The organism is Shewanella sp. YQ_9 (assembly GCF_043103185.1).
Classification (GTDB): domain Bacteria; phylum Pseudomonadota; class Gammaproteobacteria; order Enterobacterales; family Shewanellaceae; genus Shewanella; species Shewanella algae.
In genome coordinates this window covers 57,672-142,153 of sequence record NZ_JBICJO010000059.1, presented here as the reverse complement: position 1 = coordinate 142,153, position 84,482 = coordinate 57,672, and the positions used below count along the sequence as shown (strand labels likewise).

At 53.5% G+C, this 84,482-nt stretch carries 74 protein-coding genes (1 of these 74 only partly in view); 53 read left to right on the top strand and 21 right to left on the bottom strand.

Features of this window, described 5'->3' with window-relative positions; translation table 11 throughout:
* Window positions 1-29: 29 nt before the first annotated feature.
* Entirely contained in the window at window positions 30-500 is a 471-nt protein-coding gene (locus ACF8D4_RS16490) for an FKBP-type peptidyl-prolyl cis-trans isomerase (protein WP_044733888.1), read from the bottom strand.
* Between the two features lie 187 nt (window positions 501-687).
* On the opposite strand from ACF8D4_RS16490, the gene ACF8D4_RS16485 reads away from it, so the two are divergent.
* Window positions 688-1,998, top strand: coding sequence for a short-chain fatty acid transporter (locus ACF8D4_RS16485; RefSeq protein WP_392465931.1), 1,311 nt, complete (start codon window positions 688-690; stop codon window positions 1,996-1,998).
* Here ACF8D4_RS16485 and ACF8D4_RS16480 read toward each other — a convergent pair.
* Window positions 1,985-2,530, bottom strand: a complete 546-nt coding sequence (locus tag ACF8D4_RS16480) for an HPP family protein (protein ID WP_208125599.1) — start codon at window positions 2,528-2,530, stop codon at window positions 1,985-1,987. The genes ACF8D4_RS16485 and ACF8D4_RS16480 overlap by 14 nt on opposite strands.
* Before the next feature lie 117 nt (window positions 2,531-2,647).
* On the opposite strand from ACF8D4_RS16480, the gene ACF8D4_RS16475 reads away from it, so the two are divergent.
* Complete coding sequence (locus ACF8D4_RS16475; RefSeq protein ID WP_208125600.1) at window positions 2,648-3,208, top strand: TetR/AcrR family transcriptional regulator; 561 nt, start codon at window positions 2,648-2,650, stop codon at window positions 3,206-3,208.
* 44 nt (window positions 3,209-3,252) lie between these two features.
* On the opposite strand, the gene ACF8D4_RS16470 is transcribed toward ACF8D4_RS16475, so the two are convergent.
* The 3 genes from ACF8D4_RS16470 to ACF8D4_RS16460 form a co-directional block, all read right to left on the bottom strand.
* Complete coding sequence (locus tag ACF8D4_RS16470; protein WP_101060101.1) at window positions 3,253-3,882, bottom strand: cold shock and DUF1294 domain-containing protein; 630 nt, start codon at window positions 3,880-3,882, stop codon at window positions 3,253-3,255.
* The gene (locus tag ACF8D4_RS16465; RefSeq protein WP_232786099.1) at window positions 3,879-5,045 is read right to left on the bottom strand and encodes a DUF418 domain-containing protein; all 1,167 of its coding nucleotides are present in this window, start codon (window positions 5,043-5,045) and stop codon (window positions 3,879-3,881) included. Before ACF8D4_RS16465 ends, ACF8D4_RS16470 begins: the two co-directional genes overlap by 4 nt.
* Before the next feature lie 98 nt (window positions 5,046-5,143).
* Entirely contained in the window at window positions 5,144-5,638 is a 495-nt protein-coding gene (locus ACF8D4_RS16460; RefSeq protein WP_025889883.1) for a hotdog fold domain-containing protein, read from the bottom strand.
* 359 nt (window positions 5,639-5,997) lie between these two features.
* Between ACF8D4_RS16460 and ACF8D4_RS16455 the strand changes: the two genes are divergently transcribed.
* The 13 genes from ACF8D4_RS16455 (at window position 5,998) to ACF8D4_RS16395 (ending at window position 17,750) form a co-directional block, all read left to right on the top strand.
* A complete protein-coding gene (locus tag ACF8D4_RS16455) occupies window positions 5,998-6,918 on the top strand; it encodes a DUF368 domain-containing protein (RefSeq protein WP_025889882.1) in 921 nt (306 codons plus the stop codon).
* Window positions 6,919-7,218: 300 nt separating this feature from the next.
* Entirely contained in the window at window positions 7,219-8,175 is a 957-nt protein-coding gene (locus tag ACF8D4_RS16450; protein ID WP_144220272.1) for a DUF523 and DUF1722 domain-containing protein, read from the top strand.
* Entirely contained in the window at window positions 8,165-9,136 is a 972-nt protein-coding gene (locus tag ACF8D4_RS16445; RefSeq protein ID WP_144220271.1) for a MerR family transcriptional regulator, read from the top strand. The genes ACF8D4_RS16450 and ACF8D4_RS16445 overlap by 11 nt, the downstream gene beginning before the upstream one ends.
* Window position 9,137: 1 nt before the next feature.
* Window positions 9,138-10,637 (top strand): deoxyribodipyrimidine photo-lyase, encoded by a 1,500-nt coding sequence (gene phrB / locus ACF8D4_RS16440; protein ID WP_144220270.1) that lies wholly within the window; start codon window positions 9,138-9,140, stop codon window positions 10,635-10,637.
* A 27-nt stretch (window positions 10,638-10,664) separates the two neighbouring features.
* Window positions 10,665-11,159 (top strand): nuclear transport factor 2 family protein, encoded by a 495-nt coding sequence (locus tag ACF8D4_RS16435; RefSeq protein ID WP_052657954.1) that lies wholly within the window; start codon window positions 10,665-10,667, stop codon window positions 11,157-11,159.
* Window positions 11,156-11,905, top strand: a complete 750-nt coding sequence (locus tag ACF8D4_RS16430) for an SDR family NAD(P)-dependent oxidoreductase (RefSeq protein ID WP_167717209.1) — start codon at window positions 11,156-11,158, stop codon at window positions 11,903-11,905. The genes ACF8D4_RS16435 and ACF8D4_RS16430 overlap by 4 nt, the downstream gene beginning before the upstream one ends.
* Window positions 11,902-13,173, top strand: coding sequence for an NAD(P)/FAD-dependent oxidoreductase (locus ACF8D4_RS16425; RefSeq protein WP_167717211.1), 1,272 nt, complete (start codon window positions 11,902-11,904; stop codon window positions 13,171-13,173). Before ACF8D4_RS16430 ends, ACF8D4_RS16425 begins: the two co-directional genes overlap by 4 nt.
* Window positions 13,170-13,961: a DUF1365 domain-containing protein gene (locus ACF8D4_RS16420; protein ID WP_392468847.1), complete on the top strand. Its 792-nt coding sequence runs from the start codon at window positions 13,170-13,172 to the stop codon at window positions 13,959-13,961. Before ACF8D4_RS16425 ends, ACF8D4_RS16420 begins: the two co-directional genes overlap by 4 nt.
* Before the next feature lie 321 nt (window positions 13,962-14,282).
* Window positions 14,283-15,542 carry a cyclopropane-fatty-acyl-phospholipid synthase family protein gene (locus tag ACF8D4_RS16415; protein WP_096141586.1) on the top strand — a complete coding sequence of 420 codons (1,260 nt, stop codon included), beginning with the start codon at window positions 14,283-14,285 and terminating at the stop codon, window positions 15,540-15,542.
* 3 nt (window positions 15,543-15,545) lie between these two features.
* Window positions 15,546-16,169: a DUF2878 domain-containing protein gene (locus ACF8D4_RS16410; RefSeq protein WP_107111510.1), complete on the top strand. Its 624-nt coding sequence runs from the start codon at window positions 15,546-15,548 to the stop codon at window positions 16,167-16,169.
* Between the two features lie 12 nt (window positions 16,170-16,181).
* Window positions 16,182-16,865 (top strand): hypothetical protein, encoded by a 684-nt coding sequence (locus ACF8D4_RS16405; RefSeq protein ID WP_208125607.1) that lies wholly within the window; start codon window positions 16,182-16,184, stop codon window positions 16,863-16,865.
* On the top strand, window positions 16,853-17,413 hold the full coding sequence (locus ACF8D4_RS16400) for a DUF3833 domain-containing protein (protein ID WP_208125608.1): 561 nt from the start codon (window positions 16,853-16,855) through the stop codon (window positions 17,411-17,413). The genes ACF8D4_RS16405 and ACF8D4_RS16400 overlap by 13 nt, the downstream gene beginning before the upstream one ends.
* Before the next feature lie 106 nt (window positions 17,414-17,519).
* Window positions 17,520-17,750, top strand: a complete 231-nt coding sequence (locus ACF8D4_RS16395) for a hypothetical protein (RefSeq protein WP_093982478.1) — start codon at window positions 17,520-17,522, stop codon at window positions 17,748-17,750.
* On the opposite strand, the gene ACF8D4_RS16390 is transcribed toward ACF8D4_RS16395, so the two are convergent.
* Window positions 17,751-18,092 carry a DUF3634 family protein gene (locus ACF8D4_RS16390; RefSeq protein WP_025009884.1) on the bottom strand — a complete coding sequence of 114 codons (342 nt, stop codon included), beginning with the start codon at window positions 18,090-18,092 and terminating at the stop codon, window positions 17,751-17,753. It abuts the gene before it with no gap.
* A gap of 208 nt (window positions 18,093-18,300) precedes the next feature.
* Here ACF8D4_RS16390 and ACF8D4_RS16385 point away from each other — a divergent pair, with 208 nt between their 5' ends.
* The gene (locus ACF8D4_RS16385; protein WP_025890124.1) at window positions 18,301-18,483 is read left to right on the top strand and encodes a hypothetical protein; all 183 of its coding nucleotides are present in this window, start codon (window positions 18,301-18,303) and stop codon (window positions 18,481-18,483) included.
* Between the two features lie 129 nt (window positions 18,484-18,612).
* Here ACF8D4_RS16385 and ACF8D4_RS16380 read toward each other — a convergent pair whose 3' ends face one another.
* The 4 genes from ACF8D4_RS16380 to ACF8D4_RS16365 all read right to left on the bottom strand — a co-directional run bounded on the left by ACF8D4_RS16380 (window position 18,613) and on the right by ACF8D4_RS16365 (window position 22,674).
* Entirely contained in the window at window positions 18,613-19,335 is a 723-nt protein-coding gene (locus tag ACF8D4_RS16380) for a TorF family putative porin (protein WP_392465944.1), read from the bottom strand.
* A gap of 119 nt (window positions 19,336-19,454) precedes the next feature.
* Window positions 19,455-19,817, bottom strand: coding sequence for a cupin domain-containing protein (locus tag ACF8D4_RS16375; RefSeq protein ID WP_342206948.1), 363 nt, complete (start codon window positions 19,815-19,817; stop codon window positions 19,455-19,457).
* A gap of 18 nt (window positions 19,818-19,835) precedes the next feature.
* The gene (locus ACF8D4_RS16370) at window positions 19,836-21,320 is read right to left on the bottom strand and encodes a CoA-acylating methylmalonate-semialdehyde dehydrogenase (protein ID WP_025009888.1); all 1,485 of its coding nucleotides are present in this window, start codon (window positions 21,318-21,320) and stop codon (window positions 19,836-19,838) included.
* A 16-nt stretch (window positions 21,321-21,336) separates the two neighbouring features.
* Window positions 21,337-22,674, bottom strand: coding sequence for an aspartate aminotransferase family protein (locus tag ACF8D4_RS16365; protein ID WP_345871220.1), 1,338 nt, complete (start codon window positions 22,672-22,674; stop codon window positions 21,337-21,339).
* A gap of 255 nt (window positions 22,675-22,929) precedes the next feature.
* Here ACF8D4_RS16365 and ACF8D4_RS16360 point away from each other — a divergent pair, with 255 nt between their 5' ends.
* Window positions 22,930-24,426 carry an aldehyde dehydrogenase gene (locus tag ACF8D4_RS16360; RefSeq protein WP_044733901.1) on the top strand — a complete coding sequence of 499 codons (1,497 nt, stop codon included), beginning with the start codon at window positions 22,930-22,932 and terminating at the stop codon, window positions 24,424-24,426.
* Between the two features lie 322 nt (window positions 24,427-24,748).
* On the opposite strand, the gene ACF8D4_RS16355 is transcribed toward ACF8D4_RS16360, so the two are convergent.
* Together ACF8D4_RS16355 and ACF8D4_RS16350 are read right to left on the bottom strand one after the other, a co-directional pair.
* A complete protein-coding gene (locus ACF8D4_RS16355; protein ID WP_144191393.1) occupies window positions 24,749-24,970 on the bottom strand; it encodes a hypothetical protein in 222 nt (73 codons plus the stop codon).
* A 72-nt stretch (window positions 24,971-25,042) separates the two neighbouring features.
* Complete coding sequence (locus ACF8D4_RS16350) at window positions 25,043-26,350, bottom strand: FAD-binding oxidoreductase (RefSeq protein ID WP_208163493.1); 1,308 nt, start codon at window positions 26,348-26,350, stop codon at window positions 25,043-25,045.
* Window positions 26,351-26,559: 209 nt separating this feature from the next.
* On the opposite strand from ACF8D4_RS16350, the gene ACF8D4_RS16345 reads away from it, so the two are divergent.
* From ACF8D4_RS16345 to ACF8D4_RS16290, 12 genes are all read left to right on the top strand, one after another.
* Window positions 26,560-27,108, top strand: coding sequence for a cupin domain-containing protein (locus tag ACF8D4_RS16345; protein ID WP_028780691.1), 549 nt, complete (start codon window positions 26,560-26,562; stop codon window positions 27,106-27,108).
* A 369-nt stretch (window positions 27,109-27,477) separates the two neighbouring features.
* On the top strand, window positions 27,478-28,242 hold the full coding sequence (locus ACF8D4_RS16340; RefSeq protein ID WP_028780690.1) for a gamma-glutamyl-gamma-aminobutyrate hydrolase family protein: 765 nt from the start codon (window positions 27,478-27,480) through the stop codon (window positions 28,240-28,242).
* Window position 28,243: 1 nt separating this feature from the next.
* On the top strand, window positions 28,244-29,593 hold the full coding sequence (locus ACF8D4_RS16335; RefSeq protein WP_028780689.1) for a glutamine synthetase family protein: 1,350 nt from the start codon (window positions 28,244-28,246) through the stop codon (window positions 29,591-29,593).
* Between the two features lie 10 nt (window positions 29,594-29,603).
* A complete protein-coding gene (locus ACF8D4_RS16330) occupies window positions 29,604-30,977 on the top strand; it encodes an aspartate aminotransferase family protein (RefSeq protein ID WP_096141576.1) in 1,374 nt (457 codons plus the stop codon).
* 155 nt (window positions 30,978-31,132) lie between these two features.
* Complete coding sequence (locus ACF8D4_RS16325) at window positions 31,133-32,230, top strand: polyamine ABC transporter substrate-binding protein (protein WP_025009893.1); 1,098 nt, start codon at window positions 31,133-31,135, stop codon at window positions 32,228-32,230.
* 118 nt (window positions 32,231-32,348) lie between these two features.
* Window positions 32,349-33,485, top strand: a complete 1,137-nt coding sequence (potA, locus tag ACF8D4_RS16320) for a polyamine ABC transporter ATP-binding protein (RefSeq protein ID WP_025009894.1) — start codon at window positions 32,349-32,351, stop codon at window positions 33,483-33,485.
* A complete protein-coding gene (locus tag ACF8D4_RS16315; protein WP_096141575.1) occupies window positions 33,482-34,381 on the top strand; it encodes an ABC transporter permease subunit in 900 nt (299 codons plus the stop codon). Before potA ends, ACF8D4_RS16315 begins: the two co-directional genes overlap by 4 nt.
* Window positions 34,378-35,193 (top strand): ABC transporter permease subunit, encoded by an 816-nt coding sequence (locus tag ACF8D4_RS16310; protein ID WP_025009896.1) that lies wholly within the window; start codon window positions 34,378-34,380, stop codon window positions 35,191-35,193. Before ACF8D4_RS16315 ends, ACF8D4_RS16310 begins: the two co-directional genes overlap by 4 nt.
* A gap of 165 nt (window positions 35,194-35,358) precedes the next feature.
* On the top strand, window positions 35,359-36,645 hold the full coding sequence (locus tag ACF8D4_RS16305) for an FAD-binding oxidoreductase (protein ID WP_025009897.1): 1,287 nt from the start codon (window positions 35,359-35,361) through the stop codon (window positions 36,643-36,645).
* Window positions 36,646-36,691: 46 nt separating this feature from the next.
* Entirely contained in the window at window positions 36,692-38,134 is a 1,443-nt protein-coding gene (gabD, locus tag ACF8D4_RS16300) for an NADP-dependent succinate-semialdehyde dehydrogenase (protein ID WP_392465914.1), read from the top strand.
* A gap of 47 nt (window positions 38,135-38,181) precedes the next feature.
* Window positions 38,182-39,453, top strand: a complete 1,272-nt coding sequence (gabT, locus tag ACF8D4_RS16295; protein WP_025887874.1) for a 4-aminobutyrate--2-oxoglutarate transaminase — start codon at window positions 38,182-38,184, stop codon at window positions 39,451-39,453.
* A 369-nt stretch (window positions 39,454-39,822) separates the two neighbouring features.
* Window positions 39,823-41,943 (top strand): methyl-accepting chemotaxis protein, encoded by a 2,121-nt coding sequence (locus ACF8D4_RS16290; RefSeq protein ID WP_392465912.1) that lies wholly within the window; start codon window positions 39,823-39,825, stop codon window positions 41,941-41,943.
* A gap of 215 nt (window positions 41,944-42,158) precedes the next feature.
* Here ACF8D4_RS16290 and ACF8D4_RS16285 read toward each other — a convergent pair whose 3' ends face one another.
* Window positions 42,159-43,472, bottom strand: coding sequence for a PAS domain-containing methyl-accepting chemotaxis protein (locus ACF8D4_RS16285; protein ID WP_101058985.1), 1,314 nt, complete (start codon window positions 43,470-43,472; stop codon window positions 42,159-42,161).
* A 593-nt stretch (window positions 43,473-44,065) separates the two neighbouring features.
* On the opposite strand from ACF8D4_RS16285, the gene ACF8D4_RS16280 reads away from it, so the two are divergent.
* The gene (locus tag ACF8D4_RS16280; protein ID WP_025009901.1) at window positions 44,066-44,560 is read left to right on the top strand and encodes a Dps family protein; all 495 of its coding nucleotides are present in this window, start codon (window positions 44,066-44,068) and stop codon (window positions 44,558-44,560) included.
* Between the two features lie 228 nt (window positions 44,561-44,788).
* Here ACF8D4_RS16280 and ACF8D4_RS16275 read toward each other — a convergent pair whose 3' ends face one another.
* Entirely contained in the window at window positions 44,789-46,249 is a 1,461-nt protein-coding gene (locus ACF8D4_RS16275) for an aminoacyl-histidine dipeptidase (RefSeq protein WP_144191387.1), read from the bottom strand.
* Window positions 46,250-46,460: 211 nt separating this feature from the next.
* Between ACF8D4_RS16275 and ACF8D4_RS16270 the strand changes: the two genes are divergently transcribed.
* From ACF8D4_RS16270 to ACF8D4_RS16255, 4 genes are all read left to right on the top strand, one after another.
* A complete protein-coding gene (locus ACF8D4_RS16270; protein ID WP_144191386.1) occupies window positions 46,461-47,987 on the top strand; it encodes a leucyl aminopeptidase family protein in 1,527 nt (508 codons plus the stop codon).
* A 1,199-nt stretch (window positions 47,988-49,186) separates the two neighbouring features.
* The gene (locus ACF8D4_RS16265; protein WP_025009904.1) at window positions 49,187-50,479 is read left to right on the top strand and encodes an NCS2 family permease; all 1,293 of its coding nucleotides are present in this window, start codon (window positions 49,187-49,189) and stop codon (window positions 50,477-50,479) included.
* A 187-nt stretch (window positions 50,480-50,666) separates the two neighbouring features.
* Window positions 50,667-51,785: a glutamate 5-kinase gene (proB, locus tag ACF8D4_RS16260; protein WP_392465939.1), complete on the top strand. Its 1,119-nt coding sequence runs from the start codon at window positions 50,667-50,669 to the stop codon at window positions 51,783-51,785.
* Window positions 51,782-53,041 (top strand): glutamate-5-semialdehyde dehydrogenase, encoded by a 1,260-nt coding sequence (locus tag ACF8D4_RS16255; RefSeq protein WP_392465907.1) that lies wholly within the window; start codon window positions 51,782-51,784, stop codon window positions 53,039-53,041. The genes proB and ACF8D4_RS16255 overlap by 4 nt, the downstream gene beginning before the upstream one ends.
* An 84-nt stretch (window positions 53,042-53,125) precedes the next feature.
* Here the strand turns inward: ACF8D4_RS16255 and ybaK are convergent, their stop codons facing one another.
* A complete protein-coding gene (ybaK, locus tag ACF8D4_RS16250; RefSeq protein ID WP_028780679.1) occupies window positions 53,126-53,599 on the bottom strand; it encodes a Cys-tRNA(Pro) deacylase in 474 nt (157 codons plus the stop codon).
* Between the two features lie 396 nt (window positions 53,600-53,995).
* On the bottom strand, window positions 53,996-54,289 hold the full coding sequence (locus ACF8D4_RS16245) for a DUF3144 domain-containing protein (protein WP_025009906.1): 294 nt from the start codon (window positions 54,287-54,289) through the stop codon (window positions 53,996-53,998).
* 871 nt (window positions 54,290-55,160) lie between these two features.
* Between ACF8D4_RS16245 and ACF8D4_RS16240 the strand changes: the two genes are divergently transcribed.
* The 8 genes from ACF8D4_RS16240 (at window position 55,161) to tnpA (ending at window position 62,910) form a co-directional block, all read left to right on the top strand.
* Entirely contained in the window at window positions 55,161-55,955 is a 795-nt protein-coding gene (locus ACF8D4_RS16240) for a hypothetical protein (protein ID WP_025009907.1), read from the top strand.
* Window positions 55,956-57,006: 1,051 nt separating this feature from the next.
* Window positions 57,007-57,225, top strand: a complete 219-nt coding sequence (locus ACF8D4_RS16235; protein ID WP_071238070.1) for a hypothetical protein — start codon at window positions 57,007-57,009, stop codon at window positions 57,223-57,225.
* A 102-nt stretch (window positions 57,226-57,327) separates the two neighbouring features.
* Entirely contained in the window at window positions 57,328-57,726 is a 399-nt protein-coding gene (locus ACF8D4_RS16230) for an SMI1/KNR4 family protein (RefSeq protein WP_045283651.1), read from the top strand.
* A 138-nt stretch (window positions 57,727-57,864) separates the two neighbouring features.
* Complete coding sequence (locus ACF8D4_RS16225) at window positions 57,865-58,239, top strand: hypothetical protein (protein ID WP_045283650.1); 375 nt, start codon at window positions 57,865-57,867, stop codon at window positions 58,237-58,239.
* A gap of 1,259 nt (window positions 58,240-59,498) precedes the next feature.
* Window positions 59,499-60,530, top strand: coding sequence for a DUF4272 domain-containing protein (locus tag ACF8D4_RS16220; RefSeq protein ID WP_335901234.1), 1,032 nt, complete (start codon window positions 59,499-59,501; stop codon window positions 60,528-60,530).
* A gap of 166 nt (window positions 60,531-60,696) precedes the next feature.
* Window positions 60,697-61,605, top strand: a complete 909-nt coding sequence (locus ACF8D4_RS16215; RefSeq protein ID WP_054744758.1) for a hypothetical protein — start codon at window positions 60,697-60,699, stop codon at window positions 61,603-61,605.
* Window positions 61,606-61,638: 33 nt separating this feature from the next.
* Complete coding sequence (locus tag ACF8D4_RS16210; protein ID WP_025887891.1) at window positions 61,639-62,151, top strand: lipocalin family protein; 513 nt, start codon at window positions 61,639-61,641, stop codon at window positions 62,149-62,151.
* Window positions 62,152-62,463: 312 nt separating this feature from the next.
* Window positions 62,464-62,910 carry an IS200/IS605 family transposase gene (gene tnpA, locus ACF8D4_RS16205; RefSeq protein WP_335901232.1) on the top strand — a complete coding sequence of 149 codons (447 nt, stop codon included), beginning with the start codon at window positions 62,464-62,466 and terminating at the stop codon, window positions 62,908-62,910.
* A 123-nt stretch (window positions 62,911-63,033) separates the two neighbouring features.
* On the opposite strand, the gene ACF8D4_RS16200 is transcribed toward tnpA, so the two are convergent.
* A complete protein-coding gene (locus ACF8D4_RS16200) occupies window positions 63,034-63,936 on the bottom strand; it encodes a DMT family transporter (protein ID WP_117200398.1) in 903 nt (300 codons plus the stop codon).
* Window positions 63,937-64,236: 300 nt separating this feature from the next.
* Between ACF8D4_RS16200 and dnaK the strand changes: the two genes are divergently transcribed.
* A complete protein-coding gene (gene dnaK / locus ACF8D4_RS16195) occupies window positions 64,237-66,150 on the top strand; it encodes a molecular chaperone DnaK (protein ID WP_219159019.1) in 1,914 nt (637 codons plus the stop codon).
* A gap of 90 nt (window positions 66,151-66,240) precedes the next feature.
* Window positions 66,241-67,371 carry a molecular chaperone DnaJ gene (gene dnaJ / locus ACF8D4_RS16190; protein WP_025009916.1) on the top strand — a complete coding sequence of 377 codons (1,131 nt, stop codon included), beginning with the start codon at window positions 66,241-66,243 and terminating at the stop codon, window positions 67,369-67,371.
* A 197-nt stretch (window positions 67,372-67,568) separates the two neighbouring features.
* Here dnaJ and ACF8D4_RS16185 read toward each other — a convergent pair whose 3' ends face one another.
* The 4 genes from ACF8D4_RS16185 to ACF8D4_RS16170 all read right to left on the bottom strand — a co-directional run bounded on the left by ACF8D4_RS16185 (window position 67,569) and on the right by ACF8D4_RS16170 (window position 71,341).
* Window positions 67,569-67,991: a MarR family winged helix-turn-helix transcriptional regulator gene (locus ACF8D4_RS16185; RefSeq protein ID WP_028780668.1), complete on the bottom strand. Its 423-nt coding sequence runs from the start codon at window positions 67,989-67,991 to the stop codon at window positions 67,569-67,571.
* Between the two features lie 152 nt (window positions 67,992-68,143).
* Window positions 68,144-70,261 (bottom strand): FUSC family protein, encoded by a 2,118-nt coding sequence (locus ACF8D4_RS16180; RefSeq protein WP_370629031.1) that lies wholly within the window; start codon window positions 70,259-70,261, stop codon window positions 68,144-68,146.
* Window positions 70,262-70,268: 7 nt separating this feature from the next.
* Window positions 70,269-71,132, bottom strand: a complete 864-nt coding sequence (locus ACF8D4_RS16175) for an HlyD family secretion protein (protein WP_054744779.1) — start codon at window positions 71,130-71,132, stop codon at window positions 70,269-70,271.
* 8 nt (window positions 71,133-71,140) lie between these two features.
* A complete protein-coding gene (locus ACF8D4_RS16170) occupies window positions 71,141-71,341 on the bottom strand; it encodes a DUF1656 domain-containing protein (protein ID WP_025009920.1) in 201 nt (66 codons plus the stop codon).
* Between the two features lie 248 nt (window positions 71,342-71,589).
* On the opposite strand from ACF8D4_RS16170, the gene ACF8D4_RS16165 reads away from it, so the two are divergent.
* The 9 genes from ACF8D4_RS16165 to secD form a co-directional block, all read left to right on the top strand.
* The gene (locus tag ACF8D4_RS16165) at window positions 71,590-72,384 is read left to right on the top strand and encodes a M48 family metallopeptidase (RefSeq protein ID WP_109248261.1); all 795 of its coding nucleotides are present in this window, start codon (window positions 71,590-71,592) and stop codon (window positions 72,382-72,384) included.
* A gap of 158 nt (window positions 72,385-72,542) precedes the next feature.
* Entirely contained in the window at window positions 72,543-73,160 is a 618-nt protein-coding gene (locus tag ACF8D4_RS16160; protein WP_044733924.1) for an FKBP-type peptidyl-prolyl cis-trans isomerase, read from the top strand.
* Window positions 73,161-73,219: 59 nt separating this feature from the next.
* Window positions 73,220-74,038: a 4-hydroxy-tetrahydrodipicolinate reductase gene (gene dapB, locus ACF8D4_RS16155; RefSeq protein WP_101059004.1), complete on the top strand. Its 819-nt coding sequence runs from the start codon at window positions 73,220-73,222 to the stop codon at window positions 74,036-74,038.
* Between the two features lie 188 nt (window positions 74,039-74,226).
* On the top strand, window positions 74,227-75,375 hold the full coding sequence (carA, locus tag ACF8D4_RS16150; protein ID WP_028780665.1) for a glutamine-hydrolyzing carbamoyl-phosphate synthase small subunit: 1,149 nt from the start codon (window positions 74,227-74,229) through the stop codon (window positions 75,373-75,375).
* Window positions 75,376-75,398: 23 nt separating this feature from the next.
* On the top strand, window positions 75,399-78,620 hold the full coding sequence (gene carB / locus ACF8D4_RS16145; protein WP_062793363.1) for a carbamoyl-phosphate synthase large subunit: 3,222 nt from the start codon (window positions 75,399-75,401) through the stop codon (window positions 78,618-78,620).
* A 438-nt stretch (window positions 78,621-79,058) separates the two neighbouring features.
* On the top strand, window positions 79,059-82,004 hold the full coding sequence (locus tag ACF8D4_RS16140; RefSeq protein ID WP_392465894.1) for an alkaline phosphatase family protein: 2,946 nt from the start codon (window positions 79,059-79,061) through the stop codon (window positions 82,002-82,004).
* Between the two features lie 244 nt (window positions 82,005-82,248).
* On the top strand, window positions 82,249-82,725 hold the full coding sequence (gene greA / locus ACF8D4_RS16135; protein WP_025887902.1) for a transcription elongation factor GreA: 477 nt from the start codon (window positions 82,249-82,251) through the stop codon (window positions 82,723-82,725).
* A 106-nt stretch (window positions 82,726-82,831) separates the two neighbouring features.
* Complete coding sequence (locus ACF8D4_RS16130; protein WP_345859865.1) at window positions 82,832-83,401, top strand: hypothetical protein; 570 nt, start codon at window positions 82,832-82,834, stop codon at window positions 83,399-83,401.
* 119 nt (window positions 83,402-83,520) lie between these two features.
* Window positions 83,521-84,482: the 5' portion of a protein translocase subunit SecD gene (gene secD, locus ACF8D4_RS16125; RefSeq protein WP_392465892.1), read on the top strand. The gene runs 874 nt beyond the window's last position; the window shows 962 of its 1,836 coding nt (coding positions 1-962); its start codon is at window positions 83,521-83,523; the stop codon falls past the right edge of the window.

Sequence of the window (84,482 nt, the reverse complement as noted above, 5' to 3'; positions counted from 1 at the left end):
GCTTTGGCCGGGTTTGTTGTTGGGGATTGTTAGTTGATCTTGAGTAATTCCACATCAAAAATCAGTACCGAACCCGGCGGGATGGAGCCGGCAGAGCGATTGCCGTAGCCCAGGCTGCTGGGTATAAAGAAGCGCATCTTGTCGCCTTCTGTCATCAACTGAACCCCTTCGGTCCAGCCCTTGATCACCTGATTGAGTGGAAAGGCGATGGGCTCGCCGCGATCGACCGAGCTGTCAAACACAGTGCCGTCAATCAGGGTGCCATGGTAGTGCACTGTCACCTTATCCTTGGGACCCGGATGAACCTGGCCTTGCCCCTTGTGCAGCAACTGATACTGCAGCCCTGAGTCTGTGGTGACCACACCCTCTTTATGCTTATTGGCCTCAAGAAATACCTCGCCCTTGGCAATATTCTCTTTTGCCAGTTTTTGGCCATTCATGGTGGTGAAAAAGTAAAAAATAACTGCGGCGATAACCACCACGGCAAGCAACATTCTCATTTGGGGATCCTCTGTCCTGAAGGTGGCGCTATCTTAGCAGTTGGACTGCGGCATTTACAGCTTCGGGTTATAGTGTACTTTTGTCGGGCTTTATCCCACAGGCAGACTTGTGTAGGCTATTGATAAAAAAGTGAAAGCTAAATCAGCTCTCCGCAGAATAATCATAATAAGACTCAAGGAAACCCCTATGCTCAATCGCGCCTCCCGGCCACTGGTCAAGCTGGTGGATAAGTATCTGCCCGATCCCTATATCTTTGTGCTCCTGCTTACTCTGTTGGTGTTTGCCGCCGCCATGCTCGGCCAGCAAAAGACACCGGTAGAAGTGCTGGGTTATTGGGGCAGTGGTTTTTGGAATCTGCTCAGTTTCTCGATGCAGATGTTGCTGGTGCTGGTCGCCGGTTTTATGCTGGCCAGCTCTCCGCCGGTGAAGAAGCTGCTGGACGCCATAGCGTCTCTGGCTCGCAGTGCGCCGCAGGCTATCATACTGGTGACCTTGGTCTCCTTGGCGGCCAGTTGGCTTAACTGGGGGTTCGGTTTGGTGGTTGGTGCCCTGTTTGCCAAGGCGTTGGCGCGCCGGGTCAAGGTGGATTACCGTTTGCTGGTGGCCAGTGCCTATTCGGGCTTTGTGGTCTGGCACGGCGGCTTGGCGGGCTCAGTGCCTTTGACTGTGGCCACACCAGGACACTTTGCCGAGGCGCAGATAGGTATTATCCCTACCTCGGAAACTATTTTTGCCGGTTTTAATCTGCTGCTACTTGCCTTGCTGTTTATCATAATGCCGTTGGTCAATCGCTTTATGCTGCCGGATGACAAAGAGTCTGTGATAGTCGATCCTACGCTGCTCGAGGATGCTGCGCCGACTCAGAGTGAGAACAAACGCCCGGCCGACTATCTGGAGAATAGCCGGATACTCGGGACCCTGGTGGGCCTGTGTGGTCTCGGGTATCTGGGGTATTGGTTCTTTGTTCAGCGGGGCAGTCTCAACCTCAACATAGTCAACTTCCTGTTTCTGTTTCTGGCGATAACCCTGCACCAGACGCCGCGCAGTCTGCTGGTCAGTCTCAATGAGGCGATAAAGGGCGGCGCCGGGATAGTGATCCAGTTTCCCTTCTACGCCGGCATCATGGCGGTGATGGTGCAGTCCGGGTTGGCGCAGAGTATCTCTTCGGGTTTTGTTGCCATTGCCAGCGCCGAGTCACTGCCATTCTGGAGCTTTATCAGCGCCGGGGTGGTGAATATCTTCGTGCCATCCGGTGGCGGCCAGTGGGCGGTACAGGCACCTATCATGTTGCCGGCCGCCGAGGCACTTGGCGCCGATGTCGCCAGGGTCGCCATGGCGGTGGCCTGGGGGGATGCCTGGACCAACCTGATCCAGCCTTTTTGGGCGCTGCCTGTGTTGGCCATTGCCGGGCTCAAGGCCCGGGATATCATGGGTTTTTGCCTGATGCAGTTGCTGATCACCGGCGTGGTGATAAGTGTTGCCCTCAGTTGGTTTTAGGCCAGCTATGCTTGCTGATCCCCTTGATATACAGGCTCTTGTGATAGGCCCAACCGAAAGCGAGGATCAGCAGCAACCCCGAAACCACAGGCGTTAGCAAAAACTGCCAGTCGGCCCCGGCCAGCATCACCAGCAAGGGGTTGGCACCGGCCGGTGGATGTGTGGTATTGGTCAACATCATCAGGCCGACCCCGAGGCCGGTTCCCAGCCCCAGTGTCAGCGGCGACACTCCCAAGGTGTGCAATAACAAGAGTCCCAGAGCACAGGTGAGCAGGTGGCCGAAGAAGATGTTTTTCGGCTGCGCCAGCGGGCTTTGGGGCAGGGCGTAGAGCAACACCATAGTGGCACCGAATGGTGCCATCAGCAGCAGACTCCAGCTCAGATTCTGTGTCAGCATCTCCTGTAATCCCGCCAGTAATCCAATACAGCTTCCGGCGCCCAGTGTGGCCCAGGCGGCAGCCTGCCAACGGTTTGTCGCAGTTTGGGCTGTGGTTTTTGCAGGTGTTGCAGTCAGGGGAGGCGTGTTGTCCATATCTGTTTTCCTTTGGTTGTCAGCATTTTTGCTTGGTAGAACAATCGGTCTACTTTTTATGGTAGACAGACCGTTCTACTTTTGTCAAACTCAGATTGAATCGTTAAGGAGTGTGAGATGGACAAGGTTTCCCAACTGCTTGCCGGCGCCTTTGAACTCTTTTATCGAGAGAGTGTGCATGGGGTGGGCATCAATCAAATTCTGGCCGAGGCCGGCATCGCCAAGAAGACCCTTTATCATCATTTCGAAGGGAAGGAGGCCCTGGTGCTGGCCGTGGTGCGTTATCGCGATCAGCTGTTTTTTGACTGGTTGAATCAAAGGCTGGAGGTGGCGCAAACGCCAACAGAGCTGGTCCATGAGCTGTTTAACGCCCTGGATGATTGGTTCAACAGCCGGGTTGAGTCCCTGAGCCAGTTTCGCGGCTGTTTCTTTATCAATACCGCCGCCGAGTATCCCTCACCCGAGCATCCGGTAAATCGTCTCTGCCGAGAGCATAAGGCCAGGGTTCAAAATGAGCTTGAGCAGAAATTGTCGTCTTGGCTTGGCCGCGAGCACGCTCGTGAGTTGGCCGGGCAGCTGTGTTTGATTAAAGAGGGGACGATAGTCTCGGCCCAGCTCGTTAGCCGGCAGTATGCTGCCGAGCGCGGCCGCAAGCTGGCACTTGGCTTATTTGATTAAGCCTGCTTGATAGGCGAGCTTGCCCTTGAGTTTAGAGACAACCGTTAAAAGGCTATCTCGGGCAGCCGTGCCAGCCATCCCAGCTTAAGAGCGGCGCCAAGCGCCAACAGGTTGAGGCCGACACAGCACCAGAATAGGAGTCTGAAACTTGTTTTACTGGTCTTGTGGCGAAACTGATGGCGTGCCAGCAAAGCGCCAGGCCAGCCACCGAGCAAACCGGTCAGTTGCAGGGTCGACTCCTTGGTGCGCCAGCGGCCAGTTTCGGCGGCCTTTTTATCACTGGCATAGAGCCAATAACAGAGAAGGCTCAGCAGCAGATACCAGACGGGCACCAAGAGCGGCAGCTTACCCAGTGCCACTAATGCCAGTAGCAGCAGGGCAAACAGGACTGTGAGCTTACCGACGAAAGACTTGTGACTGCTGCGCTTATTCTGCTGACGCTGTTTTTGTTTGAGTCTGCCCCTGTCCTCGGGAAAGAAGGCCTGTTTTGCCTGGCGCCGGCCCTGGTCATCCAGTGTGATGTCAAAGGTCAGTACGTCGCCCACTTGTGGCCTGCGACCGCTCAGGCTCAGTGACTTAATGTGCAGAAATACCCGTTCACTGCCGTCATTGGGGCTGATAAATCCAAAGCCTTTATCGTCCTGCCAATGGCTGACTTTTCCTTTGTACTTCATGTATTTGACTCGTGAGTATTCGTGGCGTTATTGATTGGCTTATTGCCAAAGGCCAGACGGCGCCAGAGCCATTCCAGCGGTCCTTGGTTGAAGAACTTAAGGTAGCAGCTGGCCAGTATTATCTGAACCAAGGCATAACCCAGGGCTATGGCCAGGTAGTCTATGCGTTCAAGTGTCAGCAGTAACTCGGGCGCTTGATGGCGAAACAGCCAGATCCCAAAACAGGACTGCAAAATATACAGGCTCAAGGGGATCCGGCCAACCGCCTGCAGGCGTCTTGGCAACCATGGCAGGCGCCGGCCGAACTTAACCAACAGATGCGCATAGATGATAGCCATGGGAATGGCGCTCAGCATGACCAGAATATCGGAAAGCATCACCAATTTGGGGCGGGATTGCAGGCTGAGAATCGTGTCCGCCAGCGACAGCAGCAAGCTCAGCGCCAGCAATTTCCCTAATTTGCCCTGGGGTAAACCTTGGTCAAACAGCCCGCGACGATACAGGCTAATCCCCAGCAGCATCACACCGCTGACAAACCACAGCAGAGTAAATGGCAGGGAAATCAGCATCAACAAGGTCATAAACAGGTGCATCAGCAACTGCTCGCCATAGCTGCCGGTCCAGGCGCTGTATTGTTCATTGAAAAAGGCGTTGCCGCGGATCCAGGTTTCATCACCCGGCAGAAAGATCATCAAACCATAGGCCAGGGTGCCGATGGCGATAAAGAGCAGCGCCCGCCTTTGCTGGGCCTCAATCTCCAGGTTACGATAATGCCAGGCGAGGAAGCCACAAATGCTATAGGTGAGCAGTATATCCCCCGGCCAGATAAACAGGCTGTGCAGCGCCCCAAAGAGCATCAGCCAGAGTAAGCGTGAGCGGATTAAGGGGAAGGGCTCCAATCCTCTGGCGAGGAAATTCTGTTGTTGAATATAGAGGCCGACACCGAAGAGCATGGAAAACAGGCTGAGGAAGCGCCCTTCCAGCAGAAAATTACTCAGGGTTTCGGTAATGGCATCGGTTAAATGAAACTCGGGAAAGGGCGCATAACCATATAAGGTGACGCCCATAAAACTGACATTGAGAAAGAATATCCCCAATACTGCCAGCCCTCTGACGGCATCGATATTGGGGTTGTGACTGATTTTGACCGGCTGTCCCTGCATCTTTTTCCTGCTTACTCTTGAGTACCGTCTAAGGCTTCGATTAGCTGAGCCAAGTTAGCAATCAAACCCGAATGAGGGAAGTGCTGGCTTGTTTCAAATTATGATCCCTTCTCGGTCGCGTTTTTGGCTGGCTTGGCCGAGATCCAGAGCCTGATACTGCCCTTGACCACAAGGATATCATTGCAGTCATAGGCGAGCACCTCGACATCGAGATCCCCAGGCTGCCAGGCATTGGCATCAACCTTGGCCACACAGCGGATATCGCTGCCGGCCTTGGCGGTGTAATCCAGCGTCATGCCCTTGGGGATCCAGCGTAGATGAGGTGGTATTGAAGCCTCGGCCATGACTCCCATCGCCATTTCCAGGCCGTTGCAGATGGCAATGACATGTACTGTACCTATGTGATTCTCCACTGCGCGGCGTTTACGCAGCAGGCATTCACAGTAGTTGGGCTCCAACTGACGGATTATCGGTTTGATACTGCCAAAGTAGGGCGCCATCCGGCTGACCAGCAAGGAGAATATCTTATTGCCAAAGGGCAGGCGCCTGCATTTGTGATACAAGTTCAGGGTCGAATTGGCGGTTTTACTCATAGTGATTCCTTGTGGGTATTCCTTGTTGATGTTCTTTGTTGGTATAGGGTAATGTTTTTGTTATTACTCTGGTCGGATGAGTGTGTATGCTGACGAGCGCTTTGGCAAGAGCCAAGAGGAAAGAGGCAAGAGCATTGGTTAAGACGAGCGAGGGGCACACCAATCTGATCTGGGGCTGAACAGATAGAATAAAATGGCGTGGCAGCAACTGGGGGCTGTGCTTAAAATGACGGTTTCTTCTGGAAGGTGCGAATGGGTGGACCCTTTGCAAGTGCAAGAATCACTTCCTTGGACAATCCAACTTCAATCAGGATTGGTATAATCCGCGAGAATTATCAAAACAGTAGTAAGGAAACCTAGTGAAATTTCTGTTGACCTACCTCAAGGGGCTGGCCATGGGGGCCGCCGATGTGGTGCCCGGCGTTTCCGGGGGAACCATAGCCTTTATTACCGGCATCTATGACACCCTGCTGGAAAGTATTCGCCGTATCAATCCCAGTCTTTGGGGCATTATACGCCGCGACGGGATCAAGGCGGCGTTTGCACATATCAATGGCGCCTTTTTGTTGAGTCTGTTGGCGGGGATCCTCAGCAGTATTCTGAGTCTGGCCAAGCTTATCTCTTACCTGCTGGCACATCATCCTATTCCTGTATGGTCATTCTTTTTCGGGCTGATCCTTATCTCCGTGGTGCATATGCTGCGCCAGGTCAAGGGCGGTTTTTCACTGCCACGGCTACTGATTTTTGCACTGGGAGTGGCCTTTGCATGGGGCATTACCGTGCTGAGCCCGGTTGAGTTGGAAGCCAGCTACTTTAATATTTTTGTTGGCGGTGCCATTGCCATTTGCGCCATGATACTGCCAGGGATATCCGGCAGCTTTATCCTCTTGCTATTGGGACTGTATCCGGCCGTGCTGGCGGCGGCCAAGAATATCCAGTTGGATATTCTTGGCTGTTTTGCTGTCGGTGCCGTGATAGGTATCCTGAGTTTCAGCCATCTGCTGTCGGCGCTGCTGCGGCGCTTTCACGATGCCACCCTTATCTTCCTTACCGGGCTTATGCTGGGGACGCTGGGCAAGATCTGGCCTTGGAAACAGACGCTGAGCTGGCGCACCAATTCCCATGGTGAGCAGGTACCCCTGGTGCAGCAAAACCTGTCTCCCTTTGGCTTTGAGCAACTGACACAGCAGCCGCATCAGTTGGGGTTGGCGCTCTTGTGTGCCGCCGCCGGAATTGGCCTGGTACTCCTGGTTGAGCGCCTGGGGGCCAGCAAGCAGTAATTTCAGGCCATAGTGCCCTGCAGTGAAAGGTATCAATGATAAAAAACGGGAGCTCAAGGCTCCCGTTTTTTATCTCCCTTCGAATCTCTCTTAAATGCCTTTGCGTTACAGGTTTCATTCAAGATGGGTCTTGCTTCGCCAGCGGATAGCCCAGGCTTGCTGGGCTTGACTCCATTTAAGGTCTTGTATGGCTTGCCAGGCAAGTCGGTTCCTCTTTGCTAAAAAAATATTGTACAAAAACTTGATCCTTGTACAGGTATGTGCCTTAATTTACTACAAGGTTATACAAGGGTTCTCAATATGTACAAGTTTGAGCCGCAGCGAATTCAACTGGGTATCAGTGCCTGCCTGTTGGGGCAGCAGGTGCGTTTTGACGGTGGTCATAAGAATTCTGTCTATTGCCAGCAGGAGCTTAGGCAGCATTTTGATTTTGTGCCAGTCTGTCCTGAGATGGCGATAGGTATGGGCGCGCCACGCAAGAGCATACGTCAGGTGCGCCGCGGTGATGAGATCCGGATCCAGAGCCGTGATGCCAGCCTGGATGTAACCGAGAGCCTGCAAAGTTTCAGTGAGGAAAAAGTCGCTGAATTGGGATTTTTAAGTGGCTATTTGCTTTGTGCCAAATCACCTACCTGCGGCATGGAACGGGTCACTGTCTACAAGGAAGGCAGTGATCAGGGGAATCGCAGCGGCATAGGTGTGTTCGCCAAGGCCCTGATGCAACGTTGGCCACAACTGCCGGTTGAAGAAGAGGGGCGCTTGAACGATTTGGTGATCAGGGAAAACTTTTTCACCCGGGTGTATGCCTTTCACGACTGGCAGTGTCTGCTGCACTCCGGCTTGAGCCTGCATAAATTGACCCAATTTCATGCCAGATACAAATACCTCTTGCTGGCTCACAGTCCGGCTCAATATCGCCAACTTGGCCCCTTGCTGGCTGACGGCGGCGAAGACTTGCAGGAAACTGCCCGGCGTTACTTTGAAGGCTTTATGGAGGCGCTGAAAAACAAGGCCAGTCGCCGCAATCACACCAGTGCGCTGCAGCATATTCAGGGCTATTTCAAACAACACCTGACCAAGGCGCAGAAGTCTGAGCTTAGCCAGGCGATAGATGAATATCGTCAGGGGCTGCAACCTCTGTTGGTGCCGCTGACATTGATTAAACATTACTTGAGGGAGCATCCGCAGCCGTATATTGCGGCCCAGGTTTATCTCAACCCTCATCCACAGGAGTTAAAACTGCGTTATGCCTACTGATAACATTGCCAACCTTTCCATCGGCGAAGTCGCCAGACTGACGGGGGTGAATCCTGTCACCTTGCGCGCCTGGCAGCGACGGTTTGGACTGGTTATCCCGCAGCGCACCCCTAAGGGCCATAGACTCTACAGTCAGGAGCAGGTTCAGCAGATCCGTGAAATCCTCTCCTGGCTTGAGCAGGGCGTGGCCATCAGCAAGGTCAAGCCACTGCTCAGTGGCCAGACAGAAAAACAGCTGCAGCAAGAAAATGAAGACGACGACTGGCTGAAGTTCAGCAGCAGTCTCACCGAGGCGGCACTTTCTCTCAGCAGTGCCCGCTTTGGCCGCTTGCTGGATGAATTCAGTGCCCTCTATCCCATCGCCTTGTGTTGTCGGCGCCTGCGCCATTGGTTGCAAGTATTGGAAACCCAGCTCGATGAACGCCTCGACGGCGCATTTGTCCGCAGTTGGCTCGAAAGCCGTTTGGCTCACTATGTCGGCGCTCGCAGCGAGCAGTTGCTGCGTCAGAAACCCCGTTGGCAACTTCTTTATCTGCCGCTTGGCAAGCAGCCGACATGGAGTGAGCTCTTGCTGCAACTGGAGCTTATTACCCGGGGGGTCAGCCTGTTGCCGCTCAATATAGAGGAGCCTTTGGAAGGTCAGGGGCTGCAACTCTTGGCACACAGGCTGCCGCTGCAGGGACTCTTGTTGCTGCCACCTTCCCAGTTGCCGGGCAGCAGTGTCAAAGCCCTGTTCCAGTTGGCGCGCGCTTTGGATTATCCACTGATCTTGAGCGGGGATTATGTGGCGGCTCATGCCAATGCCTTTGAGCACTATGCCAAGGAACTGGCTGTGACTGAAAAAGGCGCCAAGAAGGACCGGGAGCTCGTCAAGAGTCCTGTGCTTTGCAGCAGCAATGCCGCCATATTGGCATTGCTGGGGCAGGCCGAGTCCGCCTCAAAACAACTGGAGGACAAGTAACATGTCCCAGTCTTTGCCCAATCATGTGCCTTCCTGTGAAAAGGCCTGTGTTGCCATCTGGTTTCGCAGCGATCTGCGCACTTCAGATAACCAGGCTCTGTGGCTGGCGTGCGAAGCGGCAAGGGCCCAAGATCTGCCGCTGCGGGGTTTTTATATTGCGACTCCAGCACAGTGGCAGCAGCACTCTGTTGGTCCCATGCAACTCGATTTCATCGAACGCAGCGTCAATCAACTGCAACGGGCGTTGGCATCTTTGGGGATAGCTTTTGATTTACTGCACTGTGACGATTTCTCTTTGGTGAATGCCACTGTCGAGGCGTATTGCCAACGCCAGGGCGTTAAGCAGATTTTTGCCGGGCGCGAGGTGGAGATTAACGAGCAGCGCCGGGATCAGGCGCTGGCGCAGCTTACCAGGACTATAGGGGTAGGCCTGCAGTTTACCGATGAGCACTGTTTGCTGCCGCCAGGGAGCGTTTGTACCCAAGGCGGCGAAATGTATCGGGTATTTACCCCCTTCTTTCGCCGCTGGCGTGAGCTGCTGGGAAGAGAGGCGATAACGCCGCTGCCGGTACCTGCGCCTCTGGCCCCGGCTTTACCCGAACCCGCAGAGCTGAGTTTTAAGGTCAGCAATCAAGGCAGTAAACAAGACAGCCATCACTGGCCAGTGGGTGAAGGGGCGGCCAGGCAGCGGCTCGATAGTTTTATTGCCAATCAGCTTGCCGATTACGGCCAGGAGCGGGATTTCCCGGCGCTCGATGGCACCAGTTGCCTGTCGCCCTATCTGGCGTTTGGTATTCTCAGCCCGCGGCAATGTGTGGCGGCGTTGCTCAATCGCTTCCCCGAGGCTATGGCAGAGGACAATAGTCCGGGTCGCAGCTGGCTGGCTGAGCTGGCCTGGCGCGAGTTTTACCGCCATCTGCTGCACGCCTGGCCCCAGCTGTGTATGGGCCGCAACTTCAACGTGCTCGGCGATGACATAGTCTGGCGGAACGACCCGCAAGAGTTTGCCGCCTGGTGCGAGGGCCGCACCGGTTATCCGCTGGTGGATGCCGCCATGCGTCAGCTAAACCAGACCGGCTGGATGCACAATCGGCTGCGAATGGTGGCCGCCAGCTTCCTCACCAAACACCTATTGGTGGACTGGCGTTGGGGCGAGCAGTATTTTCGCCGCGCTCTGATAGATGGCGACCTGGCGGCCAATAACGGCGGCTGGCAGTGGTCTGCCGGCACCGGCTGTGATGCCCAGCCCTATTTCAGGATCTTCAACCCCATGAGCCAGAGCGAAAAGTTCGACCCCGACGCCAGTTTTATCCGCCGTTATCTGCCTGAACTGGCGCACTGGCCGCTTAAGCAGATACACCATCCGGGCACGGCTGCATCGTCCCGCTTCACCGAGCCGAGTCTGTTTGCCACTGCGGCTTATCCGCCACCTATAGTCGAGCACAGCGCTGCGCGGCAAAGGGCGTTGACCGCCCTGGCCGTGCTGAAAAAGTCTGCCTGAACTCAGTTCATTAGCCGAGGGATTATCATGACCAGCCACTCAGTTGCCGCGGACATAGCACCCGCTTCACAGCCGGCATCGCCGCAGTCTCAGGAGATTATTCAGGCATTTATTGCCTTGTATCAATCCCTGGGCCCTGAGCAATTGCCCACATTGCGCCAAAGGCTGCAGGCCGTCTATGCGCCTGAGATCTGTTTTTGCGATCCCATGCATCGACTGGAGGGGCTTGAGCAACTGGAACAGTATTTTGCCGGTTTGTATCGCAACCTGACCGAAATCGCCTTTGAGATCACTGACGTCTTGCCCGCCGGGGACCAGGCCGCCATCAGTTGGCAGATGAAGTATTGCCACCCCAAATTGAACCGGGGGCAGAGTATCAGTGTCGATGGTATCAGCCTCATCAAGTTTGGCGACAAAGTCCATTATCACAGGGATTATCTGGATCTGGGGCAGATGCTCTATGAACAGCTGCCACTGCTGGGCTCTGTGGTGCGCATGGTCAAGGGCAGGGCAAGCCGATGAAGACAGTATTGATCACTGGTGCCAGCTCAGGTATAGGTGCCGAGCTCGCCAGACAATATGCCGCCGCCGGTTGGCGGGTCTTGGCCTGTGGCCGCAATGAACAAGCTCTGGCCGCCCTCGAAGGCTGCGAGCCTTTGAGGTTCGATGTCACCGACAGAGACTCGGTGCTGAGGCTTGGCAGCAAGCTCAAATTGGAGTTGGGCCAAGCCAACTGTGTGGATCTGCTGCTGCTCAACGCCGGTACCTGTGAGTACATAGACGAGGCCATGGCCTTTGACAGCGCCCTGTTTGAGCGGGTTATCCGCACCAATCTGTTGGCTGTGGGTTATTGCCTGGAAGCCTTTATGCCTTTGCTTGCCCGTGGCAGCCAACTGGCGCTGATGAGCTCAAGCGTTGTGATGCTGCCTTTCCCGCGGGCGGAGGCCTATGGCGCCTCCAAGGCCGGGATCAGTTACCTGGCTCAGAGCTTGCGGCTCGATCTGGCCCACAAGGGAATAGACGTCAGCGAAATTCGCCCTGGCTTTGTTAAAACGCCGCTCACCGACAAAAATGACTTCGCCATGCCGATGCGGATCTCCGCCGATAAAGCCGCCAACACCATCATCCAAGCCCTGGCCGCCAGACGGCGCCTGATAGCCTTTCCCGGGCGCTTTATCTGGCTGCTGACTCTGCTGAGCTGGCTGCCCCGCAGTTGGTTGGCCGCCGCCCTTGGTAAACCCTCTGCAAAAAACGGGAGCCCAGTATGACAGTTTCAACCGGCAACAAGCCGCGCATCGCCATAGTCGGTTCGGGGATCTCCTCGCTCACTTGTGGTTATCTGTTGTCACAGCAGTATGAGGTGACGCTGTTTGAAGCCGCCGATTATCTGGGCGGGCATACGGCCACAGTGGATGTTGAGCTTGGTGGCAAACCCTACGCCATAGACACAGGGTTTATTGTGTTCAACGATCGCACTTATCCCAGGTTTCAGGCCTTGATGGCCCGGGTCGGTATCAAGGCGCTGGCGACCGAGATGAGCTTCTCGGTGCAAAACCTTGTCAGCGGTCTTGAATACAACGGCCATAGCCTGGCGACCCTGTTTGCGCAAAAGCGCAATCTGCTGAGTCCGACTTTCTGGGGGTTCCTGAGGGAGATTTTGGCCTTCAACAGCCGCTGCAAAGCCTTGTATCAAAGCGGTCGTTACCCGTCGGTGACACTGGGGGAATTTCTCGAACAGCAGGGGTTCTCCGACTTCTTCTGTCAACACTATATCCTGCCGATGGGCGCCGCTATCTGGTCGTCCAGTATTCAGGATATGCGCGCCTTCTCGCTGCCTTTCTTTATCCGTTTCTTTGAACATCATGGACTGTTGGCCGTCAGCAATCGGCCGCAGTGGTATGTGCTCGAAGGCGGCTCCCGCAGTTACATTCCGGCGCTCAGCGCGCCCTTTGCCGAGCGGGTTCATCTCAACTCGCCGGTAGCACAAATCCGCCGCCAAGCGGGGAGCGTGCAGCTCAGAGTCAAGGATAGCTGGCATGAGTTCGATCAGGTGATCCTCGGCTGCCACAGCGATCAGGCACTGGCCATGCTAGGTGACGCCAGTGAGCTGGAGCGGGAGATACTCTCCAGGCTTAAATACCAGGATAACCAGGTGACCTTGCATACAGACACCTCGTTGCTGCCGAAGCACCGCGCCGCCTGGGCCAGTTGGAATTATCGTCTCGATGGCGATGCCAGCCGTCCCGCCTGCGTGACCTACAACATGAATATTTTGCAGCGCCTGCCAAAGTCTGCGCCGAATTTTTTGGTGACCCTGAATCAGGATGAGGCGATAGCCAAGGACAAGGTGCTCAAACGCTTTGTCTATGCTCACCCGGTATTCAATGAACAGAGCCAGGCGGCGCAGCAACGCCGCAGCGAGATCTGCGGCCAAAACCGTATCCATTTTGTCGGCGCCTACTGGTACAACGGCTTTCATGAAGACGGGGTACGCAGCGCCCTGGATGTTTGTGAAAGGTTCGGGGTAAGCCTATGAAACCTGAAACGGGTCTCTACCTCGGCAGCGTCAGCCACTTTAGGCTAACGCCGGTAAGGCACTGTTTTCGCTATCCCTTTGCCCTGATGTTGCTGGACTTGGATGACTTGCCAAGGCTTTCGTCCCTGAGCGGCTTGTTTGGTGAATCCCCTTGGTCTGCGCTGCGTTTTCGGCAGCAGGATTATCTCAAGGCGGCTTCAGAATCGAATACTGCCACCTCGCTGAAACAGCGGGTACTGGATAAGGTGATTGCGCTCGGCGGTGAGGCCGGCTGCGACAGCGTGCTGTTCGCCGGGCAACTGCGCCACTTTGGACTCTATTTCAGCCCGGTCAACTTTTTCTACTGCTTTCAAGGTGATGAGTATAAATACCTGTTGGCTGAGGTGAGCAATACCCCTTGGAATGAGCGTCACTGTTATCTGGTGTCGGCCGAGGCGCCGGCACTTGGCGACAAGTGCTTCCATGTATCGCCTTTTATGTCGCTGGATTATCGCTATCGCTGGCATATTCCGGCGCCGGCAGAGCGGCTCGATTTGCGGATCAGCAATCTGCCCGGCAAGGGGGACGTGGCAGGGCCGGCCCACGAGTCGCAAAAGGCCAGCTTCGATGCAGTATTAAGCCTCAAACGCCGCTCCTTCAATGGCCGTGAGCTCAGGCGTTATCTGTGGGGCTTTCCCTTGATGAGCCTGAAAATTCTTTGGCTCATCTATTGGCAAGCGCTGCGTTTGTGGCTTAAGCGGGTGCCCTTTGTGCCATACGAGCGCAAGCCTCAGGGCGGCACGGACTGATGCTAAGGAAGGTGCGAACAAGTCCCATGTGTACTCTGCGTCGGCTTACGGGCTTGGATGCAAGGCGTGGTTCGCAGCAAATGGCCTTAGTCCTTTGCAAGAAGCACAACACAGCAGGCAGGTCTGTAAGCCACGCCCTTCGGGGCTTTCACAGCAACCGGCTCTCTGCGTTATCCGACTTCGACAGGCCCCGGCATGCCTTCAGTCAGATGCCTTGAACGCCAATTGCTGTGCAAGCCAGAGTGCCACGAGGACTTATTTGCACCTTCCCTAAAGGTTTGGAAATTTCCCCGAGTGTGACAGCAAACATTGGAGAATGAGATGGAAAACACAGTAGCCAAAAACAGACAGCAGTTGGCCGCCAGCGGCAAGAGTCTATGGGCCAGAGTCATGCAACAGGCCTTGAATGCCTTGGAGGGCGGTTGTCTTAAGCTGCAGTTGGGGAGTGAGCAGTGGACCTTCGGCCCGCTCGATGCAGACCTGGTCGCCATAATTCGTATTCACGATGAACGCTTTTTTCGCCAGGTGATTCTGGGCGGCTCTATCGGCGCCGGTGAAGCCTATATTCAGGGGCACTGGTCCAGTCCGGATGTTACCGCCGTGGTACGCCTGTTTGCCCGTAATCTGCCGCTGCTGGATAAGATAGAGAAACGGTTCTCCTGGTTTTCCAACACAGTTAGCCGGGTGAAACACCTGCTGCGCCGAAACTCAAAGGCAGGTTCAAAGCGCAATATTCTGGCGCACTATGATCTGGGCAACCCCTTGTATCAGGCATTTCTCGACCCTGAGCTGCTCTATTCAAGCGCCGTCTATCCCCATGAAGAGGCGCAGTTGGATGAGGCGCAGCAGTATAAGCTGCAACTGATTTGCGAGCGGCTGGATCTGCAGCCCGGCATGACTCTGCTGGAAATAGGTACCGGTTGGGGCGCCCTGGCTATCTATGCCGCCAAACACTATGGCGTCAAGGTAACCACTACCACTATTTCCGATGCCCAGTACCAATATGCCAGTGAAAGGGTTGCCGCCGAAGGACTGAGTGAGCGCATTACCCTGTTGCGGCAGGATTATCGCCAGCTCAGCGGCCAGTATGACCGTTTGGTTTCGATAGAGATGATAGAGGCAGTGGGCCACGATTATCTGCCGGGCTTTTTTGCCGGCCTGGATGCCCTGCTCAAGCCGAGCGGCAAGCTGTTACTGCAGGCGATCACCATTAAAGATCAACGCTATGACAGCTATCGCAAAGGGGTGGATTTTATTCAGCGCTATATTTTCCCCGGCGGCTGCCTGCCATCTGTCACCGAGATGACGCGCCACTTGCAGCGGCAAACCTCCATGACCCTCTGGTCGTTGGATGATATAGGTCTCGACTATGCACGCACCCTGAATGACTGGCATGCCAACTTCGATGACGCCAGAGAGCGGGTGCGCGAACTCGGCTATGGTGAGGACTTTGTGCGTATGTGGAAGTTTTATCTGAGTTACTGCGAGGGTGGTTTTCTTGAGCGCACCATAAGCACAGTGCAACTGACTGCGGTCAAGGACGGCTATCGTCCGCTTAGCTCAAGACAAATCGCAGGTTAGGCCATGAGACTCTTATCGCCTTGGTTTTTTCTGCTGCTCAATGCAGCCATTTTCCAGTTGGGCTGGTGGTCTTTGATCCTGTTTGCCAATCAGGCGCTGGTGTTTGCTCTCTTGCTGCTTTGTGTCCAGTTGCTGCTTGTCAATCCGGGCTACCGCTCAGCCCTCATGGCAGATAATGCCGGGGATGAGCACAGCCAACTGGCAGAGCAAAGCGTAAAGCGTACCGGATACAGCATGAAAACATTCAACGCCGTGCTGATACCGGCTGTTATCGGCATAGCCTTGGACGCCATGCTGCACCTTGGCGGAGTATTTGAGTTTGACAGTCCCTCGCGGCTTTTACCCTTGTGGCTCTGTTGCCTTTGGGGGCATTTTGCCGCGACGTTGGGGGTGAGTCTGGCCTGGCTCAGGGACTTGCCTAAATGGCAGCAGGCGCTCTTTGGCGCAGTGGGTGGCGCCGGCAGTTACCTGGCGGCATTCAGGTTGGAGGCCGTGGCTTGGCCCCTGGGACAATCGGCTACCTTTAGCTTGTTGATACTCATCTGGTCGCTGCTGCTGCCACTGTTAAGTTATTGCAATCTCAGGCTTGAATGGGGCGCAAATCGCCCAACCAAAGGATTTCTCTGACGGAGACCGGCAATGAAACGATTCATCAAGGGTGTAAACAAGGGAGCAAAGCAAGTCGGTAAGCTGCATAACCCAAGCTTTGCCGGGCTGCTGATGATACTGCTTGGCCTACCCACTCAGGGATGGGCAGACAATTTACAGATTCAAGCGCAGCAGGCTCAAGCGCAGAGCCAAGTGCAGACATCTGAGCCCAAAGCTGCCCAGGTCGAGCCATCAAAGGCGGAGCTTGCCAGCTTTCGGGAAGTGGGCCGCGGTGAAATGGACTGGTGGTTTATGACCCTTTATCGGGCCAGGTTGCTGACGCCGGATGGTAGTTACCAGCCCAATAGCTTCCCGCAGCAGCTGGAAATTCAGTATTACCGGGATATCCCCGCCTCGCGACTCCTGGAGGCCACCAAACACCAGTGGCTGCACTTGGGATATGACAGAGAGCAGATATCCGCCTGGTTGGCGCTGCTTGAAGGGCTCTGGCCGGATGTGGAGCAGGGGGACAGATTGAGCTTTGTGGCAAACGGGCCGCAGCAGGGATACTTTCTGTTCAACGACAAGCCGTTAGCCGCGATTGCCATAGATGAGAGCGCTTCGAGCGAGCATAAGCGTTTTGCCGGCGCCTTTTTGGCGATTTGGTTGTCAGAGCGCAGCAGTCAGCCGCAGCTGAGAGCTCAGTTGATAGGAGAGCAGGCATGCAAATGTTAATGAGCAGGTTTATCGGTTTCGCCAAGGTTTGGTTGTTACTTCTGATACTCGGACTGAGCGGTTGTGGCAGTGTCGATATTCATGACTATAGCGCCAGCGAACCTAAGTTGGATCTGCAGCAGTTCTTTAACGGGGAGCTGCAGGCTTCAGGTATGGTGGAAGATTACAGTGGCCAGGTGGTGCGCCGTTTCAATGTACGGATGACGGGCAGTTGGCAGGGGAATCAAGGTGTGTTGCAGGAGTGGTTTGAGTATGACGATGGTGAGCTTGCCGAGCGAACCTGGCACATTACCAAGCTTGCCGATGGCCGCTACCAGGGCAGAGCCGAGGATATTCTGGGGGGGGCAGAAGGGCAAGCAGAGGGCTTTGCCCTGCGCTGGCGCTACGACATGCTGCTGAAGCTCGATAGCGGCGAGTATCAGGTGCATTTTGACGACTGGATGTATCAAACGGCGCCGGACACCATAATCAACCGTAGCGAGATCCGTAAATGGGGCCTGACGGTGGGGGAGGTGACTCTGGTGATCCGTAGGTTGGAACACAAGTAGCAGAGCGACGATTAATCATACGGCATGACTAACGCTGAGTCTCAGCCTGGGTTAAGCTTAGATCTGTTTAAATGGTAACAGTCTATCAACACAGGTTTAAATAACGATGAACAAAAAATCCGCTGTACTGCCATGGGCTTCAATGGGCTTATTGGCACTGGTATCCCTTGGCGGTTGCTCTAGTGGTATCGATTTCAGTTTTAAAGCGCCCGAGGAGGAGCGGGTGGACCCCAATCTACCCGCCGAAGATCCCATGGCACAGGATAACCAGAGGATCATAGATGATGCGCGCCGGGAAGGTAAAATCGACCCTCAAGTGTTTCCCGCTAAACGCTGATCAGCCTAGTTGTTTGCTGTTGTCGCTCTGCTTGCGGTCATAGTATTCGAAGGGAAATAGGTTGCGCAGGCGCTGAATATTGGCATCTCCGGCATTGGCGCTGATGTGCAGCCGCACTTCACCACTGCGTTCGGCGCGTACTGTACAGGTGAGTTTCTCTTTCTTGACCAGGGCGCGGCATTCGCGTTCAAACCTCTCCGGGATCTTACCCTTGTGGGAGGTCATACGACCGTCCTTGAAATGCATTTCAAATATTGTCACCCCTTTTTTGTTAGTGAAAACCAGTTTGTAGATAAGCACTAACGCCAGGGCGATAAAGAATATTTTTAACATAGTGGCCATAGTGGGACTCCTTGTTTCACCAAGAGTGAATACTGTTATCCGGGTGTTATCTTATATCCTCAGTTATACCTGCAAGCGGTAGCGTTTGACAGTGCATCCAAGGCGGATTTTTGTGATAAGGCTAAAAGGACTGGCAAATTGGCTATCCTTGGTTATTATTTGTTCAGGAATATCTGTTTTACCACAAGCCAAGATCAAGGATGAAGCCATGTACCTTTCCAATGCCGAGCGCTGGGCGCAAATCTGTGACAAACAAGTGGAACTGATGGGAAAGCTCAGTGAGCAGTTTCCCGAGCGGCGAGAACAACTGCAACACCTCACCCATAGCTGGCAAGACGTCAAACAGCAGGTGCGTCAGGGCGATACCCCTCACATACCGCCACTGCGTTGAGAACTGAATCAATTTATACAAAAGAGCCGCTCAGGGAGCGGCTCTTTTACTTTTGGTTGGTGGGAGGAAGATGGGGCTTGCCCGTGCAGGTCTGTCCTATGGCTTGCCTGGGCAGCGCAATTTTGCTGCTTAGAAAGCGTAACTGACACTCGCCAGCACAGTGCCGTCATTCTGGAAGGTGCCACTGCTGATCTCGGCATCCGAATCTATATCTGTGTCCAACCAGGCCACAGACAGACCAAAACCGGCAATCTCAGTAGAGACACCTATGGAGTAATCCAGATATTTGCCCATATCTTCATCGGGCGCATCGCCGAAGTTGTAACCCAAGTGCATATCCAGGCTCCAGTTTTCGGCAAACTCATAACTATAGTTCAGCTCGGCATAGTGATAGTCCAGATCTGAACCCGCATAGTCATTGGTGTACCAGTAGGCAGCCCTAAAATCACTGAACTCCAGGCCGAAAGAGATTTCGTTGTAGTCCTGAGAGACATTGTCGCCCGGGTACATATAGCGCAGCAGAGTAATGTCATAGGCCAGGTTGTCGTTGATTTCACCGGCGTAACCCAGGTAGACATCCAGTTCGAAATCGGCACCCACCTGATCCTCTTTGGGAGTACCATCTTCATCGAATTCCACATTACTGGCCCAGGCCCCGACGAAGAAACCCGAGTCGTGACTCCAGTCCAGCCCGCCCTGAACGGCAAAATCACCGGCGGTTTGTGACACGGCCCTAAAGCGGTAGTCATTGGTCACGGCTATCTCGCCGCTGACTTCGGCCATGGCAGAGGTTGAGGTTATGGCGCCGCCAAGCAGCAGTGCCCATAGCAGAGGGTTGGATCTTCTTATCACTTGGTTCACAAGCACTTCTCCCTTCTTTGGTTTGCCGGCCCCGTCCGGGAATATCCCGGCGCGGCCTGGTTTATGCCAAACAACAGCAGCTATGCTGAGACCTCATGGCGGTTTTGTTTTTATCTGTTGGATTCAAACACCACATAGAGCTTGCGGCAGGGAACCGTTACCTGCCAGCTGCCGCGAAACCCGGCCGGGATCACAAACCTGTCACCCGGGCCAACTTCGAGACGATTTCCCTGCTCATCGCTGATGACACTGTTACCCTCGAGGATTTCGCAATACTCGTGCTCAGTGTAGTCAACTTTCCAAGCACCTGTTTCGCTTTGCCAAATTCCGGTATGAAACTGCTCACAGGGGCTGGAGTAATGGTTCTCCAGCCGTTGCATAGGCGCGCCCTGCAGACGCTTTTCCTCGGCGATGGAGTATTCACTTATCTCGGGAGTATTACGCGCCAGTACTCTGATATTGTTGATGTGCATCAGGCTCTCCCTCTCTCCCTATTTCATGGTCGGCATGATGAAATCGGCACTCAGCTGTTTGGGCCAGCGGGCGGTAACGGCTTTGCGCCGGGTGTAGAAGCGAACTCCATCCGGGCCGTGCATATGCAGTGGGCCAAACAGCGAGCGTTTCCAACCGCCGAAACTGTGAAATGCCATGGGCACAGGGATAGGCACATTGACCCCTACCATGCCGACTTGCACCGAGTGGCAAAAGTCGCGCGCCAGCTCGCCGCTCTGGGTAAAGATGGCGGTGCCGTTGCCGAACTCATGTTGATTGATAAGAGCCAGCGCCGAGTCATAGTCGGCCACCCTGACTATGCAAAGCACAGGGCCGAAGATCTCTTCCCGGTAAATCTGCATCTCGGGGGTTACGCCATCGAACAGGGTCGCACCGAGAAAGAAACCTTCGCTGTCTGCCAAGGTATTGCGGCCATCTACCAGGCAAACTGCGCCCTGCTGTATACCGCTGTCTATATAGCTGCAGACCTTGTCCAGATGCGCGCGGGAGATAAGCGGCCCCATTTCCATACCCGGCTCCAGGCCGTTACCTACCTTGAGCGCGGCTATCTTGGGTTGCAGTTTTTCTATCAGGGCATCGGCCACATCAGCAACCGCCAGTACCACGGAAATAGCCATACAGCGCTCGCCGGCAGAGCCATAGGCCGCGCCCATCAGGGCGTTGCTGGCCAGTTCCAGATCGGCATCCGGCATCAGCAGCATGTGGTTCTTGGCGCCGCCGAGTGCCTGCACCCGCTTGCCGTGGGCCGATGCCTTACTGTAGATATACTCGGCGACAGGCGTTGAACCGACAAAGGAGATGGCCTGAACATCCTGATGGCAGAGCAGGGTATCTACCGCCAGCTTGTCGCCGTTGATAACATTGAAAACCCCATCCGGCAGCCCGGCCTGGGTCAACAGCTCGGCAATTCTGAGTACCGGCGCCGGATTCTTTTCCGATGGCTTCATCACAAAGGTATTGCCGCAGGCGATGGCAATCGGGAACATCCACATGGGAACCATCACAGGGAAATTGAACGGCGAAATGCCGGCAACCACCCCGAGCGGTTGATTGATGCTCCAGGCATCGACGCCAGTGCCAACCTGCTCCGTGTGTTCCCCCTTGAGAAGATGGGGAATGCCGCAGGCAAACTCCACCACTTCCAGCCCTCGAACCAGCTCGCCCCTGGCATCCTCAAGCACTTTGCCGTGTTGCAGGCAGATAAGCTCGGCCAGTTCATCCATGTGGGCTTCTACCAGGGCTTTGAAGCGAAACAGTACCCGTGCCCGGTTAAGGGGCGATACCTTTGACCAAGCGTCAAAAGCCTGCTTGGCCGAGTCTATCGCCCGTTCTGTATCTGCCTTAGAGGCGAGGGCGACTCTGGCTTGCTCTTCGCCGTTGGCCGGGTTGAAAATCGGCAGTGAAGCCTGAGCCTGGCTGCCATCTGTCTCATGTCCATCTATATAGTGGCTGTAAATACGCATAACTATCCTGTGTGCTTCAGTCGACGGTTTGGATGGCGTCGGCCAGGGTGGAAATCAGTTGATCTATTTGGGACTCTTCCACTATCAGTGGCGGGGAGAGGGCGATGATGTCGGCGGTGGCCCGTACCAGCGCACCTTGCCAGAAACAGCGCTCGAAAATCTGATAGCCGCGTTTGCCAACACCTTGCGGGCTGGGGGCCAGTTGAATGCCACCCACCAGGCCGGTATTGCGAATATCGATGACATTGGGCAGCCCCTTGAGACTGTGCAGCGCCTGCTCAAAGTAGGGCGCCATCGTTGTAGTGCGCTCAAACAGCTTTTCGTCACGGTAGATATCCAGGGTGGCCAGTGCCGCCGCGGCCGCAACCGGATGCCCTGAATAGGTATAGCCGTGAAAGAACTCGATCATCGTCTCAGGGCCCTGCATACAGGCATCGTGAATCGCTTGCTGCACAAACACCGCGCCCATAGGGATGGCGCCATTGTTGAGCGCCTTGGCCGTGGTCATTATGTCCGGAGTCACATCCCAGTGGTTGCTGGCAAAAGCGCCGCCCACCCGGCCAAAACCTGTGATTACCTCATCGAATATCAGCAAGATGCCGTATTTTTGAGTGATCTCCCGAAGGCGCTTGAGATAGCCCTTGGGAGGCAATATTACCCCGGCCGAACCTGACATGGGCTCGACGATAACGGCGGCGATATTCTCTGCGCCATGCAGGGCAATCAGCCCCTCGAGCGCCTCGGCCTTGTCGGCGCCATGCTCGGGCAAGCCGCGGCTGAAGGCGTTGGCTTCCATATCCAGAGTGTGGGGCAGGTGATCGACGCCGCCGAGGAGCTGCGGGCTGAAACCTTTGCGGTTATTGCCAATTCCGCCCACCGAAATACCGCCAAACCCCACGCCGTGATAGCCCAGCTCACGGCCGATAAAACGGCTGCGGCTCGGCTCGCCATTGGCTCTGTGGTAACACAGCGCCAGCTTGAGTGCGGTGTCGACTGACTCTGAGCCCGAGTTGGTAAAGAAGATACGGTTCATGCCGGGCGGGGCGATTTCACTGAGGCGCTCGGCCAACTCGAATGCCAACGGATGACCCATCTGAAAACTGGGGGCATAGTCCATTTCGCGGATCTGACGGCTGACCGCCTCACTGATCTCCGCCCGGCCATGGCCGGCATTACAGCACCAAAGACCTGCGGTGCCGTCCAGCACCTGACGGCCATCGACATCCAGGTAATACATGCCTTCGGCCGAAGCCAGTAGCCTGGGAGTTTGCTTGAATTGACGGTTGGCACTGAAAGGCATCCAGTAATGCTCGAGATTGCCCTGTGTTTTCGCCTGTTGTTTTAGCTCTGCCATAAGCATTAACCTTAGTGTTGCGGGCTTGTTAATGGTGATTGATATTTCGCTATGCTATGTCAGAAATAATGAACATGGAAGGCCTGTGTGCAATTATTTATGCCAAAAAATCTATTTTTGTAAAATATATTGAATTTATGCCGTGCTCGAGGCTAATCTGGAGCGACCCGAATAACTCGCGATGGCTGCACGAGTTGGCCGCGATAGGCCTACTGAGGTAGTGGAATGCCCGCTTGCAAGCAGATGAGAGGATTTATGAGTACACCGCAAACCCGTCAGCAATGGCAGCAGTTGGCCGCGCAATTGCAGATCTGTGGCCAGGCCTTTATCCATGGAGAGTATTGTGCAGCCGTATCCGGCGAGACCTTCGATTGCATCAGCCCTGTGGATGGCAACAAGCTTGCCGCTGTAGCCAGTTGCGATCTGGCCGATGCCGAGGCAGCGGTGGCCAGTGCCAGAGCCAGTTTTGAATCCGGAGTCTGGTCGCGAATGGCGCCGGTAGAACGCAAAAAGGTGATGATACGCTTTGCCGATTTGCTGGAGGCGCATAGTGATGAACTGGCCTTGCTGGAAACCCTGGATATGGGCAAGCCAATCCGTTTTTCCAAGTCGGTGGATGTGACCAATGCCGCCAGGGCCTTGCGTTGGTCCGGCGAAGCGGTTGACAAGATTTACGACGAGATAGCGCCCACAGCTGACAATGAAATAGGCATGATCACCCGTGAGCCTGTCGGGGTGGTGGCTGCGATTGTACCGTGGAACTTCCCCTTGCTGATGGCCTGCTGGAAACTGGGGCCGGCGCTGGCCAGCGGTAACTCTGTCATCCTCAAACCCTCGGAAAAATCCCCTTTGACGGCGATTCGTATGGCTGCCATTGCCTTGGAAGCCGGGATCCCGCCCGGAGTGCTCAATGTATTGCCCGGTTTTGGTCATACAGTTGGCAAGGCGCTGGCGCTGCATATGGATGTCGATACCCTGGTGTTTACCGGCTCCACCAAGATAGCCAAGCAACTGATGGTCTACGCCGGTCAGTCCAATATGAAACGTGTGTGGTTGGAGGCCGGTGGCAAGAGCCCCCACATAGTCTTTAACGATTGCCCGGATCTCAAGGCGGCGGCGCAGGCGGCAGCTTCGGCCATCGCCTTCAACCAGGGTGAAGTTTGCACCGCAGGTTCGCGCCTGCTGGTGGAGTCCGGGGTCAAGGAGCAACTGATAGCGCTCATTATCGACGAACTCAAATCCTGGCAGCCAGGGCATCCGCTGGATCCGGATACCGTCAGTGGCGCCGTGGTGGATCAGCAGCAGCTGCAGACTATTCTCGGTTATATCGAGGCGGGTAAGCAGCAAGGCGCTGTGCTGGCCTGTGGCGGCGAGCAACTCATGGCTGAAACCGGTGGCGTTTATGTGGCGCCGACTCTGTTTCGTGAAGTGAATAATCAGATGAGTATCGCCCGCGAGGAGATCTTCGGCCCTGTACTGAGTGTGATTGAATTTGAGGGAATGGAGCAGGCGATAGCCATAGGCAACGATAGCATCTATGGCCTGGCGGCCGGTGTGTGGACAGCGGATCTCAGCAAGGCCCACAGAACCGCCAAGGCGCTGAGAAGCGGCATGGTGTGGATCAATCATTATGACGGCGGCGATATGACGGCGCCTTTCGGTGGTTATAAGCAGTCGGGTAACGGCCGAGATAAGTCGCTGCATGCTTTTGATAAATACACAGAAATTAAGGCAACCTGGATAGCCATTTAATCGGTTTGCTGTAATAGACAATTCCCCTGCCTTGCGGGGGGATTGTCGCTAAGGAAGGTGCGAACAAGTCCCATGCGTGCTCTGCGTCGGCTTACAAGCCTGGATGCAAGGCGTGGTTCGCCGCAAATGGCCCTAGTCCTTTGCAAGAAGCACAACACAGCAGGCAGGCTTGTAAGCCACGCCCTTCGGGGCTTGCACAGCAATCGGCTCTCTGCGTTATCCGACTTCGACAGGCCCCGGCATGCCTTCAGTCAGGTGCCTTGAACGCCAATTGCTGTGTAAGCCAGAGTGCCGCGAGGACTTATTCGCACCTTCCCTAAGTTCAGGGCTTGAGGTGTTCACGCACAGGTTCAAACAGCGCATCGAGCAACACTTGAGTGTGGTTATCTTCGACTCGCAGCTCCAGCCAACCGTCGCTGCCGAGAATTTCAAGCTGCCTGCACACGAGTTTCGGCGGTGAGGCTTGCAGTTCCCCCTTGAGGCGAAAAATCCCCAGCGGAGTATGAATGCGGCTGATATCGAAGGGAGTATTCACGACTGCCACAACGCTTTTGCTGTACTTACTTTCAAAATGGCTCCCTATTCAACATACACTTGTCTTCAAAACAGGCCTTGTTCAGAATAGATCCTTGAATCTATGGTACAGCATGCCTGCCGCCAGAATGGGCGAGCGCAGCGCCGGGCCACCCGGGAAGGTCATATGCTCTATTGAGGCAAAGATATCGAAGCGCTCAGCCTGCTGACTGATAGCTTCTGCCAGCAGACGACCCGCCATATGGGTGGCATTGACGCCATGCCCGGCATAGGCCTGGGCGAAATAGATGTTGGGGCTATCCGGCAACCTGCCTATCTGCGGCAGACGGTTGGCGCCTATCCCTATCATGCCACCCCACTGATAATCTATTTTTACGCCCTTGAGCGCCGGGAAAACTCTTTCCATATTGGGCCTGAGCGCGGCGCAAATGTCCTTGGGATCTCTGCCCGAGTAGTTGCACAGCCCGCCAAACAACAGGCGGTTGTCGGCCGACAGATGAAAATAGTCCAGTGCTATGCTCATATCGGCGAAGGCCATATTCTGCGGAATAATGTCAGCGCAGAGAGCTTGCGACAGGGGCTCGGTCGCCAGCAGATAACTGCCGGCCGGTAGCACCTTACCGCCGATATGAGGTTCGAGTTTGGCACCTATATAGGCATTGCCGGCCAAAATCAGATAGCGGCAACGGACTTCACCTCTCTCAGTCCTGACCCGTATCTGCTCGCCCTTGATGATTTCGGTGGCGGCGCTGTCTTCATAGATGTTAACCCCCAGGCTTCGGGCTGCACGGGCCTCGCCGAGGGCCAGATTCAAAGGGTGCAGATGGCCGCTGCCCATGTCGCTGAGCGCGCCGAGATAACGCTCAGAGCCTATGACTTCGGGCAACTGCTCCTTGGACAACAGCTTGAGCTTATGTGGGTAGCCAAGTTGCTCAAGCTCGGTAAGCTCCTGCTCAAGCTCCTGCATATGTCTTGGTTTCAGCGCCAGATCGCAGTAGCCCCAGCGCAGATCGCAATCGATTTGATATTGCGCGATCCGTTCCCGGACGATATCGACGGCTTCAAAACCCATCTGCTTGATAGCCAGTACACCTTCTTTACCTATACTGGGCTCAAACTGTTCAATATTATGGCCAATACCGCGGATCAACTCCCCGCCATTACGTCCTGAGGCGCCCCAGCCCACTCTTTTGGCTTCCAGTATGGTGACCGCAAAGCCTCGTTCAGCCAGTTCGATGGCACTGTTGAGGCCGCTGAAGCCTGCGCCTATAACGCAGACATCTGTCTCCAAGAACTCTTCCAGCCTGGGATGCTGAAACAGTTCTTTGGCGGTCGCATGGTAAAAAGAGGCGGGATAGTTGTCACTGTGAATGGGGGACTGGATTGGCATCATGGCTCCGTTCTTGTTATAAGTTTGGACTCGGCTGGTTACATCCGACGGTCGTCGCACTCTTGCCTTCAAAGTGTTCGTTTTATTTAACATGCTTTTGTCATATAATACAAAACAATTTCACCGGGACCCTGGTTGCCCTTGTGCAGAAGCCGCTGCCGACCGTGTCCTGTAACCGCCTGATAAGAGATTTTTGGGGGATTTGCGATTTGGATATAGGTGCCAGCCTCAAGGCTGTTAGAAAAATGAAAGGCCTGTCCCAGCGTGAGCTGGCTAAACGCGCCGGGGTGACCAACAGCACCATCTCTATGATAGAGAAAAACAGTGTCAGCCCTTCAGTCAGTTCACTCAAGAAAGTGCTTTCGGGGATCCCCATGTCGCTAGTGGAGTTTTTCTCCATAGGTGAAAACGGCACTACCGAGCAAAAAGTGGTGTATCGCTCCAATGAGCTTTTGGACATAGGCACTGGGCCACTGGAGTTCAAGCTTATTGGTCGGGATTATCCCAACCGTGCCATGTCTGTGATGTCGGAGACTTATCCCCCGGGAGCCGATACGGGTGAAGAGATGCTGCGCCACGAAGGGGAAGAAGCGGCGCTGGTGATCACCGGTCGCTTTGAACTGACGGTCGGTGAAGAGGTGTTTATTCTGGAGGCCGGTGACAGCTACTATTTCAATAGCGAACAACCACACAGGTTCCGCAATCCTTTCGATGAACCCTGTCATCTGGTCAGTGCCACCACTCCTGCCAACTTTTGATCTTCCATTTCCTCTGCTGATTGCGATTTGCTGCCCGTAAATTCACTTCGGGCAGCATATTTGCCTGTAAGTGTAAATAATATCGACCGTATAACCCCGTGTGCACCGAATTGGTGCCCGCTGAACCAGTGTGATGCAAAGCCAATTTTTTGCCTTGTTCAAGCTTGTTTACACCTATCTCAAATACAAGGGATTTTTAAATATTCATTTAAAAATAAAAGCTTAAATAATTTTAGTTTGAGGCTGCGTTTAACAGGATATTAACCTCTTGCCTGTGCGAAAAAATCCGTGTAGTGTGTGAAAAAATGAACATTTGCTTTAGTGAATGTTCAAAACTGAGACCTGGATTTGAGTGTTTTGGGGTGAGATATGGCACAGGCAGCAATGGCGTTGGTGGGTGTAACCGCATGCAATGAGCAGTTGGGGCTGCATCCTTTCAATATTGTTGGCGAGAAATACCTCTTGGGCGTGGTCGAAGGTGCCGGAGCCTGGCCCCTGGTGATCCCGGCATTGGGGGCCGATACCCCGATAGCACAACTGCTCGAACGTCTGGACGGCATATTGTTTACCGGCTCCCCCTCCAATGTTGAACCTCATCATTACCAAGGCCCGGCCAGCGAGCCGGGCACCCACCATGATCCCAAGCGGGATGACACTACCTTGCCTTTAATTCGCGCTGCCATAGAGGCCGGAGTGCCGGTACTCGGGATCTGCCGCGGCTTTCAGGAAATGAATGTGGCTTACGGCGGCAGTTTGCACCAGAAGCTCTATGAAGTGGGTGGTTTTATTGAACACAGAGAAGACAAGAGCGCGCCGCTGGAGGTGCAGTATGGCTTGTCCCACGAGGTCAGCATAGAACCTGGAGGGATGCTTTTCGACGCCTGGGGCCGTAGCCATGCGATGGTTAATTCCGTCCATACTCAGGGCGTGGAGCGCCTGGGTCAGGGGTTGCGGCCTGAAGCGCATGCTCCAGATGGTCTGATTGAAGCCTTCTCTGTCACCGACGCCAAGGCATTCGCCTTGGGAGTGCAGTGGCATCCGGAATGGCAGGTCAGAAATAACCCCTTCTACAGCGCAATTTTTAAGGCCTTTGGGGAGGCTTGCAGTCTTAGGGCGCAACAGCGGAATAAATAATATGAATAAGCTTGAAGCCTTCTTAAAAGAACAAAAAATAACCGAAGTTGAATGTGTTATCTGCGATATGACAGGTATCGCCCGCGGTAAAATTGCCCCGGTAGACAAGTTTATCGATGAAAAGGGCATGCGGCTGCCCGAGAGTGTGCTGCTGCAAACCGTGACCGGCGATTATGTCGATGATGAGGCCTACTATGGCCTGCTCAACAGCGCCGATATCGACTTTGTCTGCGTGCCCGATGAAAACGCGGTCTTTATGTTGCCCTGGACCTTGGAGGCCACTGCTCAGGTGATCCACGATACCTATGACAAGATGGGCAATCCGCTGGAGCTGTCGCCGCGCAACGTATTGAAAAAAGTGCTCAAGCTCTATGAAGACAAGGGCTGGGAGCCGGTGATTGCCCCCGAGATGGAGTTTTATCTCACCAGTCGCAGTGACGATCCCGATCTGCCACTCAAGCCCCCGGTTGGTCGTTCCGGCCGCGCCGAATCCGGACGTCAGTCCTTCTCCATCGATGCCGCCAATGAGTATGACCCCCTGTTTGAGGATATGTACGACTGGTGTGAGGCGCAGGAGCTGGATATCGATACCCTGATCCACGAGGAAGGCACGGCGCAGATGGAGATCAACTTCAGCCACGGCAATCCACTGGCGCTGGCGGATCAGGTGTTTGTGTTCAAACGCACCCTGAGAGAGGCCGCCCTCAAGCACGGCGTCTGCGCCACCTTTATGGCCAAGCCTGTGACCAATGAGCCTGGCAGCGCCATGCACCTGCATCAGAGCGTTATCGACAAGGAAACCGGCAAGAATATCTTCACCCGCGAAGATGGCACCATGAGCCAGAACTTCCTCAGTTATATCGGTGGGCTGCAGCGCTTTATGCCGGAGTTTCTGCCGTTGATGGCGCCCAACGTCAACTCATTCCGCCGCTTCCTGCCGGGCACCTCGGCGCCGGTCAATCTGGAGTGGGGCGAGGAGAATCGCACCTGTGGCCTGAGGATCCCCGAGTCTTCACCGCAAAATCGCCGCATTGAAAACCGTATCCCCGGGGCCGATGCCAACGCCTATCTGGCCATTGCCGCCAGTTTGTTGTGCGGCTATTTGGGAATAGTTGAAGACGTGAAACCTTCGACGCCGGTGCAGGGCCGGGCCAACGAAGACCGCTCTGGGATCTCTTTGCCGCAGACGCTGGAAGAGGCGATGGCCATGATGGAAGAGAGCCAATATTGCCGTAAATATCTGGGGGAAGACTTCACCACAGGTTTTGTTGCGGTCAAGCGCGCCGAGCTTGAGAATTTTCGCCGGGTGGTGAGTTCCTGGGAGCGGGAATTCCTGCTGCTGACTGTCTAAGGAGGGAGAGATGAAATCACAACAGACCCAAGGCTGGCAGGCCAAGGACCATGCCCACCACTTGCATCCCTTTACCGATCCCAAGGCGTTGAAACAGGCCGGCGGGCGGGTGATCACCCGCGCCGATGGCGTCTATATCTGGGATTCACAGGGCAATCAAATTCTCGATGGCATGGCCGGACTCTGGTGCGTCAACATGGGCTATGGCCTGCGTTCCATCGCCGATGTGGCGGCACATCAGTTGCTGGAACTGCCTTACTACAACAGCTTCTTTCAGTGCAGCCACCCGCCGGCGATTGAACTGGCCGCCGAGATAGCCGCGCTGGCACCACCTCATATGAACAAGGTGTTCTTCACCGGCTCTGGCTCAGAGGCCAATGACACCAACTTGCGCCTGGTGCGTCATTACTGGGACATCCAGGGCAAGCCGGAGAAGAAAACCATTATCTCACGCCACAATGCCTATCACGGTTCCACAGTTGCCGGTGCCAGTCTTGGCGGCATGAGTGGTATGCATGCCCAGGGCGATTTGCCCATTCCAGGCATAGTCCACATTGCTCAACCTTACTGGTATGGCGAAGGCCAGGGACTGTCTGCCGAAGAGTTTGGCATTCGCTGCGCCCGCGAGCTTGAAAGCAAGATCCTCGAGCTGGGTGAAGACAAGGTGGCGGCCTTTATTGCTGAGCCTATTCAGGGCGCAGGCGGCGTGATAGTCCCGCCGGACAGCTATTGGCCGGAGATCAAAAAGATCCTCGCCAAGTACGACATATTGTTCATCCTCGATGAAGTGATCACCGGCTTTGGCCGCACCGGCTGTTACTTTGCCGCCGAGTATTACGATCTTGAGCCGGATCTTATCACCATAGCCAAGGGGATGACTTCGGGCTACGCCCCCATGGGCGGAGTGATAGTGTCGGATAAAGTCGCCGATGCGCTGGATAAGGGCGGTGAATTTGCTCACGGCTACACTTATTCGGGCCATCCACTCAGTGCCGCGGTGGCACTGGAAAACTTACGCCTGATGAAGCAGGAAAACATAGTCGCCAAAGTGGCCGAGGAAACCGCGCCTTATCTGCAGCAGCGGCTGCGGGAAGTCTTGGCCCAGCATCCGCTGGTGGGTGAGGTGCGCGGCGTTGGCATGGTGGCCGCGCTGGAACTGGTCGCCGATAAGGCGAGTCATCAGCGCTTTGCTGCCGAGCTTGGGGTAGGTACTCAGTGCCGGGAGCATTCCATCGCCAGTGGCTTGGTGATGCGGGCGGTGGGAGACACTATGATCATCGCGCCACCCCTGGTGATAACCCAGGCTCAAATCGATGAATTGGTAACAAAGGCGAAACAAGCGCTCGATATGACCTACGCGGATGTACAAAAATCGAACGACTAAGATTGCCTGCCATTGGCGGTAAGGGCATGATATACCTTGCTGCCAAGGCGCCGATGCGGGTTTTAGGGAGTAGCATTGGTGACACTAATAACAATGACAATAAGTTAACAATTGAAGGCGGGTTACAACCGCTGCTACCCGTAAAAGGAGAGAGCATGAAGCTATTGACCAAAGTAACGTCTGTGGCACTGTTGGGAGGCCTTGCGGCCGCTGCCACGGCCCAGGCCGAAGAAGTCGTCCGGGTATATAACTGGAGTGACTATATCGCCGAAGATACCCTGGCCAACTTCCAGAAGGAAACCGGGATCCGGGTGATCTATGACGTGTTTGACAGCAACGAAGTGGTTGAAGCCAAACTGCTTTCCGGCCGCTCCGGTTATGACATTGTCGTGCCTTCGAACAACTTTCTTGCCAAGCAGATCAAGGCCGGGGCCTTTAAGCCTCTGGATAAAAGCAAGCTGAGCAACTATCAGAATCTGGATCCCCAGTTGATGAAACAGCTGGAGAAGGCCGATCCGGGCAATCAGTATGCCGTGCCTTACCTCTGGGGCACCAACGGTATAGGCTATAACGTCGCCAAGGTAAAAGAGCTGCTGGGAGAGGATGCTCCCACAGATTCGCTCGAACTGATGTTCAACCCCAAGTATGCCGAGAAGCTGTCATCCTGCGGCATGTCCATGCTGGACTCGGCCGATGATATGGTGCCGCAAGCGCTGATCTATCTGGGATTGGATCCCAACAGTACCAAGGCGTCCGACTTTGACAAGGCCGGTGAAGTGCTGGCCAAGATACGGCCTTATATCACCTATTTCCACTCATCGCGTTATATCTCGGATCTGGCCAATGGTGATATCTGTGTCGCCTTCGGTTTCTCCGGCGATATCCTCCAGGCGGCTACTCGCGCCGATGAGGCAGGTAACGGCAACAAGATTGCCTATGCCATTCCCAAGGAAGGCGCCAACCTCTGGTTCGATATGTTGGCTATTCCTGCCGACGCCGGCAATGTCGACAATGCGCTGACCTTTATCAACTACCTGCTCAGGCCGGAAGTGATAGCCCCCATCTCCAACTATGTTTCCTACGCCAACCCCAATGTACCGGCACAGAAACTGGTGGATGAGTCTATCCGCAACGATCCCGGCATCTATCCACCACAGGCAACTTTGGACAACCTGTATGTGGGGGAAATTCGTCCACTCAAGGCCCAGCGGGCCCTGACCCGGGTTTGGACCAAGGTTAAATCCGGCCAATAACAATAACTCAGGGGCCAGGTGCCCCTTCATTGTCTGATTGCGTAGTACAGGCAAACTTTACTCGTTCCACCAGCGGCGGCCGCTGAGCCGCCCATTTGGTATTTTGCGGAGAAGTATTATGGCAATCACCTCGGGCATTCCTGTCAAACCCAATAATAAAACTCAGGATGAAGTGCTGCTCAAAATCGAGCGGGTCAGCAAGCTCTTTGACGATGTTCGCGCCGTGGATGATGTGTCGCTGACCATCAACAAGGGCGAGATCTTTGCCTTGCTCGGCGGCTCAGGCTCAGGCAAGTCGACTCTTTTGAGAATGTTGGCCGGTTTTGAAAAGCCTACCGAAGGACGCATTTTTCTCGATGGTCAGGACATTACCCACCTGCCGCCCTATGAACGCCCCATCAATATGATGTTCCAATCCTACGCCTTGTTTCCCCATATGACGGTGGCGCAGAATATCGCCTTCGGCCTCAAGCAGGACAAGTTACCCAAGGCTGAAATTGAGCAGCGGGTGCAGGAGATGCTCAAGCTGGTGCATATGGAAAAATATGCCCGCCGCAAGCCGCATCAACTTTCCGGCGGTCAGCGCCAGCGGGTGGCGTTGGCCCGTTCTTTGGCCAAGCGGCCGAAACTCCTGTTGCTGGACGAGCCCATGGGAGCGCTGGATAAAAAACTGCGGACCCAGATGCAGCTGGAGGTGGTGGAAATTCTCGAGCGGGTGGGGGTGACCTGCGTCATGGTTACCCATGATCAGGAAGAAGCCATGACCATGGCCGAGCGGATTGCCATTATGAGCGATGGCTGGATAGCCCAGACCGGTTCGCCTATGGATATCTATGAAAGCCCCAACAGCCGGATGATTGCCGAGTTTATCGGCACAGTGAATCTGTTTGAGGGGGAGATCACCGCCGATGAGGTGGACCATGTGATCATTCAATCAGAGAGCCTGAACCAGGCGTTTTACGTGGGTTATGGGGTGTCTACCAGCGTCGAGGACAAGCATGTCTGGTTGGCGGTCAGGCCGGAAAAAACCCTGATCAGCCGCGAGCAGCCCGAAGAGCAATACAACTGGGCCAAGGGCATAGTTCACGATATTGCCTATCTCGGTGGTTTCTCCGTGTATTACATTCGCCTTGGCAATGGTCAGATAGTCCAGTGCAGCATGACCAACCGTGAACGCCGCGCCGATCACCCCACCTGGGATGATGAAGTCTATATCAGCTGGGAGGACACCAGTGGCGTGGTGTTAAGATCATGAAGAAGCTCAAGTTAGGATTCAAAGGCCGCCACCTGACCATAGGCTTTCCCTATCTGTGGTTGCTGCTGTTTTTCGCGCTGCCGTTCGCCATAGTATTGAAGATAAGCTTTTCCACCGCGGCGATTGCCATTCCGCCCTATGAGCCAAGTTTTCAGTATGCCGACGAAGTGCTGCAGGTATTTATCAACCTGAGTAACTATCTGTTGCTGCTCAGCGACTCCATGTACTACTCGGCCTATCTCAACTCGCTCAAGATGGCGCTGGTTTCCACCCTAGGCTGTCTGCTGCTAGGGTATCCCATGGCCTATGCCATTGCCCGGGCGCCGGCCAGGTTGCAGACAGTGCTGCTATTGTTGGTGATGTTACCCTCCTGGACCTCATTTCTTATTCGGGTCTACGCCTGGATGGGGATTTTGAGTAACACAGGGCTTATCAATAACCTGCTGCTGGGGCTTGGGATTGTTGATGAGCCGCTGCAGATGCTCAATACCAATCTGGCGGTGTATATCGGCATCATCTATGCGTATCTGCCCTTTATGATACTGCCGCTGTACGCCACCTTGGTGAAGCTGGATGTCAGCCTCTTGGAAGCCGCGGCGGATCTCGGCTCCCGCAGTATCAATACCTTCTGGAAAGTGACGCTGCCCCTGTCCAAGAGCGGCGTCATTGCCGGTTCCATGCTGGTGTTTATTCCGGCCGTGGGGGAGTTTGTGATCCCCGAGCTGCTTGGCGGGCCGGACTCGCTGATGATAGGTAAGGTGCTGTGGCAGGAGTTCTTCAACAACCGTGACTGGCCGGTGGCTTCATCGCTGGCGATAGTGATGCTGGTGCTGCTGATTGTGCCCATCACCCTGTTCCATCGCTATCAGAGCCGCAGTCTGGAGAAAGAGATATGAAGAAGCTGAGTTTCTCGACCCTGATGTTATGGATTGGGCTGGTGTTTCTGTATGCCCCCATGTTTATTCTGATTTTCTACTCTTTCAACGCCTCCAAACTGGTAACTGTCTGGGGTGGCTTTTCCGCCAAGTGGTACGCCGAGCTGTTTGCCGATCAGCAGATACTGGATGCGGTCTGGACCAGTTTGCAAATCGCCTTCTACAGTTCGACCATGGCGGTGATCATAGGCACTATGGCGGCCTTTGTGATGACACGCTTTCGTCGCTCCTGGGCCAAGCTGACGCTGTCGAACATGATTACGGCGCCCTTGGTTATGCCCGAGGTGATCACGGGTCTGTCGCTGATGTTGCTGTTTGTGCATATGTCGGATCTGCTCGGCTGGCCGGCTGAGCGGGGCAGGATGACAGTCTGGATTGCTCACTCCACCTTCTGCGCCGCCTATGTGGCCGTGGTGGTGTCATCGCGCCTCAGAGAGTTGGATCTCTCTATTGAAGAGGCGGCGATGGATCTGGGGGCGACACCGCTGAAGACCTTCTTCCTGATAACTGTGCCCATGATAGCCCCGGCGCTGATGGCGGGCTGGCTGTTGTCGTTCAGCCTGTCGCTGGACGATCTGGTGATTGCCAGCTTCGCCTCGGGACCTGGCGCCACTACACTGCCTATGGTGGTGTTCTCCTCGGTGCGGCTCGGGGTGTCCCCCAAGATCAACGCCCTGGCGACATTGATCATTCTGGTGGTATCCCTGATCGCTTTCCTGTCTTGGTATCTGGCGCGCCGCGCCGAACGCCGCAGCAGACAAACAGAGGAATAACAATTAGGCGGTTGGCTGTGACAGCCACCGCCGCTATTTTTTTCGAGTGTTTTAAATTTTGAACAAAGTGTATTTTATAATGCGTTTTCTACTGGTTTTAGTCGATTTAACTGTGTAGGATGATGCAAGTGTTAAAAATAACAAACATAAAAGGCTGGATTAACCATGACTGCCACTGCCCACACCTCCTCTTATTATGCCGATTCGGCCAATGACACCCGTGAACGCAACAGCTTAAGCGAGGTGCTGGAAACCGATGTCTGTGTGATTGGGGCCGGTTATACCGGGCTCAGCTCGGCGCTGCACCTGTTGGAGGCCGGTTTCAAGGTGGTGGTATTGGAAGCGGCCAGAGTGGGCTGGGGCGCCTCTGGCCGCAACGGTGGCCAGATAGTCAACAGCTACAGCCGCGATCTCGATGTGATAGAAAGCACTGTCGGTAAGGCGCAGGCCAAGCTGTTTGGTGAAATGGCCTTCGAGGGCGGCCGCATCATCCGCGAACGCATCGAAAAATACCAGATAGATTGTGACCTCAAAAACGGCGGGGTATTTGCCGCCATCAACCGCAAACAGATGGGGCATCTGCAGCAGCAAAAAGCCCTCTGGGAGCGATATGGCCACACAGAACAGCTGCAGCTGTTGGATGATGCCGGCATTCGCCAGGTGGTCAATACAGACCGTTATATCGGCGGCTTGCTGGACAAGAGTGGCGGACATATCCATCCGCTAAACCTGGCGCTGGGTGAGGCGAGGGCGGTGGAATCTCTCGGTGGAAAAATTTTTGAGGATTCGGCCGTAGTACGTATCGACGAAGGGGAGTACCCTATAGTACATACCGCCAATGGCCAGGTTAAGGCCAGGTTTGTGGTGGTGGCAGGAAATGCTTATCTTGGCAAACTGCTGCCCCAACTTGCTGCCAAATCCATGCCTTGCGGTACCCAGGTAATCACGACAGAACCCTTGGGTGAAGAGTTGGCCCACAGTCTGTTGCCGCAGGACTACTGCGTCGAGGACTGTAACTATCTGCTGGATTATTTCCGCCTGTCGGCCGACAAACGCCTGATCTATGGTGGCGGTGTGGTCTACGGCGCCCGAGATCCGGAGAATATCAAAGCGATTATCCTGCCCAAACTGCTCAAGACCTTCCCCCAATTGAAAGGGGTCCGTATCGACTACACCTGGACAGGTAACTTTCTGCTGACACTCTCCCGTTTGCCTCAGGTCGGCAGGATTGGCAGCAACATCTATTACTCCCAGGGCTGCAGTGGTCATGGGGTGACTTATACCCACCTGGCGGGCAAGTTGATTGCCGAGGTGCTGACCGGACAGGCGGAGCGTTTCGATGCCTTTGCCAGCCTGCCCCATTATCCATTTCCCGGCGGACATGCCCTGCGAGTCCCCTTTTCTGCGCTCGGCGCCTGGTATTACAGCCTGAGGGACAAACTGGGTATTTGATGCCTATCCGTACAAGGGCGCTTGGCGCCCATTTAAAGGAGTCGCAATGAAACTTAACCAGAGTGAGCTGCTGCGTGAACAAGCCTATATCGAAGGCCAGTGGCTGGACGCAGACTCAGGCAAGAAGGTCAATATTTTCAACCCGGCCACCGGCGAGCGTATCGGCAGTGTGCCCGAGATGGGCGCATTTGAAACCCACAGAGCCATAGATGCCGCCGAGCGGGCTCTTCCGGCCTGGCGGGCGTTGACCGCCAAAGAGCGCAGCAGCATTCTCAAACGCTGGTTCGAGCTTATCAATCAACACGCCGATGACCTGGCGCTGCTGATGACCACAGAGCAGGGTAAGCCTCTGGCAGAAGCCCGCGGTGAGGTCACCTATGCCGCTTCCTTTATCGAGTGGTTTGCCGAAGAGGGCAAGCGGGTTTATGGCGATACTATCCCCGGCCATCAACAAGACAAGCGCCTGTTGGTGATCAAGCAGCCCGTGGGCGTGACCGCGGCCATTACTCCCTGGAACTTCCCGGCGGCGATGATCACCCGTAAGGCGGGGCCAGCACTGGCGGCCGGTTGCACTATGATAGTCAAACCGGCGCCGCAGACCCCTTTTACCGCTCTGGCGCTGGCCTACCTGGCGATTGAAGCCGGCATTCCTCCCGGCGTCTTCAGCGTGATTACCGGCGATGCCAAGGCGATAGGCAATACCCTTTGCGACAGCGCCGTGGTGCGTAAGCTGTCTTTCACCGGCTCGACCAGCGTGGGCATTCATCTGATGCAGCAATGCGCCGCCACCCTGAAGAAACTGTCACTGGAACTCGGCGGCAACGCGCCCTTTATCGTGTTTGATGATGCTGATCTGGATGCGGCGGTGGAAGGGGCGATGATCTCCAAATACCGCAATGCCGGTCAGACCTGCGTCTGCGCCAACCGCATCTATGTACAGTCGTCCGTTTACGATGCCTTTAGCGAAAAGCTGGCCGCCAAAGTGGCCGAGCTCAAGGTGGGTGTCGGCACAGAGTCCGGCATTACCACAGGGCCGCTTATCGACAAGAATGCGGTGAAAAAGGTGCAGGCTCATCTCGAGGATGCCGTCTCCAAAGGCGCCAGAGTCAAGACAGGTGGCCGGGCGCTGGGCGGTAACTTCTTCGAGCCCACTATTTTGACCGAGGTGAATGGCAGCATGCGGGTCGCCAAAGAGGAAACCTTTGGCCCGCTGGCGCCGCTGTTCCGCTTCGACAGTGTCGATGAAGTGATCGCCATGGCCAACGATACCGAGTTTGGCTTGGCGGCCTATTTCTACGCCAGGGATATCTCCAGAGTCTGGAAAGTTGCCGAGGCGCTGGAATACGGCATGGTGGGGATCAATACCGGGCTTATCTCCAACGAAGTGGCGCCTTTTGGTGGCATCAAGGCCTCGGGGTTGGGACGGGAAGGCTCTAAATACGGCATAGAGGAATATCTGGAGATCAAGTATCTCTGCCTCTCGGTCTGATTAACCCATGTCCCGGCGATGCCGGGACAACAACAGAGGATAGCAGGATGATAAGCAATGACTCTCTGATGGTGCGGCGCCAGGCCGCAGTGGCACCGGGTGTGGGACAGATACACCCTGTGTTTGTGGAACGGGCGGAAAATGCCCGGGTATGGGACGTCGAGGGCCGCGAATATCTGGACTTTGCCGGAGGCATAGCCGTGCTCAATACCGGGCACCTGCATCCCAGAGTCAAGCAGGCGGTTGCCCGCCAGTTGGAAGACTTCTCCCATACCTGTTTTATGGTGCTGGGCTATGAGAGTTATGTGGCCGTCTGCGAGAAGCTCAACGCCCTGGTTCCCGGGGATTTCGCCAAGAAGTCGGCGCTGTTTACCAGTGGCTCGGAGGCGGTGGAAAATGCCCTTAAGGTCGCCAGGGCCTATACCAAACGCAGCGGCGTCATCGCCTTTACCTCAGGCTATCATGGCCGCACCATGGCAACGCTGGCGCTCACCGGCAAAGTGGCGCCCTACAGTAAGGGCATGGGGCTGATGCAGGCCAACGTGTTTCGTGCCCAATATCCCTGCGCGCTGCATGGTGTGAGTGACGACGATGCGATGAAGTCCATCGAGCAGATTTTCAAGAATGATGCCGAGCCGGCGGATATTGCCGCCATTATTCTTGAGCCGGTGCAGGGCGAGGGCGGCTTCTATGCCGCATCCCCCGAGTTTATGGCGCGGCTGCGCAAGCTGTGTGACAAGGAAGGGATAGTGCTGATTGCCGATGAGGTGCAGACGGGCGCCGGCCGTACCGGCACCTTCTTTGCCATGGAACAGATGGGTGTTGCCGCCGATATCACGACTTTTGCCAAGTCCATTGCCGGTGGTTTCCCGCTCTCCGGCATTACCGGCCGGGCCGAGATGATGGATGCCATAGGCCCCGGCGGTTTGGGAGGCACCTATGGCGGCAATCCGCTTGCCTGCGCTGCCGCCCTGGCGGTGATAGAAACCTTCGAGAAGGAACAGCTGCTGGCGCGGGCCAACCAGGTGGGCACTGTCATTAAAGAGGCGCTTGGCAAGCTGCAACAGGAATACGACTTTATTGCCGATGTTCGCGGCCTCGGCGCCATGGTGGCCATGGAGCTGGTTGAAGACGGTGTGCCGAAGCCGGAGTACTGCGCGCGAGTCCTTACCTTGGCGAGGGAGCGCGGTCTTATCCTGCTTTCCTGTGGCACTTATGGCAATGTACTGCGTCTCTTGGTGCCTTTGACCGTCAGTGACAGGGATCTGCAGCAGGGGCTGGAGATTATTGCCGAGTGTTTCCGGCAACTGCGTAGTTGAGCCAGAAGGATGATAGGGAAGCCCAGCGCTTCCCTTTTTTATGTCTGTGACCCATCCGGAATACAGTTGACACTTTCCAGACTTATTTGGGAAGAGAGTAACAAGTACCAAGCGAACTCAGTGGGGGGCCCTTGCCTTTAATTGGCCGTTGCCGAGCAAGTGGAAAAGACGAAATGACTTATCGGCAAGCTCAGCAGCGCCAATGGCAGTGCAAGCCAGAGTGCCGCGAAGGCTTATTGGCACTTTCCTTGGTAAAAATAATCCATAAGTGCTAGTAGATTGAGACAGGGAGAGTCCATGGTGCTATCTTTGTAGCTGTTAACCTTTCATTTACAAGCGCATTGCGCCCGCCGCTATCAGGAGCCTTGGATGAAGCAACTCTCCATCGGAACCAAACTTCTCTGGATAACTTCGGCGCTGTTTCTCATAACAGTGGCCATTCTCTCCATCAGTCTCTGGTGGTCTCTGTCGGATCAAAACCAACGTCTGTCGGCAGAGGTGCAGCAGACGCTGGAGCTGGAGATCCGCGATAAGCTCGAGGCCAGTGCGGCCCAATACGGTGAGAAAGTCGCCGGTTTTATTGATGAGGCCTACCGCATTCCCTGGTCACTGGCGGGGATTCTGGAGCTGACCTCTGAGCGGGATCCTATGACCCGGGAAGAAGTGCAGACAACCGTCGAGGCGGTGCTCAGAAAGAACAGCCAGGTTTCCTCCATCTATGCCCAGTTTGAGCCCGATGGATACGACGGCCAGGATTGGCAGTATCAACAGCAAGCGAGCAAACACAGTGTGCCTGGCGCCGGGTCGTTGGAGATCTACTTTACCCGCAACAACGACGGCAGTATTGAGCAACACCAGGTGGATGATGCCGAGGAGAAGTATGTCGCCACGCTCAACGAGTTTGGCATTCGCGAGGCCGAGTGGTATCTGTGCGGTAAAGATACCCTCAAGCCCTGCCTGATGGAGCCCTACCTGTATGAGATAGCTCCGGGCAACAATGAGTTGATGACCTCCTTGACTGTACCGGCGCTGCGCGATGGCAAGTTTGCCGGTATCGTCGGGGTGGATGTCAATCTACCGGTATTTCAGAAACTGATCGATCAGCTGTCGCAGTCGCTCTATCAGGGCAAGGCCAAGGTTACTCTGCTCAGCAGCAAGGGGCTGGTGGTGGCTGCCAGTCATTACAGCAAGAAGGCGCGGCCACTGGCCGAGTCTGTCGCCCCTGAGCTGGCCGCCAAAATGGTGGCCCTGGCCGGCGGCGAGGGCTTTATGTTGACGGACAATGACATAGTGGTTGCACACCGCATCGACATTCCTCTTTCCGGTAGTCGCTGGTCGCTGTTGATTGAAGTGCCCAAGGTGGACGCCTTTGCGCCCGTGGCCAAGCTCAGTGGAGAGATGACAGTGATGGCCACCGAACTGGGCAGCTTGCTGCTCGGGGTTGGCGTCTTGGTATCTGTGCTGGCGGTACTGGCCATAGCTTTGGTGATCCGCAGCATATTGGCACCGCTCAAGAGTATTCAATCCCGGGTTGAGAATCTGGCCAGTGCCGAAGGCGACCTGACCCAAAGCATTCAGGTGACTTCCCACGCCGAGCTTATCGCCCTCGGCGCCGGGGTAAACGCCTTTATTCTCAAACTCAGGGAGCTTATCCGTGAGCTGAAAATGCTTGCCGGACGCTCCCGTGATGAGGGCCAAACCACAGCAGAGATTGCCCGCCAGACACTGGACAGTGTCAATCGCCAATACAGTGAGATAGAGAGCGTGGTGGCCGCGGTCAACCAGATGAGCGCCACGGCCCATGAAGTGGCCAAGGCTTCGGAGCAGACGGCATCGGAAACCGAGTCCATGGCGGTCAATGTCCGCGACAGTGAAACCAGCCTCAACAAGGCGATGGATTACGTCAATACCATGTCCAGTGAGTCGATGCAGGCTAAGGCCGCCGTCGCCAAGGTGGCGGAGAGCAGCAATAACATCAGCAGCATTCTGGAAGTGATCAGCGCCATCGCCGAACAGACCAATCTGTTGGCGCTCAATGCGGCGATTGAAGCGGCCCGCGCTGGCGATCAGGGCCGAGGTTTCGCCGTGGTAGCGGATGAGGTGAGGGCGCTGGCTTCCAAGACCCAGAGCTCGACTCTGGATATTGGTCGTCTAATCGAGTCACTGCAGCAGGAAGTGGGCAGCGCCTCCAATATTATTGAGCGCGGAGTGGAGCAGGCCAAAAACGCCGTGTCGCAAACAGAGCAGGCACTCAGCGCTCTGAATCTTATGGTCAGCCAGCTGGATCAGATCTCGGCGCAGATCACCCATATTGCCACGGCGGCCGAGGAGCAAAGCGCTGTCACCGAAGAGGTGAACAAGAATATCACCGGCATCTCAGACTCGGCGGCCGAACTGGCGCGTCTGGCTGGTGAGGCGGAGCAGAGCAGTCAGACGCTGGCACAGTTGGTGGACAGCCAAAACGATCAATTGGATAGACTCAAGACCTAAGGAAGATGCTAATAAGTCCTCGAGGCTTACATACCCGTCTACTGCATTGTGCTTCTGCAAAGGACTTGGGCCATTTGTTGCGAACCACGCCTTGCATCCATGCATGTAAGCCGACGCATGGAACACATGGGGCTTGTTCGCACCTTCTCCAAGCAAACAAAAAGAACCCAGCCTCGGCTGGGTTCTTTTTTAGAGGAGCGAGAGACGCCTTCGGATCAATGCCTGTGATGTTCATCAGACAGGGACGCGACGGTATCGACCACATTGCGGGCTCCGTCGAGAATCGCGCCCATTACGTCTGCGACTTCCTGCAGCTGGGTCTTACCCTGGTTGGCCGCCTCAGCCACCGCCGCCATTTCCCGGGTGGCCTTGTCTGTGAGCTGACCATTTTGACTGACGACAGAGCCTATCTCCTTGGTGGACTCACTGGTGCGGGCCGCCAGTTGCCTGACTTCATCGGCGACGACGGCAAACCCCCGTCCTTGCTCACCGGCACGCGCTGCTTCAATCGCCGCATTGAGCGCCAACAGGTTGGTCTGCTCTGCAATGGCGCTTATGGTCGAGACTATCGCCTGGATATTGCGTGACTGCTCATTGAGCTGAGCTATCGCCTCTGAGGCCTGCTGTACCTGAGACGCTATGCTGTTGGAGGTGGCGGTTACCCTGTCCAGCCTGTCTATCGCCTGCTCGACTGTGGCACCGGTATTCAGCGCCGTGCTGTGGGCTATTTCGGCCGCTTCCTTAATCGCCTGGGACTTTTCTATCCTGGCGGTGATATCACTGGCAAACTTAATCACCTTGATCACCTTACCGGCGGGATTGCGTATGGGGTTATAGCTGGCCTCAAGCCAGACGGTTTGCCCCAGTTTATTGAAGCGTTTAAACAGCCCTGACTTGAACTGGCCCTTGTTGAGCTCTTCCCAAAAATGGGGGTGTTCCCGGTAGAAGGCCTCGTCACAAAACAGCTTGTGGTGTTGCCCCTTCAGTTCAGCCCGGGTATAGCCCATGACGTCGAGAAAATTGGCGTTGGCTTCAATGATATTACCTTTGGGATCAAACTCGATAATCGCCTGGGAGTTATCCAGGGCGTTGGCCACGGCTTTTTGAGTGTCGGTTTCCATTTGGCTGTTGGTGACATCGGCGGCAATCTTCATGACGCGGGTGACTTTACCCTGCTCAAACACGGGGAAATAGGTGGCCTGCAAATAAATGCTGCTGCCATCTGCATGGCGACGTTCAAACACCCCGGCAGCGGCTTTTCCTTGCCTGAGCTGTTCCCAAAAACTGCGGTACTGGGTTGAGGCGGCATAATCGGCCTGACACAAGGTTTTGTGTGGCATGCCTTTGAGCTTCTCATGCTCCAGGCCAAACAACTCGGCAAACAGGCGATTGGCTTCTATCACTGTGCCGTCGGGCGTGAATACCACACAGGCAAGCGACTGCTCTATGGCTTGCACTGTTGCCAGTTGCTTGGACAGCTGCAATTGACATTGTACCAGGGCTTGTTTGGACGATTTATTAAAAAACATAAAACAGATCCCCACTTGTTAGGTTTAGTCGGCAGCTTGCTGTCGGCTCGTATTCTGAGGCGAGAATCCATTTCGCAGTTGTCATTCCTGATGCAGGGCTGCAGCTTTAACTTATTATAGCTTCAGTGAAAGGTAACATAAGCGTGGCAGAGTAAAAGGTGTGGATGAAGCCAAAGTCAAGATACCACTCCTGTGCCGCGGCGCTTAAGGTATAAGGCTTGTCGGCAGGCTATCAGCTTTTAATGAACATAAGATGTCAAGCTGCGGAAAAGTGATCGCGAGTTTCTCTAAATATAAGCTCTGGCCGGCAAAGAGATTCCCGGATTGCCTTGTCTGGCTTCTATTGGGAACTGGCAAATCGGTTATAAGGGGTTATCGCAGGTGGCATGTATGTTTGATTATGAAAATCAATCGGTTAAAAAGCTGTTTTCCTGCTTGATAAAGAGAACTCGTTTGGGCTTTGGGCCGCTACAGTTTAGTAAGTTGTGATATTTATCACAGTTTGCCCGGGCATAAGATCCCACTCTGTTATGGCTATTTTATCTTTAGTCGCCATTGAGCGCGGCTATCGCCAACAAGCAAAAGGAGTGTATATGGCAACCAAGAAAGTCAAGGCACCCACCATAGATATAGGTATCTCTGATGCGGATCGTAAAAAAATTGTCGCGGGGCTTTCTGCGCTGCTGGCCGACAGTTATACCCTGTATCTGATGACCCATAATTTCCATTGGAACGTCAAAGGGCCGCAGTTCAACAGCCTGCATCTAATGTTTATGGAGCAATACACAGAGCAGTGGAATGCGCTGGATGAAATCGCCGAGCGGATCCGCGCCCTGGGGTATCCGGCGCCGGGGACTTATAAGGAGTTTGTGCGCCTGGCATCCATCAAGGAAGTGGAAGGTGTGCCCTCTGCCAATGAGATGATATTGCACCTGGTCGAAGCCCAGGAGGCCACGGCCCGCACCGCCAGAGCCCTGTTCCCCGTTATCGACAAGGCCAATGACCAGCCTAGCGCCGATCTGCTCACCCGCAGATTGGAAGTCCACGAAAAGACAGCTTGGATGCTGCGTAGCTTGCTGGAGGAATAGCCTAAACGCTAGGCGCTACGCATCAAAAAGCCGCCCCGGAGTGCTCCAGGGGCGGCTTTTTTACTCTTGCTAACTTGAAGAGGCTGCTGTGTTGGCAATCTTCGTTCATCCCAATCACATAGTTTGCCCATGTTGATGGGGAGCCACTCTTGCAGCCTTTGCCTCTTTGCCGCAACGCCAAGTCGTTTGGCGCTATTTATTCAAGGCTTAAGTGCCTTTCTCAAGGTGTCAGGCCTTTTCGGGAATACGTTCCAGTACAGCCAACAGCAGCTGCCAATATTGGCCCACTGTGGTGATATTCACCATTTCATCCGGGCTGTGAGGGAAACGTATGGTGGGGCCGATAGACACCATATCCATGGCCGGATAGGGCTCCTTGAACAGGCCACATTCCAAACCGGCATGGATCACCATGATCACCGGCTCTTTATGGTAGATGTCCTGATAGGTGTCGCGCACAATCGCCATCACAGGAGACTGGCTGTCTGGTTTCCAGCCTGGGTAGGCGCCGGAGAGATCGATTTCGGCACCGGCCAGGTTGGCCAGGGCGATCAGCATGCCCTCAATCTGGCTGCGGCCTGAGTCAATCAAGGAGCGGATCAGGCACAGGAGTTTAACATCCTGCTCGCTGGTATTGATCACCCCGAGGTTGAGTGAGGTCTCGGTCACGCTTTCAATCTCGTCACTCATCCGCATGACACCATTGGGGCAGGCATGCAGCAGATCGATAAGAGTGTTCTGACTCTGCTCGCTCATCACTTTGGCAGGCAGCGGCACTTCGGTGAGAGTCAGGCAAGCGGCCGGATCGGCAACCGCCAGCTCTTCTCTAAGCAGTGCCTGGAAAGCCGCGGCGGCTTCGCTCAAAGCTGTGGCTTGTTCGGCCGGTACCAGAATAGTGGCACTGGCTTCACGGGGAATGGCGTTACGCAGCGAGCCGCCGTTGAATTCGGCCAGTTCCAGCTGCAGGCTTTCGCTGTGTTCAAACAGAAAACGGGCCAGCAGCTTGTTGGCATTACCGCGTCCCAGGTGAATGTTCACCCCTGAGTGGCCACCCTTTAGCCCGGAGAGTGTCAGGTTGAATGCCTGGAAACCATCGCCTGTGGCTTCCCAGACCATGGGCAGGGTGATCTCGGCATCCACGCCACCGGCGCAGCCCATGTAGATCTCGCCTTCCTGCTCGGAATCTGTGTTGATCAGGATTTCACCGCGAAGCATACCGGCTTCCAGGCCAAAGGCTCCTGTCATACCCGCTTCTTCATCTATGGTCAGCAGCACTTCCAGTGGCCCGTGGGGAATATCGTCACTGCCGAGAATTGCCAGCGCCGATGCCATGCCTATGCCGTTATCGGCACCCAGAGTCGTGCCCTGAGCCTTGACCCAGTCGCCGTCAATCCAGGGCTGGATCGGATCTTTGACGAAGTCATGCTCTTTATCGGCATTTTTCTGCGGCACCATATCGATATGGGCCTGGATCACCACGGGTTTGCGGTTTTCCATCCCGGGAGTGGCATCTTTGCGAATAATCAGGTTACCGACTTTATCTTCGATAACCTCAAGCTGACGGTCTTTGGCCCAGTTCTGAATATACTGGCTGAGCGCGGCTTCATGCTTGGATGGGTGAGGAATGGCACAGATTTGTTCAAACCACTGCCATAGAGGCTGAGGTTGCAATTGGCTGAGACTGGACACAGCAAACTCCTGATCTTTTCGTCTGGTTGGCGGGCTTGGACCGGGCCAAGCGCGAGTTGTCACCAGTCTACCACAGAGCGACGTAAGGGCGCAGAACCCAGTTGGGACAATTGTTTATTTGTGGCAGCGAAACTTGCCAGCCAGATATTGGTAATCCTGCGCCGGAAAGGGAATAATGCTGGGCGCCAATAAAAAATAATTAGGATGGGTCATGGTTGAATTTATTGATGTTACTGACCAGGATGCAATTTTCAGTGAGGCAGACTGGGATGCATTGCTGGTGGTCAGCGCCGATGTGACGGCGTGTCCAATCGAAGAGGTGGCTATGCTGGCCTCCCACGGGGCTCAAGTTGACAAACGGGTGGGCAAGAGCCCGACGCTGTTGTTTGCGCCCGGGCTTGCCGGTGGCCGCTTGATTATCGCCCCGGTCGCGCCGCTTGGCGATTATGACGATGTGCGTGCCTTCGCCAATGCTGCCCGGGCCGGTATCGCCATCGCCCGTGACGCCGGAGCCAAAAGGCCGCTATTGTGGGTCGATAAGCCTGCATCCTTAGGTGATGAATACGCCAAGGCAGATATGGTTGCGGCGCTGGCAACGGCGCAGGAGCTATGGCAGCCATTGGAAGCCCGTGAGGCGGGCGCCGCCCTTGACAGCATAGAAGCCATAGGGGTGATGAACGGCGCCGATGCCGGCATGCTCAATGCCATTGAAGCCGGCCGCACCCTTGCCAGAGATCTTTGCGGCACTGAGCCCGAGCGCATGGGCGCGCCTGCCTTTGCCGATTACTGCCTCAACGCCTTCAAAGATTCAGGGCTGTCGCTGCAGGTCGTGGAAGACAGAGACATTCTCGAGCGGGACTATCCCTTGCTGAGCGCTGTGGCGCGGGCCTCTTTTGCCGTGGCCAGACATCAGCCCAGAGTCGTTAAATTGGAGTACCGCGGCGAAGGTGAAATCCAGCACAACTATTTCTTTGCCGGTAAGGGCGTGGTGTATGACACAGGCGGCGCCGATCTGAAAGTGGGCGGCGCCATGGCCGGTATGAGCCGCGACAAGGGCGGCGCGGCTGCCGTGGCCGGTTTGATGAAGACCTTGTCATTACTCAAGCCCAAAGGCATTCGTGTGGTGGCCGAATTGGGGCTGGTACGCAACAGTATAGGCAGCGAAGCCTTTGTCACGGACGAAATCATCACAGCCCATTCGGGTGTCAGGGTCAGGATTGGCAATACCGATGCCGAAGGACGTTTGGTGCTGGCCGACTTGCTGTCCCATCTGCGTTTAAAGGCGCAGGGCAGTGCGGCGCCCGAGCTATTCTCTGTGGCAACCCTGACCGGCCATGTGGTGCGAGCGTATGGAGCTTACAGTGCGGTAGTGGCCAACGCCGTTGCCGAGCAACAGGCATTACCCAAGCGGTTGCAAGCCAGCGCCGAGCGTTACGGTGAAGGGCTGGAGCTGTCTCGTTTGCGTAAGGAAGATTTTGCCAAGGTGCGTGATGTTTCCGGCGCCTCTGAGCTACTTTCTTCCAATAATGCGCCCTCATCGGTTACCGCCAGAGGACACCAGTATCCGGCGGCCTTCCTGCTAAAGGCTTCCGGATTGGCGCAACACGGGGTAAAAGACGCTCAGCCCATGGCCTATAGTCATCTGGATATCGCCGGCAGTGCCACAGAAGGTGATCCCCTCTATGGCAAACCTACGGCGGCGCCGCTGCTTGGGTTGTTTGCCTATATGACTGAGTAAGTCCTCAACGCCTCCCGGCCGATGTCGTCGGCCGGGTTATCCCTGCACTCTGTCCGTTGGCTTTTCTTCACTTGGCGACCGCTATGTTGGCATTACATGGCCCCGATATTTGCTGGACGTCATCTCACCCAAGCTATCCACTGCGAGTGATTGGATCCCGCCCCTGCTTTAGGTTGTTATCTGGCACGGTATCTGAAAACAACAGAAAACTTTCAGACGGATTTTTACCCAGCCCTTGGATGGGGTGATCCAATTCACCTTAACTGGTCTTACCTCTTTGAGATCACGCTTTTACCCCCGCCGGGAGACTAACATTTGGGCTGTAACTGACAGCTAATTACAGTGTTAGATTTTACTTAATTGGAATGAGGTTGGCCTGATTGGCTTTTAATTTATTTATTTAAAATCAAATGGTAATGAGTATTCTCTTACTATGTTTCGAGATGTATCATTAGGTGCGGTGGGTAAATCCTGTGTAACTTTTATGTAATTACCTTACAATTTTAGGTGTATTTTAAATTTTTAGCCTCAATACTTGTAATAAAATTACAGGTGGCTATAATAGCTCTCGTTGGTTAGGCAAGCGCCTTCCACCTCTAGTCAATCCAGGATGGATAACTATCTCCAAGGAAATGAGTGACAAGTTGTCTCCACGGATATGAGAACCTCTAGTTCCAGGGAACCGAGCCAAGCTTCACTAGAGTATTTATTTCACAACTTTGTTAGGAGTATCGGCTATGTCTTACACAGGCAAAAACAACGTAGTTTATTGGAGCAACACCTGGTTTGATTGTCAGGTTTTGCGCGGCGGCATGTTCGCCATGAGTTTCAAGGGCTGACTACCCCTTTAAGTAGTTCCATCATCCATCAACCTTTGTTCACCACTCTGTGGTGTATTTAGACTCAAGTCGCAATAGAAGTTTTGCTTCTGTTGCCAGGTGTTACCCGCTAGCGCGGTAGACTCTTTCCCTTTTGGGTGCTTGATACATGTCTTGGCCTGCTCTTTGAGCAGGCTTTTTTTTGTCCGCAGCAAAATGTGAATAAATTGTGAGCTGGTGGGCATTTAATGGATACCACAGGTAGCCTCCATGCTCTGGTGCTGGTCTGATCAGGTCAAACTCCCTATAATCTGCCGCCGATGACCTCGTTAAAGAAGTGTCACAAACCTCCCTACACTCAAACTCAAGGAACCTGGTTCCATGTTGGAAAAACTGTTCAAGTTAAAGCAAAACAAAACCTCTCTGAAGCAGGAAGCCGTGGCGGGTCTGACCACCTTTCTGACCATGGCTTACATCATCTTTGTTAACCCCTCTATGCTGGCCGATGCCGGTATGGATCAGGGCGCTGTCTTTGTGGCGACCTGTGTCGCGGCGGCGATAGGCTGTCTGGTCATGGGGCTGCTGGCCAATTATCCCATCGCCCTGGCGCCGGGAATGGGCCTCAACGCCTTTTTTACCTACACAGTTGTGGGGGAAATGGGTTATAGCTGGGAAACCGCGCTCGGTGCAGTATTCCTCTCCGGGATCTGCTTTATGATCCTCTCCCTGGTGCGAATTCGGGAATGGGTGGTCAACTCCATTCCCATGTCGCTGCGCCTTGGCATAGCCGCAGGTATCGGCCTGTTTTTGGCGCTCATCGGCCTCAAGAGTGCCGGCATAGTGGTTGCCAACCCGGCAACACTCGTAGGTATGGGCGATATCACCGCATTTCCGGCACTGATGTCGGTATTGGGGTTCTTCCTGATCATCGCTTTTGTTCAGCGTGGTTATAAGGCGGCGGTGATCCTCAGCATTCTGGCCATCACAGTGTTGGGGCTGGCCTTTGGTGATGTGCAATATAGTGGCCTGGTATCCATGCCGCCTTCCATAGCGCCCACCTTTATGAAGATGGATCTCTCCGGCATGCTGGAGATCAGCATGATTTCCGTGGTGTTTGCCTTTTTGTTTGTGGACTTGTTCGATACCTCGGGCACCTTGGTAGCCGTGGCCCATCGTGGTGGTTTCCTGGATGACAAGGGCCGCTTGCCAAGACTCAATCGCGCCCTGACCGCCGACAGCGCTGCCACTATTGCCGGGGCCATGCTGGGTACCTCGACCACCACAAGTTATGTCGAGAGCACCTCAGGCGTTAGTGCCGGTGGCCGTACCGGCTTGACCGCCGTCGTGGTCGGGCTGCTGTTTTTGGCCTCGCTCTTTATCTCGCCGCTGGCTGGTATGGTGCCGGCCTATGCTACCGCGGGCACCCTCTTCTATGTGGCGATTCTGATGATGTCTGGTCTGGTGCATGTAGAGTGGGAAGATTTGACCGAGGCTGCCCCTGTGGTGGTGGTCTGCCTGTTGATGCCATTAACCTTCTCAATAGCCACGGGTATCGCCTTTGGCTTTATCGCCTATGCGGCTATTAAACTCCTCTGCGGCCGTTTTCGCGATCTCAACGCCGGGGTTGTGGCACTGGCGCTGCTGTTTATTCTCAAGTTTGCCTACGGGAGCTAAAGGTAAAACGCGAGCAAGTGCTTTATAAACCGTATTTATTTTGAGGGTCATACTTTGTATGGCCCTTTTTGTATGAGATACCGCAATAAATAACGATTTTATCCACTTGAAGGCCTACTGCCGCTAGGAATCAGGCGACGGATTGGGTATAAGATTTATCCCCGACTTTTTTAAGCAAATACAAGTGATGAACTTGAGTGACACACGCTACCGCCGGGTAGTGGTAAAACTGGGTACCAGTGTACTTACCTCCGGCAGCAAGCGCCTGGACAAGGCCCATATGGTCGAACTGGCCAGGCAGATGGCGACCTTAATGCGCGCCGGTATCGAAGTGGTTTTGTGTACCTCCGGCGCCATTGCCGCCGGGCGTGAGCATCTGATGTATCCGGAGTTGCCGGATACCATGGCCAACAAACAGTTGCTGGCGGCCGTGGGCCAGAGCCAGTTGATTCTGGCCTGGGCGCAGTTGTTTAGTATTTATGGTCTGCACGTGGGGCAGTTGCTGCTTACCCGGGCGGATCTCCATGATCGTGAGCGCTATCTCAACGCCAGAGATACCCTAAATGCGCTGCTGAAACAGAATATTATCCCTATCATCAATGAAAACGATGCCGTTGCCACCAATGAGATCAAGGTAGGGGACAACGACAACTTGTCCGCCCGGGCAGCGCTTTTGTGCGATGCCGACTTGCTGATCCTGCTGACAGACCAAAAAGGCTTGTTCGATGCCGATCCGCGCTACAATCCCAATGCTCATCTTATCAGCGAAGTGGCCAATATCGACGACAGCCTGCGGCAACTGGCCGGCGGCTCGGTTTCCGGATTGGGTACCGGCGGCATGGCAACCAAGCTGGAGGCGGCCGACATAGCTCGCCGCGCCGGTATCGAAGTGGTTATCGCCTCGGGTCATCATCCGGATGCCATCGAAAAAATCGCTGCTGGCGAGTCAGTGGGGACTCACTTCTGTGCCATCGAAACCCCACTGGAGAGCCGCAAACAGTGGATCCTTGCCGGGCCCAAGGCCAAGGGGAAACTGACCTTGGATGAAGGCGCGGTGCGGGCGGTAACCGAAAAGGGCCGCAGTCTGCTGTCCAAGGGGATCATCGCCGTCGAGGGCGAGTTTGAACGCGGCGCCACAGTGCAACTCTTGGATCCCAAGGGCCGTAAACTGGCGCGGGGGATCTGCCGCTACAGCGCCGCGGCCCTCAAACGTATCGCGGGCCAGCATTCAGATAACATTGAATCCTTGCTGGGCTATGACTATGGTGATGCAATAGTGCACCGCAACGACATGGTGGTTTTATGACAGCTGAATATCTGCAACAACTGGGGCAAAGGGCCAAGGAAGCCAGCTTTGCCCTGGCCAATCTTTCCGGCACCGCCAAGCAGCAACTGCTGCACAATATCGTTGCCGCTCTCAAGGCCGATGAAGCGGCTATTCTCGCGGCCAATGAGCAGGATGTAGCCGCGGCCAAAGAGGCCGGCCTCAACGCGGCCATGATAGACAGGCTGTTGCTGGATAAGCCGCGCCTGGCTGGAGTCATAGCCGATATCGACAATGTGATTGCCCTTGCCGACCCCATCGGCCGCGAATATGACAGCCGGGTGCTGGATAACGGCTTGCGCCTGTGCCGCCGCGCCGTGCCACTGGGGGTGATAGGCGTTATCTATGAGGCCAGGCCCAATGTGACTGTGGATATTGCCGTTCTGGCCCTTAAAACCGGCAATGCGGTGATCCTCCGTGGCGGCAAGGAAACCCTGAAATCCAACTTGGCGCTGGCCAAGGCGATTCGCCAGGGCGTTAAAGCCAGTGGCTTGCCGGAAGATGCGGTGCAGCTTATCGACAACCCGGATCGCACCCTGGTTACCGGCCTGCTCAAGCTGGATCAATATGTGGATATGATAGTGCCCCGCGGCGGCGACAAGCTGCAGCGGCTCTGCGCCGAGCAGGCGACCATCCCGGTTATTCTCGGCGGTATCGGTATCTGCCATCTCTATCTGGATAAGGCGGCCGATCTGGAGAAGGCCGTTCCTGTCATCCTCAATGCCAAGGTGCAGCGCCCAACCGTATGTAACGCTCTCGATACTCTGTTGGTGCACAAGCAGATAGCCAAAGAGGCATTGCCCAAGGTGGCCAAGGCCTTAGTCGATGCCGGAGTTAAGCTGGTAGGTTGCCCCGAGACTGTGGCTATTCTTGGAGCCGAGCAAGTGGCCGCCGCCAGCGAGGATAGCTTTGCTACCGAGTGGTTATCTCTCAATCTGGGGATCCGGGTAGTCGATGATATCCAGCAGGCCATAGGTCATATTCGCCGCTATTCCAGCGGTCACTCCGAGGCTATCCTCACGGATGATATCAACGCCGCTACCGAGTTTATGAATCAGGTGAATTCGGCGGCGGTTTACCTCAATGCCAGCACCCGTTTCACCGATGGCGGCCAGTTTGGCCTGGGCGCCGAGGTGGCTGTCAGTACTCAGAAACTGCATGCCAGAGGCCCCATGGGACTGGAAGCACTGACCACCTACAAGTGGTTGGGAGTCGGTGATTACACCGCCAGAAGTTAGTGTTTACTTCTTGTAAAAGGTATTCAGAGCATAGTGTAACCCAAGCCCCGCAGTTGCGGGGCTTTTGCTTTGGCCGCTTACGATTCAGCTCTTGATCGCTGCAAAACTGCCGCGGCAGAGCTTGGCCAAGTCCTCTGCGGCAAGACAGATCTCTAGTCCGCGGCGACCGGCGCTGACATAGATGCTGTCAAACTCCTGGGCGCTGGCGTCTATCACTGTAGGTAACTGCTTTTTCTGCCCCAGAGGGCTGATGCCGCCCACCAGATAGCCGGATGAACGCTGCGCCAATTGCGGATTGGCCATCACCAACTTCTTGGCCTTAATCGCCTTGGCAACGCATTTCAAGCTGAGTTGATGATTCACTGGCACCAGGGCCACCGCCAGTGGCGGTGACTTTTCATCGCTGCTGACTAGCAGAGTCTTGAATACCCGGTTGGGATCCAGTCCAAGTGCACTGGCGGCCTCTTCTCCGTAGGAAGGGGCATTCTTGTCGTGGTGATATTCGTGAACGGTAAAAGAGATCCCCGCCTTGGTGGCGAGATCGATTGCGGGTGTCACAAGTGTCTCCTTAGGTGATGGCGTGAGTAGCGTTTAGTATCGCGTTTTAATCCGGAGATCTGTTGCGCCAAAACCTGTCTAACTATCAAAATAGGTGTCATAGCATAAGCCTCAAGCCTTTCTGGGTCGAGACAGCGGGTCACTCTTTTAAGACTCAGTTTAAGAGCAAGACCACAAAGCGGCACAAAAGCTTAAGTATTAACTCAGACAATAGCTTAGAAAATAGCCAAGAAAAATAGCTCAGACAATAGCCTAGATATCGGTGGCGATTCAATCTGAATTCGAGGCTAATCTAGGCTAGCAAAATCGATAGGCCAGGGAAGGGCTTTAAACATGAGTTAAGTCAAAATAAAACGCCCGGCATCAGGCTGGGCATTTTGAAATACTATGGCGGCCTTACTTCTGCGTTGCGCGGTAGTGGTCGAAATTCTCGATATAGTCGTCCATAGAGCCTTCAAGCATCTCCTTGTAGCGCTCCATATAGTAATCCATCATCTCTTGCTTCTTCGACTGCATCTGCTCCTTGGTGGCAAAACCGGTAGAGCCGAACCAGGCATTGTAGCGAGCCAGGGCATACATGAAGGAGGCACTGACTTCACCGGTTTGGACTTCAGTATTCTGGTTCTGTTTGTTGGCCAATTCGATGAGCTCACTGGCACGCTGAAAAAACGCCTTATCTGTATCAGACATCTGAGATTCCTGTTTAAAGTCGAGAGCTTGCCTCTCGGTATTAGGGTTAGCTTACCCTAGAGTGTTTTGCTGCAAACTGCTGTAATCCGCCTCACATTCCTGATTGCTAAAGCTCAACAAGCATGAGCTGAATCGCAAAGAGAGCAACTATCTTCCCAAATAGCCAATCATTTCGGCGCCGGCAGTTAAAACAGTATTTTATCGCTTTTATCTAATTTCTCCCTATTGGCGATTTTTTCACTTATCTACCCTGGTTATTGTAGATACAATTCAACTACTTATGTTAGACTTTTTTCTTAACTGCAGCGGATATGACTCTCAGTGTAGTAGGCCATGATAGGGAATATTGGCCTGACATAGTTCCCGGGCCGCTCTCGGCGGTTTTGGGGGATCTTCAGGGACGAAGTCAGTTTCGTGTCCGTGCGGTAGCTATGCCTGCAGCAAAATGTTCCGCAAAAGCAGCCTGTTTTAGATGGTTTGCGCGTTAATCTGTTGGCGGAATTAAAAATGTCAATAAAGCCAAGTGTATAGTGTTTTTTGGTAGATGGCAGATTTGGAAACTGTAGTGGCAAAAGAGCCTTTCGGTGAGGTTGAGTCAATGAAGTTTCCGAACAATATAATTCAGTTCACTGGAACCAACAGAAGCTAACAAGCGCATGCTGTCGAAAAATTAAGACGCCTGTTGTGGTCTATTTTTCACTAGGAATCTCTGAAGTTCTTTTAACGTCTGCTCCTTGCCAGCTTACTGTTGGGGGGACTTTTTTCGCTGCAACGGTAGCTAGCTTCAGAAATTAAATAACATCCTTCGCTACGATAAGTAATCGTATCTATTTTAATACATAGAATTTTATATTTTAACTAAGGGTTAACATTGAAGACGACTATTGAAACATCGCACTCTGAAATTATCTTTAATATTGAAGTTGATGACCTCGACTCTTTTGAATGTTTAAATGCGCTGGCCGATGTGTATCTTGATCTGAGTTATCAGATTGATGAGAAGCTCTCGGAACATGGTGTCAGTGTGGAATTCCACACGCTGTTCTATTCCATTAATGTTATGACCCCGGAAGGCCAGGTGGAGGAAGAGGAGGTGTTCGCTAAGTTTGTGGGTAACTCAACCCTGGAAGCGAAAGCGGCTACCTTTATCAGCAACGTTAATATCTGGTGTCGAACCCGTGACGACGACAGAATCTGGCAGGATGATGAAAATCCGCTGGCCGAGAACGCTGCTTATGTTTTGTGTATGCAGGATCTGAAATACATCCCGTTATATGTTGAGCTATTACTGCTGAACGATCTGGATCATGAGGTGTACCAGAATGATCATATCGAAGCCTTGATCGAAAAACACGGCATTTGTAAGCCTATGCTGACGCTGCTGGCGCATCGGGCAGGTGGCGCAGGTGGTCAGTGGGGGTCACTGCAGGTCGAAGCACACCAGGATGTGTTGCTGGATTATTTTGCTGAATATCCGCAACATCTTAAGTTATTTCTGGAAACCGGGGTTAAGTCCGTATACGATCAGTACATGGGTGGTGAGTTGTGGTTTGCAGCGATTCGTTTTTATGCGGATTTTATTGCCGATGAGAATGAGCGTGAAGATTGGTTAAGTCAGCAGGAACAAACCGCCTGGATTTATTTTAACAGTATTGATTTTGACTAATTGGAATAAAAGTCCTTAAAAATATAAAATAATTTCGCGTGGTTAACCTTTTTAAGGTGGTTATTATGCCACGCCATTGTCGCTTATTTGTTCTATTCCTAATGCTCCAGATTGCAGTGTTAAATAGATAAAAGAGTCCATATCTGAAACCAAAGATCTCCGGTATGGTTACTCTGGCAATTGAGTTTGGCGAGTAAGTATCAGCGATTTAATTAGTATTATCTTGAATAGTGAGGATCGCGGATATTAATGCAGTCTTCATCGGGAACTGTCTCATAGATAACGCAATACTGGAGTGCTTTCAAAAACTCAGCCAAAATCTGTGGTCGCTTTTTGTAATTAAGCCCAAGCCGATAAAATTGTGTTAGCTGTAGATATATTGGTTTTCTATAATTCTTTTCCAGTTTTTGTAAGGAAGTGCAACAAACAGGGTAATTCTGGTTTTACCAATCCACGAAAAAACACTGAGGTCGACACCTGCATAAGGAATTATTATGTCTATGCTTATAGGAAAGCCTAATGTTTCAATGTAAGTGCAAAACTCCACCATTTAGCTATTTAGATTATGAGATAATTGAATTGGATAAAAATAACCAAGGACAAGCTAGGTTACAGACGTGCAAAATTTGTGGTTCTGTCTGGGTCAATTATCTAATTGAAGAACCACACTATACAAAATCTGGTAGGTGGTGGAGAGCTGAGACTTAATCTAGTGATTTTGGTTATTTAAAAATTGAAAATGTTAAAAGCTATATTGAGTCACAAGAATCCTGTTTTGTTGGGGGGAGCTTTTACGAGCAAGATATACATAGGCAAAGTAAACCTATATACATAGGCTAGTAAAAAGAAAAAACGTTGGTTCTCAGCATTAATAACGTGGTAGTTAGGCTCCGGTTATGCTTAAATAGGTTAAGTCTAATCAAACATCTGCAATGCCAGGCTCTTTTTATCTCAGTGTGCTTAAGTTACCTAGCGGTGCTTGGATGCAGACCGAAAGAAGATTAATTTGTCGTTCTATAATAGGGAGCTTGATTTTTGTTAAAGAGGCCAAATGGTAGATTTCAGTATTTCACAAATAGGCGCGCTGATTCTGCTCCGGAATTTTAAGCTTTCAAACTTGCTAGAGTCAAAAATAATAGGGGCACCATTAAAGGCTGATGTCTGGCATTTGCGTTGTAAAAAAGATGAGCGGCTAAAGCTTCAGAAAGAATTGGCAGGAAAACTCAAACAAAATGAACAAAACTCTTCCCTAGGCTTGGTTCTGGAATAAATTGATGAAATATGTAAAAAATAATAGGCTAATTATTATTGCCCATTCTGGGCTGAAGCTCGTTACGATTGGCTGTTGTCGGTATTATGCATAGAGGAAGGTATGGAATACGTAAACAAACCACCTGGCGTAAGTAGAGAATCGATTAGAGAGCTTGAAGAGGCTTTTGGTGTTAGCTTACCAAGTGAATTTTATGATTGGTGGCAGAAAAGTAATGGGGCGGACATCTTTTTTGGTTTTAAAGAGCTGCAATTTTTCTCAATCATAGAAATACTAGGTGAGGATATATACGAGTTAAAGAAGTATATGCCTAAATCAATACCTGTTTGCATGGATGGGAATGGTAATATTTGCGTGGCAAAAATTGAACAGGAAAGAATTTCTGGCTATTACATCGCTAATTGTGGCGACTTAGGTTGGGATGAGGCCAAATTTGTTGCCAAGTCTCTTGTTGAATTGGTAAATGATCAAGTTTCGCCAGAAAGCAGGTTAAATACATGAAAAGTGACTGTGGTATTATTTTTGAAAAACACAGTTTTAACTTTGCCTAATACCTCTGTGCGCTAATTGCTTTAAGGTATTTGTTCGGTACAACCGTTTGCTCGCATTGTGTAACTGTTATTTTTATAGGGAGTGCTTGTGATATTGCCAAGTTATTATACGGAATGGCTCAGTAGTATTGATACAGCTGAAGTGGTCTGTTACAGAGGGAGTGAGTTCTATTTGTTCCCGGAGAGTGAGCTTGCTGATGAAGTCACGATAGATAAAAACACTGTCAACGCCTTTAACCAGCTTTATGCCTTCATCAAAACTCAATTAGAAGTTTCCGGCAGCTCTCCTTTAACCATTGAGCAGTGCAGCTCTTGCATTACTATCGGAACTGATAATGGTAATCCAGTTTTTATCGATCTAATGCGCGAATCAGAATTGTTCTGCTACTACCTGGATGGTGGTTATGTTGAAGCTAAAGGTGGTAACTTGCTAAGCCTGACTATCGAGGCAAAAAATATATAGAAATCGATCAAGAGGGAGCTCTTCTTTGCCAAATAACTGGAGACTCAGAAATTACTACTAAAGGCACGCTGATGTTCATTTTTTGGCTAGTTAAGGTTCACGATTAATCTCGCAATATACTGGTTATGTTGATGGAGTGGCATGCTTTAGTGGTCTGATTCTTGATTATTAATTAGAAGTTAGCATATTCCTGCTCGGGGTAGTAACCGAGTTTAACCAAGCCATACAGTAAGCTCTGATATTATGTGTATTAACAACTTAGGCAGCTACTATTGACAAGGTTATGAACTTAAGGGAATTGAAATTGTTTATTGGGAAAAGAGAGTAGACGTTAAGATAGTTTGTTATCAATTTTTACAGACATACAGGGATAGAATGTTAGTTGCCGTTGCATACATCATAGTCACCTTGCTGATGCTCATAATGCTATTAAAGAAAAGGCGTTCAAAATTGATGCTTTTATACTTTATGTTGGAGCTTTATTTTGGCGCGGTTGCGGTAGCTTCTTATATGGATTAGTTCGAAAAGCATCAATATTAGAAAGTGCTCAAGTAGCGAGACGTTTAACTCTGGTTTTTCCTGTCTAATGTAGGGTAACCCTAGAAACGAGCAAGTTGGCATCCACTGGTTAACAGTAATGAAATTTGTGGGTTTATTGGCTTTTGGGTGAGTATTTTGGCTTTTTTGGTATTAGTTGTTAGTAAGAGTTATGAAATAAATGAGATGGATTAATTTCTAAAAAACGACATGTCGACAAAACAGCCTTGCGCTCATGGTGAAGGTATCAGCCCTTTCGATTATGTGGAAATGCAGCTTATGCTGCTGGCGAATAACTTTTCTATAAGGTCGGCAGCGTCATTTGGGTTTAACTTCCTCTGGATTTCAACTTCTGCATGGAGGTAGAGTGGATTGTAAGAGGTGGATTTTATGCTTGGAAACCCAATAAGGAACGAATGACATCAGAGTTAAATCAAGGCTGAGATTATTTTGGATGTATACAATATGGCCGGTGGCTTTTTAGTCATGCATTTGACTGCGCTAATCAAGAATCAAGAATCAAGAATCAAGAATCAAGAATCAAGAATCAAGAATCAAGAATCAAGAATGACTCAGGCATAATTGTTACTTGAACAATTATTTTAAATTTATAGATTTATATTAAACAAGCCGGGAGTGATAATCGCCCCGAAACGTTAGGCGATATTTTTATATGGTGACTGGTTGCACCCGGCAATGCCTTTGATTGAAATGGAGTTTAAATGAGTATTTTAGTAAACGCGTATTCCACGCACCTTAATCCTATAGATATCTCTTTTCCACATGTGTTGAATAACAGGCGTGGTTTAAGTGACCCAGAATTGACAAACCACCTGAACGGGTTTCACAGCTATATCCTCGAAAGAGGAGGTAGTGAGATGACTAAAATAAAATATCATCTTCTGCGTCATATACAGAGGGTAAATCATCAGTTTAGCTTCGATCTGGAAGAGGCTCATTTGGACGATTTGTCTACGTGGGCATTGGAGTCCAATTCGATCTTATTCCTCCCTGATGGAACTGTCCGAGATCCAAACGGCCATGTCCTATTTTACCCTGATGGACGTCAGGCCGATGACGCGGCATTCATTCCATTCCTGGACGCAAGCTATAGCCGCAAGCATCAAACAGAAGCTCTGCTTAAAGCAAGGCATTTAAATGTTCCTCCAACTCCTCCTATACCTTGTGAGCATGAAATAAGCCTTAGGCCTGTTAGCGAGATTGTCCTTCGTGCAATGTCACTATTTGTTGTCGCCGTCCGAGCTGAGTCTATCGCAACGGGAGACCCGCTCGATATAGAGATGCTGAAGGAACGTATTCCAAGAGGCTTTGTGGCTCTAAGTCCCGCAGAAGAGGCGTTTTTAAAGGCTGAACACCTTGATGATAACTCTGACGAAAGCCTGGTAGTGCAGTTTGTTTGGCGATATGAGGCTGCGGCGCTATTGCTATGGGTATTGGGTATTTTGCCTGAACTGCCATTTCCGGATTCCATTTGTGACGTGCCTGAAATTGCCAGGCTGATGCTCGATTCCAGCTCTTGGGAAGACAGGGTTGAGTTACGGGCGGTCGATGAAGTGCTGGACTGTTTGGACCTGCATTATCGGCTTCATTGGTTATGCCGTCAGGCCGGCATTGACGGGGCAGATATTTCCCCAGATATCGACCGAGGAGTTGTGCTTGAGCGCCATTATGCCCTTAATTGGCTAATCGGCTTTGAGAATAGTGATTGGGATGAAGTGGACACTCCAACTTGATCGATATTCAAACAGCCTAATAAGCTGCGGCATGGATGCTTATTGGTTTTTGGTGCCTGTTAGTATGCGCTTACCATGAGCTTGCAACCGGTTTCCTCGTTTGCACTACAGAGGGAAACGGCTCTCCTGAATTTAATTTAACAGCTTTGGATTAGGTAAATTATTAATGCTTAAAAGAGTCATCATCGGGATTGTCGTTTGCTTTGGCTTGGTCATGCCGATACAGGCGCAAACCTACAAAGGCACCTTGGGCAAGTATTCCATTATGCTTAGCATCCAGGATGATGCCGTGAGCACTTATATGTATACCCGTTACTTGAAGGAGATCCCTCTGGAGCGGGAGGGGTATACCTTTTATCAGCGTTACAGTTCGAAAGAGCAGAAGCTGGAACTGTTCGAGCTTCGCTTGGTAGGGGGAAACCTGCAAGGCACTTGGCAGAATAAACAAAGGGTTTTGCCTGTGCATCTGACGCCGGTTGAGCAAAGCCTTGCCGATTATCGGGCTGAGCATATGAAGTTTACCCTGGTCGGGGAAAAACAGTTTGCTAAGCAAACCATTGAGCTAATCAAAGAAGATCACAGCAACTTTGCTTTTTACCGGCTCGGCAAAGGGTTTACTCAAGCCCAGCAAGCATTTTTAAATCCGCTGCTGGCAAAATTGCACCGGGATTACGTCTCGAATTTTCTGCAATGTGAAGAGGCATCATACGAACCTCAAATAAGCCTGGTCTCTGATGAGTATTTTAGTGTCGTTATTCAGTACCAGATTTCTTGTGGTGGGCCGCATCCTGAGTATGGTGAGCAGATGTTGAATTTTGATCTCAGCAAACTGGCGCAGTTGCATGACCTAACGGAACGCTTCCCCAAGTTGGACTATTACTCCTTGTTGAAAGAGAAATATGCGAATAACAATGAGCTACAAGCTGAATGTGAGTACTTCGAATCCCGGGACAACTGGGCGATGGTGAAATGGCGACTCACCGCGGATGGGGTCATCATTCAACCTTACTATGGTCATTCTATGGCACCCTGTGAAGTTGATTTCTTTCTGAGTACGCAGGAGTTGAATGATTAAAGCTGACAGAACTATGAGTAAATGGGAGGCATCATGAGAAGAATTTTATTGGTTGTGTTTGCGGCTTTGCTCAGTGGTTGCCTGGGTATGCCAGATTCGGTCAAACCTGTATCAGGGTTTGAACTGAACAACTATTTGGGCAAGTGGTATGAGGTGGCTCGCCTCGACCATTCATTTGAGAGAGGCCTCACGCAGGTTACGGCCGAGTACAAGATGAGAAGTGATGGTGGCGTTTCTGTGCTCAACCGGGGCTACTCAGAGGCTGACGGCGAGTGGAAAGAGGCGGAGGGCAAGGCGTACTTTGTTAACAGTGATACCGACGCTTATCTGAAAGTTTCATTTTTCGGTCCCTTTTACGGCTCTTATGTGGTCTTTGAATTGGATAGAAAAAACTACAGTTATGCCTTCGTTTCCGGGCCAGATACCGATTACCTGTGGTTACTGTCGCGAACGGCGGTTGTTGAGCCTGAGGTAATGGACAAATTTATTCAGATGTCGGCCGAACGCGGTTTTGATACCAGTAAATTGATCTTTGTCGCGCAGTGATAGACATGGCTTAGGGCAGCATAGAAATAGTTTCAGGCAGATAGCCTTGATGACTGAACTATCTTTTTCTCTTTTGCCCGTGGCTTTTTGTAGGGGGAAAGGTCAGGATGAGCTGGAGATAGATTCAAGCGACACTATTTCCCGCATCGCCTGCCAGCAAAAAAGCCAAGGTTTTGATACCTTGGCCTTTTTATTGTCACCCCAAAACCACCTCCTATGGAGGTGGTGATCGTCAAGTCGGGGCTCAGCCCGAAGATTGCCCATACTGCATACTGACTCGGTTTGTTACCAGCAAATCAAGGAGTAAGCAGTATGAGCCGATATGAAAGTGCATCGCACGTCTTCTATCGCTGTCAGTATCACATTGTATGGACGCCAAAGTATAGACACAGGATCTTGAAGGGCCGAGTTGGGCAGGAGGTTTGTCGAAGTATTTATATCTATAGCGGCATGAAGAAGTGTCGGATAGTAGAGCTAAATGTCCAGATAGACCATGTTCACTTACTGGTGAGACTTCCGCCAAGCTTGAGTGTCTCGGAGTACGTAGGTTTTTTAAAGGGAAGAACGGCGATAAGACTGTTTAACAAATTCCCTTACTTACGAAAGCATAAATTATGGGGTAACCACTTTTGGCAAAGAGGCTACTTTGTAGATTCAGTGGGAGCAAACGAAGAGATCATTCGTCGATATGTAAGGTATCAACAGAAAGTAGAGGCAGAGGAATCAAACGGTCAGAGCAAGCTTGGTTTGGATGGGTGATTCTTTTAGCCCCCTTCTAGGGGGCTGTTCAAAGCCACCTGCTATGCAGGTGGATTTTTTACTAAACGCTGCTTCAACAACAGTTTCAATCAAATGCGGTTTGTTCTCAGAGTCCGTTTCCCATCAAACAATGTTCACTTTCGGCGCCTTGGGTTTCAGTACTTTTTGTATCAAGAGGGCTAACAGGATAAGCCCCATGCCTACCAGAGTCGCCAGTGTGATGGTTTCTTTCAATATCAGCGCAATAAACACCATGGACAGGAGTGGCGTCAGAAACACCAGATTGGTGATGCTGGCGGCTCGTTCTGTGGTTCTTAGTGCCATCAGCCAGAGTACAAAGGTGACTCCCATTTCAAACAGGCCGACATAGACACCGGCACCGAGGGCTTGCCAATGCAAAGAGGGTAGGCTTTCGGTTGTCAGCAAGGTGATGGTTATCAGCGGCAGGCTCACCAAAAAACTCAGCATCAGGCTGACAATGGCATCGCCCTTGTCTTTGGTATTAATGATCCAATATAGGCACCATAGCAGGGTGCTGGAGAGTGCCAGCAGTATGCCAAAGGGGTTTGCAAAGTCCATTGACAACAGATTGCCACCGGTGGCTATCACCAATACTCCAAAGTAACCTGTGACGGCCGCCAGCATGTCACTGCCCCGTAGTTTTTGCTGCAACATGGGCGCTGCCAACAGCGGCAGTAATACCGCCCAAGTGTAGTTCAGCGACAGCGCCTGCTGCGCCGGCAGCAGATCATAGGCCTTGAACAGCACCAGATAATAAAGAAAGGGGTTCAGCAACCCTGTTTGCAGGTAAAACCAGGGGCGGGCGCAAAACTGTTGCTTTAATAATTTGAGTTTTCCCTGCCAGGCAAGAATAAGCCCCAGGCAGACGGACGAAGTGATGACGGCAACAAACACTAGTTGCAATGGCGAGAAGAAGCCAAGGGCGATTTTAAAGGCGGTCGCCACTGTGGACCATAGGAATACGGCGGCCATCCCGTAGATCAGGGCCAGCTGGGATTTTTTCACTCTAGACTTCTCTGCCAGTACAGCTATTTGGCGGCCAGGCTGGCCACCTCCGGAATAGACATCATTTTATTCAGCGTCGGTGAATAAAAAAAGATCCCGGTGCGGCGATGTGTAAAAAGATTGAGCAAAAGATCCATTTTTTTCTTCCTGGCCCTTGTAAAGCAATTTTACGCCCCTATATAGGGGGTAAGGCAAGATTGGGGGCCATCTACAACGGGCTTGAAAACAGCGAGTTTACCCCCATATCTGAAATCAGATAAACATATTCAGTTCGAAAGAAAAGATTTTTCGGAGGACCTCATGGGTAAAATTATTGGTATCGACTTAGGCACAACAAACTCTTGTGTAGCTGTCCTCGATGGTGACAAGGCTCGCGTATTGGAGAATGCCGAAGGCGATCGTACTACACCTTCTATCATCGCCTTCACTGAAGACGAGACACTGGTTGGTTCACCTGCAAAACGTCAGGCCGTGACCAACCCAGCCAACACTTTCTTTGCCATCAAGCGTTTGATTGGCCGTCGCTTCACTGACGATGAAGTTCAGCGCGACGTCAGCATCATGCCTTTCAAGATCATCAAGGCCGACAACGGCGACGCTTGGGTTGAAAGCCATGGCAAGAAGATGGCACCACCTCAGGTGTCTGCCGAAGTACTGAAAAAAATGAAGAAAACTGCTGAAGATTTCCTGGGTGAGCCAGTGACTGAAGCGGTAATCACAGTACCTGCTTACTTCAACGACTCTCAGCGTCAGGCCACCAAAGATGCCGGCCGTATCGCGGGTCTGGAAGTAAAACGTATCATCAACGAGCCAACTGCTGCGGCACTGGCCTATGGTATCGACAAGAAGCAGGGCGACAACATTGTTGCTGTATATGACCTGGGTGGTGGTACCTTCGATATCTCCATCATCGAAATCGACAGCAACGACGGCGACCAGACTTTCGAAGTACTGGCAACCAACGGTGATACTCACCTGGGTGGTGAAGACTTCGACAACCGTCTGATCAACTACCTGGCTGACGAATTCAAGAAAGAGCAAGGTCTGGATCTGCGTAACGACCCTCTGGCTATGCAGCGTCTGAAAGAAGCTGCCGAGAAGGCCAAGATTGAGCTGTCCAGCACCACTCAGACTGAGGTGAACCTGCCTTACATCACTGCTGATGCGACAGGTCCCAAGCACTTGGTGGTTAAGATCACCCGTGCCAAACTGGAATCTCTGGTTGAAGACCTGATCCAGCGCTCACTGGAGCCTCTGAAAGTGGCTCTGGCCGATGCCGACCTGTCAGTGTCTGACATCAATGAAGTGATCCTGGTGGGCGGTCAAACCCGTATGCCTAAGGTTCAGGAAGCGGTAACCAACTTCTTCGGCAAGGAACCACGTAAAGACGTGAACCCTGATGAAGCGGTAGCCGTAGGTGCTGCGATTCAAGGTGGTGTACTGGCCGGTGACGTGAAAGACGTACTGCTGCTGGACGTAACGCCTCTGTCTCTGGGTATTGAAACCATGGGCAGCGTAATGACCAAGCTGATTGAGAAGAACACCACTATTCCTACCAAGGCACAGCAGACCTTCTCTACAGCAGACGACAACCAGAGCGCAGTGACCATTCACGTGCTGCAGGGTGAGCGTAAGCAAGCCAGCGCCAACAAGTCACTGGGTCAGTTCAACCTGGAAGGTATTGAGCCTGCTCCACGCGGCATGCCACAGATTGAAGTGACTTTCGACATCGACGCCGACGGTATTCTGCACGTGTCTGCCAAAGACAAGAAGACAGGCAAAGAGCAGAACATCACCATCAAGGCCTCTTCCGGTCTGTCTGATGATGAAGTCGAGAAAATGGTCCGCGACGCCGAGGCTCATGCCGAGGAAGACAAGAAGTTTGAAGAGCTGGTCAGTGCCCGCAACCAGGCCGACGGTCTGGTACACGCCACCAAGAAACAGGTGGAAGAAGCCGGTGACGCTCTGGCAGCAGACGACAAGGCCAAGATCGAAGCCGCTATGGCCGCTGTAGAAACCGCCGCCAAGGGTAACGACAAAGAAGCCATCGACAAGGCGACTCAAGAGCTGATCGAAGCTTCTGCCAAGCTGATGGAAATCGCTCAGGCCAAGGCACAACAGGCCCAAGGTCAAGGCGAAGCCCAGAGCAGCAATGCCCAGGCCGATGACGTTGTCGATGCCGAGTTCGAAGAGGTTAAAGACGACAAGAAGTAATTGGGTGGTAACACTCGATTAATTCCGGCGGGCGTTACGGGGCAACCCTAACGCCCGCTTGTGTGAATCCAGCTTGGAAAGCGTGAGATTATGTCAAAGCGAGATTATTACGAAGTATTGGGCGTCGGTCGCGACGCCAGCGAGCGGGAGATCAAGAAGGCCTATAAGCGCCTGGCGATGAAGTATCACCCTGACCGCAACCCGGGCGATAAGGCGGCCGAGGCCAGCTTTAAAGAAGTCAAAGAAGCCTATGAGATCCTGACCGACGAAGACAAAAAAGCTGCCTATGACCAGTTTGGTCATGCCGGGGTTGACCCCAACCGTGGCGGCGGTGGCTTTGGCGGCGGCGCCGATTTCGGTGATATCTTTGGCGATGTGTTCGGGGATATCTTCGGTGGTGGTCGTCGTGGCGGGCATCGTCAAGCTGCCCGTGGTTCAGATCTACGTTACAACCTGGAACTATCGCTGGAAGAAGCGGTTCGTGGCTTGACCAAAGAGCTGCGTATCCCAACCCTGGCAAGCTGTGATGTGTGTGATGGCTCAGGGGCCAAGAAGGGTACCTCGGCTACGACTTGTGGTACCTGTCATGGTGCCGGTCAGGTACAGATGCGTCAGGGCTTTTTCGCCGTGCAGCAGCCTTGTCCTACCTGTCATGGCCGCGGCAAGATCATCAAAGAGCCTTGCAGCAAGTGTCATGGCGATGGCCGCATAGAGAAGAGCAAGACACTGTCGGTGAAAATTCCGGCCGGTGTCGATACCGGTGACCGTATCCGTCTGGCCGGTGAAGGTGAAGCCGGTGAATTTGGCGCTCCGGCGGGTGATCTTTATGTTCAGGTCACAGTGCGTGAGCATCCGATATTTGTCCGTGACGGCAATAACCTCTATTGCGAAGTGCCCATCTCCTTTGCCAAGGCCGCCCTCGGCGGTGAAGTGGAAGTACCGACACTGGATGGCAAGGTAAGCCTGAAGATCCCGGCGGAAACCCAGACCGGACGTATGTTCCGCATGCGCGGCAAAGGGGTTAAGTCGGTACGCAGTCACGCGGTTGGCGATCTGCTTTGCAAAGTGGTGATGGAAACGCCAGTGAATCTGTCCGAGCGCCAGAAAGAGTTGCTGCGGGAATTCGAAGCCTCAGTCACCGGCGAATCCAAGAAGCATAGCCCCAAGGCCGAAGGTTTCTTCGACGGGGTGAAAAAGTTCTTTCAGGATCTGAATAGCTAACTTGCTCTCGGCCGAAACAAAAAACCGATGCTCAAGGCATCGGTTTTTTTTAGGCTATTCCCGGAGAAGCGTTAACGGTAGGTTCGATACTTATGCGGCTTCTTCAGTTTCTTCTGTTTGGGCTTTCCGGCGGCTTATTTTGCACTTTTAGAATTGCAGTGCTCGGGGCTCCTGTCCTGTAATCAGAGCCCTGGTATTCAGGCACCCAGCTTATGGAGTAGGCTTAGCCACAGTTGTTGCTCTTGCTCACTCAAGCGTGACATAAACTCATCGGCGACTTGCTGAAACGATACCTCGGCCTCTGCAAAAATCTTAGTACCCGCCGGTGTCAGGGCCACCAGGCTGACTCTGGCATCCCGGCTGGCGGCTTCCTTTTCTACCAGACCAATTTTTTCCATTGGGTTAAGCAGGCGGGTGATCCCCGAAGCGCTGAGTCCGGCGCCCTGGGCCAGGTCAATCCTTCTGAGCTTATTGCCCTCGGCCTTTGCCAATTGCCTCAGTACCAAAAACTCGCTGAAGCTGATGCCGTGCAGCGACAGCCTGCCTGCCAGACTGCGTTGCAGTTGGCTGTGTATCTCGGTTATGGCAAGCGCAATACTTGCCGTAATGGGTTGTGTCATCTGAAACCTCTTTAGAATGAAACTAACTTGACCAATGCTTTATTGATACTTGATTGCGCAAGTATTGGTTTGTTTGCTTGAGCGGTCAAGTAGTTTGCAAGTTTTTTTTTACTTGGTTTGATGACTCCTGGCGCTGAGCTTCTGGTCTTTACCTAAGGCTTTTGTTCGGAGGTAGACTCTTGCTCTTGCGGTGGCGCAGACTCAGCTTGGGTAGCGGGTGCATTGGCATTGCTTATCATGGCGGCACTGCGCTCAAAGGTCATTATCAGGCGCTCAAACATCCCCTGAACCATCTCCAATTGCTCCTGTGCCAAACCATCGGTTTGCAGCCGGGCCAAGAGGCGTTCGCAGCTGGCACGGAACTCGGGTGGGTTTTCGCCGCGGGAACAGAGGATAAAGGCGTTGGCGAGTGCCAACTGCCAGTCTTGCAGCAGTTCGTCGAGTTGGCTGTCGCTGATGCTGGCCAGCAGGCGGCGCAGGCGCACCGAAACATGGCCCAGGTTTAGGCCGGTAAGGCCTAAGTCGGTCAGGGTTCTGTTGCTGCTCTGGCTGCTGCGTTCATAATTGGCCAAGCGCAGCAGGCGATCTGCCATGCGGGCATTGAACCAGTCCTCAGGCTTGTCCTGTTTAACCATATCAATCAGATCTTTGCGAGTGGCGTTGAGCAGGCGTTGCTGCATCATTTTGACTCCTGGCTCTGTCACCAGCTTAAACAGCCAATAGAGGATGCTGACGCCGACAAAGATGGCCATCGCCTTGCTCAGGGTGCTGTCTATGGCAAAGGCCTGGGTCATGTCTTTGCTGGGGCTGACCAAAATGGCGAATGGGATGCAAAATCCCAGGCCGTAGGGCAGGGTGGCACGATTGGCCAGCGCCATCAGGCCAATAAAGAAGGGACCGGCCAATACCAACAACATGATCTCAATATCACCGCTGCTCTGGGCCAGTAGTTCGAGGGCGTAAAATATCGCGACCGGAATGGCAATCATCACCCCTATCAGCAGCCGCCGCAGGATCATACTCAAAAGGGGTAAGGGTAGCCTGGCCATCATGATGGAGAAGATCACAGGCATGGTCATTATCATCAGTGCTGCGCTGGAGGCGGTGCCAATCCAGATACCGGCGCCGATCAGGAAAATCAGCATGGTTCTGACACCCGTGATCAGCCCGAGCAGGGGATCTCTGTGGGTCTGCATCGCGGGAGCATTGAGCAGCGTTTTGTCCGGTGACTCCAACGCCTTGAAAGCCCGCAGCACCAGTACCAAATCGCTGGCCAGCTCTGAGGCGGTTTTCAGCAGCCGCGACTCCAGTGGGCTGATACAGGCATGAGTGTTGCGATAGTGAATGATTTCGCGCCTCTGCCTGTGTGCCAGTTCATAACAGAAATGGAAATCGTCCGATTCGGACATCGCCTTGAAGTTGCTTTTCAGGGTACGGATTAGCCCTGAGAGGGTGCCTGTCATCAACTCTTCATGGTTACGCTGCAAACGGCCGAATATCTGGATCACGGCCAGCAATGACAACACCTTGTTGAATAACAAATTGGCCGCGCGACTGCGTCCAGGGCCTTCCGGCCCCTCGTAGCTGAGGGCGTTGGCATCGTCACTGGCTTCTGCCAGTGATTCGAGAATTGCATCTATCTGTTGATGGCGGTTTTCATGGGAGCCGTTGAGATCCAGCTCCAGCGTGAGGTATTCCAACGTCTGGTTGACTATTTTACGGGTTTGTTTCTGCAGCCCTTCGGTGACTCTGACAGGCCACAGCAACTGGCTCACCAGAGTGGCACAGATAGCGCCGACTATGATTTCACTGACCCTGGAATGGGCGACGGCGAAGATGGTTTCACTGTTGGCGGTGGCAGGGTTGACCATTACCAAGAGCACAATAAGACAGGGGGTGATCCCCGCCATAGCGAAGGCGTAGACAAAGTTGATATGGCGCACCATGGCCGACAGTGCCGAGTTCAGACCCAGCCACAGCGTCAGGGTGAGGATGGCCAGTTCGGGAGCGTTGTAAAAGCCGCTGAGAATCGCTATGCCGACAACCCCGCCTACCAATGTGCCTATTATCTGACAAAGGCCTTTTTCAAGCACCAGGCCACTTTCGGGGCGCATCTGCAGGAATACCGCCGACACCAGCGCCCAGTAGGGGCGCTCCAAGTCCAGGTAGAGCGCCGCCGTCAGCGCCAGCGCCATGGCTATCACCCCTTTGGTGGCGAAGATCAGCGTGCGCTTGTCCGGGGTCAGGAATACTGCCAGCGTGGGAGACAGGGCCATGTTATTCTTCGGCTTGCAGTTGGATGGAAACCGTCATTCCGGCGCTGAGTTCACGTTCTTCTGAAGCCGGGTCCAGCTTGATATCTACAGGGATCCTCTGTGCCAGCCTGACCCAGTTGAAGCTCTGTTGAATTTGCGGCAGCAGTTGGCCATTGGCATTGGTATTGGTGTCGGCAATCGCCTTGCCTATGCTGACTACTTCGCCACTGAGCGGCTCGCCACCACTCATCAGGCTGATTTTGGCCTTTTGGCCTATCTTTATCAGCGGCAGCTTGGTTTCTTCAAAGTAACCTGTGACATAGAAAGAGCCTTGTTTAACCAGAGACAATACCGCCTTGCCCTGGTTGACATAGTTGCCCTGACGCAGGCTGAGGTTGATTATGGTGCCATCGGCGGGGGAGTGGACCTGGGTGCGCTGCAGATCTATTTTGCTGCTGTCGAGTCTGGCCTTTGCCAGGTTGTAGCTGGCTTTGGCCAACTCTGTGTTGATCCGTGCCGTTTCCAAATCTTCTTCGCTGATCACCTCGCGGCCGGTGAGATTCTTGCGCCGCTCATATTTGTGTTTGGCCAGTTCCCAGGCATAGAGTTTGTTTTCCAGTTCGGCGGCCAATTCGGTACTGGTGGCCTGATAACGGGTATCGTCCACCTGAAACAGCAGATCGCCGGCTTTGACTTGCTGGTTATCCCTAACATTCAGTTGGGTTACCCAGCCGGAGACATCGGCCGAGAGCGTAATCACTTCGGCCCGCACCCGGCCGTCACGGGTCCAGGGAGAATAGAGGTAGTGATTCCAAATCCAGTATCCGGCCACTATGGCGGCCAGCACGAGAAGCAGGGTGATGGAGATGCGCAGTACTTTTGCCATGGTAAGTGTCAATTCTCAAACAGGTAGATAATCAGTGCCAGGTAGCACACGAACAGGGCGACTTCGAACCAGGCCACTCGCCAGATTTTTGCATACAGCCCGGTCCAGTGAAGGACCAGTCTGGTCAGAAACCAGAGTACGAGCGCAAGAGGTGCGAAGAGAACCAAAGGACTGAACAGCAATCCTCCCAAGGCTAATTCTTCAAGCATTGTATGAGTTGGATCCTATAAAAAGGCCAATGATAATGAGTGACTTATAAGCGGGTAACGGCGTTTTTCCGTATCCCTGTCTGCTAACCAGTTTCGTGCCAGACAGGCTTAAGGTCAACTTTTTTCACGCCTTGGCTGTGAGCGGAAATGACTTTTGAATCGGTCAATCCTTTGGCGATACGGCAAGCTGTGCTTGCTTGTAACACTGAGGTAAAATCCCGGGAAACTTTATCACCGGAAGATAAAAGATGAATAACCGAATTCTCGGCCTGCTGGCCATACTCTTTATGGGCTTGCTCTCGGGCTGCTCCACTACCCAGTCGCCCACCGGGCGCTCGCAGATGCTACTGTTTTCGCCCGAGCAGATAAACCAGATGGGCACCGCCTCTTTCGAGCAGATAAAAGCAAAGGAGAAGCAGAGCCAGGACAAAGCGGCCAGTGCCTATGTTGCCTGCGTGGCGCAGCGTATTACCTCTTTGTTGCCGCAGCAACATTGGCAATGGGTGCTGTTTGACTCGGATCAGGTTAACGCTTTTGCCCTGCCCGGTGGCCATATAGGTGTCTATACCGGGCTTCTCAAAGTGGCCAACAATGAAGATCAACTGGCGACTGTTATTGGTCATGAGATAGCCCATGTGCTGGCGCAGCACGGCAATGAGCAGGCCTCGCGGGCCCAACTCAGCAATACCGGTATGCAGTTGGCTGGTGCAGCATTGGGGATGGGCCAGATAGCCAACGCCGATCTCTACATGGCGGCCTTGGGGCTCGGGGTGCAGGTGGGTTATATCTTACCCTATGGCCGGGCGCAGGAATCCGAGGCCGATGTGATGGGGCTGGAGCTGATGGCCAGGGCCGGTTTCGATCCTGGAGCCGGGGTGACCTTGTGGCAAAACATGGCCAAGGCGGGGGGCAGTCAGGGGCCGGAGCTCTTATCGACTCATCCATCCAATGAGAACCGCATTGCCCAGTTGCGTGATTTACAAGCGCAGATGATGCCGCTCTATCAGGCGAGCAAGGGTAAGTTTCGCTCTTGCCAAAGATGAGGTGTATGAAAATCGGCTTGCTTGGCCCTCAGCCCATTTCGACTGAGGCCAGGCGAATGAACAAACCGTAAGGATACGAATAAGCGCAACACTTGGACCCGGATAAGTGTTACACTGTGCCGCGAAAAATTCACAGATAAACTGAGAGTAAACTGATTATGTCTGATAAGTTCACCAGTGTTGAACAACAAGCCAGCTACGGCGTAGGTCGCCAGTTGGGTGAGCAACTGGCCGCCAACTCTTTTGAAGGTCTGGATATTCCAGCCGTTCAAGCCGGTCTGGCCGATGCATTTGACGGCAAAGAGAGTGTTGTTTCCCTGGAAGATCTGCAGGTTGCTTTCTCTGAAATCAGCCAGCGTCTGCAAAAGGCTCAGGAAGAGGCTGCCGAAGCCGCTTCTGCCGAAGGCAATGCTTTCCTGGCTGAAAACGCCAAGCGTGAAGGTGTGGTGACTACTGAATCAGGTCTTCAGTACGAAATCATCAACGAAGGCTCAGGCGCGAAGCCAAGCTATGATTCCAATGTTCGTACTCACTATCACGGTACCTTTATCGACGGTAAAGTATTCGACAGTTCAGTGACCCGTGGTCAGCCTGCCGAATTTCCGGTTTCCGGCGTGATTGCCGGTTGGACCGAAGCGCTGCAATTGATGCCGGTTGGCGCCAAGTACAAGCTGTATGTACCGCATCACCTGGCCTACGGCGAGCGCGGTGCCGGGGCGGCTATCCCGCCTTATTCCACTCTGGTTTTTGAAGTGGAATTGCTGGACATTCTGTAATACCAAAATCGCTTGAGTCTGACTCAGGCGATTTTTTTAGCCTGTATGTGGAGAAAGTTATGAGTGGACATGTCAGAGTTGCGGTTGCCGGAAGCAGCGGCCGTATGGGGCGTACCCTGATAGAAGCGGCCGCGCATTCCAGCCGGATCATTCTGGGCGCGGCCATCGAGCGCGCAGGCTCGACTCTGGTGGGAGTCGATGCCGGAGAGTTGGCCGGAGTCGGTTGTCTCCATGTCCGGGTCAGCGATAGCCTGGATCAGGTTGCCGATGACTTCGATGTGTTGGTGGATTTCACCAGCCCGGAAGGCACCCTCAGCAATCTGGATTGGTGTGCCCGCCATCATAAGGCGATAGTGATAGGCACTACAGGTTTCAACTCGGCGCAAAAGGCGCAGATTGAGGCCTTTGCCGAGCAGATGCCTGTGGTCTTGGCACCCAATATGTCGGTTGGGGTTAACCTAATGTGGAAGCTGCTGGAACTGGCGGCGGAAGTCATGGGTGATTATACCGACATAGAGATCATCGAAGGTCATCACAGACACAAGAAGGATGCTCCTTCAGGTACCGCCTTGAAGATGGGGGAAGTGATTGCCAACACGCTGGGGCGGGATCTGGAAAAAGTGGCCGTTTATGGCCGCGAAGGGATCACCGGCGAGCGTGAGCGCGACACCATAGGTTTTGCCACTATCAGGGCGGGCGACTTGGTGGGTGAGCATACCGCCATGTTTGCCGATATGGGCGAGCGTTTGGAGATCACTCACAAGGCTTCCAGCCGAATGACCTTTGCCAACGGTGCCATGCGTGCGGCACTTTGGCTACAGGAACAGGATGCCGGGCTCTACGACATGCAACAGGTATTGGGGTTGAAATCCCTGTGACATTATTTAAAAAACCGCCAATCGGCGGTTTTTTTTCGAATTCGTCCGCCAAGCTATAGACGGATTGCCATTTCTCGTGTAGGATGCTCGGAATTTGTCAAAATTTCGTATTTTAGCGGAAATTGGTACTTTAAACAAAGATAAAAATATTATATTTCAGTGGCTTGGCTCTTTTCTCGGAGGTCGCGTTGACAAAGTCTGCCTTACTCGTACTCGAAGATGGAAGCGTATTTTCCGGCACAGCAATAGGTGCCGATGGTATTGCAGTTGGAGAAGTTGTTTTTAACACTTCGATGACCGGATATCAAGAAATCCTCACCGATCCATCTTATTCTCGCCAGATAGTAACTCTAACCTACCCACATATCGGTAATACCGGTACCAACGATGAAGACACAGAATCCGATGCAGTTCATGCCTGTGGTCTTATTATTCGTGATCTTCCCCTCCTCGCCAGTAACTTCCGTAACCAACAATCCCTCAGTGATTACCTCAAAGCCAACAAGGTAGTCGGTATCGCCGATATCGACACCCGTAAGCTGACCCGTATTCTGCGGGAAAAGGGCGCTCAGGCCGGTTGCATTCTGGTGGGTGAGCAGGACGTAGACAAGGCGCTGGCCGCCGCCAAGGCCTTCCCTGGGTTGAAAGGCATGGACTTGGCCAAGGAAGTGACGACCGACAAGTCTTACACCTGGCGTAAGGGAACCTGGCGTTTGGAGAGCGGCCTGCCGGTCGATACTCCCGAGTCAGAACTCAAGTACAAGGTAGTGGCTTATGACTATGGCGTGAAGCAGAACATACTGCGAATGCTGGTAGACAGAGGCTGTGATGTGACTGTGGTTCCTGCACAAACGCCTGCCAGTGAAGTGCTGGCGATGGCACCGGATGGGGTATTCCTCTCCAACGGCCCCGGTGACCCGGAGCCATGTGACTACGCCATCAAGGCGATTCAGCAAATTCTCGAAACCGATATCCCGGTATTCGGTATCTGCCTTGGCCACCAACTGCTGGCGCTGGCCAATGGTGCCAAGACGCTGAAGATGAAGTTTGGTCACCACGGTGCCAACCACCCGGTAAGCGATATTGACAAAGGCACTGTGATGATCACCAGTCAGAACCATGGTTTTGCTGCCGACGAAGCCACACTGCCTGCCAACATCAGGGTGACTCACAAGTCGCTGTTTGATGGCTCACTGCAGGGGATCCACCTGACAGACAAGCCGGCCTTCAGCTTCCAGGGGCACCCTGAAGCGAGTCCAGGGCCGCACGATTGTGCGCCACTGTTCGATCATTTTATCGAACTGATTGAGCAATACCGTCACCAAGTCAAGCTGTAATCGCCGGGAGAAGATAGAAGAAAATGCCAAAACGTACTGATATCCAAAGTATTCTTATCCTGGGTGCCGGCCCAATCGTTATCGGTCAGGCCTGTGAGTTTGACTATTCGGGAGCCCAGGCCTGTAAGGCGCTGAGAGAAGAGGGTTACCGGGTCATTCTGGTTAACTCCAACCCTGCAACCATTATGACAGACCCGGAAATGGCCGATGCCACATACATCGAGCCTATCCACTGGGAAGTGGTGCGCAACATTATCGCCAAGGAACGCCCCGATGCGATTCTGCCAACCATGGGCGGCCAGACGGCGCTGAACTGCGCCCTGGAGCTGGAAGCCAAAGGCGTATTGAAAGAGTTTGACGTCGAGATGATCGGTGCCACTGCCGATGCCATCGACAAGGCCGAAGATCGTGCCCGTTTTGACAAGGCGATGAAGAGTATCGGCCTCGAGTGTCCCCGTGCCGGTATTGCCCACAGCATGGAAGATGCACACAAGGTGCTGGATCAAGTGGGCTTCCCCTGCATCATTCGCCCCTCTTTCACCATGGGCGGCAGCGGCGGCGGTATCGCTTACAACGTCGAAGAGTTTGAAGAGATCTGTACCCGGGGCCTGGACTTGTCGCCGACCAATGAGCTGCTGATTGACGAGTCGCTGATAGGCTGGAAAGAGTACGAGATGGAAGTGGTGCGCGATCGCAACGACAACTGCATCATAGTCTGCGCCATCGAAAACTTTGACCCCATGGGCGTACACACAGGTGACTCCATTACAGTGGCACCGGCCCAGACCCTGACTGACAAAGAATATCAACTGATGCGTAACGCCTCCATGGCGGTGCTTCGGGAAATCGGCGTTGAAACCGGTGGCTCCAACGTGCAGTTTGGTATTAACCCCAAAGATGGTCGCATGGTGATCATCGAGATGAACCCAAGGGTATCGCGCTCATCTGCGCTGGCCTCCAAGGCGACCGGTTTCCCGATTGCCAAGGTTGCGGCCAAGTTGGCGGTGGGCTTTACCCTGGATGAGCTGATGAACGACATTACCGGCGGTCTGACCCCGGCTTCGTTCGAGCCCTCTATCGACTATGTAGTTACCAAAATCCCTCGCTTCAACTTCGAGAAGTTTGCCGGTTCCAACGACCGCCTGACCACTCAGATGAAGTCTGTCGGTGAAGTAATGGCCATCGGCCGTACCTTCCAGGAGTCGATGCAAAAAGCTCTGCGCGGCCTGGAAACCGGGATGACAGGTTTTGACCCTATCGTGGATATCAACGAGCCGGAAGCCCTGGCCAAGATACGTTACGAATTGCAGGATGTGGGCCCTGAGCGTCCTTGGTATATCGCTGATGCTTTCCGCGCCGGTATGTCCATGGAAGGTATTCGCCGCATCACCAACATAGACCCTTGGTTCCTGGTGCAGATTGAAGATCTGGTACTGCAGGAAGAGAAGGTCAAGGAAGGTGGCTGGAGCGGTCTTTCCCAGGAATTCCTGCGCAAGCTGAAGCGCAAAGGTTTCTCCGATGCGCGCCTGGCGTCACTGCTGGGGGTTTCTGAAAGTGAAGTGCGCAAACTGCGTCACAAGTATGAGCTCTTCCCTGTCTACAAGCGGGTAGATACCTGCGCCGCCGAGTTCGCCACGGATACCGCCTACATGTACTCCACCTACGAGGAAGAGTGTGAGGCCAATCCGTCCGATAAAGACAAGATCATGGTGATAGGTGGCGGCCCCAACCGTATCGGTCAGGGTATCGAGTTCGACTACTGCTGTGTGCACGCAGCGCTGGCGATGCGTGAAGACGGCTATGAAACCATCATGGTTAACTGTAACCCTGAAACCGTTTCCACCGACTATGACACCTCTGACAGACTCTACTTTGAACCTGTTACCCTGGAAGACGTACTGGAAATCGTGCGGGTTGAGCAGCCCAAAGGGGTTATCGTGCAGTATGGTGGCCAAACGCCACTGAAACTGGCCCGCGCCCTGGAAGCCGCAGGTGTGCCCATCATAGGGACCAGCCCGGATGCCATCGACCGCGCCGAAGACCGTGAGCGCTTCCAACAAGCGGTTGAGCGTTTGGGGCTGAAACAGCCTGAAAACAGCACAGTGACCAACCTGGAGCAGGCGGTACTGGATGCCGAGCGTATAGGTTATCCTCTGGTGGTTCGTCCCTCCTATGTTCTGGGTGGCCGGGCGATGGAAATCGTCTACGACGAGCAGGATCTGCGCCGTTACTTCAACGAAGCCGTCAGTGTATCCAACGAGTCGCCGGTACTGCTGGATCGCTTCCTGGATGACGCCACCGAAGTAGACGTGGATGCCGTTTGCGATGGCAAGGACGTGGTTATCGGCGGCATCATGGAGCATATTGAGCAGGCCGGTGTTCACTCAGGTGACTCAGGTTGTTCACTGCCTCCTTACACTCTCTCCAAGGCGATTCAGGACGAGATGCGCGAGCAGGTACGCAAGCTGGCGCTGGAGCTGGGCGTTGTCGGTCTGATGAATGTGCAGTTTGCGGTCAAGAGCGACGTGATTTACCTGATTGAGGTAAATCCGCGCGCCGCCCGCACAGTGCCTTTCGTTTCCAAGGCCACAGGTGTGCCTCTGGCCAAGATTGCCGCCCGGGTAATGGCCGGCACTTCACTGGCCGAACAGCAACATACTCAGGAAGTGATCCCGCCTTACTACTCAGTGAAAGAAGTGGTTCTGCCGTTCAACAAGTTCCCGGGTGTTGACCCTCTGCTCGGCCCTGAAATGCGCTCTACCGGTGAGGTGATGGGTGTGGGTGATACCTTCGCCGAAGCCTACGCCAAGGCGCAACTGGGCTCAGTGAAAGATGTGCCCAAGTCAGGTCGCGCCCTGTTGTCTGTTCGTCACAGCGACAAGAAGCGGGTTTCGGATCTGGCGGCCAAGCTGATTGAGCTCGGCTATGAGCTGGATGCCACCCACGGTACGGCTGTGGTGCTGGGTGAAGCGGGTATCAATCCCCGCCTGGTGAACAAGGTGCATGAAGGTCGTCCACACATTCTTGACCGGATCAAGAACGGTGAATACACCTACATAGTGAATACCACGGAGGGTCGTCAGGCCATCGAGGATTCCAGACAGCTGCGCCGCGGTGCGTTGCAGCACAAGGTGAACTACACCACCACCATGAATGCGGCTTTTGCAACCTGTATGGCCCATGATGCCGACGACAGAAGCAATGTTGCCTCGGTGCAGGAACTGCACGCCAGAGTCAACAAGTAAACGCTGTCAGTCAGTAACTGAAAGTGACCAGGCCACCCATTAGGGTGGCCTGTTTTTTTGTAGGCCGGATGATTTGGGTCATTGGGAAGGTGCGAACAGGTCCCATGCGTGCTCTGCGTCGGCTTACAGGCCTGGATGCAAGGCGTGGTTCGCAGCAAATGGCCTAGTCCTTTGTAAGAAGCACAACACAGCAGGCAGGCCTGTAAGCCACGCCCTTCGGGGCTTGCACAGCAACCGGCTCTCTGCGTTATCCGACTTTGACAGGCCCCGGCATGCCTTCAGTCAGATGCCTTGAACGCCAATTGCTGTGTAAGCCACTCTCTACAAAAAAGAACGCCGCGAGGACTTATTCGCACCTTCCCTTGGCTTTGGGATCTTGGCAGCTCTTGCTAAACTCGCCCACTATCAAGGCGTTTCATTTAAGATGCTGCAATCAAGATGTTTCAGGGAAAGGAAGTGATGATACTCGAGTCTGTCTCAAAGGAGCCCAAGGGCCGGGAAAGCGTTGCGGGGCGAGTCAAAGGGCTGTTTAACCGGCGGAGCAAAGCACAGGCTCTTGCCTTGAGTTTTGGCTTGGCTTTGAGCCTTGGCAGTAATGGCGTGCGGGCTGATATCAACACTGTGCCTTTGGTGGCGCCCTTGTATCACGGCGGCGATCTGCTGCAAAAGCAGCTGTTTAAAGGGTTGGAGCTCAGTGTCACCACAGGGCGCGATCTGGCGATATTTTCCGTTGCCGGTATGAGCTTGGATGCCTACATTTTAACGCTGCCGCTCGATGCGCCGACCAAGGCCAGGGTCATAGCCCGGCTGTCGGATCCTTTCTACAGCATCCCCCTTGGGCATTTTCTCTACCTTTTTTACGACAGATACAGCCGCGCCGAGAACCGGGATCAGTTCCGGGATTATCTGCTGAGCCAATACAGCAAGGAGCAAATCGCACCCTGGCAGCATTCGCTGTTCAGCCTGGAAGAGCAGGTCAAAGACAATACCGAACCGACCGCCGAAGCCAATGACAGACGCGAGGGCATGACGCTCAATCGCCAATTGGTTGCCATGTTGGTGACTGTCTATGATCGCCTGTTCAACAATGATGACTGGGCCCTTGGCAAGAAACTGCCGGAACATTACCGCTATCTTGGCGATAGCCCTGAAGATCTGGCGCTGATTGCCGACATTCAGCCGCTGATCATCAATGAGATTGGCAAGTATGTCGGCAGTCTGCCCGAGGGGGATATGCGCAGCGCCCTCGAGCTGATTATTGAAGATGGCAAGGCGGAAAATGCCGCCAAGGTAAACAACAAGGCGCAGGCGATAACTGTTACCCTTATCGACTTTGTCCGTCTTAATGTGCTCAAGGCCTATCGCCAATATGCATTACCGGCGCAGCGGGCCAAGGCCTTTTCTGCCTGGATGCAGGCCAGTCTCAAGGAAGATCCCAAGGGGCTGAGTGACTTTCTGGCAAGTTGGAGTCAACGCCCAAGAGCGGTGCAGATAACAGTAGATGGCTTGAGCCAGGGACTGATGCAGGCGTTGGTTGCACCCAATTCCGGCCCTTATCTCAAAGAAGTACTTGCCAGGGATGCGGCTTTGTCGCAACTCTCGCCCGCGTCAGCCATGGGGCGGCCGCAGCACACTCCCAAGCAGGACTTTTTGCGTCAGTTGGTGAAAGATGGCGCCACCGACCAGTACTATCTGCCGTTTTTCAAGTCACTCTACCGCCGGAGTGAAAATGGCATAGCCACAGGAGGTATCTCTTCCACGCCTACCATCAGTGTGCGCAATCTGCCGATTATCAAGACAGGCGCCGCAGTGTCCGGCCAGGGTGGCACAGGGATCCCCAATTTTCACTTTGTCGATCGCACCCGTGACCGGGCCTATTACTTCTTCGGCAATGATGCTCTGCAGCTCGAAAATCTGGCGGAGAGCCGCGGCATGCGCACCATGTTCGACCGACTGAACTATCTCAAGACCTTAAACTGTAACGCCCAATATGACTGGAACGCCCAGACCAGCTTCGATGCCCTGGTCAATCTGGGGCTAGGTGAAGTGATCCGTGATTTTGGCGAGCAGCGCTGTCTCAATGAGTTGTCGTTGCGTGCCGAAGCCGAGAAGGGCTTGCAACATAGCGTGGCGGCGGTTCGCGAGCAACTCGAGGCCTACGACAAGATGGGCGCCTGGCGGCTGTTTTCCCGCATGAGCTTGCGGGCCAAGCTCAATGAACAGCTCAATGAGCTGGCCTTGCTGAGTGAGCAGGCAATGCCGGACTATCTGCTTATTTATAACCCCTGGCCGGATCACTTCGCCCATTTCAAGGGGCCGTTCAGCGACGAAATCATAGCGCCGACCGGTGAGCTTAACCGGCTCGATTACTGGCTCAGCCGTCTGGACAAGGTGTATCGGGACGCGGGTATCTATCCGCAGACGCTGTGGGGCATGGCCGGCGATCATGGTTTGGCACCTGTGTATCACACCCTTAACCCCGAACTGGTGCTGCAAGATGCGCTCAAGCAACGCGGGGTCGAGCTCAAGATAAGCAAAATCTCCTCTGATGAAGGGGAAGGCCCCAAGATAACCAACAACCTCAATCCGCCTTCACTGCATGGGGTAGATTTGGTGATAGCCTCCACTGCCGGTGGCAACTATATGCTGGACTTCTTTAACTCGGACCGAGGTTGGCAGTTGCAACCCCTGTATCAAGAGTTGACCCGTTTTAAGGTCAGAGAAGGCAAGGCGCTGGATATGGTCAGCCTACTTGCCGATGAGTTGCAGGAATCGCTGGATTATCTTGTGGTGCGCCAAAGCGATTGTACGCTTGATAGCTGCTCTGTGCGTTTGGTGGGATACAGAAACGGGCAGCGCCGCGATGAAATGATCAGTCGTGAATCGGGCGTTATCCGTTATCAGGCGCTGGATGCTAAGGGCGCGCCAGAGCTGCTGGCACTGGCTCAGAGCAACCCTTATCTGGCGCCGTTGTCTGATGTTCAGCTGTCCGCCAAGCAACAACTGCTCGAACTATGCCTGGGGAGTGCCAAGGGCTGCAGCGCCGAGCAGTGGCGCAGCCTGGCGGCCATGAGTCCTAGACCCGATGCTGTGGTGCAGCTGGCACATCTCTATGATGAAGACAGGGCCGGCACCATCAACCTCTTCCCCAAAGAGGGGTTTGGCTACAACACCCTGGTACCGGGTCGTCATGCGGGCGAGCATTATCTGGAAAAAGATGCCTTCATAGGTTTCTGGGGCGAGACGGTCAAACCCGGCCAGAGATTGGGGCCGCTGGATAACGGCTCACTGGCACCGACCTTGTATCAGTACCTTACCGGTGAGCAGGTCGAGGTAGGAGACAATGGTTGGGGCTATCCCTCTGTGCTTTCGAGTCTTAACTGAGATGAATTTCTCATCGTCGGTGCCACAGAAACAGAGATTTTTGTCGCCATGGCTGGCAAGCCAGCCATGGCTTAGGTAAGCTTGTAGCCAAGATGAATTGAGTTTTAGCCGGTGTATTCCCCGGTATTCCGCTATGCATCCCTGGCGCCGCTGACAAAATGGCGCCCATTCACCCGGAAAATGAGTCTCTGTTGGCCTTAGGCCGACGGAGGCTGCTTTTGTTTGACAGGAGACGAAAGAGATTATGAACAAGGTTCCCATGACCCTGGTTGGGGCAGAACAGTTGCGCAAAGAACTGGATATACTCAAGTTTGATCGCCGTCCCAAGATCACCGAGGCAATTGCCGCGGCGCGTGAACTGGGGGATTTGAAAGAAAACGCGGAATACCATGCAGCCCGTGAAGAGCAGGGCATTTGCGAAGCCCGTATCCGCGATATCGAAGGCAAACTGTCCAATGCCCAGATCATTGATGTGACCAAGATGCCCAACAATGGCCGGATCATCTTTGGCGCCACTGTGACCATACTGAATCTGGACACAGATGCCGAAGTGACTTACCGCATTGTCGGTGACGATGAGGCCAATATCAAAGAGAACCTGATCTCGGTGAACTCACCCATTGCCCGTGGCCTTATCGGCAAAAATCTGGGGGATGAAGTCAACATCCAAACTCCCGGTGGCCTGGCAGAATATGAAGTGGTCGCCGTCGAATATATCTGATTGCGTTATCAAGCCGCCTCCGGGCGGCTTTTTTGTGCAAGATGGACAAAGTTTAATTTGCCCGTCAGGGCTTGAAAGACTAGCATCCGCCCAAATAACCCTGTTTATGGATAACACCTTGCTGAGAATCATGCGCCTCTTTACCCTGCTGATCGCCATAGGTCTGCTGGGCAATGTGTATTCCGGGATTGCCTCTGATGCAACCTGGAAGGCGTTTGAGCAAGCCTTACCCGAGCTCAGTCAGCAACAAGATGCTGACAAAGAGCCGTCTTCTGCAGTGTTGTCAGCGTCTCTTGCTCAAGAACCCCAATCCCAGGAGTCCCTGCATCATGAGCTTGGCAAGCATGATGCTGCCGACAGAGAAAAGATGGATGGCAAGGTTTCCCTGTCTCACTTATCCAAGTTGCTGCGCTCCGAGCAGGGCGACCAACTCTATTCGGCGCCCGGAGCCAGCCAGCGCTGCCTCAGCACGGCCGCTCCGCATGATGTGGCCGAGCCACCCTATGAATTGGCGTTTGAAATCGCTATGCCACCGGCGCCTGTGCTCAGCATAGGTTTTGCCGAGCAATTGCCTATTGAGCAGTATTGGACCTTAAAGCACCCAGGAGCCGGTTTGCGCCTTGGGGGCTGGAAAGACGCCAACCTCCGCTATCGCTTCAGTCAGCAAGCCGCCTGACGCTCTCTACCGGGCTTTTCTGTCCGGGTTTCACTTCATCTGTTGTCAGTTACTCCTTCATTGGATGGCTGCGACTGTGATATGTGGCTTAAGCCACGAGTCGAAAAGAGAGCATAAATATGATAACTGACTCATTATTAAAGAGTAATGGCCGAGGGCGCCAGCCTAAAAAACTGCTTAATCACTACAGCGCCTGGAAATATCTGGTACTGGTAGTCACCCTGGTGGTGATGGCGCTGAGCGCCTTGCCGACTTGGTATGGTGAAGATGCCGCGGTGCAAATATCCCCCAAGGCTGGACTGGACTTATCTCCGACCCAGATAGTTTCTGAACTGGCCAAGGCCGATATTCAAGTCAAGCGCCTGGACAGCAAAGATCAGCAAACCCTGATTATTCTCAATGACGAAGGCCAACAGACTTTGGCCAAATCCTTGCTGGCCGGTCGTGCCAAAGATCCCGCTGAACTCACTCTGGCTTTGAGCCCGGCGGCGCCCGAGTGGTTGCTCGGCATGGGGTTTGAACCCATTAAGTTGGGGCTGGATCTTCGTGGCGGGGTGCAATTCTTGTTGGATGTGGATATCACCCCTGTGTATCAAACCCAGGGAAGCTCACTGGCCGATGCCCTGCGTGCCTTTGCCAGAGAGCAAGGGATCCGAGGCTTGAGTGTGCGTCAGGGCGCTGAAGAGCAACTGACAGTGGTTATGCCAGAGGCGGCTCGCGCCGAGGTGCGGCAGTTTATGGCCAGGCAATACCCACTCTGGCAGGTGAGCAGCAATAACAATCAACTCAAGTTGGCGCTGACTGAGGCTGAGAAAATCAATTTGCGTAACCTGACGGTGCAGCAAAACCTGCAGATCATGCGTACCCGTATCGAAGAGTTGGGGATCACCGAAGCGCTGGTGCAGCGTCAGGGCGAAAGCCGCATCCGTATCGAGCTGCCCGGTGTTCAAGACCCGGCTGCCGCCAAGAGCGTGATAGGGGCGACCGCGACTCTGGCCTTCTATGAAGTCAAGGACAGTGCCACCGGCGGCATGTTGATTAAAGACAAGTCCGGCAATCCTGTACCCGTGGCGCGCAAACC

What these genes read in the sequence shown, in the direction of transcription:
- ACF8D4_RS16490 (WP_044733888.1), bottom strand. Translation starts at nt 500, where the DNA reads ATGAGAATGTTGCTTGCCGTGGTGGTTATCGCCGCAGTTATTTTTTAC.
- ACF8D4_RS16485 (WP_392465931.1), top strand. Translation starts at nt 688, where the DNA reads ATGCTCAATCGCGCCTCCCGGCCACTGGTCAAGCTGGTGGATAAGTAT.
- ACF8D4_RS16480 (WP_208125599.1), bottom strand. Translation starts at nt 2,530, where the DNA reads ATGGACAACACGCCTCCCCTGACTGCAACACCTGCAAAAACCACAGCC.
- ACF8D4_RS16475 (WP_208125600.1), top strand. Translation starts at nt 2,648, where the DNA reads ATGGACAAGGTTTCCCAACTGCTTGCCGGCGCCTTTGAACTCTTTTAT.
- ACF8D4_RS16470 (WP_101060101.1), bottom strand. Translation starts at nt 3,882, where the DNA reads ATGAAGTACAAAGGAAAAGTCAGCCATTGGCAGGACGATAAAGGCTTT.
- ACF8D4_RS16465 (WP_232786099.1), bottom strand. Translation starts at nt 5,045, where the DNA reads ATGCAGGGACAGCCGGTCAAAATCAGTCACAACCCCAATATCGATGCC.
- ACF8D4_RS16460 (WP_025889883.1), bottom strand. Translation starts at nt 5,638, where the DNA reads ATGAGTAAAACCGCCAATTCGACCCTGAACTTGTATCACAAATGCAGG.
- ACF8D4_RS16450 (WP_144220272.1), top strand. Translation starts at nt 7,219, where the DNA reads ATGTACAAGTTTGAGCCGCAGCGAATTCAACTGGGTATCAGTGCCTGC.
- ACF8D4_RS16445 (WP_144220271.1), top strand. Translation starts at nt 8,165, where the DNA reads ATGCCTACTGATAACATTGCCAACCTTTCCATCGGCGAAGTCGCCAGA.
- phrB (WP_144220270.1), top strand. Translation starts at nt 9,138, where the DNA reads ATGTCCCAGTCTTTGCCCAATCATGTGCCTTCCTGTGAAAAGGCCTGT.
- ACF8D4_RS16435 (WP_052657954.1), top strand. Translation starts at nt 10,665, where the DNA reads ATGACCAGCCACTCAGTTGCCGCGGACATAGCACCCGCTTCACAGCCG.
- ACF8D4_RS16430 (WP_167717209.1), top strand. Translation starts at nt 11,156, where the DNA reads ATGAAGACAGTATTGATCACTGGTGCCAGCTCAGGTATAGGTGCCGAG.
- ACF8D4_RS16425 (WP_167717211.1), top strand. Translation starts at nt 11,902, where the DNA reads ATGACAGTTTCAACCGGCAACAAGCCGCGCATCGCCATAGTCGGTTCG.
- ACF8D4_RS16420 (WP_392468847.1), top strand. Translation starts at nt 13,170, where the DNA reads ATGAAACCTGAAACGGGTCTCTACCTCGGCAGCGTCAGCCACTTTAGG.
- ACF8D4_RS16415 (WP_096141586.1), top strand. Translation starts at nt 14,283, where the DNA reads ATGGAAAACACAGTAGCCAAAAACAGACAGCAGTTGGCCGCCAGCGGC.
- ACF8D4_RS16410 (WP_107111510.1), top strand. Translation starts at nt 15,546, where the DNA reads ATGAGACTCTTATCGCCTTGGTTTTTTCTGCTGCTCAATGCAGCCATT.
- ACF8D4_RS16405 (WP_208125607.1), top strand. Translation starts at nt 16,182, where the DNA reads ATGAAACGATTCATCAAGGGTGTAAACAAGGGAGCAAAGCAAGTCGGT.
- ACF8D4_RS16400 (WP_208125608.1), top strand. Translation starts at nt 16,853, where the DNA reads ATGCAAATGTTAATGAGCAGGTTTATCGGTTTCGCCAAGGTTTGGTTG.
- ACF8D4_RS16395 (WP_093982478.1), top strand. Translation starts at nt 17,520, where the DNA reads ATGAACAAAAAATCCGCTGTACTGCCATGGGCTTCAATGGGCTTATTG.
- ACF8D4_RS16390 (WP_025009884.1), bottom strand. Translation starts at nt 18,092, where the DNA reads ATGGCCACTATGTTAAAAATATTCTTTATCGCCCTGGCGTTAGTGCTT.
- ACF8D4_RS16385 (WP_025890124.1), top strand. Translation starts at nt 18,301, where the DNA reads ATGTACCTTTCCAATGCCGAGCGCTGGGCGCAAATCTGTGACAAACAA.
- ACF8D4_RS16375 (WP_342206948.1), bottom strand. Translation starts at nt 19,817, where the DNA reads ATGCACATCAACAATATCAGAGTACTGGCGCGTAATACTCCCGAGATA.
- ACF8D4_RS16370 (WP_025009888.1), bottom strand. Translation starts at nt 21,320, where the DNA reads ATGCGTATTTACAGCCACTATATAGATGGACATGAGACAGATGGCAGC.
- ACF8D4_RS16365 (WP_345871220.1), bottom strand. Translation starts at nt 22,674, where the DNA reads ATGGCAGAGCTAAAACAACAGGCGAAAACACAGGGCAATCTCGAGCAT.
- ACF8D4_RS16360 (WP_044733901.1), top strand. Translation starts at nt 22,930, where the DNA reads ATGAGTACACCGCAAACCCGTCAGCAATGGCAGCAGTTGGCCGCGCAA.
- ACF8D4_RS16350 (WP_208163493.1), bottom strand. Translation starts at nt 26,350, where the DNA reads ATGCCAATCCAGTCCCCCATTCACAGTGACAACTATCCCGCCTCTTTT.
- ACF8D4_RS16340 (WP_028780690.1), top strand. Translation starts at nt 27,478, where the DNA reads ATGGCACAGGCAGCAATGGCGTTGGTGGGTGTAACCGCATGCAATGAG.
- ACF8D4_RS16335 (WP_028780689.1), top strand. Translation starts at nt 28,244, where the DNA reads ATGAATAAGCTTGAAGCCTTCTTAAAAGAACAAAAAATAACCGAAGTT.
- ACF8D4_RS16330 (WP_096141576.1), top strand. Translation starts at nt 29,604, where the DNA reads ATGAAATCACAACAGACCCAAGGCTGGCAGGCCAAGGACCATGCCCAC.
- ACF8D4_RS16325 (WP_025009893.1), top strand. Translation starts at nt 31,133, where the DNA reads ATGAAGCTATTGACCAAAGTAACGTCTGTGGCACTGTTGGGAGGCCTT.
- potA (WP_025009894.1), top strand. Translation starts at nt 32,349, where the DNA reads ATGGCAATCACCTCGGGCATTCCTGTCAAACCCAATAATAAAACTCAG.
- ACF8D4_RS16315 (WP_096141575.1), top strand. Translation starts at nt 33,482, where the DNA reads ATGAAGAAGCTCAAGTTAGGATTCAAAGGCCGCCACCTGACCATAGGC.
- ACF8D4_RS16310 (WP_025009896.1), top strand. Translation starts at nt 34,378, where the DNA reads ATGAAGAAGCTGAGTTTCTCGACCCTGATGTTATGGATTGGGCTGGTG.
- ACF8D4_RS16305 (WP_025009897.1), top strand. Translation starts at nt 35,359, where the DNA reads ATGACTGCCACTGCCCACACCTCCTCTTATTATGCCGATTCGGCCAAT.
- gabD (WP_392465914.1), top strand. Translation starts at nt 36,692, where the DNA reads ATGAAACTTAACCAGAGTGAGCTGCTGCGTGAACAAGCCTATATCGAA.
- gabT (WP_025887874.1), top strand. Translation starts at nt 38,182, where the DNA reads ATGATAAGCAATGACTCTCTGATGGTGCGGCGCCAGGCCGCAGTGGCA.
- ACF8D4_RS16290 (WP_392465912.1), top strand. Translation starts at nt 39,823, where the DNA reads ATGAAGCAACTCTCCATCGGAACCAAACTTCTCTGGATAACTTCGGCG.
- ACF8D4_RS16285 (WP_101058985.1), bottom strand. Translation starts at nt 43,472, where the DNA reads ATGTTTTTTAATAAATCGTCCAAACAAGCCCTGGTACAATGTCAATTG.
- ACF8D4_RS16280 (WP_025009901.1), top strand. Translation starts at nt 44,066, where the DNA reads ATGGCAACCAAGAAAGTCAAGGCACCCACCATAGATATAGGTATCTCT.
- ACF8D4_RS16270 (WP_144191386.1), top strand. Translation starts at nt 46,461, where the DNA reads ATGGTTGAATTTATTGATGTTACTGACCAGGATGCAATTTTCAGTGAG.
- ACF8D4_RS16265 (WP_025009904.1), top strand. Translation starts at nt 49,187, where the DNA reads ATGTTGGAAAAACTGTTCAAGTTAAAGCAAAACAAAACCTCTCTGAAG.
- proB (WP_392465939.1), top strand. Translation starts at nt 50,667, where the DNA reads ATGAACTTGAGTGACACACGCTACCGCCGGGTAGTGGTAAAACTGGGT.
- ACF8D4_RS16255 (WP_392465907.1), top strand. Translation starts at nt 51,782, where the DNA reads ATGACAGCTGAATATCTGCAACAACTGGGGCAAAGGGCCAAGGAAGCC.
- ACF8D4_RS16245 (WP_025009906.1), bottom strand. Translation starts at nt 54,289, where the DNA reads ATGTCTGATACAGATAAGGCGTTTTTTCAGCGTGCCAGTGAGCTCATC.
- ACF8D4_RS16235 (WP_071238070.1), top strand. Translation starts at nt 57,007, where the DNA reads ATGGTAGATTTCAGTATTTCACAAATAGGCGCGCTGATTCTGCTCCGG.
- ACF8D4_RS16230 (WP_045283651.1), top strand. Translation starts at nt 57,328, where the DNA reads ATGGAATACGTAAACAAACCACCTGGCGTAAGTAGAGAATCGATTAGA.
- ACF8D4_RS16220 (WP_335901234.1), top strand. Translation starts at nt 59,499, where the DNA reads ATGAGTATTTTAGTAAACGCGTATTCCACGCACCTTAATCCTATAGAT.
- ACF8D4_RS16215 (WP_054744758.1), top strand. Translation starts at nt 60,697, where the DNA reads ATGCTTAAAAGAGTCATCATCGGGATTGTCGTTTGCTTTGGCTTGGTC.
- ACF8D4_RS16210 (WP_025887891.1), top strand. Translation starts at nt 61,639, where the DNA reads ATGAGAAGAATTTTATTGGTTGTGTTTGCGGCTTTGCTCAGTGGTTGC.
- tnpA (WP_335901232.1), top strand. Translation starts at nt 62,464, where the DNA reads ATGAGCCGATATGAAAGTGCATCGCACGTCTTCTATCGCTGTCAGTAT.
- dnaK (WP_219159019.1), top strand. Translation starts at nt 64,237, where the DNA reads ATGGGTAAAATTATTGGTATCGACTTAGGCACAACAAACTCTTGTGTA.
- dnaJ (WP_025009916.1), top strand. Translation starts at nt 66,241, where the DNA reads ATGTCAAAGCGAGATTATTACGAAGTATTGGGCGTCGGTCGCGACGCC.
- ACF8D4_RS16185 (WP_028780668.1), bottom strand. Translation starts at nt 67,991, where the DNA reads ATGACACAACCCATTACGGCAAGTATTGCGCTTGCCATAACCGAGATA.
- ACF8D4_RS16175 (WP_054744779.1), bottom strand. Translation starts at nt 71,132, where the DNA reads ATGGCAAAAGTACTGCGCATCTCCATCACCCTGCTTCTCGTGCTGGCC.
- ACF8D4_RS16170 (WP_025009920.1), bottom strand. Translation starts at nt 71,341, where the DNA reads ATGCTTGAAGAATTAGCCTTGGGAGGATTGCTGTTCAGTCCTTTGGTT.
- ACF8D4_RS16165 (WP_109248261.1), top strand. Translation starts at nt 71,590, where the DNA reads ATGAATAACCGAATTCTCGGCCTGCTGGCCATACTCTTTATGGGCTTG.
- ACF8D4_RS16160 (WP_044733924.1), top strand. Translation starts at nt 72,543, where the DNA reads ATGTCTGATAAGTTCACCAGTGTTGAACAACAAGCCAGCTACGGCGTA.
- dapB (WP_101059004.1), top strand. Translation starts at nt 73,220, where the DNA reads ATGAGTGGACATGTCAGAGTTGCGGTTGCCGGAAGCAGCGGCCGTATG.
- carB (WP_062793363.1), top strand. Translation starts at nt 75,399, where the DNA reads ATGCCAAAACGTACTGATATCCAAAGTATTCTTATCCTGGGTGCCGGC.
- ACF8D4_RS16140 (WP_392465894.1), top strand. Translation starts at nt 79,059, where the DNA reads ATGTTTCAGGGAAAGGAAGTGATGATACTCGAGTCTGTCTCAAAGGAG.
- greA (WP_025887902.1), top strand. Translation starts at nt 82,249, where the DNA reads ATGAACAAGGTTCCCATGACCCTGGTTGGGGCAGAACAGTTGCGCAAA.
- ACF8D4_RS16130 (WP_345859865.1), top strand. Translation starts at nt 82,832, where the DNA reads ATGGATAACACCTTGCTGAGAATCATGCGCCTCTTTACCCTGCTGATC.